Origin of the sequence: Caldicellulosiruptor acetigenus (assembly GCF_026914305.1) — a bacterium.
In the GTDB taxonomy this organism is placed as follows: domain Bacteria; phylum Bacillota; class Thermoanaerobacteria; order Caldicellulosiruptorales; family Caldicellulosiruptoraceae; genus Caldicellulosiruptor; species Caldicellulosiruptor acetigenus.
In genome coordinates this window covers 230,685-332,500 of record NZ_CP113866.1, presented here as the reverse complement: position 1 = coordinate 332,500, position 101,816 = coordinate 230,685, and the positions used below count along the sequence as shown (strand labels likewise).

General features: G+C 36.8%; 89 protein-coding genes, 5 tRNA genes and 3 pseudogenes (2 of these 97 cut by a window edge). 30 read left to right on the top strand and 67 right to left on the bottom strand.

The annotated features are described in order from the left end of the window. The 7 genes from OTK01_RS01375 to OTK01_RS01345 all read right to left on the bottom strand — a co-directional run. A protein-coding gene (locus tag OTK01_RS01375; protein WP_029228375.1) for a glycoside hydrolase family protein crosses the window boundary here: on the bottom strand, positions 1-240 show its beginning. 696 nt of this gene lie to the left of the window's left edge; 240 of the gene's 936 nt are visible here — the first part of the coding sequence; its start codon is at positions 238-240; its stop codon lies beyond the left edge, outside the window. A 439-nt stretch (positions 241-679) separates the two neighbouring features. Beyond that, positions 680-1,885, bottom strand: a complete 1,206-nt coding sequence (locus OTK01_RS01370; protein ID WP_029228376.1) for a sugar ABC transporter substrate-binding protein — start codon at positions 1,883-1,885, stop codon at positions 680-682. Between the two features lie 139 nt (positions 1,886-2,024). Beyond that, complete coding sequence (locus tag OTK01_RS01365) at positions 2,025-3,047, bottom strand: LacI family DNA-binding transcriptional regulator (protein ID WP_029228377.1); 1,023 nt, start codon at positions 3,045-3,047, stop codon at positions 2,025-2,027. A 6-nt stretch (positions 3,048-3,053) separates the two neighbouring features. Continuing rightward, positions 3,054-4,676 (bottom strand): alpha-glucan family phosphorylase, encoded by a 1,623-nt coding sequence (gene glgP, locus OTK01_RS01360; RefSeq protein WP_029228378.1) that lies wholly within the window; start codon positions 4,674-4,676, stop codon positions 3,054-3,056. Between the two features lie 52 nt (positions 4,677-4,728). Further along, positions 4,729-5,598, bottom strand: a complete 870-nt coding sequence (locus OTK01_RS01355; RefSeq protein WP_029228379.1) for a sugar ABC transporter permease — start codon at positions 5,596-5,598, stop codon at positions 4,729-4,731. After that, positions 5,598-6,506 (bottom strand): carbohydrate ABC transporter permease, encoded by a 909-nt coding sequence (locus OTK01_RS01350; protein ID WP_014043233.1) that lies wholly within the window; start codon positions 6,504-6,506, stop codon positions 5,598-5,600. Before OTK01_RS01350 ends, OTK01_RS01355 begins: the two co-directional genes overlap by 1 nt. 109 nt (positions 6,507-6,615) lie before the next feature. After that, positions 6,616-8,349 (bottom strand): glycoside hydrolase family 13 protein, encoded by a 1,734-nt coding sequence (locus OTK01_RS01345; protein ID WP_014043234.1) that lies wholly within the window; start codon positions 8,347-8,349, stop codon positions 6,616-6,618. A 239-nt stretch (positions 8,350-8,588) separates the two neighbouring features. Between OTK01_RS01345 and OTK01_RS01340 the strand changes: the two genes are divergently transcribed. Genes OTK01_RS01340 through OTK01_RS01330 form a run of 3 tightly spaced genes read left to right on the top strand, consistent with a single transcriptional unit; the run spans position 8,589 to position 12,920 of the window. Then, positions 8,589-9,230 (top strand): class II aldolase/adducin family protein, encoded by a 642-nt coding sequence (locus tag OTK01_RS01340; RefSeq protein WP_013431542.1) that lies wholly within the window; start codon positions 8,589-8,591, stop codon positions 9,228-9,230. Between the two features lie 38 nt (positions 9,231-9,268). Continuing rightward, positions 9,269-12,259 (top strand): alpha-L-rhamnosidase, encoded by a 2,991-nt coding sequence (locus OTK01_RS01335; protein WP_029228380.1) that lies wholly within the window; start codon positions 9,269-9,271, stop codon positions 12,257-12,259. 19 nt (positions 12,260-12,278) lie between these two features. After that, positions 12,279-12,920 (top strand): cobalamin B12-binding domain-containing protein, encoded by a 642-nt coding sequence (locus OTK01_RS01330; RefSeq protein WP_029228381.1) that lies wholly within the window; start codon positions 12,279-12,281, stop codon positions 12,918-12,920. 56 nt (positions 12,921-12,976) lie between these two features. Here the strand turns inward: OTK01_RS01330 and OTK01_RS01325 are convergent, their stop codons facing one another. The 5 genes from OTK01_RS01325 to OTK01_RS01305 all read right to left on the bottom strand — a co-directional run bounded on the left by OTK01_RS01325 (position 12,977) and on the right by OTK01_RS01305 (position 17,375). Continuing rightward, entirely contained in the window at positions 12,977-13,495 is a 519-nt protein-coding gene (locus tag OTK01_RS01325) for a nucleoside recognition domain-containing protein (RefSeq protein WP_029228382.1), read from the bottom strand. Further along, the gene (locus tag OTK01_RS01320; RefSeq protein WP_014043238.1) at positions 13,492-14,061 is read right to left on the bottom strand and encodes a nucleoside recognition domain-containing protein; all 570 of its coding nucleotides are present in this window, start codon (positions 14,059-14,061) and stop codon (positions 13,492-13,494) included. Before OTK01_RS01320 ends, OTK01_RS01325 begins: the two co-directional genes overlap by 4 nt. 120 nt (positions 14,062-14,181) lie before the next feature. Beyond that, the gene (locus OTK01_RS01315; protein WP_029228383.1) at positions 14,182-15,288 is read right to left on the bottom strand and encodes a Gfo/Idh/MocA family protein; all 1,107 of its coding nucleotides are present in this window, start codon (positions 15,286-15,288) and stop codon (positions 14,182-14,184) included. A 140-nt stretch (positions 15,289-15,428) separates the two neighbouring features. Further along, positions 15,429-16,688, bottom strand: a complete 1,260-nt coding sequence (locus OTK01_RS01310) for a sensor histidine kinase (RefSeq protein ID WP_029228384.1) — start codon at positions 16,686-16,688, stop codon at positions 15,429-15,431. Positions 16,689-16,709: 21 nt separating this feature from the next. Beyond that, positions 16,710-17,375 carry a response regulator transcription factor gene (locus tag OTK01_RS01305; protein ID WP_013431535.1) on the bottom strand — a complete coding sequence of 222 codons (666 nt, stop codon included), beginning with the start codon at positions 17,373-17,375 and terminating at the stop codon, positions 16,710-16,712. A 160-nt stretch (positions 17,376-17,535) separates the two neighbouring features. Between OTK01_RS01305 and OTK01_RS01300 the strand changes: the two genes are divergently transcribed. Further along, entirely contained in the window at positions 17,536-18,081 is a 546-nt protein-coding gene (locus OTK01_RS01300; RefSeq protein ID WP_029228385.1) for a DUF2680 domain-containing protein, read from the top strand. Positions 18,082-18,151: 70 nt separating this feature from the next. Here the strand turns inward: OTK01_RS01300 and OTK01_RS01295 are convergent, their stop codons facing one another. The 4 genes and pseudogenes from OTK01_RS01295 to OTK01_RS01285 all read right to left on the bottom strand — a co-directional run bounded on the left by OTK01_RS01295 (position 18,152) and on the right by OTK01_RS01285 (position 20,330). After that, positions 18,152-18,280, bottom strand: coding sequence for a hypothetical protein (locus tag OTK01_RS01295; RefSeq protein WP_269799040.1), 129 nt, complete (start codon positions 18,278-18,280; stop codon positions 18,152-18,154). A 28-nt stretch (positions 18,281-18,308) separates the two neighbouring features. After that, positions 18,309-18,486: pseudogene (locus OTK01_RS13305) on the bottom strand (UDP-N-acetylglucosamine 1-carboxyvinyltransferase); the annotation flags it as partial. Between the two features lie 114 nt (positions 18,487-18,600). Further along, positions 18,601-19,452 (bottom strand): DNRLRE domain-containing protein, encoded by an 852-nt coding sequence (locus OTK01_RS01290; RefSeq protein WP_029228386.1) that lies wholly within the window; start codon positions 19,450-19,452, stop codon positions 18,601-18,603. A gap of 125 nt (positions 19,453-19,577) precedes the next feature. Further along, positions 19,578-20,330: a DUF6385 domain-containing protein gene (locus OTK01_RS01285; RefSeq protein WP_029228387.1), complete on the bottom strand. Its 753-nt coding sequence runs from the start codon at positions 20,328-20,330 to the stop codon at positions 19,578-19,580. Positions 20,331-20,634: 304 nt separating this feature from the next. On the opposite strand from OTK01_RS01285, the pseudogene OTK01_RS01280 reads away from it, so the two are divergent. Together OTK01_RS01280 and OTK01_RS01275 are read left to right on the top strand one after the other, a co-directional pair. Then, positions 20,635-20,715, top strand: a pseudogene (locus OTK01_RS01280) (Uma2 family endonuclease); the annotation flags it as partial. Between the two features lie 97 nt (positions 20,716-20,812). After that, a complete protein-coding gene (locus tag OTK01_RS01275; protein ID WP_013431531.1) occupies positions 20,813-21,316 on the top strand; it encodes a GNAT family N-acetyltransferase in 504 nt (167 codons plus the stop codon). A 79-nt stretch (positions 21,317-21,395) separates the two neighbouring features. Here OTK01_RS01275 and OTK01_RS01270 read toward each other — a convergent pair whose 3' ends face one another. After that, the gene (locus OTK01_RS01270; RefSeq protein WP_029228388.1) at positions 21,396-22,019 is read right to left on the bottom strand and encodes a class I SAM-dependent methyltransferase; all 624 of its coding nucleotides are present in this window, start codon (positions 22,017-22,019) and stop codon (positions 21,396-21,398) included. 305 nt (positions 22,020-22,324) lie between these two features. On the opposite strand from OTK01_RS01270, the gene OTK01_RS01265 reads away from it, so the two are divergent. The 5 genes from OTK01_RS01265 (at position 22,325) to OTK01_RS01245 (ending at position 27,812) form a co-directional block, all read left to right on the top strand. After that, positions 22,325-22,861, top strand: a complete 537-nt coding sequence (locus OTK01_RS01265; RefSeq protein WP_013431529.1) for a hypothetical protein — start codon at positions 22,325-22,327, stop codon at positions 22,859-22,861. Positions 22,862-22,874: 13 nt separating this feature from the next. Then, positions 22,875-23,606, top strand: a complete 732-nt coding sequence (locus OTK01_RS01260; protein ID WP_029228389.1) for a cytochrome c biogenesis CcdA family protein — start codon at positions 22,875-22,877, stop codon at positions 23,604-23,606. Between the two features lie 36 nt (positions 23,607-23,642). Then, complete coding sequence (locus OTK01_RS01255; protein WP_029228390.1) at positions 23,643-25,898, top strand: spermine/spermidine synthase domain-containing protein; 2,256 nt, start codon at positions 23,643-23,645, stop codon at positions 25,896-25,898. A 29-nt stretch (positions 25,899-25,927) separates the two neighbouring features. Continuing rightward, positions 25,928-26,152 (top strand): hypothetical protein, encoded by a 225-nt coding sequence (locus tag OTK01_RS01250; protein ID WP_029228391.1) that lies wholly within the window; start codon positions 25,928-25,930, stop codon positions 26,150-26,152. Between the two features lie 115 nt (positions 26,153-26,267). After that, on the top strand, positions 26,268-27,812 hold the full coding sequence (locus OTK01_RS01245; protein WP_029228392.1) for an alpha-amylase family glycosyl hydrolase: 1,545 nt from the start codon (positions 26,268-26,270) through the stop codon (positions 27,810-27,812). Positions 27,813-27,901: 89 nt separating this feature from the next. On the opposite strand, the gene yiaY is transcribed toward OTK01_RS01245, so the two are convergent. Continuing rightward, on the bottom strand, positions 27,902-29,053 hold the full coding sequence (gene yiaY / locus OTK01_RS01240) for an L-threonine dehydrogenase (protein WP_029228393.1): 1,152 nt from the start codon (positions 29,051-29,053) through the stop codon (positions 27,902-27,904). 112 nt (positions 29,054-29,165) lie between these two features. Here yiaY and OTK01_RS01235 point away from each other — a divergent pair, with 112 nt between their 5' ends. Next, complete coding sequence (locus tag OTK01_RS01235; RefSeq protein WP_029228394.1) at positions 29,166-29,993, top strand: AraC family transcriptional regulator; 828 nt, start codon at positions 29,166-29,168, stop codon at positions 29,991-29,993. Positions 29,994-30,197: 204 nt separating this feature from the next. Continuing rightward, on the top strand, positions 30,198-30,800 hold the full coding sequence (locus OTK01_RS01230) for a Uma2 family endonuclease (RefSeq protein WP_232841682.1): 603 nt from the start codon (positions 30,198-30,200) through the stop codon (positions 30,798-30,800). 333 nt (positions 30,801-31,133) lie between these two features. Here the strand turns inward: OTK01_RS01230 and OTK01_RS01225 are convergent, their stop codons facing one another. The 8 genes from OTK01_RS01225 to OTK01_RS01190 all read right to left on the bottom strand — a co-directional run bounded on the left by OTK01_RS01225 (position 31,134) and on the right by OTK01_RS01190 (position 38,157). Next, positions 31,134-32,219, bottom strand: a complete 1,086-nt coding sequence (locus OTK01_RS01225) for a HigA family addiction module antitoxin (RefSeq protein WP_029228396.1) — start codon at positions 32,217-32,219, stop codon at positions 31,134-31,136. After that, positions 32,200-32,547, bottom strand: a complete 348-nt coding sequence (locus OTK01_RS01220; protein ID WP_013431515.1) for a type II toxin-antitoxin system RelE/ParE family toxin — start codon at positions 32,545-32,547, stop codon at positions 32,200-32,202. The genes OTK01_RS01225 and OTK01_RS01220 overlap by 20 nt, the downstream gene beginning before the upstream one ends. Before the next feature lie 819 nt (positions 32,548-33,366). Continuing rightward, complete coding sequence (locus OTK01_RS01215) at positions 33,367-34,302, bottom strand: sigma-70 family RNA polymerase sigma factor (RefSeq protein ID WP_029228397.1); 936 nt, start codon at positions 34,300-34,302, stop codon at positions 33,367-33,369. 562 nt (positions 34,303-34,864) lie between these two features. Next, on the bottom strand, positions 34,865-35,167 hold the full coding sequence (locus tag OTK01_RS01210) for a DUF6809 family protein (RefSeq protein WP_029228398.1): 303 nt from the start codon (positions 35,165-35,167) through the stop codon (positions 34,865-34,867). Next, positions 35,164-35,646: a hypothetical protein gene (locus OTK01_RS01205; protein WP_029228399.1), complete on the bottom strand. Its 483-nt coding sequence runs from the start codon at positions 35,644-35,646 to the stop codon at positions 35,164-35,166. The genes OTK01_RS01210 and OTK01_RS01205 overlap by 4 nt, the downstream gene beginning before the upstream one ends. Before the next feature lie 21 nt (positions 35,647-35,667). Then, positions 35,668-35,841, bottom strand: a complete 174-nt coding sequence (locus tag OTK01_RS01200; RefSeq protein ID WP_167321284.1) for a hypothetical protein — start codon at positions 35,839-35,841, stop codon at positions 35,668-35,670. 41 nt (positions 35,842-35,882) lie between these two features. Further along, entirely contained in the window at positions 35,883-37,802 is a 1,920-nt protein-coding gene (locus tag OTK01_RS01195; RefSeq protein ID WP_029228400.1) for a DnaB-like helicase N-terminal domain-containing protein, read from the bottom strand. 136 nt (positions 37,803-37,938) lie between these two features. Then, positions 37,939-38,157 (bottom strand): helix-turn-helix domain-containing protein, encoded by a 219-nt coding sequence (locus tag OTK01_RS01190; RefSeq protein WP_029228401.1) that lies wholly within the window; start codon positions 38,155-38,157, stop codon positions 37,939-37,941. Positions 38,158-38,326: 169 nt separating this feature from the next. On the opposite strand from OTK01_RS01190, the gene OTK01_RS01185 reads away from it, so the two are divergent. Genes OTK01_RS01185 through OTK01_RS01175 form a run of 3 tightly spaced genes read left to right on the top strand, consistent with a single transcriptional unit; the run spans position 38,327 to position 40,890 of the window. After that, on the top strand, positions 38,327-39,226 hold the full coding sequence (locus tag OTK01_RS01185; RefSeq protein WP_051129952.1) for a helix-turn-helix domain-containing protein: 900 nt from the start codon (positions 38,327-38,329) through the stop codon (positions 39,224-39,226). After that, positions 39,207-39,788 (top strand): Uma2 family endonuclease, encoded by a 582-nt coding sequence (locus OTK01_RS01180; RefSeq protein WP_029228403.1) that lies wholly within the window; start codon positions 39,207-39,209, stop codon positions 39,786-39,788. The genes OTK01_RS01185 and OTK01_RS01180 overlap by 20 nt, the downstream gene beginning before the upstream one ends. 1 nt (position 39,789) lies before the next feature. Next, positions 39,790-40,890 carry a tyrosine-type recombinase/integrase gene (locus OTK01_RS01175; protein WP_029228404.1) on the top strand — a complete coding sequence of 367 codons (1,101 nt, stop codon included), beginning with the start codon at positions 39,790-39,792 and terminating at the stop codon, positions 40,888-40,890. Positions 40,891-40,997: 107 nt separating this feature from the next. On the opposite strand, the gene OTK01_RS01170 is transcribed toward OTK01_RS01175, so the two are convergent. The 5 genes from OTK01_RS01170 to OTK01_RS01150 form a co-directional block, all read right to left on the bottom strand. Beyond that, positions 40,998-41,074 (bottom strand) — tRNA-Arg (locus OTK01_RS01170). 9 nt (positions 41,075-41,083) lie between these two features. Beyond that, positions 41,084-41,159 (bottom strand) — tRNA-Lys (locus OTK01_RS01165). A gap of 28 nt (positions 41,160-41,187) precedes the next feature. Continuing rightward, positions 41,188-41,263 (bottom strand) — tRNA-Thr (locus OTK01_RS01160). 17 nt (positions 41,264-41,280) lie between these two features. Continuing rightward, positions 41,281-41,365 (bottom strand) — tRNA-Tyr (locus tag OTK01_RS01155). A gap of 87 nt (positions 41,366-41,452) precedes the next feature. Then, positions 41,453-41,529: transfer RNA gene (locus OTK01_RS01150), tRNA-Pro, on the bottom strand. A 152-nt stretch (positions 41,530-41,681) separates the two neighbouring features. Between OTK01_RS01150 and OTK01_RS01145 the strand changes: the two genes are divergently transcribed. Both OTK01_RS01145 and OTK01_RS01140 read left to right on the top strand, forming a co-directional pair. Then, positions 41,682-42,389: a tRNA 2-thiocytidine(32) synthetase TtcA gene (locus tag OTK01_RS01145; RefSeq protein WP_013431504.1), complete on the top strand. Its 708-nt coding sequence runs from the start codon at positions 41,682-41,684 to the stop codon at positions 42,387-42,389. 45 nt (positions 42,390-42,434) lie between these two features. Continuing rightward, entirely contained in the window at positions 42,435-45,068 is a 2,634-nt protein-coding gene (locus OTK01_RS01140) for a phosphodiester glycosidase family protein (RefSeq protein WP_029228405.1), read from the top strand. A gap of 41 nt (positions 45,069-45,109) precedes the next feature. Here the strand turns inward: OTK01_RS01140 and spoIVA are convergent, their stop codons facing one another. Together spoIVA and OTK01_RS01130 are read right to left on the bottom strand one after the other, a co-directional pair. Beyond that, positions 45,110-46,585: a stage IV sporulation protein A gene (spoIVA, locus tag OTK01_RS01135; protein WP_029228406.1), complete on the bottom strand. Its 1,476-nt coding sequence runs from the start codon at positions 46,583-46,585 to the stop codon at positions 45,110-45,112. A gap of 89 nt (positions 46,586-46,674) precedes the next feature. Continuing rightward, entirely contained in the window at positions 46,675-47,394 is a 720-nt protein-coding gene (locus OTK01_RS01130; protein WP_029228407.1) for an FTR1 family protein, read from the bottom strand. A gap of 249 nt (positions 47,395-47,643) precedes the next feature. On the opposite strand from OTK01_RS01130, the gene OTK01_RS01125 reads away from it, so the two are divergent. Then, positions 47,644-47,862, top strand: a complete 219-nt coding sequence (locus tag OTK01_RS01125) for an FmdB family zinc ribbon protein (protein WP_029228408.1) — start codon at positions 47,644-47,646, stop codon at positions 47,860-47,862. Between the two features lie 392 nt (positions 47,863-48,254). On the opposite strand, the gene OTK01_RS01120 is transcribed toward OTK01_RS01125, so the two are convergent. After that, positions 48,255-49,184 carry an NAD(P)/FAD-dependent oxidoreductase gene (locus OTK01_RS01120; RefSeq protein ID WP_013431497.1) on the bottom strand — a complete coding sequence of 310 codons (930 nt, stop codon included), beginning with the start codon at positions 49,182-49,184 and terminating at the stop codon, positions 48,255-48,257. Between the two features lies 1 nt (position 49,185). Further along, positions 49,186-49,512: a cyclic-di-AMP receptor gene (locus OTK01_RS01115; RefSeq protein WP_029228409.1), complete on the bottom strand. Its 327-nt coding sequence runs from the start codon at positions 49,510-49,512 to the stop codon at positions 49,186-49,188. A 171-nt stretch (positions 49,513-49,683) separates the two neighbouring features. Between OTK01_RS01115 and OTK01_RS01110 the strand changes: the two genes are divergently transcribed. Next, positions 49,684-50,424: an ABC transporter ATP-binding protein gene (locus OTK01_RS01110; protein ID WP_013431495.1), complete on the top strand. Its 741-nt coding sequence runs from the start codon at positions 49,684-49,686 to the stop codon at positions 50,422-50,424. Continuing rightward, the gene (locus OTK01_RS01105) at positions 50,403-51,653 is read left to right on the top strand and encodes a SufB/SufD family protein (RefSeq protein WP_029228410.1); all 1,251 of its coding nucleotides are present in this window, start codon (positions 50,403-50,405) and stop codon (positions 51,651-51,653) included. Before OTK01_RS01110 ends, OTK01_RS01105 begins: the two co-directional genes overlap by 22 nt. A gap of 78 nt (positions 51,654-51,731) precedes the next feature. On the opposite strand, the gene OTK01_RS01100 is transcribed toward OTK01_RS01105, so the two are convergent. The 5 genes from OTK01_RS01100 to OTK01_RS01080 form a co-directional block, all read right to left on the bottom strand. Next, the gene (locus tag OTK01_RS01100) at positions 51,732-52,424 is read right to left on the bottom strand and encodes a SurA N-terminal domain-containing protein (protein ID WP_029228411.1); all 693 of its coding nucleotides are present in this window, start codon (positions 52,422-52,424) and stop codon (positions 51,732-51,734) included. A 20-nt stretch (positions 52,425-52,444) separates the two neighbouring features. After that, positions 52,445-53,632: an ABC transporter permease gene (locus tag OTK01_RS01095; protein ID WP_029228412.1), complete on the bottom strand. Its 1,188-nt coding sequence runs from the start codon at positions 53,630-53,632 to the stop codon at positions 52,445-52,447. A gap of 19 nt (positions 53,633-53,651) precedes the next feature. After that, the gene (locus tag OTK01_RS01090; RefSeq protein ID WP_029228413.1) at positions 53,652-55,298 is read right to left on the bottom strand and encodes an HlyD family efflux transporter periplasmic adaptor subunit; all 1,647 of its coding nucleotides are present in this window, start codon (positions 55,296-55,298) and stop codon (positions 53,652-53,654) included. 19 nt (positions 55,299-55,317) lie between these two features. After that, positions 55,318-55,980 (bottom strand): Yip1 family protein, encoded by a 663-nt coding sequence (locus tag OTK01_RS01085; protein ID WP_029228414.1) that lies wholly within the window; start codon positions 55,978-55,980, stop codon positions 55,318-55,320. Positions 55,981-56,186: 206 nt separating this feature from the next. After that, positions 56,187-56,507 (bottom strand): hypothetical protein, encoded by a 321-nt coding sequence (locus tag OTK01_RS01080; RefSeq protein ID WP_029228415.1) that lies wholly within the window; start codon positions 56,505-56,507, stop codon positions 56,187-56,189. A gap of 208 nt (positions 56,508-56,715) precedes the next feature. Here OTK01_RS01080 and OTK01_RS01075 point away from each other — a divergent pair, with 208 nt between their 5' ends. Both OTK01_RS01075 and OTK01_RS01070 read left to right on the top strand, forming a co-directional pair. Further along, on the top strand, positions 56,716-57,951 hold the full coding sequence (locus OTK01_RS01075) for a DNA polymerase Y family protein (protein ID WP_029228416.1): 1,236 nt from the start codon (positions 56,716-56,718) through the stop codon (positions 57,949-57,951). Positions 57,952-57,996: 45 nt separating this feature from the next. Continuing rightward, on the top strand, positions 57,997-58,230 hold the full coding sequence (locus OTK01_RS01070) for a hypothetical protein (protein WP_029228417.1): 234 nt from the start codon (positions 57,997-57,999) through the stop codon (positions 58,228-58,230). Between the two features lie 21 nt (positions 58,231-58,251). On the opposite strand, the gene glmS is transcribed toward OTK01_RS01070, so the two are convergent. Together glmS and glmM are read right to left on the bottom strand one after the other, a co-directional pair. Then, positions 58,252-60,087, bottom strand: coding sequence for a glutamine--fructose-6-phosphate transaminase (isomerizing) (glmS, locus tag OTK01_RS01065; protein WP_029228418.1), 1,836 nt, complete (start codon positions 60,085-60,087; stop codon positions 58,252-58,254). Positions 60,088-60,364: 277 nt separating this feature from the next. Further along, positions 60,365-61,714 carry a phosphoglucosamine mutase gene (gene glmM / locus OTK01_RS01060; protein ID WP_029228420.1) on the bottom strand — a complete coding sequence of 450 codons (1,350 nt, stop codon included), beginning with the start codon at positions 61,712-61,714 and terminating at the stop codon, positions 60,365-60,367. Between the two features lie 479 nt (positions 61,715-62,193). On the opposite strand from glmM, the gene OTK01_RS01055 reads away from it, so the two are divergent. Further along, positions 62,194-63,426, top strand: coding sequence for an MFS transporter (locus OTK01_RS01055; RefSeq protein WP_029228421.1), 1,233 nt, complete (start codon positions 62,194-62,196; stop codon positions 63,424-63,426). On the opposite strand, the gene OTK01_RS01050 is transcribed toward OTK01_RS01055, so the two are convergent. Then, positions 63,419-64,369, bottom strand: coding sequence for an AEC family transporter (locus tag OTK01_RS01050; protein ID WP_029228422.1), 951 nt, complete (start codon positions 64,367-64,369; stop codon positions 63,419-63,421). The genes OTK01_RS01055 and OTK01_RS01050 overlap by 8 nt on opposite strands. Positions 64,370-64,705: 336 nt before the next feature. On the opposite strand from OTK01_RS01050, the gene OTK01_RS01045 reads away from it, so the two are divergent. Continuing rightward, a complete protein-coding gene (locus tag OTK01_RS01045) occupies positions 64,706-66,991 on the top strand; it encodes a transketolase family protein (RefSeq protein WP_029228423.1) in 2,286 nt (761 codons plus the stop codon). A gap of 81 nt (positions 66,992-67,072) precedes the next feature. Here OTK01_RS01045 and OTK01_RS01040 read toward each other — a convergent pair whose 3' ends face one another. Continuing rightward, the gene (locus tag OTK01_RS01040) at positions 67,073-69,394 is read right to left on the bottom strand and encodes a helix-turn-helix domain-containing protein (protein WP_029228424.1); all 2,322 of its coding nucleotides are present in this window, start codon (positions 69,392-69,394) and stop codon (positions 67,073-67,075) included. A gap of 306 nt (positions 69,395-69,700) precedes the next feature. Here OTK01_RS01040 and OTK01_RS01035 point away from each other — a divergent pair, with 306 nt between their 5' ends. From OTK01_RS01035 to OTK01_RS01020, 4 genes are all read left to right on the top strand, one after another. Continuing rightward, positions 69,701-71,299: a type 2 periplasmic-binding domain-containing protein gene (locus OTK01_RS01035; protein WP_029228425.1), complete on the top strand. Its 1,599-nt coding sequence runs from the start codon at positions 69,701-69,703 to the stop codon at positions 71,297-71,299. A 155-nt stretch (positions 71,300-71,454) separates the two neighbouring features. Further along, a complete protein-coding gene (locus OTK01_RS01030) occupies positions 71,455-72,408 on the top strand; it encodes an ABC transporter permease (protein WP_029228426.1) in 954 nt (317 codons plus the stop codon). Between the two features lie 23 nt (positions 72,409-72,431). Next, positions 72,432-73,316 (top strand): carbohydrate ABC transporter permease, encoded by an 885-nt coding sequence (locus OTK01_RS01025; protein WP_029228427.1) that lies wholly within the window; start codon positions 72,432-72,434, stop codon positions 73,314-73,316. Positions 73,317-73,372: 56 nt separating this feature from the next. Further along, entirely contained in the window at positions 73,373-74,140 is a 768-nt protein-coding gene (locus OTK01_RS01020) for a sugar phosphate isomerase/epimerase family protein (RefSeq protein ID WP_029228428.1), read from the top strand. A 90-nt stretch (positions 74,141-74,230) separates the two neighbouring features. Here the strand turns inward: OTK01_RS01020 and OTK01_RS01015 are convergent, their stop codons facing one another. The 16 genes from OTK01_RS01015 to OTK01_RS00940 all read right to left on the bottom strand — a co-directional run bounded on the left by OTK01_RS01015 (position 74,231) and on the right by OTK01_RS00940 (position 91,633). Beyond that, on the bottom strand, positions 74,231-75,331 hold the full coding sequence (locus tag OTK01_RS01015; RefSeq protein ID WP_029228429.1) for a Gfo/Idh/MocA family protein: 1,101 nt from the start codon (positions 75,329-75,331) through the stop codon (positions 74,231-74,233). 1 nt (position 75,332) lies between these two features. Beyond that, positions 75,333-76,148: a sugar phosphate isomerase/epimerase family protein gene (locus tag OTK01_RS01010; protein ID WP_029228430.1), complete on the bottom strand. Its 816-nt coding sequence runs from the start codon at positions 76,146-76,148 to the stop codon at positions 75,333-75,335. 198 nt (positions 76,149-76,346) lie between these two features. After that, the gene (locus tag OTK01_RS01005) at positions 76,347-76,697 is read right to left on the bottom strand and encodes a rod-binding protein (RefSeq protein ID WP_029228431.1); all 351 of its coding nucleotides are present in this window, start codon (positions 76,695-76,697) and stop codon (positions 76,347-76,349) included. Between the two features lie 24 nt (positions 76,698-76,721). Next, positions 76,722-77,525, bottom strand: a complete 804-nt coding sequence (gene flgG / locus OTK01_RS01000; protein ID WP_029228432.1) for a flagellar basal-body rod protein FlgG — start codon at positions 77,523-77,525, stop codon at positions 76,722-76,724. Positions 77,526-77,580: 55 nt separating this feature from the next. Beyond that, a complete protein-coding gene (locus OTK01_RS00995; protein WP_029228433.1) occupies positions 77,581-78,348 on the bottom strand; it encodes a flagellar hook-basal body protein in 768 nt (255 codons plus the stop codon). A gap of 17 nt (positions 78,349-78,365) precedes the next feature. Next, positions 78,366-79,385: a rod shape-determining protein gene (gene mreB, locus OTK01_RS00990; RefSeq protein WP_029228434.1), complete on the bottom strand. Its 1,020-nt coding sequence runs from the start codon at positions 79,383-79,385 to the stop codon at positions 78,366-78,368. Positions 79,386-79,550: 165 nt separating this feature from the next. Continuing rightward, complete coding sequence (locus OTK01_RS00985) at positions 79,551-80,969, bottom strand: S41 family peptidase (RefSeq protein ID WP_029228435.1); 1,419 nt, start codon at positions 80,967-80,969, stop codon at positions 79,551-79,553. A gap of 74 nt (positions 80,970-81,043) precedes the next feature. After that, positions 81,044-82,498 carry an S-layer homology domain-containing protein gene (locus OTK01_RS00980; protein ID WP_029228436.1) on the bottom strand — a complete coding sequence of 485 codons (1,455 nt, stop codon included), beginning with the start codon at positions 82,496-82,498 and terminating at the stop codon, positions 81,044-81,046. A gap of 33 nt (positions 82,499-82,531) precedes the next feature. Beyond that, positions 82,532-85,564: an S-layer homology domain-containing protein gene (locus OTK01_RS00975; RefSeq protein WP_029228437.1), complete on the bottom strand. Its 3,033-nt coding sequence runs from the start codon at positions 85,562-85,564 to the stop codon at positions 82,532-82,534. A 41-nt stretch (positions 85,565-85,605) separates the two neighbouring features. Beyond that, positions 85,606-86,592, bottom strand: a complete 987-nt coding sequence (gene dusB, locus OTK01_RS00970; protein ID WP_029228438.1) for a tRNA dihydrouridine synthase DusB — start codon at positions 86,590-86,592, stop codon at positions 85,606-85,608. A gap of 107 nt (positions 86,593-86,699) precedes the next feature. Further along, entirely contained in the window at positions 86,700-87,404 is a 705-nt protein-coding gene (locus OTK01_RS00965) for a TraX family protein (protein WP_029228439.1), read from the bottom strand. Between the two features lie 172 nt (positions 87,405-87,576). Further along, on the bottom strand, positions 87,577-88,752 hold the full coding sequence (locus OTK01_RS00960) for an ABC transporter permease subunit (protein WP_029228440.1): 1,176 nt from the start codon (positions 88,750-88,752) through the stop codon (positions 87,577-87,579). A gap of 11 nt (positions 88,753-88,763) precedes the next feature. Continuing rightward, positions 88,764-89,684, bottom strand: coding sequence for an ABC transporter ATP-binding protein (locus OTK01_RS00955; protein ID WP_029228441.1), 921 nt, complete (start codon positions 89,682-89,684; stop codon positions 88,764-88,766). A gap of 180 nt (positions 89,685-89,864) precedes the next feature. Continuing rightward, entirely contained in the window at positions 89,865-90,572 is a 708-nt protein-coding gene (locus tag OTK01_RS00950) for a hypothetical protein (protein WP_013429270.1), read from the bottom strand. After that, the gene (locus tag OTK01_RS00945) at positions 90,569-91,261 is read right to left on the bottom strand and encodes an ABC transporter ATP-binding protein (protein ID WP_029228442.1); all 693 of its coding nucleotides are present in this window, start codon (positions 91,259-91,261) and stop codon (positions 90,569-90,571) included. Before OTK01_RS00945 ends, OTK01_RS00950 begins: the two co-directional genes overlap by 4 nt. A gap of 6 nt (positions 91,262-91,267) precedes the next feature. After that, complete coding sequence (locus tag OTK01_RS00940) at positions 91,268-91,633, bottom strand: GntR family transcriptional regulator (protein WP_029228443.1); 366 nt, start codon at positions 91,631-91,633, stop codon at positions 91,268-91,270. A gap of 189 nt (positions 91,634-91,822) precedes the next feature. Here OTK01_RS00940 and OTK01_RS00935 point away from each other — a divergent pair, with 189 nt between their 5' ends. Then, positions 91,823-92,248, top strand: coding sequence for a hypothetical protein (locus OTK01_RS00935; protein WP_029228444.1), 426 nt, complete (start codon positions 91,823-91,825; stop codon positions 92,246-92,248). On the opposite strand, the gene OTK01_RS00930 is transcribed toward OTK01_RS00935, so the two are convergent. The 7 genes and pseudogenes from OTK01_RS00930 to OTK01_RS00900 form a co-directional block, all read right to left on the bottom strand. Continuing rightward, on the bottom strand, positions 92,216-93,148 hold the full coding sequence (locus tag OTK01_RS00930) for an alpha/beta hydrolase (RefSeq protein WP_029228445.1): 933 nt from the start codon (positions 93,146-93,148) through the stop codon (positions 92,216-92,218). The genes OTK01_RS00935 and OTK01_RS00930 overlap by 33 nt on opposite strands. A gap of 22 nt (positions 93,149-93,170) precedes the next feature. Continuing rightward, positions 93,171-93,536, bottom strand: coding sequence for a DUF1667 domain-containing protein (locus OTK01_RS00925; protein WP_029228446.1), 366 nt, complete (start codon positions 93,534-93,536; stop codon positions 93,171-93,173). Continuing rightward, a complete protein-coding gene (locus tag OTK01_RS00920; protein ID WP_029228447.1) occupies positions 93,523-94,806 on the bottom strand; it encodes an NAD(P)/FAD-dependent oxidoreductase in 1,284 nt (427 codons plus the stop codon). Before OTK01_RS00920 ends, OTK01_RS00925 begins: the two co-directional genes overlap by 14 nt. Continuing rightward, entirely contained in the window at positions 94,796-96,268 is a 1,473-nt protein-coding gene (locus OTK01_RS00915; protein ID WP_029228448.1) for an NAD(P)/FAD-dependent oxidoreductase, read from the bottom strand. Before OTK01_RS00915 ends, OTK01_RS00920 begins: the two co-directional genes overlap by 11 nt. 220 nt (positions 96,269-96,488) lie before the next feature. Next, positions 96,489-97,799: pseudogene (gene glpK / locus OTK01_RS00910) on the bottom strand (glycerol kinase GlpK); the annotation flags it as partial. 48 nt (positions 97,800-97,847) lie between these two features. Further along, positions 97,848-101,000 carry a glycoside hydrolase family 2 TIM barrel-domain containing protein gene (locus tag OTK01_RS00905; RefSeq protein WP_232841683.1) on the bottom strand — a complete coding sequence of 1,051 codons (3,153 nt, stop codon included), beginning with the start codon at positions 100,998-101,000 and terminating at the stop codon, positions 97,848-97,850. An 87-nt stretch (positions 101,001-101,087) separates the two neighbouring features. After that, positions 101,088-101,816: the 3' portion of an alpha/beta hydrolase family protein gene (locus tag OTK01_RS00900; RefSeq protein WP_051129953.1), read on the bottom strand. Its footprint extends 453 nt past the window's final position; 729 of the gene's 1,182 nt are visible here — the last part of the coding sequence; its start codon lies off the right edge, out of view; it ends in the stop codon at positions 101,088-101,090.

Genomic DNA, 101,816 nt, shown 5'->3' with positions numbered 1-101,816 from the left:
GCCCCTGCCATATTGAAGGTCTATAGTACCTCTATAAAGCCATGTCCTGCCACCATCCCTTGACTCAGCAATACCTATATCTGTCCCATGCATGAACGCTTTGCCCGGAAGTCTCATGTTTGCTCTTCTGTTTGTGTACAAAATCCACCAACTTTTTTCAAGGTGATTGTATATGATGGTGGGGTCTGCCGCACCGTCATAGATTGGGTCTCTAAAAAGAGGCGCTGGTGGTCTTGGCACATTTATCATCTCCTTTTTATAAATTTTATTTCTCTTTTGTACACTAGAATTAATATAGCTGACTCAATCGCAGAAATCCTTTCATTTTCTCCGTTTTGTTTTCTAAATAATAAAGGTAATTTTCATACGGCACATCTGGGGGACATCAGTGGTCATTGTGGGGTATAAAACCGCTTTAGACTCAAAAAATGTTTTTAGCCTCTCAGCTGCAACATAGTAAAAAATGTTATAATCATACGAAAGAAATTTTTTGTTATGCTTTTAAGTTGATGATTTATTTATTTTTGCTTTTATTATATCACACCTTATACTTGACTTTGATAGAATTTTATTTTGTAAAGATGGACTTTTTATGATGAAAACAAAAAGGGCAGCAGGAAAATTCTGCTGCCCAAGCTTAAAGTTTAAGTTATTCAATTTTCAACACTCTACACACATTTTATTGCATCTGAGCAATACCCTGCTTGATCTGTTTTACCATAGCATCTGCTGCCTGCTTTGGTGTTGCTTTACCTGTTGTAATAAGTGAGAGTGCATTGCCAGCCGGTGTCCAAACAGCTGACATCTCTGGAATGTTTGGCATAGGTATTCCAACCTTTGCCTGTTCTGCAAATGCGCTCATGATTTTGTCTGCCTTGACCTCGCTACTTGTCAGCACCTTGTTCAAAACAGGTATTCTGTGACCAACTTTGAACAGTGTCAGAGCAGAGTTTTCAACAAGATATTTCATAAGCTTGAAAGCTGCATCTTTGTTTTTAGACTTTGCTGAAACGAATGCAGCCTGAACACCAACAAACGATGGTGTTGGTTTTCCATCATCTGTTTTTGGTAGTGGTGCTACTGCAAATGGTACTTTTGCCTTTATAAAGTCCTGAACATCCCATGGACCGCTAATGTAAAATGCAATCTTTCCATTCTGGAAGTTACCCTTTGCAATATCACCCTTGATGTCCTTTGGCATAAACTTGTATGTCAAAACAAAATCTCTTATCAATGAAAGTCCCTTTATTGCACCATTTGTTGCAAGTCCAATATCGTTTGGATCAAGCGAACCACCTTTGTTCTTGAACACATATCCACCATTTTGAGCGATGAACGCAAAGCTGAAATAGAAGTTATTAACATCGTACATGAACCCGTATTTCTTAGCCAGTGTAATGAGCTGGCTCATTGTCTTTGGAGCCTCTTTTACCTTTGATGTATTGTAGAAAAGTGCATATGTCTCCATAGCTATTGGAAGAGCATAGAGCTTGCCCTCAAATGAACATGCATCAAGTGCAGTTGATACAAAGTTTTTCTTGTCAATGAGATTTGCTGGAACAGGCTCTAAAAGCTTTGCTTTCCAGAAAGCACCGAGATTGTCATGTGGAATACCAAACATGATGTCTGGACCTTTTCCGCTCATTGCAGCTGTCTGGAAGCTCTGGAATGAACCTTGGTCAGTGATGACTTTTACAGTGTACCCATTTGCTTTTCCCCACTGGTCTGCAATTGGTTGCAAAGCTTTTACTTCATCCTGAGTAAGATGTGACCAGACAACAAGCTGTTTTTTGGATGTCGCAAATACTCCGCTCAGTGGTATCAGCGCCACAACCGCAAAAGCAATTATTAGCGCTACTGTCAAGATTCTTCTTAGATTTTTCATAATCAAAACAACCTCCCTTAACTTTAATTAATGTGCAAACGTTTGATAATAACATTATATATTTCTCTCTAAAAAAAGTCAAGAGAGAGAAAAAATTTTTGACCTTGTCAATAAATTTAGACTCTTTTTCATGCAATCATTATAATATCTGAGTTTTGCTACACGAGCCTCTTTCAACAATCTGATGTGGAACTATTATTCTTCTGTACGTCTTGGTTGACTCGCCTAAATCCATCATCAGCACTTCGGCAGCAAGCCTGCCAAGGTGAAGAATGTTGATGTCAACTGTTGTAAGAGGCGGCTGACATATTTCACTTACATTTGAGTTGTTGAAAGCAACCACCGAAAGATCTTTCCCTACCTTAAGATTGAAACTTTCGGCAACTCTGAAGACCTCAATGGCAATCAGATCGTCCATGCACACGATGGCGGTGGGCCTGTCATCCTGATTCAAAATCTCATATGCATTTTCTCTGTAGCTTTTCTTGTAATAGTTTGCAAATTTTATATAGGAGCTTCTTGGTTGTATACCATATTTTTCAAGAGCCTTCTTGTAGCCTGAAAACCTGTCGACTGTGACCACCAAATCATTTGGCCCGCCCATGAATGCAATTTTCCTGTGTCCTAACCTTATCAAGTATTCGGTAGCATCAAAGCCTGCTTTTAGATTGTCATTGTCCACCCAGTTTACACTGTTTTCATAGCCAATCGGTCTTCCAATCACTACAAACTTAAAGTCAATACTCTTTAGATACTCAATTGCAGGGTCCTTTTCTCTGGAGGACAAAAGCACAAACCCGTCAACCTTTTTGCTCTCAACAAGTCTTTTCAAAAGATCTCTTTCTTTTTCAGGGTTTGAGATTGCAAGCAAGATATCATACTCAAAGCTATTTACAACAGTGCATATGCTTGTTATCACTTGGTCAAAAAAAGAATTTAAAAAAGCGTTCTCGGGTTCTCGCGGCACAAATACACCAACCGTGAAGGACTTTTTTACAACCAGCCCCTTAGCATTTGCATTCGGAACATAACCAAGCTTTTTTATAGCCTCAAGAACCCGCTTGGTTGTCTCAGGGCTGATTTTGCTGCTGCCTGCAAGAACCCGCGAAACAGTGGATGGTGAGACGTTGGCTTCTTTTGCTATCTCTTTTATTGTTGCCATCACCTATCAATCCTTGTGGGATTTTTGAATGTACATCTTCTCGTAGTACTCTTTTACCATCCTCTCTGCCGAGAACTTTTCAAGTGTAGATTCAATGCTGTTTTGCATCATCTTTACCCACTTATCCCTGTTTTTGTAGTATGTGGGTATTACCTCGTTTTGCATGACATTTACAAGGCTCTTAAGGTCGTGACTATCCTGCTCTTTTTCGTCTTTTGACTCAAACCCATCGCCAATCTGCCATCCGTTTATTCCGTGCTGGCACGCCTCAGGCCACCATCCATCCAAGGTTGAGACGTTCAAAACACCGTTCATTGCAGCTTTCATTCCCGAGGTTCCGCACGCCTCTAAAGGTCTTCGCGGGTTGTTGAGCCAGATATCGCATCCGCGCGTGAGCATTTTGCCAATCTCCATGTCGTAGTCTTCCAAGAAGACAACCTTGCCAGGATACTTTTTGGACATTGCAATGATATTATTGACAATCTCTTTGCCGGTATCATCAAGCGGGTGGCTTTTACCTGCAAAGATTATCTGAAGATCATTTCTAAACATCTTGTCAGCCGCCTCTTTGTCTCTGAAAATGAGGTCGCTTCGCTTATATGGAGCTGCCCTCCTTGCAAATCCGATTGTTAAAACATCCTCTTTTAATTTAACACCAGTTCTTTTTTCAACAAAATCCAAAAGCTCACGTTTTATCTGAGTATGTGTCTGCCAGAGCTTTTCTGGATTATTCTTACTCTCTAATATTCTTCTGTCTGCCCATGTTCCAACATGAACACCATTTGTGATACCAATTATCTCGCTTCTCCTGTCAACTTGGGCCCACATAGCATTTGCTGTAACCCTGTGTAGGTCAGACACAGCATTTGAAATCCTCGCAAGCCTGAGCGCTGCAACCGTCATGTTAAAAGGCGCACCGCCAATATAAACAAGCTGCTCTTCAGTTAAGTTCAAGTTTGCTCCCATGTACATAAGTAGCCTCAAAGGATGTGTCTCATTTCCTGCCTCAACAGGTGTGTGTGTTGTATACACAATCTTTTCCCTTGCTCTTGATAAAGCCTGTTCAAATGAAAGACCTTTTTCCTCCATGTAATACCTTACAAGCTCAAGCCCAGCAAACACAGCATGACCTTCGTTGAAATGATACACATCAACCTTGATGCCAAGTTCTTTTAAAGCCCTCACACCGCCAATACCCAAGACCATCTCTTGAGCAACTCTCTCTTCGCCAAACCAGCCGTACAGCTGTCCTGTAATCCACCTGTCGCTATTTTCAGGAAGGTCAGTGTCAAGAAGGTAAAGGTCACTATTTCCGAAATTATCGACCTTCCATACCTTGCAGTACACATCTCTGTTTCTTATTCTTACCTTGACCTTCACGCCTGTGTCCTTTAAAAAGTTGTACCTGTAGATTGGAAAAGCGTCAATCACGCCATACTCCTCTGTCACAATCTGCTTGTTGTACCCTTGCTTCCACAGTATTCCAACACCTACAACAGGGTATCCAAGGTCTTTTGCAGCTTTTAAATAGTCGCCTGCCAGAATACCAAGCCCACCTGCATAGATTTTGAAGTTAGAATCAAGACCGAACTCCATGCTAAAATACGCAACTGTAGGAAGCTTTTTCATTACATCAACTCCTCCTTGTAAAAGAATTTTTGTGGTCAGACCAAATCCAAAATTAACCCTTGACAGCACCTGCTGCAAGACCGCTTTGAATCTGTTTTTGAAGCGCCATGTATATAATCACAATTGGCAGTGACGCCAAGATTGACGCAGCTGAGAACATTGGCCAGTTAGCCGAAAATTGGTTGTTTATAAAGTTTCTAAGCCCAATTGGCACAGTTGCATTTTCAGGCGACTGCAGAACCAAACTTGAGAGCAAAAACTCGTTGAACACACCGTTAAAACTCCAGATGAACATTACAGCAAGCATTGGAGCGGTAAGTGGCAGGATAATCTTTCTGAAAATCAGAAAATGTCCTGCACCGTCAATTATTGCCGCCTCATCAATCTCGTATGGTATCTGGTCCATGTTGCCTTTCAAAAGCCAGATGTTGAAAGCAGAACCGCCTGCCAACACCAGAATGAGTGCAAACAGATTGTCAAGAAGATTGAACTTTGCCAGAAGACCATATATAGCAGGCATTGCCATGAATGTCGGGAACATCTGCAAAATCAAAAGTGCTTTTAGCCCGTTTTTTCTTCCAACAAAGTTTATCCTTGAAAATGCATATGCTGCCGGAGCTGTCATGAAAATCTGCAAGAATGCAACTCCGAAACATACAATCAAGCTGTTTTTGACCCACATTACAAAGTCAGGCAACGTCTGTGATGGACTACTCTTTTTCCTGAAAAGTTCTATATAGTTCTCAAACGTAATCTCTTTTGGGAAAAACGAGGACTGGAAGAACGCCCCACCTTTTGATAGCGACGCAACTATGATAAACCATGTAGGAAGCAGCGACAGTATTATCGCAATCCAAACAATCACTCTTGATATCCACAGCACAATAGCATCCTGTTTTGTCATGTATTCTCTTCCAACCATTATCTTTCACCACCCTCAAACGCTCTTGTCAGCTTCATGTTGATAAGCGAAATTGTTCCCACAATGAAGAAGATTATGATTGACATCGCAGATGCTAAGTCATACCTGTAAAACTGCATTGTAAGCTTGTATGTGGTTGAGACAAGAAGGTCTGTGTGCCCCGCAAACTGAGTGTCAAGCCTTGCAGGTCCGCCGCCTGTAACAAGGTATACGACGTTAAAGTTGTTGAAAGCATATGCAAACGATGAAATCAAAATTGGAAGTGCTGTTGGTACAATCATTGGTATTGTAATTTTAAATAGCTTTGTAAACCAGCCAGCCCCGTCTATCTCGGCAACCTCATAAAGCTCTGGCGGAATTGACTGAAGAGCACCAAGCGACGCATTCATCATAAACGGGTACGAAAGCCAGAGGTTAACAATAAATATGCTTATCTTTGCCCAGAATGGATCTGTCATCCAAGGTATTGGATCAATGTGGAAAGTTTTTAAAAGCATATTTATAGCTCCATACTCCTCATTCAAAAGTCCCTGCCACGCTAAAGAAGCAATTGTTCCCGGGATAGCCCATGGGATTATTAAAATTGATCTGTAGATATTTGTCTCTTTCATGAACTTGTTGTTAAGAAGCACGGCAAGCAAAAGCCCCACCGCAAAGTTGATAAGAACTGTTACAAGAGCAAATGTAAATGTCCATGCAAATGTTGGCGCGAACACTTCTTTGAAAGGTCCTGTTATGATGTCAACAAAGTTTTTAAATCCTACAAACTTGTAATCTTCCATGTGGTTGAGATTGAAATTTGTAAATGCATAATACACCGTCATGGCAATGGGGAAGAAAGATAGCACTGCCATGGAAATCAAAGCCGGCGCAAGATACGCATACCCTATTGGCTCGCGCTTTTTCATAATCTTTTTCCTCCTTCTAAAATAAAAATGTGCAATCGTTTGCTCTTGAGGATATTATACAATCATTTTTCTTTCACGTCAATAACTTTTTCTTTATTTCTATAAAAGTTTATCTAACAAGCACAATTTCAAAGCTCTCAGGATTCAGTTCAAGTTCAATATAGCACAAGTGGTTTTTAATTTTCTGCTGCGTGCTGAAAAATTCAATCTCTCTGTCAACAATAGACTCTGACCACAGCCTTACCCTTTGCAAAGCTTTGCGTGGATTAAAAAGAATGTACACAGCTTCACTTTCACTTTTTCTTTCAAAGCAAAGCACATCACCAATCGAAAACTCTTTAACATTGTCGCTATTTAGAGCCGAAGATGTTTTTTTGAGATCTATCAATCTTCTGTAAAGCTTAAAAATCTCCTTGTCCTGCTTTTCTTCTTCCCATATCATCCCCCTTCTGCAGTCAGGGTCATGCCCGCCTTCCATTCCAATCTCATCACCATAGTAAATCATAGGAATTCCCTGATAGGTGAGGTTGTACACTGCAGCAAGCATTGCAAGTTTTTTATTTTTATTTAGCCTTGTCAAAACCCTTTCTGTGTCGTGGCTGCCAATGAGGTTTAGCTGGCACGAAAAGAGGACAGGATTAAATTTTAGCCTGTAATCTGCCAAAATCCTTGATGCATCCTCTGCATTATATTTACCCACCAAATACCTTGCAAAAACCTCCCACGAAAAGTAGTTCATCACACCGTCAAACATGTCTCCCATCAAAAAGTTTTCGCTTCTGTGCATAACTTCACCAATTAAAAGAATGTCTTTCTTTATAGATTTCAGCTCTCTTCTTATTCTTCTTATAAAGTTTTTGTCAAGCTCGTTTGCAACGTCAAATCGAAAGCCGTCAACGTCAAACTCCAAAAGCCAGTACTTTAAAACCTCTAAAAAGAAGTCCTGAACCTCTTTGTTTGAAGTATTTATCCTTGGCATGCTCCTCACGTTTGTTGCAAAAGTCTCATAGTTTCCTTTTTGAACATCAACAGGCAAAGACTTTATATTGTACCAGCTGTAATACTTCGAATTTTCTCCATTTTTTATGACATCCTGAAAAGCAAAAAATCCAACGCCTGTGTGGTTGAAAACCATGTCAAGGATTATCCTGATACCGTTTTTGTGAAGGCTGTTTACTAAGTCTTTGAACTCCTCTTTTGTACCCAAAAGCGGGTCAACGTCAAAGTAGTCGTCCACGTTGTAGCGGTGGCTAGATAGTGATTTAAAAATTGGTGTAAGATAAATGGCGTTTATCCCAAGAGTTTTAAAATACTCTATTTTTTCTTTTATGCCTGCAAAATTACCACCAAGAAAAACTTCAGAGCCTGGCACATCCCAGCTGCAGTAATCCCAATCAAATAATTTCTTGCTGTGAACTTCTTTTTTGCCTCTTTTGAACCTATCGGGAAATATCTCATAGACAACCAAACCTTCTGTGAAAGAAGGCTTTTCAAAGATATCTGCCTCATTTGCATAAGGAAACTGGAAAGCATCAAAATATAGGTTTTCTTCGGTATCTGCAAGCCCAAACTGGTTAAATATCTTAAAACTTCCATCTAAAAGCTCAATCAAAAACTTGTACGCAAACCTTGGCGTTTTGTTTTGCACCTGCGCTGTATACACCTCAAAACTTCCAACGTTCATGTAAAAGTCCATCTTCACTTTCTGAGCTTCCAAATCATACCTGTCTGAGAATATCAAAGTGACGCATCTTACAAACCCTTTTTGCACCCACAGTCTTACATAGAACTTGTTTTTGCTCAGAGCAAAAATGTCATGAACTTGATTGTGAATGACTTGCAAACTGTGCACTCTCCTTCTGAAATATTTTTTTGAAATATAACATTGAAATTTATTTTATCACTTTTCTATCTATAATGCAAATGTTTGCACAAGGTTTTTTTGAAGTGCACTTTCAAGCATTTAAAGAGGTCAAATTTGGGTATTTTCAAATCAATCAAATAATTGTAAAATGAAATAGAACAAAAAAATCAAAACAACACAATATCATGACAATACATTTTAAAGAAAGGTGGAAAAAAATGCAGAATATCCAGAGCATTAAATCTCAGATATGCAGGATTGGAAGAATCATGTACGAAAGAGGTTATATAAGCGGACCTGACGGAAATATCTCAGTAAGAGTGGACAAGGATAAAATCATCACAACACCCTCAGGAGTGTCGAAAGGCTTTTTGAATGAAGACATGCTGGTTTTAATTGACATGGAAGGTAAAATTCTTGAAAAAACAAATTACAAGCCATCGTCTGAAATAAAGATGCACCTTAAAGTCTATCAAGAAAGAGAAGATGTCAATGCCTGTGTTCATGCACACTCACCTTATGCAACAACATTTGCAGTTTTAAGAAAGCCTCTTGACAAGCCAATTTTAGCAGAGTCAGTTTTCATCTTTGGCGGGTATATTCCTGTTGCGCCGTTTGCAACACCTTCGACATTTGAAGTTCCCCAGTCAATTGCGCCTTATGTAAAGGACTACGATGCTGTGCTTCTTTCAAACCACGGCGTTTTGACATACGACAAGGACTTGGAGATGGCATTTTACAAGCTTGAGATTGTTGAATTCTGGGCAAAGATTTTGTTCATGTCAAGCCAGATAGGCACACCGCAAGTTTTGAGCCCTGAGGAGATTCAAAAGGTTTTGGATTTGAGAAAGGATAAGTAAATTCAAAAGAAAAGTATAGTATAGAAAGGAGACCCACAATGCTTGATTTAGAAAAACTCAAAAACCCAGATAATTTTTACAGGTGCGCACCTTTCTGGAGCTGGAATGACAATTTAAAAGAGGAAGAGCTTTTGCGCCAGATAACTGAAATGCACAAAAAAGGTTATGGCGGTTTTTTCATGCACTCAAGGGTTGGGCTTGTGACAGAATATCTCTCTGAAGAGTGGCTTTATCTTGTCAAAAAATGTATAGAGCATGCAAAAAAGCTAAACATGCTTGCGTGGCTTTATGATGAGGACAAATGGCCGTCTGGTTTTGCAGGCGGGGCTGTTGCTCTGAAAGACCCCTCATACAGGCACAAGTTCCTGGTACTTTTGAAAGAAGATCAGGTAGAACAAGATGATGAGGTGCTCTCAAGCTTTGTCCACAGAAACACAAAGTACATTGTTGCAAAGCGCACTATGAAACTTGGTGACAAGTGGTTCAATGGAAGCTGCTATGTTGACCTTCTTTCAAAAGAGGTTACCCAGGAGTTTATAAACCTTACGCATGAGAGATACAAAAGGTATTGCCAAGAGTATTTTGGCGATGCAATGCCGGGAATATTTACTGATGAGCCAACATATTTAAGAGTCCACTACAAAGATATCCCTACTTTACCATGGACAGAAAAGCTGCCAGAAAGATTTTTGCAGAAAAAAGGGTATGACATAAAAGATCACTTTGAAGAGCTTTTCTTCAATGTTGGCAATTACCACAAGGTCAGGTTTGACTTTTTTGACATTGCGCTTGAGATGTTCATAGAAAACTTTACTATTCCTTATGCAAAGTGGTGTGAAGAAAATGGTATTATGATGACAGGGCATTACATGGCAGAAGATACAATGCGCGGCCAGATTGAATGGATAGGCGCTGCAATGCCCCATTATGAGTACATGCAGCTTCCCGGGGTTGACAAGCTTGCAAGACATTTAGAGCAGACAGTTACAATGAAACAGGTATCATCGGTCTCCGAGCAGCTTGGCAAAAAAGGAGTACTGTGTGAAACCTTTGGAACAACAGGTCAGCATGTGAGTTTTCTTCACAGAAAATGGATATCAGACTGGCAGGCAGTGCTTGGCGTAACATATATAAACCCACATCTTAGCCTGTATTCCATGAGAGGCGAGAGAAAAAGAGACTATCCACCAAACCTTTTTTACCAGCAGCCATGGTGGGAAGATGAAAAGTTCTTTGCAGATTATCTTGCAAGAATTTCGTACATAGCAGGGCTTGGCAAAAGAGATGTTGATGTACTCTTGCTTCATCCAATTTCATCTGCCTGGGCAGAGTATTCCAAGTTTGATGACAGCGTAGACAAGCTGGATAATTTACTTGATAAAACGGTAAAAGAGCTCATAGCAAACAAGATTGACTTTCACTTTGGCGATGAGATAATCCTATCAAAGTATGCACAGGTTGATAATGGCAAAATTAAGGTTGGCAGTTATAGCTACAAAGTGGTTGTCCTTCCGCCTCTTATAAACTTAAGGAAGACAACAGTGCAGCTTTTACAAAACTTTATAAATACCGGGGGCAAAGTAATAGCGCTGAAAGATTTTCTGTTTTCAAGATTTGAACTTTGCATGATAGATGGCAGCAAGTGTGACATTCTTTTAAAAGAGAATTTCATAAATGCTACAGATTTGAATGAACTTGTGAATATCTTAAAAGAAGAGGTCTCAACCCACATTGAAGTAATTGATAAAAAGACAGGTCAAAACGCTAAAAAAATTATACTTCAGAGCAGAAAACTAAATGATGGAAGCAAAATAATCTTTTTGGCAAACACAGACCTTCAAAGAGAAGTTGAGTGCACAATAAAAATCCCTACTGAAAAAAATGTATTTGCAGTAGACCTTGTAGATTTTGGTGTGGTGAAAATACCTACATTGAAAAGGGAAAATGGCTTTGCTGTGATTGATGCAACAATGTATCCTGCATCAAGCCTGTGTCTTTTGGTATGTGATAGGGAACTTGCAAGCAGCACAAAAAATGTCATCTCAGGCGTTGTATTTGATAATAGTTTTGAATACAAAACAGGTAGCTGTGAGTTTGACATAGAGCTTAAAAACTACAATACACTAATACTTGATAGAATAAAATATGAGGTTGACGGAAAGGTAGTATTTGAAGATTGTTATGTTTCCCAGGTTTGGCACAGGCATTTTTATAATCTCCCGGAGGGAACACCTTTCAAAGCCACGTACCATTTTGAGGTTGAAAAAGTGCCGTCAAAGCTTTTTGTGGCAATAGAATGTGCAGAGAATCTTGACAGAATCCTTGTGAACGGTCAGCCTGTCAAATTTGAAAGAAAAAGCGAAAGTTTTTCGCCTGACCAGAACTTTTTGGATGTGAACATTGGCAAGATCGATATCACCTCTTTTGTCAAACAAGGGAAAAACGAGATTGTGATAAGTGGCAAAAAGTCAAACAACATCACAGCTCCAGGCTGTCATGAGAGGGTAAAAGACCCCAAAAACCACAGACCGACTGAGGTTGAAGCTATTTTTCTTGTAGGAAGCTTTTCTCTCATTTGCGTTGATGAGACAAGGTTTATTCTAACTGAGCCCAAAAAGCCATGTCATTTTGATATAACAAAAGACGGGTATCCTTTTTATGTTGGGTCGGTAAGCTTAAAAAGCTCTTTTGAGATTACAAAAGAAAGCTCAAAAAGAGTTTATATAAAGCTCAACAACATCAAGGCAGCAGTTGCCAAGGTGTATGTAAACGGCAAAAAAGCATGTATCCTTTTTGCCCAGCCGTTTTTGGCTGACATAACAGAGCATGTAAATGAGGGCAAAAATGAGCTTGAGATAGTTCTGACAAACACTCTTTTCAACCTCATAGAAGCAAACCACAAAGCAGACGTGTTTGATGAGCTGTACAGACGTCCACAGAGCTTTATTGACTTTGAAAACTTCACATCACGCTATATGCTCTTGCCATTTGGCCTTGGAAGTTATAGTATATTAACATCCAATGTTTAAAAAGGGGGCCGGTTTTAAAATGGAAATTTTAAACGAAATATCGCAGCTCATTCAAAAAGGAAACGCAAAGCTTGCACCTGAAAAAGTAAAAGAAGCTCTGTCTTCTGGAATCTCTGCTGAGACAATCTTAAACGATGCACTTATCCAGGCAATGTCGGTTGTGGGTGAGAAGTTCAAAAACAATGAAATCTACGTGCCTGAGGTGTTGATTGCAGCGCGCGCAATGAAAGCTGCGTTGGAAGTATTAAAACCAATCCTGACAGAGACAGGCGTAAAGCCAATCGGTAAGGTTGTGATTGGCACTGTAAAAGGTGATTTGCACGATATTGGCAAAAACTTGGTCGCTATGATGATGACAGGTGCAGGGCTTGAGGTAATCGACCTTGGAGTGGATGTTGCGCCCGAGAAGTTCTGTGAGGCTGTAAAAAACCATAGCCCACAGGTTGTTGCAATGTCAGCACTGCTTACAACAACTATGCCAAATATGAAAACAACAATCGAAAAGCTACAAGAGCAAGGTCTTCGCGACAAAGTGAAGGTGATAGTTGGTGGTGCGCCTGTGACAGAAAGCTTTGCAAAGAGCATCGGAGCTGACGGGTATGCACCTGATGCGGCATCTGCTGCAGAGCTTGCAAAAAAGTTTGTCCAGGGCGTTGCCTGAAAATTTGAAATACTTTCAAATGGCCGCGGGCAGGTTTGTCTGTGGCCTTTCATTTTTTATATGCTCATTCTCACAACCATGGCTGCGATGATTAAAACCAGAAAATCTACAGCTATCGCTAACGGTATCAAATACTTTGTCTTTTTTACATTGGTTGCTGCAAGGTATGTGGTGATGACGTAAAAGAGTGTCTCTGTTGATGCACATATTATAGAAGAATATATGCCTATCTCAGAGTCAACACCGTATTTTTCAAAGATGTCCCGCAGCACTGCAAAACTGCTGCTTCCCGAGAACGGTTTTATGACAATAAGACCAAACGCTTCTTTGTATATCCCAAAAAAGCTCAATACAGGAGACAAGAGCTTTTGCAGGATATCCAGAACCCCTGTCTTTGTGAAAAGTTCAACAGCCACAATCAGCGCAAAAACGTTGGGAAATATCCTTATTGAAATCCTAAGTCCATCTTTCACACCTTCTACAAAGCTCTTGAAAACATCTATCCTTTTTGAGGCTGCAAACAGGATTATCATGAGCAAAAAAGAGGCTATCAGATAATCTGAGATATTCTTCATTTTTTGCACACCTTCGACAAAACCTTGCACAGGATTATTCCCACAAAAAGGCTTGCCATTGATACAAAAAGGGTGGGGAAGGTGATGGCTGCAGGAGCTGATGATGAAAATTTGGTTCTTAGAATTATCACAGTTGTTGGAATTAACTGGATTGAACAGGTGTTTATCAGCACAAACAAAATCATGTCGTCAGAGGCTGCAGAATTTTTGGCTTCTTTTGAAAGTTCCTGCATGGCAAGTATACCTGCCGGCGTTGCAGCATTACCAAGCCCAAGCATGTTAGCAACAACATTTAAAAGCATAAAATTCAGCGCCCTTTCGTTTTTAGTTTCAAATAAAGATTCAAAAATGGGTTTCAAAAGCTTTTTTAAAATCTCAACAAGGTTGCTATCCTGCACAACTCTCAAAAATCCTGACCAGAGCATTATTGAAAGCAAAATTGTCAAGAAAATATCAGCTGCTTTTTGAGGAGCCGAAAACAGAATTTCGGTGACTTTTTCTATCTTCCCAATCAGGAGTTGGTACAAAATAGAAGCTACAATTGCAACAATCCAGAATATATTCATTTTTTGAGCCTCTCTAAAGTTTTGTCACTATATAATTTATACTTGAGCTTTCTCTGTAATATAACAAAAAAGCACTCTGCCAAAGAATACAAAAGGCACTTTTAGCAGAGTGCAAACAACTTACAGACACAAAACTTCCCTCAAAAGCTCCATATCAAGAAGAGGTGTCTGAGGCGCTGTGCTTTCAACATCAACAAACCTTCCTTCTTGGGTCGAAGTGTAAATTGCCCACAGAATTTCCAGCACATGATAAGAAAGCCTGCCTGATGCCCTAAGAGATGTTGAGAGCTTTATTGAAAGTGCCATGTCAAGTATTCCAAGACCGCGCAGGTTGTCGTAATTGAACGGATTGATGGTTGGCATCTTTGTAAATTCCTTATCATCGTGTCTTTTCAAGTACACCCTGCCATGGTCAAAAAAGTTCGGGTCTGGAACAATTAACGTACCTTCTGTCCCATAAATCTCTATCCCGCGCAGGTTTGTATCTGGCACATCATACGACACAGTAACATTTCCTATGACGCCCGTGTCAAAAAGAAGGTTTGCAGTCACATATGTTGGCATTTCAACCTCAATCTTTTCTCCTCTGTGAGGCTCAGAAGTTATAAGCCTTTCTTTGTATGTTATCATGCCCATACCAGATACTTTTTTGACAGAACCAAGTAAAACCACAAGAGCTGTTAAACAGTAAGGTCCGACATCAAAAAGCGGTCCTAAGTATTTTTTGAAAATAAAATGTGGGTTTGGATGCCACTTTTCAGGTCCACCGTAGAGTATAAAACAGTTTGCAGCAAAGGGTCTTCCTATCCATCCATCTTCAATGAGCTTTTTTGCTGTCTGAATGTTCGCACCAAGAAATGTATCAGGCGCACATCCAACTTTAAGGTTTTTCTTTTCTGCCAACTCCAGAATTTCTTTTGCCTCATTCAGTGTTGAGCAAAGAGGCTTTTCGCTGTAAAGATGCTTTCCACTTTCCAAAACCCTTTTGTTTATCTCATAGTGGTGCTGAGGCGGGGTAAGATTCACAATTATATCCACATCAAGATCATAGACTTTGTCAGGTTCTATTGCCTGCGGCACAGAAAACTCTGAGGCTATGCTCCTTGCTTTATCCAAGTCTACATCTGCGCACGCAATAACGTCAAATATCCCAAACCTTTTGAGGTTCTTAAGATAAACTGGCGCAATGTTACCACAGCCAAGCACTGCAACTTTTACTTTTTCCATTTTTTCATCTCCTTCTACTTTTAAAAATTTACTTGATTCATTATAACATAGATCAACTTCTTCCTTAATCCAAAGATTCATTAGCCACCAGGACCAAGAAAATTTGCACATCTGTAAATTTTGTTAAAATTTAAGCATCTTTAATCTTCTTCTGTTTTAATCCTAAAATGAATATATCCATCCTCTATAAATGTCTCAAGTTTTATATCCAAAATCTTGCAGAGTTCTTTCACGATAGACAGTCCCAGCCCAAAACCCTTCCTGCTTGATTTGTATCTTTCAAACAGAAAAACAAGCTCTTCTTCTTTCAAGTCTGTCTTATTGTAGATATCCACATACTCCCTCTCAGCCTCAATATATACTTTTTTATCCTTTGTATTTTCAATTGCATTTTGCAGAAGGTTGTTTATTATTCTTCTAAATGAATTTAAGTCAGTCTTTATCTTTGGGGAATTTAAGCTTTTGATAATAATCTCAACATCTTCAATCTCAGCAAGCTTCTTGAGCTGTTCGCACGATTCCTTGATTACTAAGTTCACATCAACCTCTTCTATCTTTTGCTCAATTATCCCTGCTGAAATCTTTGAAAGCTCAACCATATTGGAAATCAGGTTTTGCATATAATCACACTGTTTTTCAATTCCATCCATATTCTGTTTAATCTTTTCTTTATCATCAATATCCAAATATTTTGTGCTCTCACAATAGCCTTTTATAACAGCAATTGGTGTTTTTAAATCATGAACAAAATTAGCAACAAATTCTCTCCTTACCCTCTCAAGAAGCCTCAATGAATTTTTTAGGCTATTGATAGACCTTGCGAGGTCTCCAACCTCATCTGTTGAGCTGTCTTTAAGTTCAAAGTCCTCGCCTTTAGCAATCTTTTGCGTAGCCACTGAAATTTTTATTATGCGTCTTGAAATATGTCGTGAGATCAAAAGTGACACTAAAAGTCCAATTAAAATAAAAACAATGCTAATTTTAATTAGATTTTTTGATATTATATTCAATGCATATCCATAATATGGTTTTGTAGTTATTGCAATAGACGTAAAAGCCCCTCTTTTCAACACGTATGCAGTATATTCAACTTTAAGATGTGGATGAGAAATTTCATAAACTCCTGTCGAATTGAATACAGGCATAATCATGTGATACGGAAGATCCAATCCGCCCTCTTCAAGCACAATTGTGTTTCCTTGTAAAATAAGTATTTTCATTGCTGACAAATCGCCTTCCAATTTGTTTTCAAGCGCATCTTGGGAAAGTTTTTTTAAATCATCAATAATCATATCCTCTAAAAAATACTTAAGGTAAAGCATATTTGAAATGTATATGCTCAAAACCAGAAAAACTATTATTCCTATAAAGTTTAAGGCTATTTTAGTAAAAAGTTTCATCTTACTCTTACATCCTCTCAATTATTCTCTCTCTTCTGAAAGTTTATATCCCACACCCCAAACTGTCTTGATTAAAAACTTGTAGTCTTTTAGCTTTTCTCTCAATTGTTTTATATGAACGTCCACAGTTCGGGTCTCACCAATGAAATCAAATCCCCAAACCTTTTCAAGTATCTCATCTCTTGACTTTACCAAATCTTTGTTTTTAGCCAAGAAAAGCAAAAGCTCAAACTCTTTATGAGTGAGGTTCACATCCTCCCCATCTACTATCACCTTAAACCTCTTGGGGAAAATCTCTACCTTACCACCTAAAAGTTTTATGCTCTCTTCAAAATTCCTGTTTCTTCTCAGAACAACCTTTACGCGTGCAATTAGCTCAAGCATAGAAAATGGTTTTGTGATATAGTCTTCTGCTCCAAGTTCAAAACCTTTTAGTTTGTCAAACTCTTCTGACTTTGAGGTTAAAATTATTGTTGGAATGCCTTTTTTGCTGGCTTCTTTCAATACCTCATACCCTTCCATGTCAGGCAGCATAATATCAAGAATTATCAAGTCAGCATCGTTTAACTTTTCCAATGCATCTTTTGCAGTGTATGAGTTTATAACATTAAATCCTTCGTTTTTAAGAAATCTTGTTATTATTTGATTCAAATCCTGCTGGTCTTCAACAACCAAGATATTTGCCATTCTTCACTCACCCTTAAATATTATATCTTTTTTAATGGACTTTTTGCTAAGCTTAAAATTATTCTTTACAATTTCTTTACACTTTGCTTATACCCATCTTACAAATAGAGTTTAACATATAAAATGTAAAACAAATAAGACTTTATGGAGGTTGATAGAAATGAAAATCCTAAAATCAATTTTAGGCATTGGTTTAGTCTTAGCACTTGTTCTGACGTTTACATTTGTATTTGCGAAAGGACTTCAAGCAGGTTCTACGCAGAAGACAAAAAATGCTGCAGCAGGATGGCAACAAAATACAGGTTGTGGATATGGCTTTATGCCGCACACAAACATGCAAGAACTTGTTGCAAAAGCGCTGGGTCTTTCGGTTGATGAGCTTGTCCAAAAAATACAAAATGGTCAAACTATAAACGACATTCTAAAAGAAAAAAAATTAACAGTTGATGAGTTTAAAAAGAAGCTGTATGATTTAAGAGCTGCTGAAATTGACAAACTTCTAAAAGATGGGAAAATAACAAAAGATCAGGCTGAGTTTTTGAAGAAGCATTTTCAGGCAAACATTCAATACTGCATTGATAACATTTTAGATTGGTCAAACAACGGTTTTGGTGGAATGATGGGATTTGGACATGGCAGCGGCATGATGGGCTTGGGACATAGCAACATGATGGGTGCTGGTTTTAGTGGTATGATGGGATACTAAATAAAAAAATTTCCAGCCTGTCTGCAAAAGCAAAGCAGACAGGCGTTTTTTTAGCGCAAACTCTAAAAGTTCAATTCACCCTTTTAATATCTTCACCAAGATTTAAGATATTCTTTTCAATCTCAAAATACCCTCTGTCAATATGCTCAATATCCTCTATTTCAGTTGTGCCTTCTGACATAAGTCCTACAATTACCAAGGAAGCTCCACCTCTTAAATCCTTTGATTTCACTTTCTGCCAACACAGTTGCAATCATAATATTCTCTGTTGCACCAACTGATGGAAAGTAAAGATATACCTTTTCACTTTTTAGTTGTTTTTTTTGCCTTTGCCTCAATGTAATCCTGATTTAGTTTAATCTCTGCTCCAAGCTTTGTCAGCCCTTTGGTATGAATGTCATAAGGACTTTTGCTGTTAATTTTTGTTTATTGTCAAATTTGAAATTGTTTTATAATAAAAATATTGAAATTAAAAATCAAATGAGAATTATTCTCATTACCAACTTGTGAATTTATCATTTAATTCATGAATTCTTTATATACGTATCTTATCTTAATATTGATATTGCCAATGGCATTTGCCTTGAATCTGATAAATTTGCTATAATATTTTGGTACCATTATTTTGATTTGTCCTGCTTCTAAAATCACTGACACGTCTTCAATCCAATTTAAATTATCATTGCTACATTCTAAAGTTAATTGAGTCGGATTTGTTCCTTCATTTTTAGCAATTACTGTTCCATCCAAAATATAGCTTGTATCGTAGCTATTACTTATAACTTGTGTTGTCCCTATTAAAATAGCCTCCTGTTCTTTAATTTGAACAGTCTGATTAGATACTATAATATCAGGAATTTGTGGCATAGCATATTCAATCCTCAGTAGGGGTCTTAAATATCTAATTGGAAATCTAAACGATGTAAAAGCCATTAATGATTTTTTATTTTCATTCAAAAAAAGTATAATACCTTTGTTTTTTAAACTCCCATCTACCCATCTTACAACAATATCCTTAACATTAACTTCAGCTGTAATTTTGCTATTATCAATTGGTGCTTCAATAAAAAAACTCTCATAAGCCGGTATATTGTTATATGTTGTTTTGAAGCTAAAATAATCTAATAAAGCATGTATTTTTATTATTTTATCTTGGGTTGGATAAAAATCTTTTATTTTAAATAAAACCAGTTCAGCTTTTGTAATTGTACAACTTTCTGGTATACATGATGTGTCAAAAAACATAAGACTTCTAAAATTATGTTTACCGTCTCTCCCTATGAATATTATCCTCTTATCTACTTGGTTGTTCTGATTTTCATAGTTTGTAACCGATAATGCTAATTTTGCTCTAAGTATAATCTCTGACATTATTTTCTCCTCCTTTTTTTGTATTATATTTATCATATTAGAAATTCACGTATTATGTTAATTAAACATAACCTGATATTTTCCCAAAAAAAAGAGTAGCCATGAGCTACTCAGTAAATTCATTTTTATACATGAGCTTGGAAGTATATATCAAGAGTAGTTGATAATAAAGATACTGTGCTTTTATAGCCCAAACGAATATAACGTAAAAATTTATTTGGAACTAAAACATCTTTATCTCCTGCAGGCAATGAAGCTAACAATAAAAGGTCTATAGTATCACCTGCATTAGTTGTTGGACTTATTTGAAGCACTATATCGGCTGCATTTGTTGTTCCAGTATTCTTTACATAAAACGAATACGTGCTATAATTTGATACATCAATAAAGTCAGTGTACTGGTAATTATCACCAGTTGTAACATTCAACAATGATAATTCAAAAAATTTTCTCCCGTTATGATTGATATTAATATCCCCAGCTGCTGTTGTTGAAATCGCAGTATTTCCTGAATCGCTCAGACCATATATTAGAATGTTATCTTGGGTATTATTCAGATTGCGAATATCAAGGTCTGTTGCTTGAACTGATAATACCCCCGTTGAGCTTATCACTATTTTACCATCTGTATCGGTGAGAATGGGTTTATTTGTTGTGCCATCTGTTCCGTATATCTGTACACTATCCTGAGTATTGATCAAATTTCTAATATCTAAATCTGTAGCTGTAATTGTTCCTGTTATATTAACAGTATCTTCAACTGACTTTATGAATATCTTTCCGTCATTATTCACAGCAATTGGTGTACTTAAATCTGAGCCAAACATCTGTACCTTTAGTTCTTCAGGCTTATTAGTAAATACCGAATAATTAGGCATCCTAAAAACCTCCTTTAAAAATAAATATTTTTTGCATTATTAATATATTCTGATTGGTAGTTTAATGTGATTATTTTTTTATTATTATGTATACCAAAAAGTAATTTATTTAAAAACAAAAACATTTTGCTTTTCATGGTATATTATAGTAAGATATTTAACAACTCTAAATATAGATTGTAATATTAAAAAAGCAGCACTTATTACAAAATGTAGTCATAAGTTCTTGTTTGTTGTTAATCATTTAAAATTATTTTATAAAAAGTAAAATTGTGTAAAATTAAAAATCAAGAATAGATGAACTTTAGAGGAAGGACAGATTGATATGCAAGCAAAAAATGTTGTTCAGCCTGATATATCAATCATATGCGACAAGAAAAAGCTTGGTTCTTTCTGAAGTCAGTTGAATAGATTCTGTTTTTCGGTTATAATGAAAGGAATAGTTAAACAAAAGGAGAAAGTAGATACGAGGGGGCGTTTTTATGGATTTTATTATAAGGCCAGTAAAATTTGAGGATGCAGAAGATATAAATGAAATGAGAAGAATGGATGGGGTTAGAGAAACAATACTGTCTATTACAAGTGAGAGAATAGCTGACACTGAGGATTTTATTAAAAGATTAGGCCCTAACGACCATGTATTTGTGGCAGAAGTTACAGAAAACGGTGTAAAAAAAGTGGTTGGAATAGTAGGGCTTCACGTAAATAGTAGTCCAAGACTAAGACATTCGGCAAAAGTTGGAATAATGGTACATAGAGATTATCAAGGAAAGGGTATAGGCAGAGCACTACTTAATACTGTGTTAGACCTTGCAGATAACTGGCTCAAACTTGTTAGGGTTGAACTTACTGTTTTAGTAGATAATGAAAAGGCTATAAAACTCTATGAGTCTTTAGGATTTAAAATAGAGGGAATCAAGAAATATGCTGTAATAAAGAATGGTAAATATGCAGATGAATATATAATGGCAAGATATAATCTTTAATGAGTGCCACCAAGAACAAAAATAATATTCAAAACATGGTCAATTCCATCTTTGGAGGTTGGAAAACCAACGAAACACCTTATTTTATAGGCTTTGCAATAATCAGTTTTACAATATCAGATAGCAAGTCCTTTTCCTCAACTATTTCAAACCCAGCTTTTTTAACATTCTCCACTGTATTGCGATTTATATTAGCTCCATAAATGCCAACAACCAAGGGGTTTAATATATCCATTATTTTGCCTATTGGCTCTTTTTTGCTTCGAACATGTTCAAGCATTACCAGCACTCCATCATCTTTTAATACCCTACGAATTTCTTTCAACCCCAAAATTGGATCTGGCACCGAACAAAATACACAGGCAGTCACAACTGTATCAAAAGAGTTATCACTAAATTCCAAATGCTGAACATCCATAAGTCTTAAGTCTACTTGCAAGTTTAATTTTGCAGATCTTTCTTTTGCTATCTCAAGCATCTTTGGACTAAAATCTATTGCAACTATCTCCCAATCTTGACTATAGTAAGGCATATTTTTACCTGTTCCAACACCTACTTCTAAAACCTTAGGTCCCTTGACAAAGCTAAATAATAACTTCCTCCACCGGGAAAACCATTTTTTCTCCATCATATTTTCAACTGCATCATAGTATTTAGCAGCTCTATCATATCTTTTCCTGATTATCTCTGTTTTATCCCTCATAATATTCTCTCCTTTCCTTTCACTATGTTTACCATTCTTTTCAAGCTGCTGAAATTATTCCTTAAATTATTTTACCACTTTACAAACATTTAAGTTCAATATTCCTTCAGCTAAAGCTGTAAATAAATTGCAAAGAATTTGTAAAAAATCTGTTAAGTCAATTGACTTTTAAATCACCTCTGATAAAATAATTTATATAATAATTCCGAGTAAATAAATAGGTTTACTTTAAATTTAATGAGAAAAGTTGTCTCTTTAAAAATGTTCTTTGATCCTAAGTTAGAATGCAAAGGGGGAATGTTTTGATGAGCAAGAAGACAAAAAGAATAATTGTGATTGTTGTACTTTTTGCATTTGTAGTATCTTCGTTGTATGTTGAGGCTATAATCTCCCAACAAAAGAAACAAAGTAATACGCAGACCAAAACCATTTATCGGCAGGATTCAAAACAAAGTACAAGTTCCAAAAACAATTTCCCGGACCCTCTGATAATAAATAGTGAAGGCTTCATCACCATTGGAGTGAGGTATCTAAACCCTATAAAAGATGACAAAGATAATCTGGTGTTTGAGGTGTTTTTGGACAATCATCAGATTGATTTGTCTACACTCAATTTTAATGGGAAGGTATTGTTTAGCACAAGTGAAGGTATAAAAGTCAATAATGCAAAATGGTGGATTGAAGGTTCAGGCCATCATGTGATGGCATTTATCAAAATACCAAAAAAAATAAACGGTAAAAGTCTTATTACCCCTAAAACCAAATATATTCAATTAGAGTTGCAAAATATTGGTGGGGTCAAATCGAGAATTTATAGGTGGGATAAAAAGTTTTTAAATTAGGAGGGTCCACGAAGTGGTTTATTTACTACCTTTTGCAGCAGGCCTAACATCTTTCTTCTCACCATGCATAATACCTATGATAAGTGTATATTTTTCACTAATCACAGGTGTTTCAATTAGAGATTTGAAGGATATAGAACTTCACAAAAAAATGAGGAAATTTATACTCATCAATACATTTATATTTGTATCCGCTTTTACACTTGTTTTTACAATTGCAGGGGCTTTAGGAGGAAGTGTTGGCAGATGGTTAAGTGGTTACACCAAGATAATGAATAAAATAGGTGGCGCAATAACCATAATAATGGGATTGAATCTGATTGGTCTGCTAAATTTGAACTTTGCGTTTTTGAACAAATACAGTGCAGATAACATTAAAACAACTTCCAGATATCTTACCACTTTTTTAATAGGTCTGTTTTTTGCTATAGTATGTTCCCATTGCATTGGGCCAATTTTATACTCCATGTTGATATACACAACAACAACCAAAAGTGCCTCAGTAGGTATGACGATTATGTTCTTGTTTTCCTTAGGTCTTGCAATACCATATTTGCTGGTGGGTTATTATCTCCCCCTCGCAATTAACGCTATAAAAAGAGTAAAGAAATTCCAAAATGCTATCTCAGTAGTTGCAGGAATCAGTCTCATTTTCCTTGGTATTGTAATGTTTTTAAATAAGCTTCAGGACTTAACAGCAATTCTTAGCAGACTGCTACCTTATAAATTGCCATTTGGAATGTAATAAATAAAGAAAATTATAATAATGGAGGAAATGAAAGTGATTTTGGTTAGTATAAGCTTAGTATCAGTTTCATTGTTTATATATCAAGTTATATTAAATCGAATATACTCTGCCTTATTTTGGTATCATTATACTTTCTTGATTACATCATTTGCTATATTTGGACTTGGAATAGGTGGAATAATAGCTTACAATCAACGTCAAAAAAGTGAAGATTTTAAAACTCACTCCCTGTATAAAGCCATCTTTCTTCTTTCTATCTCGTACATATTTTCGCTTGGAATTATATATATACTGCCGTTTCAAAACAATGTATTGATTTACTTAATTCTGGCTACATTACCTTTTATAATAGGTGGTTACTTTTTCTCCACCGTATTTGAGCAGTTTGGGAAAATAAGCAACAAGCTATATTTTGCCGATCTCATAGGTTCAGGATTTGGCAGCATAATTGTGTTACTTTCTTTAAACAATCTTGGAATATATAGAACTGTGATTTTGATTTGTATTATTTCAGTCATAGCTTGGCTGCTCCTAAATGCCCAGTTTAAAAAGAAAATATTACTTAGTATTGGAGTTTTAGCTGTTTTCTTACTTGGGCTTTTTATCCCAAACAAGTACGTTTATTCAATTGAACAGAATTTTATCGGATTTATTACAAACAAAACAAAAACACTTGGCAGTATTGCAAAATCAAACCAAAAAGCTAAGATTGTATATACCAAATGGAATGCATTTTCACGAACAGATGTTATTAAAGTAGAAGGTGATAACGATGAAATGATAGTCACAATTGACGGAACAGCGAACGCACCTATGTATAGATTTGATGGTAAAAAAAGCAGTTTGAGCAAATACAAAGATGACATTGAATATTTGCCTTTTTCCTTTGGAAACAATCATAAAACATTGATAATTGGTCCTGGTGGGGGTAGGGATATTCTCTATGCCTTAGCTGGGAATAGCAAAGAAATAACTGGAGTCGAAATAAACACATCAAGCATTGACGCAGTAAGGCACTTTAAAGAGTTTAATGGAGACATCTATAACAGACCAGAAGTAAAAATCTATGGGGAAGATGGCAGAAATTTTGTAAAAAAATCTAAGGAAAAATATGATGTGATATTATTATCGTTGGTTATGACAAATGCATCGCAAAACATAGGATATGCACTCTCAGAAAACTATCTGTTTACAGTTGAAGCTATTGAGGATTATATGAATCACTTAACAGATAACGGTAAACTTGCCTTTTTAGCTCATGATGAAGAGGATATGAGCAAATTGATAGCAACCATTCTGCGTCAGCTGAATAAAAAGGGTATAGCAATTAAAGATACTCCAAAATATATGGCTATTTTTGCTAAAGAGGTTCAACTAATGCATGGCAAAGAACATATTCACTATCCATTGATCATTGTAAAAAACAAACCTTTTTCTCAACTTGAGAGCAAGAAATTAAAAGAGACTGCAGACAAAGGGAAGATTATTCCGCTTTATATCCCTTATGTTAATGACACGGGGCCGCTTTACCATATAAAGGAAGGCCATTTAACTTTAGTACAGTTCGAAAACGGATTTTCATTCAGTGCAACGCCTGCAACCGACGACAAGCCATACTTTTATGACTTTAGCAAAGGGGTTTCACCTGTGTTGGTATTTATCTTCTTTTTCATACTCCTGGGAAGCGTGATATTGTTTACACCAATTATTTCTCAAGAAAAAGCGTTCAAACCTTCTTTGTATTTTAGCAGCTTAGGAATAGGCTACATGCTAATTGAGATTCCGCTTATTCAAAAGTTTATTCTATACTTGGGTCATCCAGTACTTGCTTTTAATTATGTACTTGCCGGCCTTTTAATTGGCAGCGGAATAGGTGCATACTTTAGCAATGCAAAGGCGTTTAATAATCTGTCAAATAAAATATATTTGCCTGCTATTTTGGTCATGGTAATAAACATTGGGCTAATACTCTCTTTGAACCTAATATTCAAAATGACCTCTGATTTTAGCTTGGTAAGTAAAATACTAATTGCAGCCATCCTGGTTATGATTCAAGGCTTTTTTATGGGGATGCCATTTCCAAGAGGTATAAAGATACTAAGTGAAAACAAAAAGAAAAGCAAGATAATTCCTGTGATGTGGGGACTCAATGGTGCAATGTCAGTTGTGGGTTCAGTTTTATCAATTATGCTTTCCATGGAATTTGGATTTACCATTGCTATGCTTGCAGGAGCTCTTTTATATGGGCTTATAAGTTTGCAGAGTAAAAATTTAGTAATTGCTAAATAAAAAATCAAAATTGAAAGGAGAGATAAGTAATGAAAGAAGCACTGCTTATACTTCTTGCAATGAGTGGGTGTTTGCTAGCACACATTTTCATGCACAAAGCAATGATGGGAAAAGGTTGCCACGGCCATGATCACCACCACAGCAATGAAACCCAAAAAGTATCTGACTTCAAAGGCCACCAGATTCATCAACATCACCACAGCGAAGAATTAGTTGCATTGGATAAACCATCCAAAAGTGAAGAAAATAAATAGAGGGATTATCCCTCTTTTTTTTGTTTTATCACATCAAATTGGAGAATATAGACAAAAAGGTGTAAATGGTATATAATAATGCAAACGATATCATTTGAGAAAGGGGAATATTTCAATGAAGAGAATCTTAAGGTACATACTTATATTTGCTATCGTTTTCGTAATTGGACTCAGTTCATTTTTGGCAGGTTTTTCTAATTCCCAAAGTTCAACTCAAACTAAAAAAGATGGTCTGATTTTCTACGAAGTTTTTGTCAGGTCATTTTATGATAGTGATGGCGACGGTATAGGAGACATAAATGGCTTGGCTGAAAAACTTCCATATATCAAATCCTTAGGGGTAAATGCCATATGGCTTATGCCAATATTTGAATCTCCAAGCTATCACGGATATGATGTGACTAACTATTACAAAATTAATCCCGATTACGGCACAAATGAGGATTTTGTTAACTTTATAAAAAAGGCTCACAAGATGGGTATCAAAGTAATTATAGATATGATGATAAATCACACAAGCAGCAAACACCCTTGGTTTATAGAGGCATCAAGTAATAAAAATAGCAAGTACAGAAATTATTATATCTGGGCAAGCCCATCCACAAACATTGATGAACCATCAGAACTTGGCACAAGGCAATGGTACAAAAAGGGTGATAGTTACTACAATGCTATATTTTGGTCTGAGATGCCCGATCTCAATTTCGACAATAAAGCTGTGAGAGAAGAGATGAAGAAAATTGCCAAGTTCTGGTTAGAAAAAGGAGTAGATGGATTTAGGCTTGATGCTGCAAAGCATATCTACCCCTCAAGCAGAGAAAAAGATACTATTGCGTGGTGGGAAGAATATGCAAAATTCTGTCGAAGCATTAAAAAAGATGTATACCTTATAGCAGAAGTGTGGGACAGCCCTCAAAGAATAGCGCAATATGCAAAGATTTTTGATTCTTGCTTTAATTTTACTATTGCTCAAAACATCATTGAAGGAGTAACATATGAAAATACTCAAACTTTGCAAAACAACCTTCCTTCAATATATAATCTCTACAAAAATGTTAATCCTCAATTTGTTGATGCCCCATTTTTGACAAACCATGATATGAACAGGGCTTATAGTGAAATTGGGTCAAGCAACAAAATGAAATTAGCTGCAGCATTATTATTAACACTACCTGGCAATCCTTTTATTTACTATGGTGAAGAAATTGGCATGAAAGGGCAAAAGCCAGATGAATATATAAGAGAGCCATTCAAATGGTATGAGACATGGAAAAAAGGACAAACAAACTGGGAGATGAGTCTTTACAATAGCGGCCCTGACGTTGTCTCGGTTGAAAAACAAGAAAAAGATAAAAATTCCTTGCTCAATTTCTACAGAGACATGATTAGTTTCCGGAAAAAGAACTTACCATTACTAAAAGGAGACTTCCAGCTAATTAAAACCTCTTCCGATATACTTAGTTTTGTAAGAGTTTACAAAAATCAGAAGATGGTTGTAATTTTTAATTTCACGGGGAAGGAATTATCAAAGACTATAAACCTGCCATCTAATATAAATATCACTGGCAAAATAGGTAAAGGATCTGGCAAAATCTTGTCTTTAAAAAATGGAAAACTTTCTTTCTCAATAAAACCTTATTCCTTTATCATCATAAATTAAAAGCCAGAAACGTCAAATTTCATCTCAATAGAAAAACTAAAGGCGGGCAATTCTGAGGAATCACCCGCCTTTAGTTTTTACAAAATTTTTTAAAATGCCGATTTGTAAATTTCCATTATCTCTTCTACAGTAGCTTGTTTTGGATTTGTCAAACCACAAGCATCTTTTAGAGCATTTTCAGCCAAAGTTCTTATGTCTTCCTCTTTTACACCTAATTCCTTCAAACCTGATGGTATACCTATTTCTTTTGACAAAGCCTTAATGCTCTCAATTACCATTTCACCGGCTTTCTCAGCCGAAACTCCTTGCACATCAATCCCCATTGCTTTTGCAATATCAATAAATCTGTGAGGAACCACCTTTAAATTGTAAGACAAAACATGTGGTAATAATACTGCATTACATACTCCATGCGGTAAATCATAAAACCCGCCTAACTGATGTGCCATTGCATGAACATAACCCAAACCTGCATTGTTAAATGCAACTCCTGCTAAATACTCAGCATAGGCCATTTTTTCTCGCGCTTCAATATCATTACCATTTTCAACAGCTTTCTTTAGATATTTGAAAATCAACTCGATTGCCATCAAGGCTGAAGCATCTGTAACCGGTGTTGCATCTGTAGATAGATATGCTTCGATTGCATGTGTTAACGCATCCATTCCAGTCGCAGCAGTCAGCGACTTTGGCATTTCAATCATAAGCTCTGGGTCATTTACAGCAATTAGCGGTGTCACATGCCAGTCAACTATTGCCATCTTTACATGTCGATCCTCATCAGTGATAATTGCAAATCTTGTAACTTCACTACCCGTTCCTGCGGTTGTATTGATAGCAACAAGAGGAAGCATTGGTTTGCGTGCTTTGTTTACACCTTCATAGTCCTTTATTGAACCTCCGTTAGTTGCAACAAGTCCTATACCTTTGGCACAATCATGTGGTGAGCCGCCTCCGATTGATATTATAAAGTCGCAATTATTGTCTTTTAACATTTTTAAGCCGTCTTCAACATTTTTCACTGTTGGATTGGGTTTTGTTTCATCGAATATTACATAACTTATATTTGCATCATCTAATATGCCAGTGGCTTTTTTAACTAAACCAATCTTTACTAATATTTTATCTGTTACAATTAGTGCTTTTTTATAACCTAAAGCCTTGATTTCTTCTCCAACATCTTTTAAACATCCTCTTCCCATCAAGCTAATAGGTGGCATGTAAAATCTATACGTTTTCATATTTACCCCTCCACTTTGGTTGTAGATGTTGTTATAATTTTAACATGCACCATTTTTCTTCTTCTAATTCTTTTTTGCAAATAATACTCCATTTTTGCCGGAGGGATAGAAGATGGCAAGTGACTTAACACCAATATCTACCTTGGAATCAGATCATGTTAGAACACTTTACTATGATTTTGATGATTATATAAAAGCAAGTTATTCATCAAAGAACTATCTAAGATTTTGTAGCATCTTGCAAGGAAATAAATATGTAGAAATAAATGAATTGCAGAAATTGGAGTATGATAGTAATAGTTTTGTGATTTTGCCACCTTATTCAAGAGTTAAGTTAGAAATTAAAGAAAAAACTAAAGCATTAGTTATAGAAATAGACAGCTATTTAGTAAATTATGTCTTGAACAAGATAAAAATGGAATTTGAATCTTGTGAACTTGACAACATTAATGAGGAGTTTTTTGTGGGGAAATATAGCACAGATTTAGCCGAAACATACCAAAGAATTGTTGATGTGTTTTTCAACAGAAAAGTCAATAGAGAGTTTCTTATTGATTTATACTCTCAAAAGTTCGTTTATGATATATTCAAATACAGAGGATCTGAGAAAATAATAAACGATAAAAATTTGGAAATTTATAACATCTTGGACTACATAAATAATAATTATTTGCATAGATTAAAGATCTCAGATATTGCTAAAGAATTTAACATGAAAGAGTATGAATTCACTAAGTATTTCAAAAAGTTTATAGGAAAATCTCCAAAAGAATATATTAAAGATTTAAAACTTAATACAGCAAAAGAGTTGCTAAAATATGAAAATGTTACAAATGTATGTTATGATGTAGGATATGAAAATATTTCTCATTTTATTAAAGAATTCAAAAACAAATTTGGAGTTACACCAAATTTATATAAGAAAACTCTAAATAGTTGAAATCGAAAAGTGAGTGCAAAAAGTAAGTGATGAGCTTATATACCTTGGTTTTCGCTGGCACAACCCTAATAGGAAGCCTAATTTCAGGCTTATTTATACAATTTTTAAGTCAAAAGGTGTATTTATTTTTGAATCCATAAACTTTGGAAATATTTCATAAAAATTAAGAAAAATAGAGTATAATTAATGTTAAGAAGTCCAAATATGCATAAAGCGATAACCATGAAATTCGATCAAAATAACTGCTACACTTACGGCGATTACCTTAACTTCCCTGACGACATAAGAGCTGAGATAATTGACGGCAAAGTGTATATAAAGTATTCAGGAAATCCTCCTATTCATCAGAAGCTCCTTTTAGAAATTATGATGCAACTGCATCCTTACTTCAAAGCAAAAAACAAGTGCTGTCACCTTTACATGGGACCTGTTGATGTAGTATTTGTAAAAGAAGGGCAAGAGTTAAAATGTTCAACAAACGTTGTCCAACCTGATATAATGGTTGTATGTGATAAGGAAAAACTTTCAGATCCTGCATGCATTATTGGGGCACCAGATACGATAATAGAAATTGTATCTGATGATGATCCTTGTCATGATTATGTTAGAAAATTGAATCTCTACAATAGCTTTAAAGTTAAAGAATACTGGATTGTAAATCCATATCAAGAATACATCTTGATTTATCTTTATAAAGAACCAATGGGCTACTTGCCACCAGCTGTGTACAGCTTCAAGGATAAAATAAAAGTTAACTTGTTTGATGATTTAGAGATTGACTTTGCAAAAATAAAGGAATATTTGTAAAATGAGTAAAGCTCTGTAGAACCAAAATAAAAAAGGGTATAACGGTTTTTGCCGCTATACCCTTCTTTGCATTATCCCCAAATTCCTTGAAAATAAATGGCGCGCCCAAGAGGATTCGAACCCCTGACCTACGGATTAGAAGATTGACGGGATACCATTTTACAAACTTTAACAAACCACAAACAACTTGATACATCTTAATTATAAGACTTTGAAAATTTATTCCAGCTCAATAAAAAGCACATTTTTTTATTTCGGTAGCTGTAGTGTAGCTGTAGTAGCTGTATAAAAATTTTTGGCTGTGGTTATAGTCATATATTCCTAATTTTTTCTTTAACTCTTAAAATTGATTCTTGGTCTCAGTTCATTAAAGTCTGAATAACTAATCAATTTATCATGCATTAATCTTCCTACTACAATGCAGGGATGAATATTGAGAGAATTAGCAAAAGCAATTATATTGTCTTTTGTGAAAAACTTATTTTCAGTAATAAACTTTTTATAATCTTTATAAGGTATAAGTGTATTTGCAGCAAAATTATCTGCTTCTTCTTCTAATTCGTTTTTTGAAATTTCATCATCACCTTCAATAAAAACCTCTTTTCTACCATGTTTTAATATATGCCCCAATTCGTGAAAAAATGAAAACCAGTAAACATCAGCAAACTTGTATCTATAACTTAAGGCTAACAACACCTTATCTTTTTTAAGCCACTTTGTAGCACCATTTACATACGTACCTTTCAAATGTGGAAGTGTTACCAGAGCAATTCCACATTCTGAACAAATATTTATAAGCTTTGGGTAAATTTCTTCCCAAGTATGTTTTGTGAGTTCTTTAATAACAGGTATGAATTGATAAATTTTCTCTTTATCAAAAGGTTTTGTTTCTATTTTGTATGCTTCTATTTCAGCTTTCCTAATCCATGCTGCTAAAGCGTAACATGAAGTTTTTTCGTTATTGGTTTTTCGAAAACAAACTTCCAAAGTTTGAGGGATAAAGTTTAAAGACGATACACCAAAAAAGTTTCTAAGATTTTTTATTCTTTCTTCTTTGTTTTTCGTCTCTGGTACCCATCTGTATTTTGACATTTCATTGTAAGGGATTTGATTTAATACTTTTTCTTCATCCTTTAATTTTTGTTTTTCAGCTATTCTTGCTTTAGCAAGTTGGTAATTAGCTTCTAAGTTCATCCAAAACTCTGCAGAAGCACCTATTACATTTTCTAACTTAAGAGCAGTTTCGTAAGTGATTGGAGCAATCCCATTAATTATTTCACTTACCGTTTTTTCTGAAAGCCCCATCCTCTGAGCAAACTCAGCTTGTGTCATACCTAAGTATTCAAGATTTTCTTTTATGGTTTCACCAGGTGGAATAACTATCCATTCTTCTAATTTTTTATCTCTTTTCCTTCCCATGATAATCTATCACCTCTTCAATCTGAATTATGACTATTTTCGATAAATCTATTTCATCTTGTGTTTGATTTTCGGAAATTGTAATTGGTTTGAAAACTAACCTAAATGGATGTACTAAATACACAGCATATTGTCCTTTTCGGGAACCTTCTAATTTATGAAAACCTGTAGCTGGCAGACGTGATATGTCGTAAAGAGATTTGGCAGCCTTTAGCTCATTTAACCTTTGAAAAAGCTTTTTAGCTATATCTTGCCCAAACTCTTTTTGTGCCAGCTGAAAATTTTCACAAATCTTTTTAAGCTTTTTTGTTTTATACCTCACTTCCATTATATAATATGTCCTCCTAAAAGTCAATTTTTATTAACCTGAGAGGTAAAGATTTTTTGATATGTTTTTATTTATTATAGCTCAAATACTAAAATACATCAAATAATTTTTAATATGCTTATTTGTCTTTAACATCTCAACCTTGAATGCAATTGCAAACCTTATAAAAAAGTCTCTAAAACACTTCAAAATGATTTGCACATATAAATAATCACCCTGCTTTTTAGGTATGCCTCATAAGCGACGGTAGAATTAGCAAAAATGTTTAATAATGGACGCTTGGCTTCTAACTTTGCACTGGTTTGTAAACCTTAAGTTTCCTTAAGTCAAATCAGACCTTAGCATTTCTTAGCATGTGTTAAATTTGAAATGCTGCCACATAGGGATTTATAAGCTGCGACAAGCTTTCAAGAATGGTCAAGGCTGCAACATTCCTTAACATTTCTTAACACGCCCATAGTACGTTCTAACTTGGAACATCCTTGTACCCTTCGCAAAAAGTTATAGCCTTCGACATTTTTCGACACTTCAAAAGTTGTTACTTCTGTTACTCCATCTTTGCGTTTTGTTCCCCTTGTCAGTAACAGGCTGTCAACGTGCCAAACTAAACTTTGCTTTTGTCACACTTGACAACCTAAAAATTTGCTTGTTTTTGGACAATTTTAAAAGCTTTTCTAAGTTTCTAAGTAAAAATGCAAAACTTTGCTTGCTTTTAGACAATTTTATCAACCCTCCTCGTGTAAACTCCCACGTACAGGTTTTTGGAGCCCCGCCCGCTGGTCGCCAAAAGTTGTCTTGTAATTTTAAGGTGGGGGGATATTATTCCATTAGCTTTTTTACAATTCTTTTGACAGTTTCTCTGTACTTGCTGCCATACTTTTGCACCATGGACAGATGGGAAAGACAAAAAACAAAATAGTCTTTGAGAAGTCTAACATTGTAGACTGTAAGGTTATCCCAGTGCCTTTCAATAAACTCTTCCACTTCCCATTTAGCAGCAAGAAGTCTCATTCTATCCTGTTCGCCTTGCTGTTTTAACATTCTTAGCTTGTCCAATTGTGGAATATAAGACAAAACTTCAAGCTGTTTTCTTTTCTCCTCTCTTGCAATAACTGCAGTTTCAACTGGAGATGAAAAGTAACCATTGCCAGTTGCTACATGCACCGCTGGGCAGGATATGAATACTGTCAAATCGTCAAGGTCCGCCTCAAACTGTTCTTGTCTCATCTTAGCTATTATCTTCCTTCTTGCTTTTCTGAACACCTTATCGCTGGCAGGTGGATTTTTTCCTGTGGAGATGTAGTATAAAACCCTCTCTTTTTCCTCATCGGTCAAGGTATCAAAATACCTTTGAAGCTTTTGTAGAGTATCCTTTCTGATTACTTCTCTTTCGACTGAATAACCATCTGAGACTACATCTCCAATTGTTGATGTATCTTCTTCTGGTTCTTTTGATACTGGACTGTCCAAAGAAATGGAAGAAGATAATTTGTACTTTGGCAAGCTTCTTTTTATTCTGCTTTCAATCACCTTGCACGCATAACTTACAAATGGTGTTCCAAGCACTGGTTTGTAATTCTGAGCTGCCACAATCAAACCAAAGTAACCCTCACTAATTAGGTCATCAACTTCATACATGTAACCCTTAGGACATGGCATAAACTTATTCGCTATATGATACACAAGCTTTAGGTTGTCGGCAATTAGAAGCTGCCTTTGTGCCTTGTCAAGCTGTGCAGTAACTGTCTGTTCCATTTGTTATTAACACTCCTTTGTTTGCAAGCTTAGTTTACGACAGAAGTCTCGTCTGGTTCATGGAGTGCTTGGACAATTTCCCTCATTCTCTGGAGAATTTCCTCGCTGTGGTCGTCTTTTTTATCGTCTTAAGAGTCTTGAAATTCCCAAGCATAAACTCACGTTTCAAGCTTTCCCAGTCATAGTAAGGCATTTTATAATCACCTCAAACCTATGTTCTACTTTGATTATACCACCTACAAAGCTGTCATGTCGAATTTTGTCATAAGCTTGCTATAGGTTTGCAATAAAAAAAAGTACCCCCAAAATGGGATACCCCTTTTGTAAAATAAAACGAATTTTGTTCACGCTGACCTGCCCCGCGCGGTCCGTTAAGATTTGTCAAAATTTTTGACTCCCCCCTTCCCTCTGCTTTTTATTACTTTCAAATGCTTTGGTATTTCTTTAACTCTTATGGTCTTTCCTGTTTCCTCATCAAACAAAAACTTTTTGCTCTGGCTGTCTTGATATAACCTAATTGAGGAGCCGACAGAATTTTATCCCATCGGCTCAGGTTAAATTTTTACTCTGCCAAAAGCTTTGCTGTCAGCTTTGCACCATCTTTGAGACCCTGCTTGTAACCGTGAAGTTCATAGATAGCACATAAATAGCTCTGGAGCTCTTCAAGCTCTGTGTAAATTTTTAAAGCTTCTTTACTCATTAGTTCCTTTAGCTTTGTTTCAAGAATTTCAATTTTTTCTGTAATTTTTAAATACTCTGGGTCTTTTAGAATCTCATTTGACCTGTAACTTACAAGCTCCATTGTTAACTGTGAGAATACCCTTTCAAACACATCATTTGTCTGAGCTTTCTCAATTGTTATCATTGATAAATCGCCTCCCTTTCTGACTTGGTTTTTAGAAATAGGTTCTTTGGAATTGTAAATCCTTTGTCCTGCCAAAACTTGAGTTCTTCTTCCAAAGGTGAGTATCTGAGTTCTACCAGATTGTCAATACCTTCATTGTGAATACACTCTTTTAGGTACTCCAGAAAGATTATCACCCTCAAAACTTGCGCCATCTCTCTGGTGTTATTTTCCCTGTGGTACTTTGCAAAAAGAGAAGAAAATAAGTCTGTACCTTGGTCAAGAAATGCAATGAGCAGCTTTCTATAGTCCATATCAATGGCAGAGGCAATTGTAAACCAGTGAGCTGTCTCTAACTTTCTTTTGGTAGCTCTTCTTATGGTGTCAATCAAAATTCCACTTGCATGGGTTATAATCTCATCAATAGTCCTGCCCTCAACTGCAAGTTTGCAAAGCTTGTCGTAAACTGGCTTGGGTATGTTTACTGTTACCTTTGGCATTTTAAATTCAACTCCTTTCGCTTAATATCTTGAATTATGTTTGTCTGTTGCAAGTCTGTTACGCTTTTTGAGGTCTTCAAGAAAGTCTTTAACCGCTCTTGTTGTCTCTCTCTTGTAACCATCAAAAACTTTGTCGTTCAAGTAATCCAAAAACCTTTCAAGTTCTTCAAGGTCAATGACAACTTTCTTGGACATTGAAAACATCTCCTTTCATTAGGATTTAAATTAGTTTTTATTTATTGTTCTTTAAGTTCTACAAAAAAGCGTCCCCCTTCAACATCAGCTGCCTTTCTTGGAATGAGGGAATAAAGTTGATGACACTTAGGACAGACTCCCATGTGAATGGATTCTGAGTACTCTAAAGGTTGCTGGCATTTTTCACATGAAAAATTTTTGAGAACATCTTTGTAAACCCTTGTTGTTAGGTTCTTGAATGAGTCAATGTAAATTCTTCTATTAATCTTATCCACCTCCATCTGTGGTAGGGAAAAGTCAACTTTTGATAATGTAAAGAAACTATTTTGTAATTCGTCTTTTGCAACAGTTGCAACGCTATATGTTTTATCCTCCTCAAATTCTAGTAAAATCTCGTTTTCTGTGCGTTGCAAACTGTCTGCAACGCCTTGCAACAGGTTACTTTCTTTTACCACTGTTGTATCTGTTGCAAATGTTGCAAACGTTGCAAGTGTTGCATTCGTTGCAAGTGTTGCAGAATTATTATTATTTTCGTGGTTATTATTAGCTGGCAATGAATAATAGCTTGAGATTTTTATAACTAATCCTTTTTCGACTAATCGATGTAAAGCGCTTCTAACACTTCCTTCTTTTAATCCTGTATTCTTAGCAATCTCCTTTGGAGTAACTGCTGTATTGTTTTTTACATATTTATAAACCCTGCTTTCAAGTTCTGATAATTGTTTTTCAATAGATACCTCTCCCAACTCTATATAGCAGCCTTTTTCAGTATCAAACTCCAACAAATAATCAAGTTGGACATCTCGACCAATAGCCATTATCCTACGCTGTGTACTTTTTTCAGCGTTTGGCGGTAAACCAAAACCAATTAGCGCGTCAGCAGCTGCTGAAAAAGCTGTGGAGCCCATCGGTGCGTCAATAACATCCGTAATATCGTTCAATGTTCCTTTCCCCTTACTGCTGTGTCTTACCCCAATAAAGCAAAGCCCTTCCTTTTTCATAGTCTGCATGATTGGAATTAATGTAGCATAGATAGCTTCATAAGAGAGTTTGTTTGTTTGCCCAAGTTTAGCTAATTCGTTCAAAACCGTCATTGGTTCTAAAATAATCAAGTTGCAGCCATGTTTTTTGGCTGTTCTTACCAGCATTTCAACGTTCAACATTGTTTTTTGTTCTGATAGTTCAATTGTGAGAATATTGTCAAGGTTTGTGCAATTATGTTTCAAAAGTCCTTCTTCAACTGCAGAATAAGAATTTTCGAAAGTCAGCCATAAAACTCTGGCATTTCTAGTAGCTCGTCCAAAACAAGGTCTACCTGACACAACATCAGAAATAATCTTGTACAGCACTGTAGTTTTGCCATGTTTGGGTCTTCCAGAGAAAATTACAAGGCCTTTTTCGGGTATGAAATTTTGTACAAGCCATAGATGTGTTCCTTGTCGCCTATCATTTTCTGCAGCTTCAGAAATGCTCATTACCTTGACATCTTCAAAGTTTCTGCTTTCAATAAAATTCGTTTCATTCGCCAAATCTTCTATAAGATGTTTTGCTTGCTGGATGTCGCCTGTTTGTAAGGTGTTCAAAAGAAGTTCACTTTTCTTTGTCACTTTTCTTAAGATTGATTTTTGTTTCACAATCTCTGCGTAATACATAACGTTAGCTGTTGTAGGTACACTAAATATAAGATTAGTTAAATACTCCTGCCCACCAACACCTTCTAAAAAATTCCTCTTTTTTAGTTCATCTGTAACTGTGATAATATCTACAGGATACTTGTTTTTGTAAAGGCTTAAAATTATTTTAAAAATTATACTTAGATTAGCATTGTAAAAATCTTCCTTGCATAGGACTTCTTCAACTTCCTGAATTATATCTTGATTGATTATCATTGCACCGACAACTGCTTCTTCTGCTTCTAAGGAATACAAGCTTGAATTTGGCATATTAGATATTTCTTCCATTTATAACCACTCTTCTGTATAGCAACAACAACCAGCTATCAAAAAGCCGCTCTGTCGGTTACCGAACAGGGCAACGAACAGAAGGAAGAAAGGGGATAGCTTGAACATGGACACCTAACAAAAGTAAGTAAGCACCTTATTTATTCTGGCAAGCCTGTTCATTTACCCAGCGGATAAAAGCTTCTTTGGGTATGAGGATACGTCGCTGCCCAGCCAAGATTTTTGGAAAGTCCCTCCTGTGTACCAAAGTAAGCATGACATTGTAAGATATACCCAGCATCTGGGCAGCTTCCTTTATGCTGATTGTGAGTTTTTCAATTTTTTCTCTTTGTGGTTGTGGGTTGTAAAGCTCCATCTCTTAACACCCCTTTTAATGTTTTATTGGGTGACTTTATTTTGCTATATTCAATTCGTTTTCTAATATTATTATATCAAACAAAACGTATATGTCAACATATAGTTTTAAATATTTACTGATAAATTCATTTGGTTTGATATTGTTAATTCTCTAAGTTTGTTTTATAATGAAAATTAAACGAATAGTTTTTGGTGGTGGTTGTGTGAATTTATTTAGATTTAGGCTTAAAGAGCTTAGAGAAGAAAAAAATATTTCAAGAAGTGATTTAGCAGAAATTTTAGGAGTTTCTACACAAACCATAGCAAATTATGAAAATGGGCATAGGGAGCCTAATTTTGATACCTTACTCAAAATTGCAGAGTATTTTGATGTTACTGTGGACTATTTGATAGGTAACAGCGACTTTAGAACCAGAGAAGAAGAATTCAAAGGAAGAAATTTCTATGAGAAATATAAGCTTGATGAGGTAATTGATGATTTAATGGATTCAGAAAGTAAAGCAATCTTAGGAAATATTCTAATAAATAATGTTGAACCGCTTATAAAAAATATATCTGGTGTTTTATATCAACATCTTTTTGGGGATAACAAAAAGGAAATTCTTGTTTTATTAAAAAATTTGTTAGAGAGTTTAAACTCTTATTTTAATTTTTTGTTGAACTATTCGCAAAGATCAGCGTATTTTATAGCTTTAAAAAATGATTATGAACCTATAGATGTGTTTAGATGGCTTTTGGAGAACCACAAATATATTAAAGTAGTATCTGATAGCAGAGGAAATTTATATGCGATTGAAAAAGAAATTGATGATGAAATTATAAGAAAAATTATTTCTGAAGTTTATGATGTTTATTTCGGACTTACCGATTTATTAAAGCAGCATGGAGAAATCTTGTCTTCTTTGAGATATATTGAAGAATTCTACACAAAAAATTTGAAAGAGAATTTTAGCCGAATTTTAAAATTCTTAGAAATGCCACAAGATTTAATAGAGTTAATAGAAAATGATAACAACATAGAAAATAAAGTCAAAGAAGGTGATTTAGATGGAAGCAAGAATGCCTAAGATTTACACATATGCAGACTATCTTGAATTTCCAGAAGACGCAAGGGTTGAGCTCATTGATGGTGTTATTTATGATATGAGCCCTGCACCTTCAAGAGTGCACCAAGAAATTATTTTTGAACTTACACTAAGTATTGGTAATTATATTAAGCAAAACAACAAGCCCTGCAAAGTTTATACAGCTCCATTTGATGTTGTTCTTGTTGAAGAAGGGCAGGATGAAAAGCAAGCAAAAAACGTTGTTCAGCCTGATATTTCAATCATATGTGATAAGAGAAAACTTACTGAAAGAGGTTGTTTTGGAGCTCCTGAGATGATAATTGAGGTTGTGTCAGAATATAATCCATCTCACGACTACGTAAGAAAGCTAAACCTGTATAATCAGTTTAAAGTCAAAGAGTATTGGATTGTCAACCCTAACAACCAAACAATCTTTGTATACAGACTCAAAAACAATGAAGATTACTTGCCGCCAGAAGTTTACACATTCAATGACAAGGTCAAAGTTAGTATCTTTGAAGACCTTGTTATAGACTTTGCGCCAATCAAAGAGGTGTTATAAAATGCCTGCCAAGAGCAAAAAGAGAGGGAATAATGAAGGCAGTATATACAGAAGGAAGGATGGGCTTTGGTGCGGTCAAATCACCATAGGAAGAGATGAAAGCGGCAAGCAAAAGCGACAGTATTTTTATGGCAAGACAAGACAGGAAGTTGCCGACAAGATAGCAAAAGCATTGAACGATTTAAAAAGTGGAGTGTATGAAAGCCTTATCAACAATCATATAGTCCCAGCTATTGGACATTATAAACTCAAGGATTTAAGACCTGAACACTTGCAAGCATTGTACAACTCCAAATATGGAAATGGACTTTCTTTGTCTACTATAAAACACATTCACGTTATATTGCACTCAGCCTTAGACCAGGCTTTAAAAAATGGGTTAGTAGTAAGGAATGTAAGTGAAGCAACAACACTGCCAAAAACAAAGACCAAAAATGAAATAAGAGTCTTGACCTTGCAAGAGCAGCAAAGGTTTATAGCTGCCTTGGAAGGTGAAAGACTAAGACCAGCCTTCTTGCTGGCTCTTGCAAGTGGAGTTAGGCTTGGTGAGCTTCTTGCTTTAAAGTGGGATTGTGTAAATCTTAAAGAGGGAACAATAACCATTAAAAGGTCACTCAGAAGAATAAAAACATACGACAAGAACCTGCCAACAAAAACGATGTTAGCATTCCAAGAACCCAAAACAGCAGCAGGTATAAGAACAATTCCTGTACCACCTGTTATTTTAGAAGAGTTAAAAGAACATCGCAAAAGACAACTTGAAGAAAGGCTCCAAGCTGGAAGCTTATATGAAGACAACAATTTAGTCTTTGCAACAGAGCTTGGCACTCCGATTGAACCAAGAAATTTTTTAAGAGTATTTTATCGCATAATTGAAAAGGCAAATCTTGATATAAACTTTCATGCTTTAAGACACACGTACGCAACAAGATTGTTAGAAGCCAATGAACATCCAAAGGTTGTACAAGAGCTCTTAGGTCATAATGACATCTCAACAACTCTTAATATCTATTCTCACGTCATGCCAGAGATAAAGAAAGCTGCAGCAATGAAGTTAAATCATCTATTTGAGCAGATAAACATAAAGGGTAACCACTCCTGAGGTGGAGTAGTTACCCTAATTTTTTACAGTTTCTCGGGTAGCTGTAGGGTAGCTGTAAAAAATGAATTTGTAATATTATTCCAAGTCTCAAATCCCTTGAAAACAAATGGCGCGCCCAAGAGGATTCGAACCCCTGACCTACGGATTAGAAGTCCGTTGCTCTATCCAGCTGAGCTATGGGCGCGCATTTAAATGGTGCGCCATTAGGGACTCGAACCCCAGACCCGCTGATTAAGAGTCAGCTGCTCTACCAACTGAGCTAATGGCGCACCTCTTATTTAGCTTTATTAAATTAAATGGAGCTGGCGATGGGACTCGAACCCGCAACCTGCCGATTACAAGTCGGCTGCTCTACCGATTGAGCTACGCCAGCACCATTTTTTCTCAAGATGGTGGAGGGGGTTGGATTCGAACCAACGAAGCCTGCGGCAACAGATTTACAGTCTGCCCCCTTTGACCACTTGGGTACCCCTCCATGTTTAACTTCCAGACAACTTCAAAACCGACGCTTCTGTATTTTAGCACACACTACTCTTCTTTGTCAATACCTATTTTCTTCTCATGGTCGGGGTGAGAGGACTTGAACCTCCGGCCCCATGGTCCCAAACCACGTGCTCTACCAAGCTGAGCTACACCCCGCCATCAGCATTTATATGATAACATCATTTTTTGTTTTCGTCAAGAGGTTAAACACAGGAAATTTTTAACTTCTTTGTTCTGTGCTATGCATGGTATAATTAATAATGCCTACAATGTAAATCAAAATAATAGTATTTGGAGGAAGAAAGAAAATGCAGCATATCTTTAGCAAAGTCAGAAAAGCGGTAGAAGATTTTGAGATGATAGAAGATGGCGACAAAATTGCGGTTGGTGTGTCTGCCGGAAAAGATAGTCTTACCATGCTCTACACTTTGAGCTTTATGAGACGATTTTACCCCAAAAAGTTTGATGTTGTTGCCATCACAGTTGATATGGGATTTGAAGGAATGGATTTTTTGCCAATCAAAGAATTTTGTGATAAAATAGATGTTGAATTTCATCTTGTTCCATCGCAAATAAAACAGATTGTGTTTGATATCAGAAAAGAAGAAAACCCTTGCTCGCTTTGCGCAAACCTTCGCCGTGGAATACTCAACTCCACAGCAAAAAGTCTGGGTTGCAACAAGGTTGCGCTCGGACATCACTTAGATGATGTGGTTGAAACATTTTTCCTGAGCTTGTTTTTTGAAGGAAGAATCTACTGTTTTTCGCCAAAGACATACCTTGACAGAACCCAGATAACAACGATAAGACCCATGATTTATTTAAAAGAGCATGACCTGAGGTCTGCTGCAAAAAAGCTCGAACTTCCTGTAATCACAAATCCATGCCCTGCAAATGGAAAAACTAACAGGCAAAGAATGAAAGAGTTTGTAAAAAGCTTAAAACAGTTTCACCCTGCAACCAAGGATTTGGTCTTTAATGCTATAAAGAGAAATATATGGGGGTTAAAAGACTAAACTCTTGCGATTTTTCATAACAAAAGACTGGAGGCAAGCATGAAGATGAAAAAGTTTTTAAGCTTTGTGTCATTTGCGACAATTTTGTCGCTCGTTCTATCAGCATTTGCAAAGCCGTATACAGAAATCTTGAGATTTAAAACAACACAGCAGATTGCTCCTCGCACGTATTATGAAAAATACGAACTTTTGACAGATGAGGGGTTTGTGGATATAAACTGCATAAAGCTTGACCTTATAGATGGCGGATTTGACTTTGATGTGCTAAAGTCAAGCGTTGCAAACACCGGTGATTTTGTCTATAACATGGTCTACAACCAAATCGACAAAAATCCCGTTGCCGCAATAAACGCAAACTTCTTTTACACAAACACTAAGACAGACTACAATAAAATCTGGCCAATTGGAATTTCTGTATCAGGTGGCAAGATTCTATCTTCACCAAATAATAAGCAAAATACCTTCCCGGCTTTTGTGTACACAAACTCAAATGAAATTCTTTTTGACTATATAAACGGTCTTTCATACAAGCTTGTAAATATAGATTCTGGCTATGAATTCAAGATTGCACACATAAACAAGTTCACAGGCGATTTGACATACCCTATTTTGTTCACAGGCGACTATGTTCGAAAAACCATCGGAAACAAGTACAAGGGAATTGTGGAGATCATCATAAAAGATGGTATCATCACGGATATCAGAGAAGAAGCTCCAGCTGTAGCCTTGGATAAGGATGAATATCTTTTAGCAGCAACAGGAAACTATGCAAAAAACCTAAAAACAAACTTCAAAGTAGGCGACAAAGTAAGTTTAAAGATAGACCTTTCCATTCCACTTGAGAGAATAAAAGCTGCGGCATCCGGTAATACCTTTTTGTTAAAAGATGGCAAAATACTAACTTTTACACATGAGATTGCAGGAAGGCATCCGCGCTCTGCAATTGGCATTGACAAAACCGGTCGATACCTCTATCTTGTTGCAGTTGACGGCCGAAATGGAAAGAGCATTGGCCTATCACAAGGTGAGCTTGCAATGTTTTTGCAGTCAATTGGAGTGTGGACAGCCATAAACCTTGATGGCGGGTATTCCACACAGCTTATTGCAAAGGACAACGATGGAAACCTCAAAGCCTTTTACAACACAGGTGAGACCAGAAAGGTATTTGACAGCATAGCAGCTTTTTACAAATACAGAGATGATAAAATTGCCACATTTTATATAGACTGTCCTGACAAGATTTTTGCAGGCGAAGAGTATCCTATAAAGGTTTTTGCAAAGGACAGGTTCTACAACACAATCACATACGATGCTGTATATTTGAAGGTGTACCAGGATGCTTATGAGATAGACATAAAAGATGGCATATTTACTCCTTACAAAGATGGTGTTGTTACAATATCTTGTGTGTATGAAGATGTGTACCAAAAAGCTTTTGCACAAAAAAAGATTTCGGTGTACAAGCCAGAGATTTTGACCACAAGCAAAAAGCAGATTAATCTTTTGCCCGGTGAGTCTGCAGCGCTGAGGTTTTATATAAAAGATAAGGTTGGTCACTTTAAAGAGATAGACCCAAGAAAAGTTCAAGTAGAAGAAAATCCAGCTTTTGAGTTCAAAGACGGAGTTTTTAGAGCAAAATCTGACTTCCGAGGCTTTATAACATTTACTTACAAAGATTTAAAATGCAGTATACCCGTTGGGATAGGTCAAACTACACAGCTTCTAAGGTCGTTTGACTACTTTGCCTTGAGCTGGCCAAAAGGTGTTTCGATGTTTCTTTCATCTAAGAACAAGACACAGGGAAAATATTCAAACAAGATATACTTTAGCATCTCTTCAATAAAAGGCAAAAGTTTCAAGCTTGATTTTAAAACTCCTGTTGATCTTACAAATATAAGTAAAATTTCATTTGACCTTTGTGCAAAAAACGTCAAAGTCTACCTTGGCTTTAAAATGCTAAATGGCACGCAAAAAGAGGTTGAGATTGCGCAGCTTAAAAGCGACAATTTCAAAAGCTATTCCTTAAATGTAGAGAGTTACAAAACCTTAGACTATATTCTTCTCATTCCGCAAAAGACGCAAGGCTACATCTGGATTGACAATCTCACAGGCGATATTGTAAATACACCACCTGTTGAAAGTATAAATCAGTATGTTGCAAAGTTTGATGAGAAGCTTGCAAAATCATCTGTAATTTTCCTGACAAAGAGTTTTGAAAGTTTGCCAAGTGATATTAAGAAAAAGGTAGAGTCAAATCTTGGCAGCTATTTGAAATGCTACAGTCTTGAAAAGGACAACCCACCATACGAAAAGAATGAAAAGTTCAACATAGTATTTTTAAGAACCAAAAGTGGTTCAATTTTGGACTTTTCGTTCTATCAGTGGATTAGGATTAAAAATCTATCAGCTGAGAAAAAACCACTGATTGTTGTTTTGGACATCCCCTTTGAAAGTCTCAGGCAACATGAAAAGGATATACTCATAAGACTTTCAAAATCAAGAAAAGCACCTTCAATGATCATCTGCCCCACAAGCGATTACACCCGTGTAGAAAGATACGATACTCTTTACATCGGATATGCATCATCAAATAATTTACTTTCAAAATCAAGCACAAAAAGTATAAACCTTGCATGTGATGTTGAAAAAGGGTATATTTATCTTGCAAGAGGGTATTAAAACACAAAAAGGTCCAGACAAAGCGTTTGGACCTTTTTGTTTTAAAGGATTATGCAAATAAGCCCTCCACTTCCTTCGTTTATAATCCTCTGCAAAGTCTCTCTGAGCTTTTCTTGGCTATCTTCTGGAACCCTTAGAAGCTTATTTTGAAGCCCTTCTTTTACAAGCTCATGAAGCGATTTTCCGAATATGTTTGACTCCCAAATCTTTTTTGGGTCGTCTTCAAACTCTTTCATCAAAAAGTTCACAAGTTCTTCGCTCTGTTTCTCTGTTCCAACAATTGGTGACACCTCTGTCTCAACTTCCACTCTTATGATGTGCAAAGATGGTGCAGAGGCCTTGAGTCTTACACCAAAGCTGTTTCCTCTTTTTACTATTTCAGGTGTTTCAAGCTTGAGCTCATCCAAAGCAGGTGCAACAATACCGTATCCCTTTTCTTTTGCTTCATTAAGAGCATCTTTTAGCTTATCATACTCTTTCTTTATTTGCGAAAGATCGCAAAGAAGTCTTACAAGATGATGCTCGCCTTTTATTTCAAACCCGGTTGCCTCTTCAATGATCTTGAACAAAAGCCCTTCTTTGAAGTAAATTGAAAGCTCGCTCTTCCCATCTCCCAAATTTATTCCTACAACCTCACACCTGTCAATCTGGGGATGTTGTTTTAAAACTTCAAGCTGGTCTGTTATATCTCTGATTTTGTTAAGTTTTTCTGCATATTCTTTTATCTTTTCATAAATCTCTTTTTTGAGCCACGACTCATCTTCCAGCTCGTCAAACCATCTGGGCAGGTTAATCTTTACTTCAACAATAGGAAACTCAAACAGTACTGTCTCTAAAATCCTCTTTACATCCTCAATCTGCATCTGAAGACAGTTGACAATCAAAACTGGCATTTTGTACTTCTCTTCAAGATCTTTTTTGAGCTCTTGTGTGTCGGGTGAGTAGGGTTTTGCGGTGTTGAGAACAATCACAAATGGTTTGTTGATTTGTTTTAATTCTTCAATCACTCTCTCTTCTGCCTTTATGTAGTTTTCTCGTGGTATATCAGTAATTGTGCCATCTGTTGTGATAACTATCCCAATCGTTGAGTGGTCCTGGATGACCTTTTTAGTGCCAATCTCTGCTGCCTCTTCAAACGGGATTGGCTTTTCAAACCACGGTGTTGTGACCATGCGCGGATGGTTTTCTTCCAAGTGTCCCATTGCACCTTCAACAAGGTATCCAACGCAGTCAACAAGCCGTACCTTCAGCCTTGCACCACTTGATAGCACTATCTCAACAGCTTCATTAGGAACAAACTTGGGTTCTGTTGTCATTATGGTTTTGCCCTGCGCACTTTGCGGAAGTTCATCCTTTGTTCTCTCTTTTTTATACTCATCTTCAATGTTTGGAATTACAAAAAGGTCCATGAATCTTTTTATGAAGGTGGACTTTCCTGTTCTGACAGGTCCAACCACACCAATGTAAATGTCACCGTTTGTCCTTTTGGCTATTTCTCTGTAGATATCAGCATCCATCAAAACATCTTTCCCCCTATGCAATTTCAAATGGACTTGTCAGTAAAAATATATTTTTGTTGCGGGGGAAATATTACAAGATTTAACCTTTACTCTGTTTTCTGCCTTGAAATGATATTTGACCTTACCATCAAGACTAAGAATACCAAAATATATACAAAGCTCAGAGCAGTAGGAATAACCTCATTTTGAGTTTTTAACCCTTCTTTAAGAATCTCTTCAACCAAGTCTTTTAAAACTTCAGACGAAACAATCACCAAGATTAATGCTGTGGCAATGAAAAAGAGTCTTATATTTATTCTATTAGAAAGCTTAAATACAAAGTAGCCCAAAAGCACAGCTGCAAATATCCCCAAACCAATCCCGTAGAATAAAGTTAAGGATTTATCCTTGGAAAATGAAGCCAATGAAAATATTACTAGTTCCGCTCCTTCTCGCAGAACATTTACAAGAGATAGGAGAAAAATTCCATATGAATATTTTTGGAAATTAACAACCTTTTCATAAGTCTGCTGTTTTAAATCTCTTTTCTGATATTTAATAGCTAAAACTAAAAACCATGTAATAAGAATCACCAGTAAAGCTTTTAATGCTATCTCAACTCCCTCAAAGGACTCTTCCAAGCTCTCATAAAAGGCAAATACAATAATACCAAGCAATGCACTCAAAACAATCCCTAATACCAGCCCAATATTCAAACTCTTTAGTAAATCCTTTTGGTTAAGCTTTTGAATAACCCCAATCATCACAGCAACTACAAGAATTATCTCAAAAACCTCTCTAAAAGCAATTACAAATCCCTGAACCATACCAAAAACTCCTTTCTGTGTTTTTGAAATTGATTTTCATTTTCAATTATAAAGCAATGTGATGAGAATGTCAAGTATTTCTATATAAATACTTGGTTATTATTTGTTATCCTATTATCTATCTGCGGACTTTTGTAAATTTAATTGATCGTGAAGAAATATTACCTTATACCCCTAATATGTATATTGACCTTTGCCGGATTAGAAGCTATAATATATTTAGCAAACAAAATAAAAGGAGTGATGGGTATGCCATTCTATGATTTGAGATGCAAAGAATGCGGTGAGGAGTTCAATGTTAGAGCATCTATTAAAGAGAGGGAAAACAAAGAGATTGAATGTCCAAACTGCCACAGTCATGAGCTTGAGGCAGTTTTCAAAAGCGTCAATATAATCTCATCTTCGCGTTCAGACAGCGGCGGATATTCATGCTCAAGCGGATGCTGCGGCGGGTCTTGTGGGTTTTAATAAGAGGGCGGCTTGAAATATTGCAATTTTCAGCTGCCCTTTTATTTTTTTTATTTCTTTATCAACTAGTGTATAATAGTTTTTAAAACCTGCAAATCTTCAAGGTGAGGTACAATGTATAGGATATTTTGTGAAAGCTACCAGAACTTTTGCAAAAGCTTTGAAAATAGTTGTGCACAAGATGAATTCAGATACAAGATTGCAAAGGTGTTTGAGCTAATTACAGATTTGTGAACTTTGGAGTCAAGAGAAATTGTGCCTATTTGTTTTGGTACAACACCTCAAAACATTCTTGAAGAGCAGGCAAAGCTTGCAAATATGTTTTTTAGCCTGTTGTACTGGGAATAAAAAGATAAAAAGGACCTCATCGGCAAACGCCGAATCAGTCCTTTTTACTTTTGCTTTTCTTTTACCATCTTCACATACGTTGAGGCTGAAAGCCCGGCAATCTGACCCTCACCGACAGCCTTTGCAACCTGATAAGGACGTCCTGTACAGTCTCCTGCTGCAAAAAGCCCTTCAATTGATGTTTGCATCTTGCTGTCAACTTTTATGTGTCCGTCTTCTGTAAATTCAAGCCCGTAAATTAGCTGGTCTGCTGGCATTGTCTTTCTTATTATAAATATTCCATCAACATTCAATATTCTGTCTTCAAGCTCTAATGCATTTACAAAGTCTTCCCCATACACACTTTTTGGGCGTGACAAAATAACCTCAACATTGTCTTTGAAATGAAACTCATTCTTCTTATAAAGTGGAACATAGTACAGTTTTTTTGCAAGCTCAGACAAGTACTCAGCCTCTTCTTCAGCTTCAATAGCTTCTCCAATAACCGCGATGGTTCTTCCCTTGTACAGCATCCCATCACAAACAGCACAGTAAGAAATTCCCCGACCTACAAACTCAGCTTCATTTTCCAACAAAGTCTTCTTTGGTGTGCCAATTGCTAAAATGACAGAATACGCCTCATAAAATTCGTTGTTTGCGTTTATGGTAAAAATGTCACCTGATTTGTAGAAGTTTATAACCTTCTTGTGCACAATCTCAATACCCATCTTTTTGGCATGATCATAAAACGCCTGCAAAAGCTCTTTTCCGGACACACCATGAAACCCAAGATAGTTGTTCACTTCAGGTGCCCTGTAGATACTCGAATCTTCTTCTTTTGTTGTAAACACAACAACACTTCTGTTTGTCTGAGCAAGATTTATAGCAGCAGATAGCCCTGCTGGTCCTGCCCCAATCACCGCACAATCATAAATCATCCTTAACTTCACCCCTATATTATTATACCCATACAGGGTATATTTTAAAACTATCATTTCAAACTTTCAAGAAGTTTTCAATGTCCAAAACAAAAATCACCGCTCCGCCCTGTTCAATCTTTTGTTTGCTCACAAAAAACAGACTCTGCAGAGCAGCTGGCAAAGTAGATTTTGAAACCTCTTTCCTTTCTGACACGTTCTTTTTTATAAGATCAATTACCTCGTCAAGCTTGTCATCTTCAGCACCTATCATAAATGTAACAGTGCCCCTGTTCAAAAATCCGCCTGTTGAATAGATAATTGTTGCAGGGACGCCATTTTCAATAAGTGCAAGGTTTACCTTGTTTTTATCCACTTCTGATACAATGGCCAAAATTAATTTCATTTTTTTACATTCACCCTTTTTAAAAATCAATTATGATATTATTTTACCACAATTTTCTTAAGTTGATTTAAATTTTATGTAAAATCTTTGTTGTTAGCAAATGCAATTTTGGTGGTATAATAAATAAGTTAGAAGATTTCAAATCCATTTTGACAAGGAGATGTCGCAAAAATGCTTGAAATCATTGACCTTCACGTTGAGGTTGGCTCAAAAGAGATTTTAAAAGGCGTCTCTCTCACAATCCCGGATGGAGAGACGCACATTCTGTTTGGTCCGAACGGAAGCGGAAAGACAACCCTCATGATGAGCATAATGGGTCTTCCAAAATACAAAATAACGTCAGGCAAGATAATTTTCAATGGCATCGACATCACATACATGCCAACGCATGAGAGAGCAAAGCTTGGGATTGGAATGATGTTCCAAAAACCACCGGCAATAAGAGGCGTTGAGCTTCAAAAACTTTCTGAGATAATAAAGTCTATAAGAAATACCGATGCTGACATACAAGAGTATGCAAGAATTTTAAATTTAGAGGAGCATCTATCAAGGGAAGTAAACTATGGTTTTTCTGGCGGCGAGATGAAAAGATCCGAGCTTTTGCAGCTTTTGTGTCAAAAACCAAGCCTTGTGCTTTTAGATGAACCAGAGTCTGGTGTTGACCTTGACAACATAACCCTTTTGGGAAATGTAATAAAAAAGCTTTTAAAAGGCGAAAAGGTAAGGAAGCGACACACCTCCGGCCTGATTGTCACACACACCGGGTATATTTTGGAGTATGTCAATGCAGACAAAGGGCACATTCTGATGGATGGAAAGCTTGTATGCTCAGGTTCTGCAGAAGACCTCTTTGAAGAGATTAGACAAAACGGGTTTGGGAGGTGTGAAAATTGTCTGCAAGACACTATATAGATGAAAAGATTTTGGAGCTTGCAAAGTCAGCTTTAAATAAAAAAGCAGCTTATGGTACAGACATTGACCTTTCCCAGTTTGAAGAGGCAGAGGAAAAAGACCAGATTTCAGAGCTCTCTAAACTTCCAGAAGAGATTCAAAAGACAATCCTAAATGCTGGAATAGAGGTATCAGAAGAAGGTCGCTCGGGAAGTTTCTTGCAGCTTGACCACTCTGTTGTATACAGACGGCTCCAGCAAAGGTACCAGGGCCAGCTTGAGATTCTGGATATAAATGAAGCTTTGGAAAAGTATCCAGAGGTTTGCGAAAAGTATTTCTGGAAAGCAGTAAAACCTGACAGAGACAAATACACAGCATTTTCTGCAACACACCCTGCCCACGGGTATTTTATAAGAGTGTTCAAAGGACAGAAGGTTGAAAAGCCAATACAGGCATGCTTGCTTTTGCAGGAAAATGCAAGGATACAAAACGTGCACAATATTGTCATCTTGGAAGAAGGTGCAGAGGTTCAGATTATAAACGGATGTGCAACAGCACCAAAGGTAAAGGAAGGGCTTCACATTGGAATTTCTGAGTTTTACCTTGAAAAGGGAAGCAGGCTCACCTTTACAATGGTTCACAACTGGGCAGAAGATTTTTATGTCAGACCCCGCGGGGTGACGGTTGTTGAGGATGATGCTGTGTTTGTTTCAAACTATGTCCTTTTAAAACCTGTGAAATCCATACAGTCGTTTCCCATTGCAATCTTGAAAGGTAAAAACTCGGTTGCATCGTTCAACTCACTTTTGTATGGGCTAAAAGACTCTGAGATTGACATGGGCTCACATATAATATTGGAAGGTGAAAACTCAAGCGGCCAGGCAATATCAAGAGCAATTGTAAAGGACAGTGCAAAGATATACTCGCGCGGAATTTTAGAGGCTCGTCAGAACCTCTCAAAAGCGCACCTTGACTGCCGCGGAATACTTTTATCAAGTGATGGCATGATGTATGCTGTACCGGAGCTACTTTCCCAAGGCGCACCGCAAAGCCATCTTTCACATGAAGCTGCAATCGGTCCTATTGCCGAAGAAGAGATAGAATACCTAATGAGCAGAGGACTTTCAAAAGACGAGGCGATATCTCTTATAACCCAAGGGTTTATGGATGTAAAAATACTTGGGCTTCCAAAACAGCTTGAAAATTATATTCAGGAGCTTATTTTGCAGACGCAGGAGGAGAATATGTAAAAATAAAGAGGCAAGGCTTCTTAAATTGGGAGTCTCCCAGTTTGCTGCCTTGCCTCTATTATTTTTTGCTCTTATTTATTAGATGTTCTTATTAACTATAATCTCTGCCTTCTTTTTTAGATTAACTCTCAAACTTTTAAGATAATCTTCAACCTCTACTAAAGTCGCATTAGGATGCTTATTCTTGTATTGTTTCTCTTTTTCTTGCAGGTATTTTTGGATTGAAAGTAGCATTTGACACTCTTTTATTACCATTTCTTCATGCTCTTTTTCTGATATTCCCTGTTTTTTTACAAAAGAATTTATCAGCTCTATTGCTCTTTGTGTATTATTCATCTCACCTGTTGATAACTTGCCAGAAAGAACATCCTGTATCATTTTTTGAGTTTTATTATAGTAAGCTTTTGCCTCATCAAGTGAAACTTCACATCCTTCCTTCTTTGCCTCATCGTACAAAACAAGCCATTCTATCATCTCGTCTAATATCTCCTGCCTGGTCTTTTTGCGCAAGCTTCCTTCAAGCTCTTTTGCCGCATCAGCTCCATACTTCTTTTTTAGCTCTTCAAAGGATACTTTTGCATTTTCATATCTTAGCTCTTCAAGACTATATGCCATATCCAAATCCTTTTTGTAAATCTTGTGACCATTTACAACTGCCACAACATCTTTTGGCAGCTCTTTTTTGGACGCCAAAGACCACCCTACTACTACAATGCCAATCAAAACTGCCAGGCTACATATCCCTGCAATCAAAATTTTACTTCTTTTCATTTTTATCTGCCTCCAACTCTTTATTCATATCTTAGCGCCTCAATAGGATTTAAACGCGCTGCCTTTTCAGCTGGAAGCATCCCAAAAATAACTCCTATCAAAACTGAAATTCCAAAAGCCATAAAAGCCCACTTTAGCGAATACACAGCCTCAACTCCAGGAATTCTTGAAATCCCCACTGCAATTATAAAAAATCCAAGCAAAATCCCAATTATGCCACCAACACCTGTTATGACCATCGACTCTATGAGAAACTGTACTCTGATATCACTTCTCTTTGCACCAATTGCCTTTCTAATCCCAATCTCTCTTGTTCTTTCTGTTACAGACACAAGCATAATATTCATAATTCCAATACCACCAACTACAAGAGAGATTGTAGCAATACCGCCAAGTATTATCATCAAAAGATATGTTATTTGATTGAGCGTTGACATAAGCTCAGACATATCATAGACTGAGTAGTTTTCTTCCTTTTTTACAATATTGCTCAAATACCCTTTTATTCTCTTTTTAACTTCATTGTTCTTATCAGCAGAAACTGTGCGCACCAAAAAATTTTTTACAAACGCATGCTCGCCTGTGGATATGCTGTTTAAGGCAAATAAGGGCACTATGACGCTGTCGTCGACCGTGTTGTCCCTTCCGCCCTGTTTTTCTTTTAAAACTCCAACCACCTTGAAAACCTGACCATTTACGTTTATCTCTTGCTCCACAGGATTTTGACTATCAAAGAGCTTTTTTTGTATCCTTGAACCTATCACTGCCACCTTTTGTCTAAAATCACTGTCTACAGGACTTATGAACCTTCCTTTTGAAAGCGCAAGGTTTTCTATCATCATGTACTCTGCTGTTGCACCAATAATCTGGCACTCCTCTTTTTTACCTCTGAAAAGTGCTTCGGCAGGATACTGGACAAAGGGGCTCACACCTAAAATAACATCGTTATTTTTCCTTGCAAACTCTAAAAATTCGTCAACCGACACATCTTCGCTCTTTGAAGCTGGATTTATAAGAACATACACAAGGTTTGTACCAAGCTTTTCTATCTCTTTTGTAATACCAGCTGTGGTGCCCTCAGCAAGCCCCACAGCTGCAACCACCGCTCCAACTCCTATGACAACACCAAGAAGCGTTAGAAATGACCTCAGCCTGTTTAGAAAAATGCTCTGGATTGCCATCTTGCAAGAAAGCAGAAATTTCTCCATTTCGCAACATCTTCCCCTTTTAATAGAAAAGACTTTGACCCTGTTTTTCACTATCAAACTTTGGAAGTACCACTTCTTCGCCTTCTTTGAGACCATCTAAGATTTCTGCGTACTTCTCAGTTGTCATGCCAAGTTTGACCTGTCTTTTTTCAGAATCTTTATAGTAAGAGCTGTCAAGCCCGTATTCGTCTGTTTTCTGACTGGTTTTTTGTTCTTTGTTTTTCTCAGAAGTTTTAGACTTTTGTTGTGTATAAACATACACATAATATTTTCCATCTTCTTTGTGAACTGCTTCAACCGGCACAACCAGTGCAGCTTTCTTGGACTTTAAGATAATCTCTGCCTCCGCATGCATCCCAATTTTTATACTATTGTTATTTTCAAATTCTATCTTAACAACAAACTTTGAGATGCTGCTGCCCTCTGGCTGAGCCTTTTCAGAAATTTCCGTAACATACCCTTCTATGGGCTTATCTTTTGTGCTTCCCACTGCATCAAGCTTTATGTTAACCTTCTGTCCTGGCTTTACCTTCAAAATGTCAAGCTCTTCCACCTGAGCACTTAGCACAAGGTGTTTCGGGTCATACACTGAACATATCATCTGACCAGGTGCAACTACATCTCCTTCTTGCAGATTCAAATCAGCTATTTTGCCATCAATCGGTGCTAAAACTTTGTAGTTTTTCAAATCCTCTTCGGCTGCTTTTATCTGGGATTTTATATCTTCTATCTTCAAATCAACCTGCTTTATCTGCATCTCAATATCATCTACCGAAAATTTCAAAAGCAAATCACCAGTTTTTACCTTCTGCCCATTTTCAACAAAAACCTTTTCTATTCTGCCAGAAACAGGGCTTACAATGCTCTTTTTTGAAAATACTTCTAAAATGCCTTCGCTAAGCGATGTTACTTTCTCACCGTTTGAAAGCAGAAAGCTTACACTTGCCCTCATACCTTCAGCCAAGCTTCCGTTTTTGTTTGAAACTACCACCTTTGCATCAAACACCATTGCTCCATCCTGATTTTTGTATATTTTGCTGCCGATGCTCTGAACAACACCATCGACCTTGTCCATAAGGTCAGATACCACAACCTCTGCCTTCTGCCCCTTTTTTACTTTTTCATAACACCAGGCAGGAAGCTGCACAGTAAGCTTCATCCTTGAGTCGTCAACAATAGTCATTATCTGCATTCCTTGACTGACAAGCACACCTTCACTTGTTGCAAGGTTTTGTACAAACCCCTCCTGCGGAGATTTTAAAGTAAAGTTTTGAAGCTGCCTTTCTAAACTTTCCCTTTGAAGTTCAAGTTCTGAAAGCTGTCTTTTCAAAGACTCTATCTTATAAGCTGCCTGAGTTTCATCTACCTTGGCAATTACATCGCCTTTTTTGACATACTGCCCGTTTTTGACAAAAACTTTTTCTAAAGTGCCATTTGTCTTTGATATAACATTTCTTGTGCTGCTGCTTTGCACAGTACCAGATACCAAAAGTGTTTGCTTTAAAGAAATCTTTTGTACCTTTGCAGTCTTTGGCTTAGATGAAATGTTCTTTTTGCTTCCAGATGGCATTGTTAAAACAAATGTTAAAATAAAGCCCACTGAGATAAGTAAAACTATAATTACTGCTTTTTGCCAGTTTTTTAGACCTTTTGCAGCATCTTGCATGTGAAAATACTCTCCTTTTCTATCTACCACCAAACTTCATAAAGTTTTGTGTAAACATTGAAATAATTGGCATTATAAGTGTAATTAGAGTATAGACAGCTGTAACAATTGCACTTTTTGCTTTGTTAAGTTCACAGGCAGCAAACACTCCAACACCAATTAGTACATACCGCCAGATAGCAAACACATGCAGGTATGTTCTTATAAAATACTTGAAGTCCATGTGAATGTCCAAAATGTTTAAATTTGTAACCCTGGCATATATTACATAGAAGATGTAATATGGAATCATCACAAGGTTTGCAACTGCTACAATTGTAAGTGCTCTTTTGTAGTCAATCTCACCGCCTGCAAGCCTTACAATTATGAGCAAGACAAACGAAGCAACAAAAAACGAAATAAGGGTATTTACAAACGCAGTCCCTGCCAAAAAGATAGGCGATTTTGTAAGTTTTAAAGTTTTTAAGGTCGCCTCTTGTACTTGAGGGTCTTCAACTGTTCTTTTCACATACTCTAACAAAGCTTCTTCGGACACTTTTGGCATAAACAAGGTAGTAAGTGCTGCTATCACCGGTATCAAAAATACTAAAATTAAGAAATCCGGCTTTTCTTTTACCTTCCGAAACACTTTTGTTGGTGATACGATAAGATTTAGAAGATTTGAAGGTTTTAAGTATTCCATCTTTCAAAGCTCCCCCTTGAGATTTTTTTGATACACAATAAAAACCTTACACCCTCGCACCAATTCCATCTCTGAGCAATCATAAACTTACTGTAAATATTATACTTTAAGTTTTTGTTTGTGGCAAGAAATTTTTGTAATATAGCCTCTACTTAGGAATTATTTTGGATTTAAACTTGCCTTATTTGCTCCTACCTTGATTTTATTTATGGCCCTGTCCCGGCTGAAGTCACTTCCCACAAGCCATTTTCATTTTTTTTGAGATAGAAAAACCTTACTTCCATTCCTGTCTGCCTATCTTTGTATCCTTCAACCACATACTGCTGCCCATATTTTTTGTCATAATAGCTCCCTTCTGTGATAGTTACTCTATTTGCAGCCCAAGGCCCATTTCTTATTGAGATGTAAAACTTAATGGCTTTTTCTGGAGTTGAATGATACGTTCTAAATAACTTTATTCCAAAAACAACAACCAGTGTAACACTAAGTAAGGTTATTAATAAAAATAACAATAACTTCTTTGCCATAAATAATCCCCCTTTTTTCCACTAATTATTTTCTTTTGCATTTTAATTATATCAATTATATGTTGCCAATTACAATATAATTATTTCAGCTTTTTCTTTTTATCAATTCTTAGTAGCACAGAATCTCTACCTAATATTTCTATTTACCAAACAAATTTTCGGTGATATAATATGTATATACAAACTTATGTTCTATAGGTGAGAAAAAGTGGGCAGGGTGATTTTGCACTGTGACCTTAATAACTTCTATGCGTCTGTTGAGTGTCTTTATCGTCCTGAGCTGAGAAACAAGCCTGTTGCTGTTTGCGGTGAAAGTGAGCTTCGGCATGGGATAGTTCTTGCAAAAAAACAGATTGCAAAATCATACGGTATTCAAACAGGTGAAGTTATATGGCAGGCACTTAAAAAATGTCCAAACCTTGTTATCCTAAAACCCAATTTCCCTCTTTATATACGTTTTTCAAAACTTGCACAAAGAATATACTCTGAGTATACAGATTTGATAGAACCATTTGGGATTGATGAGTGTTGGCTTGATGTAACTCAATCTACAGGTATTTTAGGAAGTGGCAGAAAGATTGCTTATGAAATCAAAGAAAGAATAAAAAGTGAGCTTGGTTTGACGGTATCTGTTGGAGTATCCTTTAACAAGGTGTTTGCAAAGCTTGGAAGCGACTATAAAAAGCCCGATGCTGTAACAGTTATCACAAAAGAAAACTTTAAACAAATTGTCTGGCCACTGCCTGCAAAAGACCTTTTGTATGTCGGTAGCGCAACAGAAAAAAAGTTAAGCTCAAGAGCAATTTACACAATAGGTGATATAGCCAAAAGCTCACCTGAATATCTTAAAAGAATCCTTGGCAAATGGGGTGAGGTGCTCTGGATATTTGCAAACGGGCTTGACACAACCCCAGTTATTCCCCCACTTTTTGAAGACAACATCAAAGGAATTGGCAACAGTATAACGCTACCGAGAGATTTGACTTCCTATGAAGACGCAGAATATGTTATTCGAATGCTTTCTGAGTCTGTTGCGCAGAGGCTTCGTCAGCAGTGTTTAAAATGTTTTACCATTCAAGTTTGGATAAGAGATAACTCTCTTTTTGCAATCACAAGGCAGGAAAAACTCCAAACCCCCACTTTTTTAGCAAGAGAGATAGCTCAAAAAGCTTTTGAGATATTCAAAAAAAATTGGAGCTTTAAAAGTAATATCCGTTCACTTGGAGTCAGAGGCTTAGATCTTGTTTGTGCAAACTCTTTTTACCAGCTTGAGTTTGACAGCTTGAAAAAATTCAAATTAGAACAGCTTGAAAAAACAATTGATAGAATAAGAAAAAGATTTGGGCACACGTCAGTACTGCCCGCAGTGCTTTTAACAAAGCCAGATTTGCCTTGCGAGATTGCTTTGCACAATAAAATCCACCCTGTTGCATTTTTTAAATAAAATTTTGCTTTTTCAAAACAAAAATGAAAGGGTGAGGTTTTTAAAATGAGGAAAATATTTGTAGAGGTTTATGCTCACTTTTCAAAGGAAGGAGAAATAACTCCGATTTCGTTTGTCTGGCTTGATGGGAAAACATATGAGATTGATAAGATCATAGAAAAAAGGCCTGCTGCCTCTTTAAAAGTAGGCGGACAAGGCATAAGATATAAAATCCTTGTCCGCTCAAAAATGCTGTACCTTTTTTGTGATGAGAATAGGTGGTTTGTGGAATTGGGGTAATTTGATAAAAATCCTTTCAAATCACTCCACAGTCACGCTCTTTGCTAAATTCCTTGGTTTGTCTACATCGCAGCCTCTTTGGACTGCTGTGTAGTATGCAAAAAGCTGCAAAGGCACAACTGTCAAAACTGGTGCTAAAATGTCAAGTGTCCTTGGAATATACAAAACATGGTCTGATACATTTTCTATGTCGGTATTTCCTTCCTGCGCAACAGAAAGAACAACAGCACCACGGGATTTTACCTCTTTTATGTTGCTCACCATCTTTTCAAAAAGCTTTTCCTGGGTTGCAAGTGCAATTACAAATGTCCCATCTTCAATTAGGGCAATGGTTCCGTGTTTTAGCTCACCTGCTGCATATGCTTCTGAGTGAATGTACGAAATTTCCTTGAGTTTTAAAGACCCTTCCATTGCAACTGCAAAGTCCAAGCCTCTTCCTAAATAGAAGATGTCTTTTGCATTGAAATGCTCAGACGCATACTTTTGAATATTTTCCCTGTGTGTCAGTACATACTCAACCTTTTCAGGAAGTCTTTTTATTTCATCTCTGATCTTGGCAAACTCTTCATAGGAAATTGTTCCAAGCTTTGTTGCAAAGTCAAGTGCAATAAGATAGAGGCATATTAGCTGTGTTGTATAAGCCTTGGTTGATGCAACCGCAATCTCAGGTCCTGCCCATGTATAAAGACAGTCATCTACCTCTCTTGCAATTGATGACCCAACAACATTGACAATCCCAAGCGTTCTTGAACCTTTTGCTTTTGCTTCTCTCATTGCAACAAGTGTGTCAATTGTCTCCCCAGACTGAGAAATCACAATTGTCAATGTATTTTCATCTATAATTGGGTCTCTGTATCTAAACTCACTTGCAATGTCAACCTCAACAGGAATTCTTGTAAGCTTTTCAATGACATGTTTCCCGACAATCCCTGCATGGTATGCTGTGCCGCATGCCACAATAAATATTTTATTTAGTCTTTGCAAATCTTCTTTGGTAATCTTAATTCCATCAAGGTTCACTTCAAAACCATCGTCTGGAAGCCTTCCTGTCAAGGTATCCCTGATAGCCTTGGGCTGCTCCATTATCTCTTTTATCATGAAATGTTCATAGCCGCCTTTTTCTGCGCTGGCTACATCCCATGTAACATGAAATACTTCTTTGGAAATAGGCTCTTTTTCTGTATTGACAATCTCTACCTTATCTTTTGTCACAATGGCAATCTCGTTTTCCTCAAGAATGTAGGTATCCCTTGTATATTCCAATATAGCTGGGATGTCTGATGCTATGAAGTTTTCGCCCTGCCCTAAACCGACAATCAGGGGACTGTCTTTTCTTGCTGCAAGTAACATATCTGGTCTGTCAAGACAAAGAACGCCAAGCGCATATGATCCCTGGATCTTTTCAAGGGTCTTTATAAATGCATCCAAAATGTCACCGTCATAGTAATATTCTATAAGATGAGCAACAACCTCTGTGTCTGTATCTGATGCAAAGGTGTAGCCTTTTTTTATGAGAAATTCTTTCAGCTTCAAATAGTTTTCTATGATTCCGTTGTGGACAATTGCAATCTTGCCGTTTTGACTCACATGCGGATGCGAATTCTCATCAGACGGCTCTCCGTGTGTTGCCCATCTTGTATGACCAATCCCAACATAACCTTCAATGGGATTTTGATTTAGCTTTTCTTCTAAAATGGTAAGCCTTCCTTTTGTCTTGACTATGTCAATCTTTGATTTATCTATATCGATAACTGCCACGCCGGCAGAGTCGTATCCTCTGTACTCAAGTCTTTTAAGTCCAGAGAGCAAAATAGGAACACAGTTTTTTGTGCCAACATAGCCAACAATTCCGCACATTATTTTTGTCCTCCTTGAGCTTTATATTTAATTTCCAAGCTGCTATTTTTCCATAGCAATCACGAAACACAAGCCTTTTTTCTTCCTGCTTTTGTCCCAGAAGTTGCCTTCCGGGGTTTGTAGCAGAAAGTTACGAGGGAAAAAGACCAAACCCCGCTGGGGCATCCGCCGAAAACCTCGATTCTCCCCAGTCCTCGTCAACCCTTGATCCTTATCAAGGGTCCTGGCGCTTCTGAAAAAAAGCCTCATTTGTAAAAGGCTTTTTTGAAAATCTTTCTTAAGAAAGCCTTGACTCAATCAAGCTTGCAATGTAACTTGCATCTTTTTTGATCTCTTCATAGTCTTCCCCTTCAATCATGACCCTCACAAGAGGCTCTGTGCCAGATGGTCTTATCAAAATCCTTCCTTTGCCGTTTAGTTTTTCTTCAACCTTTTTGATTGCCTCTAAAATTACAGGGTCTTTTGAATAAAGGTCTTTTTTGCCATTTTCAACCTTGGCGTTTATAAGCACCTGAGGATATACCTTCATTATCTTTGCAAGTTCAGAGAGCTTCTTTCCGCTTTCTTTAATTAGCTTTGTCAGCTGAAGGCTTGTTAAGATTCCGTCGCCTGTTGTTGCAAAGTCCAAAAGGATTATATGCCCTGACTGTTCGCCGCCAATACTATAGCCGCCTTCAAGCATCTTTTCAAGAACATACCTGTCACCAACTTTTGTAACTTCAAGCTCTATTCCAAACTCTTTTGCCGCGACAAAAAGCCCCATGTTGCTCATGACTGTCACAACCAAGGTGTCGTTCTTAAGCCTTCTCTGTTGTTTTAAGTTTTGTGCCAAAAGAAGCATTATTTTATCGCCATCAACAATACTGCCCACTTCATCAACAAAAAGCGTTCTGTCTGCATCACCATCATACGCAATGCCAAAGTCAGCTTTGTTTTTAACAACTTCCTCTTGCAAAGCTTTAAGATGAGTAGACCCGCAGTTTTTGTTAATGTTTGTACCATCTGGCTGGTTGTTTATTACCACAACCTCTGCTCCAAGATCTTCAAAAACCTCTGGAGCTATTTTATATGCTGCACCATTTGCACAGTCAATGACAATTTTAAGCCCTTTGAAGTTTGCACCATTTAATGTTGACTTCAAGAATTCTTGATAGTCTTTTTTAAGGTCAACTCTATTTACCCTTCCTATCGCATCAAATTGAGCGTGTGGAACCTCATCCCATTTCTTATTCAAAATAATGTCTTCAATTTTTTCTTCAATCTGGTCAGAAAGCTTAAAACCCTGGGAATTAAAAAATTTGATACCGTTAAATTCATAAGGATTGTGTGAGGCAGATATCATCACACCTGCATCAAACCCGTGAGATTTTACCAAGTGAGCTATTGCAGGTGTTGTGACAACTCCTGCTAAGTACACATCTGCTCCTACCGAGGTAAGTCCTGCACAAAGGGCAGCCTCCAGCATATCGCATGAGATTCTTGTGTCCTTGCCAATCAAAATTTTGGGCTTTTGCTTAGTTTCAGTGAGCACATACGCCCCAGCTCTTCCTAAGTCAAACGCAAGTTCACATGTAAGTTCTTTATTTGCGATACCTCTAACACCATCTGTTCCAAAAAGTCTTCCCATTCTCGTCCCCCTTTCACAGAAGAATGATTTATTACTTTATCTATTATATACCTATGTTTGAAAAATAACAATGTGAACATTTATTTTAAAGACAAAAAAAGCTGCAAGCTTTGCAATCTCATATGCCCCATAAATGTTAAAGTGTGTGTTATTAAAAACTCTCCCTCGCTTCTTAAAATTTTCTTTTACATTTATTCTATCTCTCACACAAAACTATTCAACATAATAACACAATATTTCTACATATATTGCTATTGAATTCTTCATATTTTTCAAAAAAACATACCTTTGTGCACAATATCCAATTAAATTTGTGCATATCAACTATTTTCAAAACGCTGATTTGATTGTGATTAGTTCAGATGTTATAATAGTCTTGAGAGGTATTATATCAAAATTCAATATTAAAAGGAGCGTGATAGCCTTATCCACAAGAATCAAATATATTCCTCACAATATCTACAAGAAGGTGGAAAAGAATGCAACTTGTTCTAACATCAGGACCTTTTAGAGCTCTGCGCCACAGAAACTACAGGTATTACTGGTTTGGCCAGGCTATCTCGGTGATTGGTTCTTGGATGCAGAACATGGCAATGCAATGGCTGGCTTTAGAGCTTACAAATTCAGCACTGCTTCTTAGTATTGTCACAGCATGTGAACAGGTCCCTGTTATGATTCTTTCCCTTTTTGCCGGTGCAATCTTGGACAGAAAGCAGAAAAAAAGGGTAATTTTAATTACTCAAAGCCTTCTTTTATTCTTTGCTTTTCTTTTGTTTTTGATTACATACACACATGTTGTTCGGTACTGGCACTTAGTTATATTAGCTCTTATGAGAGGTCTTGTTACAACATTTGATAATCCTGCCAGGCAGTCTTACATGATAACTCTTGTTGGAAAAGATGACCTGCCGAACGCTGTTGGTCTTAACTCTATGATTTTCAACCTTGCAAGAATTATAGGCCCTGTTATTGCAAGTTTAGTAATCTCAACAGTTGGTATTGAAATGTGTTTTTTGGCAAATGCTATAAGTTTTGTGCCGGTCATTATAGGCGTATTTATGATTGACGCCAAAGAACCTCAGAAAGAGGAAAATGGTAAAAGCGTTTTTGCAGAGGTGGTGGAAGGGCTCAGGTATGTATATAAGACCAAAGTGTTGCTGAGAGCAATATCGCTTGTTTTAATCATGGGCACATTCATACTCAATTTTAACGTGTTGATTCCTGTGTACGCAAAACTTGCGCTGGGCAGAAATGAAACAGGTTTTGGACTTTTGATGTCATCGATGGGAATTGGCTCATTGATGGGCGCATTTTTGACAGCTATAAGAAAAAAAGAAAAGATTAATTTAAATCTTCTTTTCAAGTTCATTCTTTCTGTGTCAATAGTTTACATTCTTCTGGGTCTGAACAAAAGTTATACAGTTGCGTGCATGTTATTTGTACTTGTAGGGCTTCTTGCAATAAGCTTTAATACAAGTGCAAACGCTCTTTTGCAGCTTGCATCAAGCGATGACTTCAGAGCAAGGGTTTTGAGTATCTACTTTCTTTGCAATGCTGGAACAACACCGATTGGCAATCTATTTACAGGCACAATTTCACAAAAAATCTCTCCCTGGGCTGGGTTTTATATATCCGGCCTGGTTACTATAGCTTTGACCACAATGGTTTTTATCACCACCTTTAAGAAAAGGAATCGTGAGAAAACTAAATAATCTTAATCAGCACCATCAAAAACGGCATTATTACAACCGAAAACACGGTGGAATATGTAATCATAGCAGTTGCAAATTCATAGTCGCCATTATATACCCTTGAAATTATAGCCGAATTTACCATCACAGGCATAGCAGACATTATGATAAACACATCGCGCATAAGTTTAGGAACAGGTATAAAATGAGCCAAAAGCCATGTGATAAAAGGCGTGACAAGGAATCTGCCTGCAAATACTAAAATGCTATCTTTGTCCAACTTGAAATTTTTAAATCCCATCTCATACATTGTTATTCCAACACAGAAGATGGAAAGGGGGGTTGTAAGCCCTCCTACCATTTTAAAACTGTCAAATATAAACTTTGGAAGTTTTATCTGCAAAAGCACAAGCACAACTCCTATCAAAAACCCAATCAAAGGCGGGTTAAATATACGCTTTACAGTATCTATGCTCAAAACATTCTGGTTTTCTTCTCTGTTATCCCTGATAATCCCATAGACACCTAACGTCCACCATATTGTAGTATTTGCCATGTAATAAAGCAGTGTATAAGGTGTTGCAACATCTCCAAAAAGCGCAAGAGACATAGGAAGTCCCACAAAAATTGAATTCGAAAGCGAGAATATTGCTGCAAAAAGGCCTCTCCTGTGAATCTTTACATTTGCAATCCTTGCAAGAATCACAGCCACGCTGTAAGAAAGCAAAATTGACAAAAATGGAATTAAAAGCCCTCGTGCTGAATGTTCAAGCTCACTTTTTGTAAAGGTTGAGGTGAGATTTGCTATCATATAAAGCGGCAGCGATACATTTACAACAACCTTTGCAAAAAGGTCTGATACTTTTGAGTCAAACCACCTGTACTTTGCAAGAAAATACCCAAGCATGAGAACAAATAAAATCACAAGTACTCCCTGAATGGCATTGACAAATGAATGAAGCAAGATTTTAACCCCCTTCAAAAAGTCGCTCAAAAAATAGTGCGGTTTTCAAACTATTATACCATCAAAAATCTTATTTTGTGGACAATATTAATTGTAAATGCTCAAGATTAAAAAGTCAACATAATTAAATAAAACTCCAATATTCTGTATTAGGATTTTTGAATATTTCTTATGGTTTTCAAATATATACTCGTTCAAAATGTCAACATTTTGTTAAACAATTGTCTTAAAATTTTCGCTTAAAACTTAAAATAATCCACTTTAATTTATTACGTTTTGCTGTTATAATTAAGGTCAAAGTGTAGAAATAATGAACAATTTTGTGGGAGGTTTAAGATGGAAAAGGAATTTCAGCTCTGGGAAAAGATAAAAGACATAACCTATCAGTATCTTGATTTTACCCTGAATTACAGGCAAAGCGGGCATCCTGGCGGTTCTCACTCAAAGGCTCATATGTTAATCAGCCTTTTGTTTGGAAAAAAGATGACATATGATATTAGAAAACCAGAATATAGGTTCAACGACAGACTAATTCTTTCTGCTGGGCACACCATACCAATAATCTACTCACTATTTGCTGTTATTGGCGATGCTTTTGATGAGATATATAGGCAAACAAAAGATGCAAAATATTTAATTGATGAAGATAAACTTGTAAGATATTATGATTTATTAACCTTTAGACACAACAAAGGCTTACCCGGTCATGCTGAGTCAAGCGGAAAGACACTGCTTTTGAAATTCAACACAGGCCCTTCTGCCCATGGCCTTCCTGCATCTGTAGGGCAAGCTTTAGCGCTCAAAAAGGCGGGACTTCAAAATGTAAAGGTGTTCTTGATTGAAGGCGAAGGTGCGCTGACAGCCGGCGCTACTCATGAGTCTCAAAACGGTGCATGGGCATACGGACTTGGCAACCTGTTCTGGCTTTTGGACTGGAACGATTTTGGAATAGATGACAGACCTTTTTCTTCTGTTGTGTACGGCACACCTGATGAATGGTTTTCTGCCCATGGCTGGAAGGTTCATGGAACAATGAATGGTCACAGCTGGCAGGATGTCTATAGCACAATCAAAAAAGCAGTTGAAGAAGCAAATGAGAATACTCCTAATCTCATGTGGTTTAAGACCAAAAAAGGATATGAATATGGCGTATATGACAACAAATCTCACGGTGTGCCGCACAAGAAAAACTCAGAGATTTTCTGGGAGACAAGAAAACCTTTCATGGAAAAGTACGGAGTTGAGTTTGTAGGTTTTGGAAAACCAGCACCATCTAACCCGGATGAAGAGAGAAAACAATGGGAAGAAAACCTTAAGATCATAAACAGAGTGCTTACATCAGATGAAGAGCTTTTAAAGTATATCACAGACACGCTTGTTGAGATTGCAGAAGCTCTGCCAAAAGATGCTCCTTCGACATTTGTTCTAAACCAAAATCCATATAAAGACCCAGCCATCTATGATTACAAAAACTATCCTGACTGGCTTTTTGCAAAGCCGGGCGAAAATGTTCCAAACAGAGCAGCTTTAGCAAAATGGGGAATGTATATAAACGGTGTAATCGGCAGAAAGTATGGAAGACCTCTTATCATTGCAACATCTGCCGACCTTACAGAGTCTACAAATCTTCACGGATTTGGACTTGGAAAAGACGACTTTGCCGGATTTGGAGTTTATGACAGAGAAAAAAATAGAAATGGAGCAATTTTGCCATCTGCAATCACAGAGTTTTTGAACGCCGGTGTGTGTGCGGGTTTAGCTACTGTAAATTTGAGCGAAAATCCATATGAAGATTTTAACGGTTTTTGGGCTATAACATCAACATATGGGTCGTTTATGTATCTCAAATACGGTGCAATAAGGCTTTTCTCCCAGATGACACAAGACTCTCCAATAAAGTTTGGCAAAGTTATCTGGGTTGCCGGTCACTCTGGGCCAGAGACTGCTGAAGATTCAAGGACACATTTTGGGATTTTTGAACCTGGAGTTTTGCAGCTTTTACCGAAAGGAAAGATTATAAATCTTTACCCGTGGGAACACAATGAAGTGCCGGTTTTGCTTGCTGCTGCACTTGCAACTGACATAAACAACATTGCATTGCACCTTACAAGACCACCAATTGAAATACCGGATAGAAACGCTCTTGGCTTTCCATCTCATTTTGAAGCTGCAAAAGGAGCTTACATCATAAATGATTTTGACCCGAATAGAAGAAAGGATGGAACGATAATAGTAAGGGGTACAAGCACAACTTACAATTTAATAAAGCTTTTGCCACAGCTTAGAAAAGATTTTAACCTCAAGATAATTGCTGCACCCAGCTTTGAACTTTTCATGATGCAGGAAGATGAGTACAGAAATAAGGTGCTGCCGCTTGAAGACTGGATGGACTCCATGGTAATCACAAACGAGAGCAAAAAGCTCATGCATGACTGGATATTTTCAAAAGTGTCTGAAGAGTACTCACTTTCAAGCGACTGGGATAATCAGTGGCGAACAGGTGGAACAGTTGATGAGATATTAAAAGAAGCGCACCTTGATTGCGACAGCATTTACAGTGGCATTGAAAGGTTTGTGAGAGACAGAGAAAAAAGACTTGCAAAGCTAAAAAGTATTTTATAAACCCCCAGCAAATTTTGCTTCTGCGAAAAAATTTTGAGCGGGATGAGAAGAAATCTTAATCTTCTCCCTCCCGCTCTTTTTTTATTGTGATTTGTTAAGCTCTCTGAACTTGTTTGGAGACACACCTTCAAACTTCTTGAAAGCCTTGGTAAACCCACTTACCTCTGTGTATCCTATCATCTTGGCAATCTGAGAGACAGAATAGTCGGTTGTCAAAAGAAGTTCTTTGGCTCTGTTCATTCTCAGGTTCTGGATATAATCGCTTATGTTCTGCCCTGTCTTTTCTTTGAATATTGCTGAAAGATACTGTGGAGTTATATTGAACTTATCTGCAATTGTTGAAAGTGATATCTCTGAGCTTGAATATTGCTGGTGGATATACTCCAAAATATTTGAAATCAAGTCATTGCCCATTTTCTGTTTATTTACTATTACACTTTCAGCTAAAATTTTGTAGTCTTCTTGCAATGCCTGAAGAACCTTTTTAGGATTTTTCTCGTCAATGATTAATCTCATTACTTTCTCTGGCTCAGGTTTTTGCTTCTCGCCGACCGTGTTTGGAATGCTATTTAAAAGTTGATAATATAAGCCGTAAAGATATATAAGTATCATCTTTGCCATGTGAGGAGAATTCGCAGCTGTGATATGGCTGCGGATATTTTCAAACACCTCATAAATCCCTTCTACTTTTCCTTCTTTCACAGAGTTTATAATCCTGTTTTCAATGTCCTTGGGCAAAAATTCTTTTTCTGAAGTTATATCTTGAGAGAGCTCAGAAAACTTGAAAATCTTCATGTTAGGCTTTACAAATTTCAAGCCGAGAACCTTTTCTGCCTGCTCATATGCAAACTTTAAATTTATTATACCCGAAACCTCCCCACTTATACCCACAGACACAAATATTGTAAAGTTCTTCTCCAGAAACTCAATCATGTTGTCAAAAAGGCTTGAAAGTTTTGACAAGCTTTCTTCAAAGCTATCTTTAATCTCCACAATTACGCTGAGCTTTGTCCTTGAAAATAGAACATCCCAATGTTTAAAGTTATTTGTATCCAAAAGTTCATCCAAAACATTTGTAACAATAAGGGTTACAAGAGAATATTCACTGTCACTCTCACCTTTTATAAACCCAGAACAGTCGTCAATCTCAACTAAACACACTACAAATTTGTCACTTTGTTTTTCCATACCCAAGGTTTTTAGCTCCAGCTCTCCTATACTTTCGGGCAAAATCCCGCCCACCAAAAGCTGGTATAAAAGATTGTTCTTTATGATAGGTGTAAACCGCATAATTTGTCTTTTCATCTCTTCTTCCTTTGAAAGGGTGTGGACAACAAGGTCTCTTATCACATCAAACTCGCTTTTTGTACTCTTGAGTTCTTTGTTTTCACTATTTGATTGTAAAAGACTTTTTATTTCACTCAGAGGTCTGTAATTTTGCATGCTGAAGAAGAATATAAGTATGCTACTAATAACGCTCATAAGCCCGAGAAGAAGCAGGCTCAAATTTCGCACTTTTCGAATCTCTTCAAAGAAACTGTCAACAGGAACCATCGATATGTATTTCCAGCCATATAGCGGTGAGATTGTATAGTATAAAATCCATCGCTGTCCTTTCAAGCTCAACTCTTTTATTCCAAAGTTATCATAAATAGAAAAGCTAATTTTAGGCAAAGATACATTCTCTTTTTCTGCTGAGACTTTGAGAACTTGATTATTGTTCCTGTCCAAAATCCACATGATACCTTTAGGATAGCTTATAATCTCTTTCATGAGGTCTACAATCTTGCTCTGATCAATGATGACAAACACATTTGCGTTTTTACCATCAATAATCCACCTTGAAAGAGTATTTGCAAACATTATTGTGGAAAGCTTTTTATAATCAGCTTTTATCTCAAAAGAAGGTATGTACTTCATCTTGTACTCGCCGTTTAAAAATTTTAGCCATTTTTCATAGCTCATATCAAGTGGCCTGTTTATGTATGTATAGTAGTTATAAGGTGTTGTTGTATACGATGGACCTATAATGAGGTTCTCAGAAGGAATGTATATAAAAGCATCCAAAATGTAAGAATTTTTATATGTCTGTGAATATATCTCCCTGCAAAGGTTTCTGATATTAAGGAGCCTGTCACTGCTGTCAAGCGCCTCTTTTGCCTCCGGTAAAAAAATAAAATAGTACGGGTTTAAGTTTATCCAGTCTGCAAGAGATTCCACCGACTTTACAACCTCGTTCTCAACCTTGTCTTCAAGCTGGGTGAGAGTTGTCTTGTTGTATCTATATAAACTGCTCATCATAATTTCTTTTACGCTAAAATATGCCCCTATTCCTATAAAAAGAGGAATGATAAAAATAACAAGATATGAAAAGACAAACCGCCACAAGATTTTCTTAAACATCCTTAAAGAAATCCTCCTCAAAAAAATAAATTCTGTAGCCTTTCTTTTTGGGCAATTTCAATTATAATACAAGCAATACAGAAAAGCAATGAAACAAATTACAAAGAAAATATAAATCATGAGTACATTTTTAAGATGCTTAATATTATCCTTTCAATCTTAACATTTTCCTCTTTCTAAAAGCTTTATCTCCCCTTTATAATAAAAGCTGTAAAGCCCGCTGACAAGTTGCTGAAAATAATAAAGCTTTGTCGCGGGTAATTTGGAAAAAATCAATAAAAACTTTTAAAGCAAGGAGGTTTCAAAATGGACTGGTTCAAATCTTCTAAAAAGGTTTTAAGCACAATTTTAGTGATTGCGTTTACCTTATCACTTGTAATTCCAGCGTTTGTTTCGTCATCGTCAACAGCTTATGCAAAATCAATACCAACACTTACCTATTTTGTTCGTCTTGACCCCAAGGTTGCCACATCTTATAACAGCTACTCTTCAATTGCTGCTTACCAGCTTTTGCAGAAAAAACTTGGGGTAAAGATTGTGTTCAAGCACCCACCGGTCGGTGGTGAGACAGACCAGTTCAACTTAATGATTGCATCAAGACAGCTGACAGACATTATTGAGTGGAACTGGATTGACAACTACCCAGGCGGACCTGTAAAAGCGATGCTCGACAAGATAATCATAAGACTCAATGACTATCTTCCAAAATATGCTCCAAACCTCAACAAATACTTGCAGCAACATCCAGATATCAAAAAGCTCATTGTAACAGACGATGGTGATATTTACGGATTCCCTGCCCTTCGTGGAAATAATCCAAAGATTGCATGTGTATACTATGGTCCTCAGATAAGAAACGACTGGCTCAAAAAACTGGGACTAAAAGAGCCAGAGACAGTTGATGACTGGTACAAGGTATTGAAAGCATTTGTAACAAAAGACCCAAACGGCAATGGCAAAAAGGATGAAAGGGGATTTTCAATCCTGCGAAATGCCTCCAACCCAAGGTATGCATTTGACTACTCCTCTTTCTTGGTAGGTGCATGGGGAATCAAGACAGATTTCTTCCAGGTAAACGGAAAGGTTAAATATGGTCCGTTAGAACCACAATACAAACAGTTTATAGCAACACTTCAGAAGTGGTGGAAAGAGGGCCTCATTGACCCTGACATCCTGACAATGAACCAGAAGGTTATCAGGGCAAACGTTCAAAACGATGTAATCGGTGCATGGATAGGACTTCTTTCTGGTGACATGGGATTTTTCCTGAATCTTAAGAAAGATATCATAGCAACAAAGTTCCCTGTGCTCAAGAAAGGTGAATACCCACTTTTGGGCCAGGCAGAGTTTCTGTTCTCACGAACAAGTGCAGCAATCACAACCGCATGTAAAAATGTCCCACTTGCTATGAAGGTTCTTGACTGGGGATACAGCAAAGAAGGGTATGAAGCGTTCAACTATGGTGTGCTTGGAAAGTCTTATGTCAAGAAAGATGGCAAGGTATACTACACAGATGAAATCTTGAAAAACCCGCAAGGGTTATCTGCAGCTGAAGCTTTGGCAAAATATGCTCGTGCATCTATAAGTGGTCCATTTGCTCAGGCTGATGAGTATTACTATCAGATTCAGATGATGTACCCACAGCAGAAAGATGCTGTAGAAAAATGGGGTCAGGTTAAAAATGATAGAATCCTGCCACCACTGTCGTTTACAGACGATGAGTCAAAGAGGCTTGCAAATATCATGAACACTGTCAACACATACTATGACGAGATGTTCTTAAGACTCATGACAGGAAAAGCAACAAATGTCGATGCATTTGTAAAGACACTCAAACAGATGAAGATTGATGAGGCTATTAAGATTTACCAGCAAGCTTATGATAGATGGAAGAAGAGAAAATAATTAACCTTTCGATAAAGAGCCTTGCAACAAGGCTGACGGCAACTGCTTTCCTTGATAGCACACCTTATTGCAAGGCTCTTTTTTATAAACCTTTTTTATGCTTACCCTTTTTTGACACAAAGATGCATTCTTTTTATGAGGAGGTTTAAAGCAAGATGGAAAAGGCTGCAGTAAAATCTTATCAGCCAAACAGATGGCAGGAACTCAAAAAAGACCTCATGCGAAACAAAAGCCTTTATATAATGCTCATCCCTGTTGTTGCATACTATTTTATATTCCACTACATCCCAATGTACGGTCTTCAGATAGCTTTTAAAGACTTTACACCAGCAAAAGGAATCTGGGGCAGCCCATGGGTAGGACTTGAAAAGTTCAAAGAGTTTTTTGTTTATGACAGCTTTTATGTGTGGAGAATAATCAGAAATACAATACTTATAAACGTCTATGACCTCATATTCGGTTTTCCTGCACCAATAATATTTGCACTACTTTTAAATGAAATCAAAAATAGCATATATAAAAGGACTCTTCAGACAGTAAGCTACATGCCACACTTTATATCAACAGTCGTTATTGTCGGTATGATTATGGACTTTTTCTCAAGAGACGGTCTTATAAACCAGATTTTAAAATCTCTCGGTATTTTATCAGAACCAATCTCCTTCATGACAGAACCTGGCTGGTTCAGACCATTGTATGTTGGGTCAGGTATATGGCAAAACCTCGGCTGGGGTTCAATTGTGTACTTGGCAGCAATCTCAAACATTGACCCACAGCTATATGAAGCCGCGCTGATAGATGGCGCTGGAAGGTTCAGACAGGCACTTTATGTCACAATACCAGGAATACTCCCGACAATTGTCATTATGTTCCTCTTAAGAGTTGGACACATGATGAACGTCGGATTTGAAAAGGTATTTTTGATGTACAATCCTCTTACTTATGAAACTGCTGACGTTATTTCAACATATGTATACAGGAAAGGTTTATTGGAGATGGACTACAGCTACGGTGCAGCAGTTGGGCTATTTAACTCTGTCATCAACTTCTTGCTGGTCATATTCTCCAATAAGATTGCTAAAAAACTCACAGAGACATCGCTGTGGTAAGAGAAAAGGGGTGAGTTTGCAAGATGAAGATAAGAAAAAGTCCAGGTGAGATAATATTTGATACCTTTAACTATATATTCTTAGGCCTTCTTTGCTTTACAATGCTGTATCCCATGCTGTATGTCATTTTTGCATCGTTTAGCAATCCTATAAAACTCATGGCATACAGAGGACCGCTGTGGCGGCCACTTGAATTTTCGACAGAGGCATATAAGTTGCTTTTAAGTTATCCAATGATATGGATAGGGTACAAAAATACACTTATATACGTGGTTGTAGGAACAGCGATAAACATTCTTCTTACTACAATAGGTGGATATGTATTATCAAGAAAAAATCTAAAATTAAAAAATCCAATCATGTTCTTCATTGCATTTACAATGTATTTCAGCGGCGGTATGATTCCAACTTACCTTCTTGTTCAGTCACTTGGGATGATAGACACAATCTGGGCAATGATGATACCAGGGGCTATCTCAACAACAAACCTGATTATAATGAGAACAGGATTCCATGCTGTACCGGACAGCTTGGAAGAGTCTGCAAGAATAGATGGAGCAGGGGACTGGACAATACTTTTTAGAATCATGATACCTCTTGCAATGCCGATGATAGCGGTAATGATACTCTTTTATGCGGTAGGTCACTGGAACGCATTTTTCAGTGCGATTATATACCTGCGCTCAAGAGAACTTTACCCACTTCAGCTTGTTTTAAGAGAAATACTCATTATGAGCAGCACAGAGAACATGACAACAGGAATTTCAGATGCATCAGACAGATTTGCAGTGACAGAGCTTATCAAATACGCAGCAATTGTGGTATCAACAGTACCGATACTTTGTATATACCCCTTCTTGCAAAAGTACTTTGTAAAAGGTGTCATGATTGGGGCTATTAAAGAGTAATAATTTGTGGTATAATTAAATAAACTTAAACAAAAGAAAAGTGGTGCAAAATCAATATGAAAAAAGATAAAATAGCAGCACAGCTGTACACTTTGCGTGAATTTTTGAAGACAGAAGAGGACATTTTCTACAGCCTCAAAAAGGTAAGTGAAATCGGGTTTCAGGCTGTCCAGATTTCGGGTATTGGAAAGATTGAACCAAAAAGGTTAAAAGAAATCTGTGATGAGTTTGACCTTAAAGTCTGCGCAACCCACATACCTTTTGAAAGGCTCAAAACCGAACTTGACAATGTTGTGGAAGAACACAAAATCCTGGGATGCTCTCACATTGCAATACCCTCTGCACCTTCTGAGTACAGGTCTGAAGAGGGAGCAATCAAATTTGCCCAGGAGTGTAACGAGATCGGGAAAAAACTGAAAGAGGAAGGAATTACCCTTTCATATCACAACCACAGTTTTGAATTCAAAAAATATGGTGGAAAGACATGGCTTGAGATACTGATTGAAAATTCAAGCCCGGAATATCTTATGATTGAAATTGATACGTACTGGGTTCAGTTTGCGGGGGCAAACCCTGAAAAGTGGATAAGAAGCTTGGAAGGCAGAATCCCTCTTGTCCATTTAAAAGACATGGGAATGATAGAAGATTTTAAGCAAACCATGTTTGAAGTCGGATATGGCAACTTGGACTGGGACGGAATAATAGCTTCTTGCAATGAGGCAGGAGTTGAATGGTATATTATAGAGCAGGATGTGTGCCAGCGCTCACCTTTTGAAAGTCTTAAGATGAGTTTTGATTTTCTCACAAAAAATTATCTGGATTGACTCTATTCACAAGCAAAATAATGGCTTGAGAATTTGTAATAAATTCTCAAGCCATTTGTTTTTCAATGGACAATTTTGTAATGACAAATTTCAAAAGCCTTTGCCTTTTATTTTTTCAATCTCCTTTAAAACCTCCTCATCACTTCTAAGTGGAAGTTTTATAGGTTTTCCTGTCAAGCTTGAGAGGTAAATGGCAAGTATAATTTCAACAGGATGTCTTCCTTCTTCAGCAGGGATAAGTGGTTTTGTCCCGGTTTTTATAGCATTTATTACATCCCTGTACTGTCTTACATGTCCTTCTTCTTTGATGGCAGCAGAAGACGCACCAACAGTACCTTTATCCTCCTTTTTGTAACTCTCCAAATACTCCTTCTCAGACCCATCTTTGAAGTAAAGACTTTCAAGCTGGGTGTTAACAACTATTGCAGAGCCATTTTCACCAAAAATCTCAAGCCGCGTTTCAAAACCGGGATATGCACTTGTTGTTCCAAGTATTTGCCCAATTGCACCATTTTCAAACTTGACTGCTGCAACAGCACCATCTTCAACCTCTATTCGCTTATGTGCTCTTGTTGTGCAGTATGCATACACCTCCACAACCTTTCCAACAATCCACTGAATCATGTCTATATAGTGTATAGATTGGTTCATGAGCGCACCGCCGCCGTCCAAATTCCATGTACCTCGCCAGCTACCGCTGTCATAATACTCCTGCGACCTGTACCATTTAGTGTAGCTTGTTGCTAAAACTATGTTGCCAAACTTCCCTTCGTTCATGAGCCTTTTTAAAAGTTGCATACAATCGCTGTATCTGTGCTGTGAAATTATAGAAATCACCACATTGTTCCTGTTTTGAGCTTCTATTATTCTGTCAGCCTTAGACAATGTTATATCCATTGGCTTTTCAACAATGACATGTTTTTTCGCGTCTGCTGCTAAAACTGCCATGTCAGCATGCATACCCGAAGGTGTGCAGATAGAGACAACATCAATCTCAGGATCAAGAAGCATCTTTTCATAGTCAGTATATATCTTTTTTACACCAAAATCCTGCGCAAGTTTTCTGGCTCTATCTTCTATAACATCACACACGGCAACAAGTTCCGCATCGCTCGAGAGAGCTGAGATAGCGGATGCGTGTGTCTTTGATATAACCCCACAACCAACAATGCCAAACTTAAGCTTTGACATTTCAAATCTCTCCTTCCTCATCGATAAGCTTTTTTATTGCTCTATAAGCCTTTGCAAAGTTTTCAGGTCCGCCACCAGGGAGGTTATTGTTAAGATGAGGCTCTATTGATAAAAAACCACAAAAGCCCATTTTTTTGAGTGCTTCTATTACATCTTTTACCCTTCCATCACCCTCACCTGCAACGGTGACACTTCCATCTGAAAATTTTGCATCTTTTATGTGCACATACTCAATGTAATCCTTTAAAAGCTCAAATGCGTGTGGATAAACCTCTACCTTGCACTGAACAAAATTTGCCGGGTCAAATGTTGCTCTCAAATTGGGTGAGTTGATTGCAGAGAGGATTTTAAAACACCTTTCAGCGTTGCTTCCATATATCTCCTTTTCGTTCTCGTGAAGAAGAACAAGATTTTCTCTCTTAGCAATCTCAGTAAACTTTGAAAGCCTTTCTATGACAACATCTGTGTACTTTTCTTCTTCACTCTCTGGAACATAAAACGAAAAGATGCGTATGTACTTTGTCTCAAGGATGTGCGCAAGCTGCAGGACGTGCTTGAAAAGCTCAAGATACTTTTCAAAGTCGCAGTTTACATCAACCTTGCCGATTGGAGACCCTATTGCTGAAACCTTTATACCATTATCTTTTAACTTTTTTAAAACTTCCTTTGCTTCATTTTCAGTATAGTCAGCAATGTTTTTACCATTTGCAGACCGAAACTCTAAATATTCAATACCATGTTTTTTCAAAACCTCTATCTGTTCATCCAACCTGCTTGCTATCTCATCTCCAAATGCTGAGAATATAAATTTATACATCTTCTCACCATACCTCCTTGTTCAAATTCCATTTTACACAAATCCAAAGTAAAAAGTCAATTTGAAAACGGTTATAAAATTGGGATTAAGAAAATTTCTTTGTTTTTATGTGTTTTTAAATATATTTTACACCTATTGTTTTTCATTTTCAACAATAAAACCAAAAAAATTAGCTGGCAAAATTATGCCAGCCATTTTTTATTCCTCTTTGAATTTATATGCATTTTCAATTCTCTTTATCATAGAATCATACAAAAGCTTGGAAAGACCTATTCCACCTTGTTTTGAAGCACTTTTTGAAACCTCGTCAACAAACATGTCGTTAAAGATATCATCTGCAATACCCTCTTTAAAAAGCCCGCCTTTTGGTATCGACTTTTGCATCTGTTTAAAAATGGTAGAAAGCATGATAGCCTCAAATTCCTCACAGGCTTCTTTTAGCTTTTGTTTGTCTTTCTCAGAATACGCTTTTTCAAGCTTGTCTATGATAGAGTTATCAATACCCTCCTGATAACCTGCCTGAATCTTTATGCCCGAGATATCACTCATTGATAATTACCTGCCTTATAAAACTTATCTCTTCAGGTTGTTTGCCATGGAAAGCATATCGTCAGCTGTTTGGATAGCCTTGGAATTTATCTCATACGCCCTCTGAGCAATTATTAGTTTTACCATCTCATCAACAACTTGAACGTTTGACATCTCCAAAAAACCTTGTAAAATCCTGCTCTTTTGACCTTCCATCTCCTCTTCAGATACAGGGTCGCCGGATGCAGCAGAAACATTATACAGGTTTTTACCCTCTGCCAAAAGTCCCTGAGGGTTTATAAATCTTACTATCTTGATTTTAAGACCTGAATCCTGAATTTGGCCTTCTGCGTCCTTGTAAGTGATCCTTCCTGTTTCATCTATTGTGATACTTGAAATTGCAGTCTCTGGAAGAACAATTTCGGTGTCGCCCTCTGCTAAAACTGGATATCCATCTGAAGTCACAAGTTTTATCTGTCCTTCAACATTGGAAACTTTAAAACTTCCATCCCTTGTATATCTTGGGCCGTTGGGAGTTGATACAACAAAAAATCCTTCCCCCTGAATTGCTAAATCAAGCGGGTTTTCAGTCCTCTCCAAATTCCCTTCTGCAAAGCTTTTTGTTATAGCAGAGATTGTGACGCCATGACCAATCTGAAGACTTACAGGCTTCCCATCACCTGCAACAACATCTGCTCGAGAAAGGGTCTCATACAAAAGGTCTTTAAACTCAGCCTTGTCTTTTTTGAAAGCTGTTGTATTCACATTTGCAAGGTTGTTGGATATGATATCGACATTTGTCTGCTGCGCTTTCATACCAAGAGCGGCAGAATAGAGTGCTCTCATCATTTTTTCCTCATTCCTCCTTTACATTTCTAAATCTTCTCGCCAGGATACACCCCGATTACTTTCTCGCAATCTCATTTACTGCCTTTTGCAACGTCTCATCCTGAATGGTAAACGCCTTCTGGTTTGCTTCATACGCCCGCAGCACACTTATCATGTTGACCATCTCTTGGACAGAATTTACGTTAGAACCTTCCAAATACCCCTGAAGAATCCTACCTGAAAATGGAATTTGCTGAGCTTGCGCATCTGCTTCAAACAGGTTATTGCCAAGCTTGCGAAGCAATTGCTTGTCCTGAAAATCAACAATTCTGAGCCTATCAACAAATCTTCCATCCTGGTAGATATTCCCTTGCTCGTCTATTCTTACTTGTCCACCATTTTGAAGAACAATCCTTCCGTTCTGTCCAAGGACATAAAAACCATCAAGTGTAACAAGCTCTCCCCGCGAATTTAAAGTAAATGCCCCGTTTCTTGTATAAAGGATTTGCTGAGCACCTTGACTTCCTGGCACCTCAATGGCAAATAATCCATTTCCTCTTATCGCCAAGTTCAAAGGCTCATCTGTTTTTATGTAAAGTCCCTGGGAAAAATCACTCACAATCATTGACACATCACTTCCTAACGACATATACCCTATTGCATTGTCAGGCGAAGAAACTTTGTCGTATATCCTGTAGACAAGCATGTTTCTAAAGCTTTCAACCTGCGCAACATCTCTTTTAAATCCGGTTGTGCTCACATTTGCCACGTTGTTTGCTGTTATATCCATAAGTTTTTGATTTAAAATCATTCCCGATGCCGATGTGTAAATTCCTCTAATCATTCTTACAATCTCCTTTTTTACCTGACTCTCGGGTCTTTTATAAGACTTGCTTCTAGAACATCTAATGCTTCTAACGCCTTTCCTGTTCCAAGTGCGACGCACGACACAGGGTCATCTGCAATCCTTGTTGGAATTCCTGTCTTTTCAGAGATAAGCTTGTCAAGCCCCCACAAAAGGCTTCCTCCGCCTGTCATTACAATACCAGTTGAGGTAATGTCTGCTGCAAGTTCAGGTGGTGTGTTCTCCAAAACCCTGTGCACAGCTTCAATTATAGCCGACACAGGCTCTTCTAAAGCCAGAAGCATCTCGTCAGATGTGACAGTTATTGTCTTTGGAAGACCTGTCAGAAGACTTCTTCCTCGCACTTCCATAGATTCCACCTTTGGTTTTTTGTAAGCACATCCAATATTTATCTTTAATTCCTCTGCGGTTCTTTCGCCAATTGCAACACTGTGCTTCTTTCTTATATATCGGATAATTGCTTCGTCAAATTTATCACCTGCAACTTTAATAGATTCGCTGACAACCGCCCCGCCAAGAGAAATCACCGCAATGTCTGTTGTTCCACCACCGATGTCAATCACCATACATCCTACCGGCTTTGATATGTCAAGTCCTGCTCCAATCGCAGCTGCAATAGGTTCTTCTATTAAAAATGTCTGTTTTGCGCCTGCTTCGTATGTTGCATCTAAGACTGCTCTTTTTTCAACCTCTGTAACTCCGGATGGCACGCACACAACAACCCTCGGCTTGAAAAATACCCTCTTGCCAAGGACCTTCCCCAAAAAATATTTTAGCATTGCCTCTGTGACCTCATAGTCTGAAATGACACCGTCGCGAAGAGGTCTTACCGCCACGATATTGCCCGGTGTTCTTCCAATCATGCGTCTTGCTTCTTCTCCAACTGCTAAAATCTGTTTTCTTGTCTGCTCTATTGCAACAACTGATGGTTCTCTTAAAACTATACCCTTCCCTTTCACATACACTAAAACTGTTGCTGTACCCAAATCTATTCCTATATCTGTTCCAAATGCCATATTGAGACCTATCCTTTCTATTTTTCTTTTTTGTAAATATACCTTAAATATATTTTAATTTTTAATTTGCATATTTTCAATGAATTTTATATACAATTTTTTAGAAAATAAAAAAGGCTTTCGCCGCACTCACTTTTGAACTGCCGGCAAAAGCCTTGCAATTTTTTATTTTCCAGTTTTGAAATACTGGATTGCCCGCTCAAGCTGTTTGTCTACATACTTGGATTTTACAAACTCATTAAATTTGCTTATAATCTTTTTTTGAGTAATAATATTCAGCTCACCTGATTGATAAAGCCTGTTGTCACCTTGAAACTTTTTGATTGCCTCAATTGTAGTATCATCCATTTTCCCTGTCCAAAATTGTAAATAACCCAAATAATAAAGCCTTTGTTGTGCCGCTAAAACTTCTAAATCCATATCACCTTTTTTATATCTCTTAGTTGCAGTGAGTGGTAAAATCTTGTCTGGTCCAAATTGTGCAAGTGAATCATCTTTTACCTCTATGTCTGGCACAACACCTTTTCCTTCAACATAATATCCAGACGGTGACTTGTACTTTGCAACCGTCACTTTCGCTACATACCCTTTTTTTGTGTCTGTCTCAGGAAGACTAACCAAGGTCTGCACAGTCCCTTTTCCATATGTCTTTGTACCAATCACAACTCCTACTTTTCTGTCCTTTATAGCCTGGGCAAAAATCTCTGACGCAGAAGCACTCGATTCGTTTGTCAAAACTGCAAGTCTGTACTTTGCATTCTTGTTCTTTGATTTGTACTCATCTTTAAAGGTGTTGTACTCAATTGTTACAATTGGTCCTTCTGGCACAAAATATTCACATATCTTTACAACCTCATCCAAAAGTCCGCCGGGGTTGTTTCGAATATCAAAAATAATGTTCTTGATACCTTTTTTGTCAAACTCATCAAGAGCTTTCTTGACATCATTTGAACACCCTTGTGTGAACTGCGTAAGTTTAATGTAGCCAATGTTATTATCAAGCACCTTATACTCCACAACAGGAATCTTTATCTTTCTTCTCACAATAGAAAATCTGTAAGTCTTGCCATCTCTTAAGATGTCAATCACAACAGTTGTGCCTTCCTGCCCGCGAATGAGCTTAACAGCATCATCTGTTGTCTTCCCAACCAGGGACTTTCCATCTGCTGCAATGATTTTGTCGCCAACCTTTAAGCCCGCTTCCTTTGCAGGTGTTCCGTCAAAAACTCCAACAACAACTATGTAGTCCTCCTGTTTTTCTATCTGGATGCCTATGCCCGAAAACTCTCCGCTCACGCTCTGGGTAAAGTCCTGAGCCTGCTGTGGTTTCATGTACTCTGAATACTTGTCAAGGCTCTTGAAAAGCCCTGTAAACATCATGTCAATTAGCTCGTCATAGCTGTATTTTCCTATGTGATACACCTTTGCAACCTGCAACACCTTTTTGATATAATCCATCTGCTTGTCTGTAGGAAAATCAGTTGAGATTATAAAAAACTGGGAATACACAGGCACCGCAACAAAGATAGAAAGTGCAACCACAATGGCTACAATCTTTATCAAAAGCTTTTTGTTAATTTTCATCTCTCTCCTGCCTCCACATCATGATTTTTTGTATGCTCAAAATCTGCTACTTTAAACCTTTTCTAATTTGACCGTTAATCTGAGCTAAAGAGGCTCATGTCAAGGTATCTTCTTGCAAGCGTGTCTCTTAAAAAGTTTATGAGGTTATAAACAAGGTTTGCAGCACTGCCTTTTGTAAGCCACTGCTGCGGCAAAAAGTTGTTATCCTCAGTTCCAACCATTATCTTTTCATCCTTCAATACCTTAACAGCATCCTTTGCCCACACCGGAATACTATCGTCGTCAAGGTAGTCTGTCTGGGTGATTGGCTGGGTTACCTTTTTGTCAAAACCGAGCACCTTTGATATCACAACAGCTGCCTCTGCTCTGGTTATATAATCCTCTGGCTTAAAATACTCAGCACTTTTGCCTCTCATCAGCCCTGCCTTTGTGACTGCGTATATGTAGCCATAATACTTGTGATTGAGCGGCACATCCTTGTATATCGATTTTTTTTGCACTGTCCTGGGATTGTAATAGTTAGAATATATGTTGAGCGCATCCATCAATAGCTTGGCAAACTGAGCACGGGTTATATACTCTGTGGGATTAAAGTCAGTTGTGCTGTCAAATCCGCCAAACGCAAAGCAAGTGTTCACTGCATCTTCATACTCATACCCTTTCACCTTTGGAAGAGTAGGTGCAATTGCCATTCTGATAATCGGGTTTTTTTCAATATTTTTTGCCACTTTACCCCTCTGCCTTATTGTCAGAACTTCTCCGGTCTTTGCAAAAGTTGGAAGGTCGTACATGGCAACAAAATTTCCTTCAACCTTGGACTTCAGTATATATGTCCCTGGAATGCTGGATGGAAGATTGTTCTGTTGAAACTCCAAAATGGTCTTTTGCACAAGAGCTATGTTGTAGTTGACATTTGCAAACCATGAAGGTGTTTCTATCCTCTGGGCTATCTTCTGAAACTCGCCAGCTCCCCAGTACCCGTCATACCCGTAGTTTTTGCCTTCAATGGTAATTTTCAAGCCCTTGTCATATATCTTTTCAAGCATCCACTCTCCCTGGAAAAAGCTCACCGCCGGGTTTGTGTCAACAGCTGTAGACTTTGAAAATGAATAACTCTGAAGATTGTAAGTAGCGCTGTCTACAGTTAGCGTTTCCTTATAGCTGTTAAGTGTATACTCCTTTGTTATACTCCCATTTTGAAGCTTTGTCAAGCTGCCTTTTAAACTTACAGTTCTTTTTATAGCCACCTTTCCAGTTGAATCCTTAAGGTCATAAGTGTAAGAAAGAGTCTCGTTATTTGCCGCCCTTTTTATCTTGGCATCAACAGTACCTGAAAGAAGAATAGGTTTTCCTGTTACAAATGTGTATTCATAGTATTCAATCTTGGTCTTTTTCGGGTCAGGGTCTTTGTAGGATGAAATTCCACCTTCGTATCCTAAATACCCTTCCTCACAAAAAGCAACCTGCCAGCTGATAATTAAAACGATACTCAGCACCAGTACTGCTGCCATCAAAAATTTTTTAAACAACCTCTAAACATCCCCCTTTTATAGCAAAAACTTTCAGTAGTTTACAAGCACAACTGTAGGTGAAATACTTGACTTTGACAGGTCAAAACTGTTCTGAGGGACAAGCAACAAAACCCTGTCACCAAACTGGGGCGCTTCAGCTCTCAAATTTCCATTCGCATCCAGCAAAATTGCTTGTGTGGTGTCAAGGGTAAAACTTTTATCAATTTTGTTCCATGTCTGGGTCATCATATCGTTGTACTGGACATTTAGAATCTTCATATCCTTGCCAACTACACCTGTGACAATGTATCCACCAAAGCTTGCATCAATTATAACATTTGCGTACTTACCATTGTGAATGATATACACACTATTGTTTTTCAGGTTCAATATGTCTTTCGGACTGCCAAGGCCATATACATCACACAAAACTGTCTGTGTATCGTAAAGAAGAGTTAGCTTGCTCGGAACATACTGCCATCCTCTCTGACTATCTAAATAGACATAGTCTTTCACAGTGATATATTCAAGCTCTGAAACATCAAGCACCTGCCCGCGAACAAATATGGGTTTTGAGATGCCTTGTAGCTTCTTTGCAACAACAAGGCTGTCTTGGCTTGCAACACCAATTATTTCATCTCCAACCTTGAAGTTTGCAGGGGTCAAAAGCCCGTTTGAAATGGTGTACGTTTTGTTTCCTATTGAATACCTATTTCCAGATACCACTACCGAATTTGAAGATGTCATGCTCACCTCGCCCTGTATCTTGGTAAAAGCCCCTCTTGATATTGCCACAACGGTGTCCAAAACCTCCTGTGAAAACCTTTCTTTTGTCACAACTACAACAGGTAAGTTTTGCAGCTTTGAAAGTGGTGATTGAGGACTGCCATCTAAAATGAATGTCAAATCAGACGGAATCTTGAAAGAAAGCCAGGTGTATAGCGGTTCAAATGCGTTGTTTCTTAAAATCTGGATGTCAGAAAGATATAAAGCATCTCCATTGACCGTTCCTTTTGCGATGTAGATATTTTTTACATATTCATTTCCTGATATCTCTATCTTTCGGATGTACGCTGAGCTTCCATAAAAACTTCCTGTGAGCTTCACATACTGACCTGGCACAACATCCTTTAAAGCTGCTGGCATGCCGTTTTTTATAATCTCAACGTCGCTATTTATTTCATACGGTCCGTATATTCTCCCATCAATATTGACAATTATCTTCTGCGGAAGACCAGTTGCAAGGTTTCTTACAACATTTTCAATCTTTGTAATCTTCTGCTGCAGGTTTGAACTTGCTGTGACTGTGCGCACAAAATCGCCACTAAAATATAGGAAAACAACATCGCCTGGCAAAAGGCTGTCTAAAGAAGCATTTTGACCATCCTTTTTAACTTTTAGCCCAAGCTTTTTTGAAAACCTGTAGCTCTTTTTGTTGCCTTCCTGGTTGTAAATCTCAAGATACCCCAAGTTTGAATCTACCTCGTGCAAAATACCGGAAACTATATCTTCAGATTTCTCATCAAACGTGGTGCTGAGATACTGTACATACCCACAAGCTGTACCTGCCAAAACTTTCATTCCCTCATAAAAATCATTTTTTGTAAGAACTCTTGAAAAATCGCCTTTGTCAATGTAGACTGTGTCCGGCGAAAGAAGATACTCTGTTAACACTCCGTTTTGATTGAGGACAATCTTGTCCTTTGATATCCTTGAGATTATCCCCTGCACTCTTGTTATTTCAGGGCTGTCAAGCGAAAGCAAAGTTATGGCATCTGCCCTGTCTTTTTGGACCTTAACCTGTACAAGATTTCCTACATTCAATTCTGAAAAGTTTAAACTCTTTCCTGAGTTTGCATCATAGATTGTAGCTTTGGGATTCAAAACAAGATTGTAAACTTTACCATCCGGCAGTTTTAGTGAAAATGTCGTCTTTTTATGGTCAATCTTGGATATTACACCTTTTATGTTTTCCTGACCAGGCCTTTGCAAAATGCTGGCCAGCACAACCTCGTTTTTGCCATTTACATAAAAGGCTACATAGTCCCATTTTTGAAGATAGGAAGAGCTCAAAAAATTGCCATTTGCTATTACTCCAAAATCCTGTTTACCAGGGCTGACTGTAATATTTATATCATTTCCGTTGTCATCTTCACAGACTAAAACCATTTTATCGCTATTAAACTTCTGAATATCTTTTATCTCAAGCTTTACCTCTTTTAGTCCATTTGCGCTCAAGATATTTGGTTTGAGACTTCCGAGGATAAATGCCAGCTCTTCATATGTTATGTAGTCGTCTGGATGAAGATATCCATCAGACCTTCCAACAAGAGCACCATTTTTCAAAAGAGTATTTACTGAACTTAAAAACTTGCTGTCTATTTTATCATAATCAGGGTAAGTTTTAGCTAAATTCTCATAAGAAATAGGTATTTTGAATGCCTTTACAACCCACAAGCAGACTTCCTGTCGAGTTGCAGGTCCGGACCTTACAAATATCAAATCGTCATATGAATATGGTCTTCCTTCATACACAGCTTTTGCAATGGTATCATCATTTTTCTTCATCAGCTGCTGGGTCATCTTCTCATGTTCTTTTTCACTTGGCTGAACCTGCGCCATTGCATCCTGATATTCTTTTTTAGACAAAATTTTCATATCATATGCAAGCTGAATATACCCAAGATAAAGATAGTTGTATGGCTTTACAAGCTTCTGACCTGATGGCCTTTTTAACTCCAGCTTTTCAGCCCTCACAAAAGCATCCTGCTGTCTTCCCGTGCTGTTTAAAATTACAGCCAGCGCCTCTTCCTTTGACAGCGTATCAGAAGGGTTTATCTTCTGTCTTGCAACTGTATTGAAAAATCCAAGAGATGACAAAAACAAAAACGCATCTCTTGACAAGGCATTTTGAGGCAAGTTCACAATTTGGGTATTTTTAGCCATCCTGCTGTAGCTGCTGCTTGCTATATACTCCTGAGCACCTTGGATATTTGCAGGAATGAGCGTCAAAAAAAACAAAATCAAAACTACCCTGCTTATTAGTCTGTATAAGGTTGTTATTTTCATCTTCCCTTTTATCATGCTAAAAATCCCCCGCTTTATTTTTGCTCAAAAATTCTGTCCTATAAGATATTATCGACAAAGCTTTCCTTTTTCTCAACAATAGCCGCAAGCTCTTCAAGAAATTCTAAAAGTTCTGCAGCATTATTTATTCTATTAATTTTATCTCTTATTTTAGCAGCATTTTCAATTCCTTTTACAAAAAAGCTAAGATGCTTTCTCGCTTCCAAAACTGCCATCTTCTCGCCTTTCTCACTGCAAAGCTGTGTGAAAAACTCAATCGCAACCCTTATTTTCATATGAGGTAAGACCTTAGTTTCAACATACCCTTTTTCAAACCCTTCTTTGATCTGAAGAAACACCCAAGGGTTTCCAAGCGCTGCTCTTCCTATCATGATGCCATCTGCTCTTGTTACTTCATACGCTCTTTTTGCCGACTCAAAATCAGTTATATCACCATTTGCAACAACCGGAATTTTGACTTTTTCTTTTACCTTTCTTATTATTTCCCAGTCAGCTTTTCCAGAGTACAACTGAACCCTTGTTCTTCCATGAACTGTCACAAAAGAGGCTCCGCTTTCTTGCAGGATGTATGCAAATTCAGGAGCATTAATATTTTCTTCATCAAATCCCTTTCGAATCTTGACAGATACAGGTTTTCTGCTCACCTTCGCAACGCTTTCTACAATTCTTGATGCCAAAGAAGGATTTTTCATCAGGGCACATCCTTCACCGCTTTTCACAAGTTTCGGCACAGGACAGCCCATGTTTATGTCAATAAAATCATACTCAAACTCATCCTGCAATATCTTGACAGACTGCGCCATAACTTCAGGGTCGCTGCCAAAAATTTGAATACCTCTTATCTTTTCTTCTTCTGAAAATGAAATGAGCTCTTTTGTCTTTGCACTGCCAAGCACAAGTGCTTTGCTGCTAACCATCTCTGTCACTGTGACATCTGCTCCAAATCTTGAGCAAAGTCTTCTGAAAACTTTGTCTGTAAACCCTGCCATAGGTGCTAAAAAGATTTTTCCTTTGATGTCGAGCATTTAAAATACCCCTTCTTTTAGAAAAACTTTTTTTAAAAGCTCTATCATAGCAATATTTTATCACACTTCAGCCTTTATAAGCTTACTATTTTATCAGGTCCCTCATATTATGAATATCCCAGCAACTTTCCAATAAAAACCAAAAACAGCATGTGCGCGGGATAGAACCAGTAAAAAAAGTATTTATTGAGCCTGAATTCAAAGTCAACCGGAAGCATTCTCGCAAAAAGTATTAATACTACACTCAAAATAGAATATACTTGAAGCTGCCAGCCAATAAGGTATGAGGCAATTACTGTAAGAATAGAAAATCCTACAAGCTGCAAAATGGGTTTTTCGTACAAAAAATAAAATATCAATACCGCTAAAACACCGTAGATTCCATAGTCCATTGGAACAAAGTATGATATGGCAAGTGGAATAATTATCAGAATATACCATGACTTTTTGAAAAAATAAAGGCAAAGTGCTGCAAAGAAGAAGGTTGCAATGACATTCAGCTCTCCATCGCCTGTCATTAGATAAAAAGGATACTGGGATATGATGGCAAATATTAAGAGTCTTTTTAAGTACCTTTTATGGTCAGAAGTGTGCCAGAACCCCACCGCCACTTGATAGGCAAAGATAGGAAAGGCAATGCGACCAATTATCCGCAGCAAGGGCTTTTGTGGAAAATATAAAAATCCTGTATGGTCAATAAACATGGTTATGCATGCTATGAGTTTTAATAAATTAGATTTTGACTTTGTAAGGTCTTTCGAACATGCAGAAAAAAAGGGTATTGATTTAAGTTTTAATACTAACTTTTCCACAGAATATCTTCTCCTTTCATGAAAAAAGTGGTGGTTGATTTTAATATATTTCTACCAAGATGGTTTAAAACCCTTTTTATTTTGAAATACTAAAAGCACTCTTGTAATAATTTTGGGGCTGCCCTGCACATTAAGAAGCAGCCCCACTGTAAAACATATTTCTGAAAAATCTTTATGCCAAAATATCCTTATTTTTGAAATTCAACAATGCCGTTGCTATAGGAATAGTAAGATATACGGCAATTACCAATATGCTGAACCATGGGCTTATGAAACTAATACTTAATTCAACTGAAATATCATTAGTAATTATTTTGGTAGGATCAAGATAAGAATAAAGAAGTATCATCTTCAAATACTTAAAAGCAGGAACTACTTGGGAAATTGGTGAGACCAAAAAATAAATTCCATAAACCACAATAAAACTTAAAATATTTGCCAACGAATTGCTCTTGCACAGAGTTGAAATAAATACGCTGAGCGCACAACATGCAGCAATTATTAGTGTCTGAAGTAAAAGGGCTAAAATTAAAAATTTCCCCAGTGTTATGATATATGAACTACCATATACAGGTACTACTGCCTCTCCAACCTCTTTGTAGATTGTTCCAATTACTGTTGGATATTTTAAATTGGTAAAACCGTAAATTATTCCTGTTACTATATATACTAAAACTTCTGAAATCAAAATTAGCCCTTCGCTAACAATTAAAGCTGTTATAAATTTTGACAAAACAATGCTGTTTCTTGGTATTGGTTGTGAGGCTAATATCCTTATAGTCTTCTGTGAAAATTCGTTTGACATTATATCTGAACTTATCACAAATACTATTAAAGGCATCATAAATATTATCATACCCAAAAAAAGTATCATTACACTAAAATTATTTAAATCTGTACGTTTAAGTGGCTTTAGATTGTGTGAAAGATAGTATTCGTTTTCTATAATTTCTTTTCGATAATTTTCTCTTGAGTCAGAAAAGCTCAAATCAAGAGCCTGGTTCATCTTGATTTTAAGTTCTTTGATTTCTTTTTTTAAATTTTCTCGCCAATTATTTGAATCACTTGCCAGAGCACTTTTCCACTGAGCAAGTTGCTGTTCAAGTTGATATATTTGCATATCAATCTTTTGCTTTTTCACTTCATCTTTTATTTTCGATTTTTCTTTTTGCAATTGACTAATTGTTTTTTGCAATGACCTTATTTCCTCTTCTGGCTGAACTGATTTAATATAAGCAATGCTTCCCCAAACACCCACTATCGCAGAAGCAATTATAATGAGTATAGCAATAAAAATCTTCTTTCTGTAAAAAAGTTTTATAAGCTCATTGTTTACAAGAGCTAACATTTTATACCCTCCTAATTCTGGTATATTTTTATATATTTGTCCTCGAGAGATTCTACTTTTTCGTAAAAATCCTTTATATTAACTCCATTTTGAAAGAGGAAATTCATAAACGCTACCTTTTTACTTCTGTCAAGTTCTAACTCAATACTGTTTTCTTTTACTCCCAAAATTTTTACACCTTCAAAGCAAGATATTACTTTTGTAGTTTTTACCACCACATCATTTGTATTTCTGTCTTCATTTAATACCAGAACAAACTTCACATTTTCGATAAAACTGCTGTCTATGTTTTCAATCGTCTCTATCTTTCCTTCTTTAATAAACACCACTTTATCGCAAATTTCTTGAATCTCAAACAGATTGTGAGATGATATAAATATCGTTACATTTTTATCATTTGCAAGACTCTTCAAAAGGCTTCTTAACTCAATAATACCGCTCGGGTCAAGCCCATTTGTCGGCTCATCCAAGACAAGAAGTTTTGGGTCTGTCAAAATTGCCATCGCTAAAGCAAGCCTCTGTTTCATTCCAAGCGAATACTTTTTTGTCTTTTCTTTGAGAGCATAGTCAATACCAACAAGTTTTGCAACTTCAATTATTTTGGACTTTGGTATGTTTGAAATTCTTGCAAGCTGAGCTAAATTTTCATATCCTGTTAGATATTCATAAAGCTCGGGGTTTTCTATTATACTTCCAATAAACTTTAATGCCATTTCTCTTTCATGTACAATGTCATACCCAAAAATTTTAATCTGTCCACTATCTGGCTTTATAAGCCCTGTTATCATTTTAATTGTGGTGGTTTTACCAGCTCCATTTGGTCCCACAAACCCTACTATTCGGCCTTCTTCAATATCAAACGAAATTCCCTTTATCACCTCCTTTCTCCCAAATTTTTTGTAGACTGAAATTACCTCAAGAGCTTTCTTCACACCAAAACACCTCCAAATTTTTCTTCTATAAGAAGTTTTTATATCTCAAGCTTTTTGTCAAAAAGCTTGATAGCACCATATAAACATAAAAGGGTTAGCCCAACTATCAAGGCAACATTAATAAATTCTCTTAAAATTCTTGGAATGTGTGCAGAAAAGTTCTGATTTATTTTTATATTTTCAAGTATCTAATCCCTTTTTCAACGCTTTCAGGTTAAACACAATCAGTGCAATAAATATTGAAAAGTCTGTTAAAAGCAATACAATTAATCTCATAGTTACGCTTGTTATACTTTTTTCTATAAATTCGTATAATCTTACATTTAAATATATAGCCAATACAAAAAGTGAGATTATAGCATAATCTAACTTAGAAAATCTTCTAAATGTACTCCAGTAGGTAGGTAAAGTGAGAGCCCAGAGATAAATTATAAAAAAAGACAAAGGCGCATGAATTAATAAATAGAAATCGCTGACATATAATTTTTTTATCAGTAAAAAGTGAAAAGAAATATATTTTTCAAGTCCTCCTACAATAGCACCAAGCAAGTTAATCCAGATAGTAAAGAGAAAAAGGTCTAAAATAAAATACAATATTTCTCCAAACAAAAAGATCTCTGGTTTTAATTTATAAGAAGAAAAGAGCAAAAATCTTTCTGAACTGGTCAATATTATATTCCATCTAAAAATGTGATATATTTCAGCAACAACCAATGAAACAAACCATAATAACCATAATATTATTGCTATTTTTGGCGTATCTTTAGGAGTTACTTCAACATTCCTTGAATAATATGCCCATATACCAACCAAAGAAGCACCCAATGTATAAAAAATGTAAAAAAGCGTCCCGCTTCTGTACTGATGTTTCAAAAATTTTGTTATCATCTTCTACCACCTTCTTTGAAGAATTGATTCACAGAAACTCCTGACTTTTCTCTTAAGTTTTCTGCCGAATCTATGAGTGCAATCTTGCCGTCTTTAAGAATGATAATCTCATCAAATACATGCTCAATTTCAGAAATAATATTGGTTGATACAATAACTGTCTTATCTTCACTAAGATTGTCTAAAATCATATTTATCACCACATCTCTTGAGATTGGATCCACAAAAGCAAGAGGTTCGTCTAAAAGATACAGATTAGTATTTCTTGAAAGTAAAAGTGCTATAGAAAACTTTTCGATTGTTCCTCTTGAAAAATCGTGGATTTTTCCGTTTTCGCTAATATTCAAAAACTCAAGCATATCCTTTGCCCTTGATAAATCAAAATCATCAAAAAAATCTACAAAAAACTTCAAAGCATCCTTTACTTTCATCCACTTGGGAAACATAATTGAATCTGGTAAAAACGCAACATATCTGCGTGTTTCAACTCCTACCCTTGTATTATTTATAAGAACCTGCCCTGAAGTAGGTTTAGAAAAGCCTGCAATAATCTTTAAAAGCGTTGTCTTTCCAGCACCATTTTCTCCTAACAGTCCAACTATTTTGCCTTTATCAACTGAAAAACTAATATCATCCAGAACAATCTTCTTGTTATATCTCTTGCATAAATTCTTTACCTCAAGAAGCACAGGTATCTACTCCTCCCCATTTAATTTTTTATTAAGAAGATTCAGGATTTCCTCTTTGTCATAGCCAATCTCTTTCATTGCCAAGATAAAATCTTCTATAATCTTTTCAGCCATTTTTTCTTTTAAGTCTTGAATAAGTTTTGTATCAGACGTAACAAAATTCCCAATTCCTCTTTCTGTTTTTGCCAAACCTTCTCTTTCCAGCTCCTGAAAAACCCTCTGTGCTGTATTTGGATTAATATTAAACCTTTGTGCCATCTCCCTCACAGACGGAAGTTTTTCACCAAGCCTTATCCTGCCACTGACAATCTGTTTTTTCAGGTATTCCAGCACTTGAAGATAAATAGGTACATTAGGATTAAATTCAATCAAGCCTCTTCCCCCTGTATTGGTGTACTAATTAAATAATACACTAATACGATAAGATTGTCAATGGGTTATTTTTAGTTTTTTTATCCAACAAAAAATAAACTTCTAAAATGTCTAAAAGAATTTTCTCTTAAGGCAAGAACACTCTGGTATAATTTAATAAATAGAAGACCATTTTGAAGGTGTGAAAAGATGAAAGAAGAATTGGTGCTTGTCCGTAACGAAACATTTAAAGACTTTCCCATTGGAAACTTCCCCTTTGACCCTCACCATTCTGCAATGGGAGAATATCACTGCTATATCCCTGAAGGCTACCGCGGAAACTGGTACGACCCGGTAGTTTATCATGGCTGGAATGGAAGTGGTCCTACCTGGATTGTGACAGAGGAAGATGGCAAAAAGTTTATGGAACAGACAAGGGTGCTTGCCGTATTAAAGAATTTGTGGCCAATGCTTGTAACAGGAGATGAGTTTTGGCAAGACTATTTAGTTGAAGCTCAAGTTCATAAAAAAAAGACCAGGAAAATGGAGTTTTTTATCCCGATCTTTCTTTATCTCTTAAAAATAAAATTATTAAGCATAAAATTACTTTCCCGTTATGCAATCAAGCCAGTTTAAAACATCTGCATATACCTCTTCGCGATTAACTTCATTAAACAGCTCATGCCTCTTACCAGGATAAAGTTTTAGGTCAACATTTTGACATCCTGCCTCTTTATAAATATTATAAAGCCTTTTAACTAAACGTCCATATTCCCCAACGGGGTCTTCTTCTCCAGCAATAATTAATATTGGCAAGTCTTTGGGCAGATTAGCCAAGCGTTCTGGACGATATAAACCCAAGAATCCTCTTGAAAGATAATAAAAAAATCCTGTAGTAAAAATTCCTCCACAGTAAGGATCTTCTTCATATTTGCGTACTTCTTTCTCGTCCGTGCTAAGCCAAGCAAACTTGCTCGGGTTGTTCTTTATTCTGCGGTTAAACGTGCCAAAACTCAACCAATCCAAAAAACGACTACGGTATTTTTCCCCATGTATAAGCCTTTCTATACTGGCTAAAATATAACCTAATTTTGCTTTTAATGTGTTCATAGCTGCAGAGCCACTTAGCACCAACCCATTTATTCCCCACCCATACCTTATTATATATTCCTGTGCTACAAAAGAACCAAAACTATGAGCCACTATAAATAAAGGTAACCATGGATATTTCTCCTTCAGAAATTTGCTTATTAAATATTCATCCTGGACTAACTTATTAAATCCGTCTTCTCCTATATAACCTATATTTTCTAAACTTCCCGCAGTTCTACCATGTCCTCTGTGATCATCAGCATAAACTATGAAGCCATGTTCATTCATGTATTGAGCAAACCCTTCATATCTTTTCCCATGCTCAGCCATGCCATGAAATATTTGTAATATGCCTCTTGGATTGTCAACCTGATCCCATGCGTGCAAATAAATATCATGCCCATCTTCGGCCTTCAGCCAAAATCCTCTGTATTTTTCTCTCATAGTTTATTCCTCCTAATCTTTTTTATTCCCAACTCTTTGAAGCAATAACATCTACCCCGGAACCTGCAATGTTTTTGTAAACAACATCACCCATCTTTACCGGAGGCTTTACAGTTACATTTTTCAATTCTTTCATTGCTTTCATAAGCAGGTTCTTGGGTATGGGCTCTTTTGTCCTAACAGGTAGTCTCTTTTGATTTCCATTATCTATTATGCTCACTGTTGTCGTCAAAACTCTCTTAGGATTTGTCACTTCAGCTTCCGCATAAGTTTTACCTCTTTGGCAAACATTACCTGATATATTTGCAACTTTACCATCCACTAACTTAACATCTATATGACAACCTCTCGGACAAACAATACAAATAACCTCTTTATTCATCTCCATAACCATCACCTTCTTCCCTTAAGGTGAATCTGAGAAATTCAATGTTCGGTTCTAAAAGCTCCTCTTTCTTTAAAACAATATTAATCATCTCACTTGGTTTTACAAATCTCAAAGTCTGAGTTTTTATAACGCCATTGTTTGAGGTTATCATTAATCTTGCCTTACTCATAGGTGCTATGCTCCTCATAAAAAAGTTTTGTTTATCGCTCACCATTAACTCAGGTGATATTATTTGCGGAAGTACATATCTTAAACCTTCCCCAACATCTACCTTAACCATGCGCTGTGAAGATGGTTTTTCACTCTTTAAATATTGTGCTGCACCTTTACCCGCAAGTTGTGCTTCTTGAGTAACAAAATCTACTAAATCATGAACATGACATACATTCCCACAAGCAAATATCCCTTCTACTGTTGTTTCCATTCTCTGATTTACAATTGGTCCTCCTGTCACACTATCAATCTTTATCCCAGCCATTTTAGATAACTCATTTTCAGGTATTAATCCAACCGACAAAAGCAATGTATCACAAGAAATATATCTCTCTGTTCCTGGTATCGGTCTTAAACTTTCATCAACTTTAGCAATTGTTACTCCTTCAATACGTTTCTTACCATGTATATTTATAACAGTATGGCTTAATAACAAAGGTATATCAAAGTCATTCAAACACTGAACAATGTTTCTTGTAAGTCCATTGGAATATGGCATAATTTCTACAACACATTTTACATGAGCACCTTCTAATGTTAATCTTCTCGCCATAATAAGTCCAATATCACCTGACCCTAAAATAACTATCTCCTTGCCTGGCATAAAACCTTCTATATTCACATACCTTTGAGCAGTTCCCGCTGTAAATATCCCAGCTGGTCTTGTGCCAGGGATATTTATAGCTCCTCTTGTTCTCTCTCTGCAACCCATTGCTAATATCACAGCTCTTGCTTGAATCTCTATCAAACCGTATTTCTTGCTTACTGCCGTAATTTTCTTTTGCGAAGTCAACTCAATTACCATCGTCTCAAGCATAACTTCTATATTCATAGATTTAAGTTCATTAATAAATCTCTCTGCATACTCAGGACCAGTAAGTTCTTCTTTAAATATATGAAGGCCAAAACCATTGTGGATACACTGTTGCAAGACCCCTCCTAAATGCGAATCCCTCTCTATTAATAATATATCCTCAACACCATTTTTTTTGGCTTCAATAGCAGCTGCAAGTCCCGCAGGTCCTCCACCAATTATTACTAAATCTCTATTCTCCATCTTCTTCACCACCTCTATCTTCTATAAAGTCTTTTATATGACCTAAAAGTATATTCGAGCCAGGTCCTTTCTTAGTAATTTCAAGCGGATCCACCCCTAATTCCTTTGCCAATATCTCAACAACCTTTGGCGAACAAAAACCTCCCTGGCATCTTCCCATGCCAGCTCTTGTTCTCCTTTTTACCGCGTCTAAACTTCTTGCCCCAACCGGTCTTCTTATTGCATCTACAATCTCTGCTTCCGTAACAGTCTCACACCTGCAAACAATATGTCCAAATGCTGAGTTCTCAAATATAACTCTTTTCCTCTCTTCATTGCTCATATCTCTAAATCTATACTTTTTAGGTCTTCCAGGAATATAATTGTTCTTCTCTCGAAGTTTCAATCCTTCTTCTTTTAGAATGTCAATTACCATATGTGCTATTGCCGGCGATGAGGTAAGTCCAGGTGATTGTATACCTCCAACATTTATAAAACCCTTAACTAATCTTGACGCACCAATTATAAAATCATCTGTGTCTGCTACTGCCCTTAGCCCAGCAAATGAGGTTATAACATGTCTTAACGGTAAATTTGGAATAAGCTTTCTTGCCCCACTTACTATCTCATCGATACCAAATTGAGTTACACTAACATCCTCTTTGTCCTCCACATCATTTGCATTAGGTCCAATAAATGTATTGCCGTCAACTGTGGGACATACAAGTATTCCTTTTGATACCTTTGTTGGAGTAGGAAATATCGGTCTTTTTACTAGGTCCTTTAATTCTCTATCAAATAAAAGATACTCTCCCTTTCTTGCTTTTATATGATACTTCTCTGCACCTGCCATCTCTGAAATTAGATCTGCATAAACTCCTGCAGCGTTTATTATAAATCTTGTTTGAATATACCCATTTTTTGTGCGTACAGCTTTTACTTGCCCATTCTCTACAATAATATCGACTACAGGTGAGTTGAATAAAAATTCTACACCATTCATATTTGCATTTTCAGCAAGAGCAATAGTAAACTCATATGGACACACTATTCCGGCGGTTGGCGCATAAAGTCCCACTTTCACTTGCGGATTTAAATTAGGTTCCATTTCTAAGATTTGATCACGTGTAATTATTTCTAATCCCGGAACTCCATTTGTTTTCCCTCTTTTATATAGCTCCTCTATTGTCTCTACCTCTTCATTATTCAGAGCTACAACCAGTGAACCAGTCTTTTTACACGGCACATCTAATTCCTCACACCACGAATAAATAAGAGGATTACCTTCTACATTAAGCTTTGCTTTTAGCGTCCCTGGCTTAGGATCATATCCTGCATGCACAATCCCACTATTTGCTTTACTTGCACCGCATGCAACATCTTCTTCTTTTTCTATCACAACAACTTTTAATTCATATTTTGAGAGTTCTTTTGCAATAGTACATCCAATTACTCCAGCACCAATTATAATAACATCTACCATATTTATCCCTCCCACAAATAAAAACAGCCACACTTTTTCTTAAAAGTGTGACTCTCCAATTTCTCCTTCATACAATATTTAACTCAGTTAAGACACTATAACATTCTATCCTTCTATCCAGTTTTTAGATCTTTCAATTGCTTTCTTCCATCCTGAATAAAGTTTTTCCCTCATTGAATCCTCAATTAAAGACTTAAATTCACGGTCAAGCTGCCAATGCAGTAGTCTCAGTAACTTTACACCTTAAAACAGGTATCCCTAATATATCAGCCTGAAATTGCATTAAAAAGTTATTTACACTAGCACCACCATCAACTTTTAAATTCTTTATGGGAATTCCTGCATCTTCTTGCATAGCTTCTATAACGTCTCTGGTTTGATATGCAACAGATTCTAAGGCTGCTCTTACTATATGTTCTTTCTTGGTACCTCTTGTCAAACCCAAAATCGCTCCTCTCGCATACATATCCCAGTATGGAGCACCAAGACCGACAAACGCAGGAACAAAATAAACACCATTTGTATCTGCAACTTTTGTAGCATACTCTTCACTTTGAGCCGCACTTTCTATTATTCCAAGCTCATCTCTTAACCACTGTATTGCAGCACCTGCTATAAATATGCTGCCCTCAAGTGCATATTCAATTTTCCCATCAAGCCCCCATGCAATTGTTGTTATAAGACCATTTTTCGATTCTACTGCTAATTCCCCTGTGTTAAGAAGTACAAAACATCCTGTCCCATAAGTGTTCTTAGCAGTTCCCGGCTCAAAACATACCTGGCCAAATAAAGCTGCCTGTTGATCCCCTGCATCACCAGCAATCGGAATCTCTACTCCAAATATATCCTTGTCAGTCTTCCCATATACATAACTTGACGGCATGGGTTTTGGCAACATCTTTCTCGGAATTTTTAGTTCGTTTAATAAATCGTCATCCCAGTCAAGTGTATGTATATTAAAAAGCATTGTTCTTGAAGCATTACTGTAATCAGTAACGTGAACTTTGCCACATGTCAAATTCCAAATCAGCCATGTATCAATGGTCCCAAACAATAAATCACCTTTTTCTGCCTTTTCTCTTAAACCTGGAATGTTGTCTAATATCCATTTTATCTTCGTAGCTGAAAAATACGCATCAATAACAAGACCTGTCTTCTGACGAATTATCCCAGCCAAACCTTTTTCTTTTAATTCATCACAAATTGGTGCTGTTCTTCTACACTGCCAAACAATTGCATTGTACACTGGTTTTCCACTATTTTTATCCCATACTACAGTCGTTTCTCTTTGATTAGTGATTCCAATAGCTGCTATCTCTTCTGGAGAAATCTCAGCCTTCTTAAGAACTTCTTTTGCAACACTAATTTGCGTTTCCCATATCTCCATTGGATCATGTTCAACCCAACCTGGCCTTGGATAGATCTGCTTAAATTCTTTCTGTGCAACAGCTATTATTGAACCATTTTTGTTAAATATTATCGCTCTTGAGCTTGTTGTTCCTTGATCGAAGGCCATTATATATTTGTGCATTTAAATCACCTATCCTTTTCAAAAACATACCCTTAATAGCTTCGATGCTCATAACAATTCAGGTATCATTTTTGCCAAAATTTCTGGATGTGTTAAATTTAAATTTATTGGTTTTAAGTAAAAGCTAAATTCAATCTTTTGAGGATATAATTTATACTTTTCAAGTGGTTGTGGTCCACAACTATTACTACCAAGGCCACTTACCATGTAATCTATATTTAAAATGATACCATCATATTCTTTAAGTTCATGCGCATGTTTTTTCCTTAAAAGTTCAAAATCGGCATATTTCTTTACACTCATTTCAAATGTTGGATTGCCAATTGCTAAAAGTCCTATACCTGTCATACTTGAAATACACGTCCACCTAACATCACATCTATTTCCATATTCCTGAGGCTTTACATATGGTACATAAAGTTCATCAACATTTCCTTCATATATACCAACTAATGTACTTTCTTTGCGGTCAATATAATTTTCATGTGGACCTCTGCCAAACCATTTTACATATTCAAAACCACGTGGCAAGACCATCTGTACACCAAGTTTTGGCAGAACCATCTTTTGACTCAATGCTAAAGGCAAAAAGGTGGTGTTCATAAAGATATAATCATTAGCATATATAATATACTTGGTGAGAGTCCTAAATAAAGGAGGTAATGAATAAATACCATGAATTTTTGATACTTCAATTACAAAAGCTTTGTTATTTTCTAATCTGTAATTTATATCTTCTATTCTGTAAAACATACTGTTAGCGAGTGAATATATCAATTCATTAAAGGCTTTTACCTTTTCTTCTGCATCAATTAATTTAAATACATCATTTTCAAAAAATGTATTTTTCATGTATTTATCATTGTCCGTAAATGCTCTAAATAAATTGATAGATGGTCCTTCTTTTAGTAATTCAATATTATTGTATTTCAAGTTTATTATTGTACCCTTTTTTTTGCTAAAAACCACATTTGTATCTTCCGAAAATACTATTATTTCATTTTCTTCATCCTTAAGATTTAAATTTTGAGATAATGAATTCACATTTATAATCTTCTTTGCAACTTTACTTGGTATACGGAATTGTGAATAAGCTACTGTAAAACCTTTTTTTGCCCAAGGTGTTGAACTTTTTAACTTAGAAATTATGTTAATATGATATTCACAATCGCTGTTCAAAAGCTCCTTCCTGAAAGGAATCTCCACCTCAGCAGTACAATGAGGCTCTAAATTTAAATCCAACTCTCCCTCATCAACAATGATTCCATCTTCTAATAGCTCCCATGTAATCGAAAGGACATTAAGATTCAAAAAATCATATGTATTAGTTATTCTAAATTTTCCCTCAGCAGCATCTATCTCTTCTATTCGAACTGGCTCTATTGCTTTTTTGTACTCAATAATTCCAGGATAAGGCTTTCTGTCTGGAAACATCAAACCATCAATGCAAAAATTGCCATCATTTGGATGATCGTCAAAATCGCCACCGTAAGCAAAAAATTCTTTATTGTTTTCAATTTTTCTGATCCCATGATCTGCCCATTCCCATACACAACCGCCCATGAGTCGCGGATATTTATAAATTACATCCCAATATTCCTTTAAACTTCCCGGACCATTCCCCATTGCATGAGCATATTCACACATAAAGAATGGCCTTTTCTCTTTTTTCTTTCCTTGTTCTTCTAAAAATTCTACCGTTGGGTACATCACAGAGACAATATCAACAATTCCTGCATCAAAAGCACCTTCATAATGAATAGGTCTGCTGTTATCAATAGTTCTGATATAATTAGCCATTGAATCATGGTTTTTTCCATACCCTGATTCATTTCCTAATGACCAAATTATGACACATGGATGGTTTCTATCCCTTAAAACCATTCTTTTAGCTCTGTCTATATAGGCTGCTTCCCATTGAGGATGATTAGAGATAATACTAACATCACCCAAAAGCCAAAAACCGTGGGTCTCAATATCTGCTTCATCAATTACATAAAATCCCAATTCATCACATAAGTCCAAGAAAAATGGATGATTAGGATAATGGGAAGTTCTTATAGCATTAATGTTATATTGCTTCATTAACATTAAATCTTGTAACATTGACTCTTTTGTTATGGCTTGTCCTAAATCAGGATGCATTTCATGCCTATTAACACCCTTTATTTTTATAGCTACATTGTTAAGATAAAATACACCATCTTTAATCTCTATCTTTCTAAATCCAATATTATGAACAATAACCTCTTTTTTGTTTTGGATGTGGTTTTCGATAGCTAATTTGTATATATTTGGTGTTTCTGCACTCCAGAGTTCTGGTTTATACAGAGTTTCAGCAATACTGACATACTTTTCTTCATTAGCTTTTACTTTTTCTGTAATTGTTTTTTCAAATACTACTTGATTATCTTTATTGAGTAAAAACAATTTTATAGTTCCATTTTGGAGATTACTATCAAGATTTCTCATCATAATGTCTATCGACAAATTAACTTTCTCTAAGCTATCATTCTCAAACTCGTATTTAACTGCAAAATCCCTGACATAAAGCTTGGGTCTGAATAATAAATAAACATCTCTAAATATACCAGACAGTCTCCACTTATCTTGATCTTCCAAATACGTAGCATCTGACCATTTTAAAACAGCAACGCAGATGGTATTTTCGCCTTTTCTCAAGTATTTTGTCACATTAAATTCGGCTGGCATATGAGAACCCTTGCTAAATCCTATAAAATGGCCATTCAACCATACATAAAAGCAAGAGTCTACCCCTTCAAAAACTATAAATGTCTCTTTGTCATCAATCTCTCGACCTATAAAAAATTTTCTACGATAAATACCAACAGGATTTTCTTCTGGAACATGGGGTGGGTCGACTGGAATAGGATATGCTATATTTGTATAAACTGGCCTATCATAGCCCATTAATTGCCAGTTGCTTGGAACATAAATTGTGTCCCAACTACTGTCATCAAAGTTGTCTTTCTCAAAATTTTTAGGTATATCTGCTGTATTATCTATAAACAAAAACTTCCAATTACCATTTAGTGTTTTGAAATAATCTGAAAGCTCATAGTTTTTGGATAAAGCTAAATCAAGAGATTGGAACGGTATAAAAAACGCTCTTGGTTCTTCTCGATTTATATGTAAAACTTCTGGATTCTCATAATGTTTTTTGCTTATAATTGCATCCATTTTTTCTTACCCCTCCACCAAAATTTTTATAGTACCTTTTAACACTTCATTGCTTCATCTAATCCTTCTTAAAATTATTTCCTTTTACTAATTTACAGGAATTACTTGAGTTAATCTGTCTCTTTTTACTTTAACATACCCATCATCTTTACAATCAGAAGTATACGCCCCTGTATACATATCAAATCTATAATCACTATTCATTAAACTACGTATTATATCATCATCTACCGCTGCTGAAGGTGCAACCCCCGAAATTTTAACATATATCCCAGCAGAACGTTCTTCGTATAATGCTGGTGGTGGAGCACCAAAAGACATAAAATATAAATTTGGCGCAGCAACATGTTTTGCTCCTACTTCATATGCTGGAATATACCACGGTTTTAAGTTAACATGTGCAACCATATTAAGCAATTCTTTGTTTTCATCTGCTACAAATGGTAATTGCGCAATAGCGGTGGTCCTATACAATTCAATTGATACATTTTTATTTTTTAAATCTTTTATGTATTCTCTGCAAACTTCTCCTGTCCATTTCCCATTCAAGTAATCTTTTCCCCCAACTGACCAATATGGATCAAGTAAAGCTAATCTTTTTATCATAAGATTGCTTGGAAGGCATCCTTTTGCGACTGCGTTATTAACCATATAGGCTAAATAAATTGCCATTTGATTTCCTAAAGAATGTCCTACTATTCTAATATTGTTTCCTTTATAATCTTTCAGTGCTTTAACAAAGGTCTCATAAAAAAGCTGTCCTGCACTTTTGTTGAATGTACTTTCATGGAACTCACCCTTATTGTCCCTCCACCT

Excerpts from the sequence above, each read along its gene's own strand:
- OTK01_RS01370 (WP_029228376.1), bottom strand. The coding sequence starts at position 1,885 with ATGAAAAATCTAAGAAGAATCTTGACAGTAGCGCTAATAATTGCTTTT.
- OTK01_RS01365 (WP_029228377.1), bottom strand. The coding sequence starts at position 3,047 with ATGGCAACAATAAAAGAGATAGCAAAAGAAGCCAACGTCTCACCATCC.
- glgP (WP_029228378.1), bottom strand. The coding sequence starts at position 4,676 with ATGAAAAAGCTTCCTACAGTTGCGTATTTTAGCATGGAGTTCGGTCTT.
- OTK01_RS01355 (WP_029228379.1), bottom strand. The coding sequence starts at position 5,598 with ATGGTTGGAAGAGAATACATGACAAAACAGGATGCTATTGTGCTGTGG.
- OTK01_RS01350 (WP_014043233.1), bottom strand. The coding sequence starts at position 6,506 with ATGAAAAAGCGCGAGCCAATAGGGTATGCGTATCTTGCGCCGGCTTTG.
- OTK01_RS01340 (WP_013431542.1), top strand. The coding sequence starts at position 8,589 with ATGCAGAATATCCAGAGCATTAAATCTCAGATATGCAGGATTGGAAGA.
- OTK01_RS01335 (WP_029228380.1), top strand. The coding sequence starts at position 9,269 with ATGCTTGATTTAGAAAAACTCAAAAACCCAGATAATTTTTACAGGTGC.
- OTK01_RS01330 (WP_029228381.1), top strand. The coding sequence starts at position 12,279 with ATGGAAATTTTAAACGAAATATCGCAGCTCATTCAAAAAGGAAACGCA.
- OTK01_RS01325 (WP_029228382.1), bottom strand. The coding sequence starts at position 13,495 with ATGAAGAATATCTCAGATTATCTGATAGCCTCTTTTTTGCTCATGATA.
- OTK01_RS01320 (WP_014043238.1), bottom strand. The coding sequence starts at position 14,061 with ATGAATATATTCTGGATTGTTGCAATTGTAGCTTCTATTTTGTACCAA.
- OTK01_RS01315 (WP_029228383.1), bottom strand. The coding sequence starts at position 15,288 with ATGGAAAAAGTAAAAGTTGCAGTGCTTGGCTGTGGTAACATTGCGCCA.
- OTK01_RS01310 (WP_029228384.1), bottom strand. The coding sequence starts at position 16,688 with ATGAAACTTTTTACTAAAATAGCCTTAAACTTTATAGGAATAATAGTT.
- OTK01_RS01305 (WP_013431535.1), bottom strand. The coding sequence starts at position 17,375 with ATGGCAAATATCTTGGTTGTTGAAGACCAGCAGGATTTGAATCAAATA.
- OTK01_RS01300 (WP_029228385.1), top strand. The coding sequence starts at position 17,536 with ATGAAAATCCTAAAATCAATTTTAGGCATTGGTTTAGTCTTAGCACTT.
- OTK01_RS01290 (WP_029228386.1), bottom strand. The coding sequence starts at position 19,452 with ATGTCAGAGATTATACTTAGAGCAAAATTAGCATTATCGGTTACAAAC.
- OTK01_RS01285 (WP_029228387.1), bottom strand. The coding sequence starts at position 20,330 with ATGCCTAATTATTCGGTATTTACTAATAAGCCTGAAGAACTAAAGGTA.
- OTK01_RS01275 (WP_013431531.1), top strand. The coding sequence starts at position 20,813 with ATGGATTTTATTATAAGGCCAGTAAAATTTGAGGATGCAGAAGATATA.
- OTK01_RS01270 (WP_029228388.1), bottom strand. The coding sequence starts at position 22,019 with ATGAGGGATAAAACAGAGATAATCAGGAAAAGATATGATAGAGCTGCT.
- OTK01_RS01265 (WP_013431529.1), top strand. The coding sequence starts at position 22,325 with ATGAGCAAGAAGACAAAAAGAATAATTGTGATTGTTGTACTTTTTGCA.
- OTK01_RS01250 (WP_029228391.1), top strand. The coding sequence starts at position 25,928 with ATGAAAGAAGCACTGCTTATACTTCTTGCAATGAGTGGGTGTTTGCTA.
- OTK01_RS01245 (WP_029228392.1), top strand. The coding sequence starts at position 26,268 with ATGAAGAGAATCTTAAGGTACATACTTATATTTGCTATCGTTTTCGTA.
- yiaY (WP_029228393.1), bottom strand. The coding sequence starts at position 29,053 with ATGAAAACGTATAGATTTTACATGCCACCTATTAGCTTGATGGGAAGA.
- OTK01_RS01235 (WP_029228394.1), top strand. The coding sequence starts at position 29,166 with ATGGCAAGTGACTTAACACCAATATCTACCTTGGAATCAGATCATGTT.
- OTK01_RS01230 (WP_232841682.1), top strand. The coding sequence starts at position 30,198 with ATGCATAAAGCGATAACCATGAAATTCGATCAAAATAACTGCTACACT.
- OTK01_RS01225 (WP_029228396.1), bottom strand. The coding sequence starts at position 32,219 with ATGGGAAGGAAAAGAGATAAAAAATTAGAAGAATGGATAGTTATTCCA.
- OTK01_RS01220 (WP_013431515.1), bottom strand. The coding sequence starts at position 32,547 with ATGGAAGTGAGGTATAAAACAAAAAAGCTTAAAAAGATTTGTGAAAAT.
- OTK01_RS01215 (WP_029228397.1), bottom strand. The coding sequence starts at position 34,302 with ATGGAACAGACAGTTACTGCACAGCTTGACAAGGCACAAAGGCAGCTT.
- OTK01_RS01210 (WP_029228398.1), bottom strand. The coding sequence starts at position 35,167 with ATGATAACAATTGAGAAAGCTCAGACAAATGATGTGTTTGAAAGGGTA.
- OTK01_RS01205 (WP_029228399.1), bottom strand. The coding sequence starts at position 35,646 with ATGCCAAAGGTAACAGTAAACATACCCAAGCCAGTTTACGACAAGCTT.
- OTK01_RS01200 (WP_167321284.1), bottom strand. The coding sequence starts at position 35,841 with ATGTCCAAGAAAGTTGTCATTGACCTTGAAGAACTTGAAAGGTTTTTG.
- OTK01_RS01195 (WP_029228400.1), bottom strand. The coding sequence starts at position 37,802 with ATGGAAGAAATATCTAATATGCCAAATTCAAGCTTGTATTCCTTAGAA.
- OTK01_RS01190 (WP_029228401.1), bottom strand. The coding sequence starts at position 38,157 with ATGGAGCTTTACAACCCACAACCACAAAGAGAAAAAATTGAAAAACTC.
- OTK01_RS01185 (WP_051129952.1), top strand. The coding sequence starts at position 38,327 with ATGAAAATTAAACGAATAGTTTTTGGTGGTGGTTGTGTGAATTTATTT.
- OTK01_RS01180 (WP_029228403.1), top strand. The coding sequence starts at position 39,207 with ATGGAAGCAAGAATGCCTAAGATTTACACATATGCAGACTATCTTGAA.
- OTK01_RS01175 (WP_029228404.1), top strand. The coding sequence starts at position 39,790 with ATGCCTGCCAAGAGCAAAAAGAGAGGGAATAATGAAGGCAGTATATAC.
- OTK01_RS01145 (WP_013431504.1), top strand. The coding sequence starts at position 41,682 with ATGCAGCATATCTTTAGCAAAGTCAGAAAAGCGGTAGAAGATTTTGAG.
- OTK01_RS01140 (WP_029228405.1), top strand. The coding sequence starts at position 42,435 with ATGAAAAAGTTTTTAAGCTTTGTGTCATTTGCGACAATTTTGTCGCTC.
- spoIVA (WP_029228406.1), bottom strand. The coding sequence starts at position 46,585 with ATGGATGCTGATATCTACAGAGAAATAGCCAAAAGGACAAACGGTGAC.
- OTK01_RS01130 (WP_029228407.1), bottom strand. The coding sequence starts at position 47,394 with ATGGTTCAGGGATTTGTAATTGCTTTTAGAGAGGTTTTTGAGATAATT.
- OTK01_RS01125 (WP_029228408.1), top strand. The coding sequence starts at position 47,644 with ATGCCATTCTATGATTTGAGATGCAAAGAATGCGGTGAGGAGTTCAAT.
- OTK01_RS01120 (WP_013431497.1), bottom strand. The coding sequence starts at position 49,184 with ATGATAGTTTTAAAATATACCCTGTATGGGTATAATAATATAGGGGTG.
- OTK01_RS01115 (WP_029228409.1), bottom strand. The coding sequence starts at position 49,512 with ATGAAATTAATTTTGGCCATTGTATCAGAAGTGGATAAAAACAAGGTA.
- OTK01_RS01110 (WP_013431495.1), top strand. The coding sequence starts at position 49,684 with ATGCTTGAAATCATTGACCTTCACGTTGAGGTTGGCTCAAAAGAGATT.
- OTK01_RS01100 (WP_029228411.1), bottom strand. The coding sequence starts at position 52,424 with ATGAAAAGAAGTAAAATTTTGATTGCAGGGATATGTAGCCTGGCAGTT.
- OTK01_RS01095 (WP_029228412.1), bottom strand. The coding sequence starts at position 53,632 with ATGGAGAAATTTCTGCTTTCTTGCAAGATGGCAATCCAGAGCATTTTT.
- OTK01_RS01090 (WP_029228413.1), bottom strand. The coding sequence starts at position 55,298 with ATGCAAGATGCTGCAAAAGGTCTAAAAAACTGGCAAAAAGCAGTAATT.
- OTK01_RS01085 (WP_029228414.1), bottom strand. The coding sequence starts at position 55,980 with ATGGAATACTTAAAACCTTCAAATCTTCTAAATCTTATCGTATCACCA.
- OTK01_RS01080 (WP_029228415.1), bottom strand. The coding sequence starts at position 56,507 with ATGGCAAAGAAGTTATTGTTATTTTTATTAATAACCTTACTTAGTGTT.
- OTK01_RS01070 (WP_029228417.1), top strand. The coding sequence starts at position 57,997 with ATGAGGAAAATATTTGTAGAGGTTTATGCTCACTTTTCAAAGGAAGGA.
- glmS (WP_029228418.1), bottom strand. The coding sequence starts at position 60,087 with ATGTGCGGAATTGTTGGCTATGTTGGCACAAAAAACTGTGTTCCTATT.
- glmM (WP_029228420.1), bottom strand. The coding sequence starts at position 61,714 with ATGGGAAGACTTTTTGGAACAGATGGTGTTAGAGGTATCGCAAATAAA.
- OTK01_RS01055 (WP_029228421.1), top strand. The coding sequence starts at position 62,194 with ATGCAACTTGTTCTAACATCAGGACCTTTTAGAGCTCTGCGCCACAGA.
- OTK01_RS01045 (WP_029228423.1), top strand. The coding sequence starts at position 64,706 with ATGGAAAAGGAATTTCAGCTCTGGGAAAAGATAAAAGACATAACCTAT.
- OTK01_RS01040 (WP_029228424.1), bottom strand. The coding sequence starts at position 69,394 with ATGTTTAAGAAAATCTTGTGGCGGTTTGTCTTTTCATATCTTGTTATT.
- OTK01_RS01035 (WP_029228425.1), top strand. The coding sequence starts at position 69,701 with ATGGACTGGTTCAAATCTTCTAAAAAGGTTTTAAGCACAATTTTAGTG.
- OTK01_RS01030 (WP_029228426.1), top strand. The coding sequence starts at position 71,455 with ATGGAAAAGGCTGCAGTAAAATCTTATCAGCCAAACAGATGGCAGGAA.
- OTK01_RS01025 (WP_029228427.1), top strand. The coding sequence starts at position 72,432 with ATGAAGATAAGAAAAAGTCCAGGTGAGATAATATTTGATACCTTTAAC.
- OTK01_RS01020 (WP_029228428.1), top strand. The coding sequence starts at position 73,373 with ATGAAAAAAGATAAAATAGCAGCACAGCTGTACACTTTGCGTGAATTT.
- OTK01_RS01015 (WP_029228429.1), bottom strand. The coding sequence starts at position 75,331 with ATGTCAAAGCTTAAGTTTGGCATTGTTGGTTGTGGGGTTATATCAAAG.
- OTK01_RS01010 (WP_029228430.1), bottom strand. The coding sequence starts at position 76,148 with ATGTATAAATTTATATTCTCAGCATTTGGAGATGAGATAGCAAGCAGG.
- OTK01_RS01005 (WP_029228431.1), bottom strand. The coding sequence starts at position 76,697 with ATGAGTGATATCTCGGGCATAAAGATTCAGGCAGGTTATCAGGAGGGT.
- flgG (WP_029228432.1), bottom strand. The coding sequence starts at position 77,525 with ATGATGAGAGCACTCTATTCTGCCGCTCTTGGTATGAAAGCGCAGCAG.
- OTK01_RS00995 (WP_029228433.1), bottom strand. The coding sequence starts at position 78,348 with ATGATTAGAGGAATTTACACATCGGCATCGGGAATGATTTTAAATCAA.
- mreB (WP_029228434.1), bottom strand. The coding sequence starts at position 79,385 with ATGGCATTTGGAACAGATATAGGAATAGATTTGGGTACAGCAACAGTT.
- OTK01_RS00985 (WP_029228435.1), bottom strand. The coding sequence starts at position 80,969 with ATGAAAATTAACAAAAAGCTTTTGATAAAGATTGTAGCCATTGTGGTT.
- OTK01_RS00975 (WP_029228437.1), bottom strand. The coding sequence starts at position 85,564 with ATGATAAAAGGGAAGATGAAAATAACAACCTTATACAGACTAATAAGC.
- dusB (WP_029228438.1), bottom strand. The coding sequence starts at position 86,592 with ATGCTCGACATCAAAGGAAAAATCTTTTTAGCACCTATGGCAGGGTTT.
- OTK01_RS00960 (WP_029228440.1), bottom strand. The coding sequence starts at position 88,752 with ATGTTAGCTCTTGTAAACAATGAGCTTATAAAACTTTTTTACAGAAAG.
- OTK01_RS00950 (WP_013429270.1), bottom strand. The coding sequence starts at position 90,572 with ATGATAACAAAATTTTTGAAACATCAGTACAGAAGCGGGACGCTTTTT.
- OTK01_RS00935 (WP_029228444.1), top strand. The coding sequence starts at position 91,823 with ATGAAAGAAGAATTGGTGCTTGTCCGTAACGAAACATTTAAAGACTTT.
- OTK01_RS00930 (WP_029228445.1), bottom strand. The coding sequence starts at position 93,148 with ATGAGAGAAAAATACAGAGGATTTTGGCTGAAGGCCGAAGATGGGCAT.
- OTK01_RS00925 (WP_029228446.1), bottom strand. The coding sequence starts at position 93,536 with ATGGAGATGAATAAAGAGGTTATTTGTATTGTTTGTCCGAGAGGTTGT.
- OTK01_RS00920 (WP_029228447.1), bottom strand. The coding sequence starts at position 94,806 with ATGGAGAATAGAGATTTAGTAATAATTGGTGGAGGACCTGCGGGACTT.
- OTK01_RS00915 (WP_029228448.1), bottom strand. The coding sequence starts at position 96,268 with ATGGTAGATGTTATTATAATTGGTGCTGGAGTAATTGGATGTACTATT.
- OTK01_RS00905 (WP_232841683.1), bottom strand. The coding sequence starts at position 101,000 with ATGGATGCAATTATAAGCAAAAAACATTATGAGAATCCAGAAGTTTTA.